The organism is Arthrobacter sp. PAMC25284, from assembly GCF_019443425.1.
Classification (GTDB): domain Bacteria; phylum Actinomycetota; class Actinomycetes; order Actinomycetales; family Micrococcaceae; genus Arthrobacter; species Arthrobacter oryzae_A.
Genome location: NZ_CP080382.1, coordinates 690,759 through 804,260 on the forward strand (window position 1 = coordinate 690,759; position 113,502 = coordinate 804,260).

At 64.7% G+C, this 113,502-nt stretch carries 105 protein-coding genes and 9 pseudogenes (1 of these 114 cut by a window edge); 61 read left to right on the forward strand and 53 right to left on the reverse strand.

Annotated features, from left to right (window positions below; genetic code table 11):
* The 7 genes from KY499_RS03190 to KY499_RS03220 form a co-directional block, all read right to left on the reverse strand.
* A protein-coding gene (locus KY499_RS03190; protein ID WP_219886188.1) for an ABC transporter permease crosses the window boundary here: on the reverse strand, positions 1 to 173 show its 5' portion. It extends 646 nt beyond the left edge of the window; the window shows 173 of its 819 coding nt (coding positions 1-173); its start codon is at positions 171 to 173; the stop codon falls past the left edge of the window.
* A gap of 35 nt (positions 174 to 208) precedes the next feature.
* On the reverse strand, positions 209 to 1,018 hold the full coding sequence (locus KY499_RS03195) for an ABC transporter permease (RefSeq protein WP_123255914.1): 810 nt from the start codon (positions 1,016 to 1,018) through the stop codon (positions 209 to 211).
* An 85-nt stretch (positions 1,019 to 1,103) separates the two neighbouring features.
* Positions 1,104 to 2,345: an ABC transporter substrate-binding protein gene (locus KY499_RS03200; RefSeq protein WP_123255915.1), complete on the reverse strand. Its 1,242-nt coding sequence runs from the start codon at positions 2,343 to 2,345 to the stop codon at positions 1,104 to 1,106.
* 80 nt (positions 2,346 to 2,425) lie between these two features.
* Positions 2,426 to 3,847: a hypothetical protein gene (locus KY499_RS03205; RefSeq protein ID WP_219886189.1), complete on the reverse strand. Its 1,422-nt coding sequence runs from the start codon at positions 3,845 to 3,847 to the stop codon at positions 2,426 to 2,428.
* The gene (locus tag KY499_RS03210; protein ID WP_219886190.1) at positions 3,844 to 4,632 is read right to left on the reverse strand and encodes a Crp/Fnr family transcriptional regulator; all 789 of its coding nucleotides are present in this window, start codon (positions 4,630 to 4,632) and stop codon (positions 3,844 to 3,846) included. Before KY499_RS03210 ends, KY499_RS03205 begins: the two co-directional genes overlap by 4 nt.
* On the reverse strand, positions 4,629 to 5,081 hold the full coding sequence (locus KY499_RS03215; RefSeq protein WP_123255917.1) for a hypothetical protein: 453 nt from the start codon (positions 5,079 to 5,081) through the stop codon (positions 4,629 to 4,631). The genes KY499_RS03210 and KY499_RS03215 overlap by 4 nt, the downstream gene beginning before the upstream one ends.
* A 109-nt stretch (positions 5,082 to 5,190) precedes the next feature.
* Positions 5,191 to 6,273, reverse strand: a complete 1,083-nt coding sequence (locus tag KY499_RS03220; protein WP_219886191.1) for a methyltransferase domain-containing protein — start codon at positions 6,271 to 6,273, stop codon at positions 5,191 to 5,193.
* A 119-nt stretch (positions 6,274 to 6,392) separates the two neighbouring features.
* Between KY499_RS03220 and KY499_RS03225 the strand changes: the two genes are divergently transcribed.
* Positions 6,393 to 7,823 carry an NAD(P)/FAD-dependent oxidoreductase gene (locus KY499_RS03225; protein WP_219886192.1) on the forward strand — a complete coding sequence of 477 codons (1,431 nt, stop codon included), beginning with the start codon at positions 6,393 to 6,395 and terminating at the stop codon, positions 7,821 to 7,823.
* Here the strand turns inward: KY499_RS03225 and KY499_RS03230 are convergent.
* From KY499_RS03230 to KY499_RS03240, 3 genes are read right to left on the reverse strand one after another with little or no spacing between them, the layout of a single operon-like run.
* Positions 7,805 to 8,431: a CDP-alcohol phosphatidyltransferase family protein gene (locus KY499_RS03230; protein WP_219886193.1), complete on the reverse strand. Its 627-nt coding sequence runs from the start codon at positions 8,429 to 8,431 to the stop codon at positions 7,805 to 7,807. The two genes, KY499_RS03225 and KY499_RS03230, sit on opposite strands and share 19 nt — an antisense overlap.
* A complete protein-coding gene (locus KY499_RS03235; RefSeq protein ID WP_219886194.1) occupies positions 8,424 to 9,131 on the reverse strand; it encodes a TVP38/TMEM64 family protein in 708 nt (235 codons plus the stop codon). The genes KY499_RS03230 and KY499_RS03235 overlap by 8 nt, the downstream gene beginning before the upstream one ends.
* Positions 9,128 to 10,999, reverse strand: a complete 1,872-nt coding sequence (locus KY499_RS03240; protein ID WP_219886195.1) for a glycoside hydrolase family 15 protein — start codon at positions 10,997 to 10,999, stop codon at positions 9,128 to 9,130. Before KY499_RS03240 ends, KY499_RS03235 begins: the two co-directional genes overlap by 4 nt.
* A gap of 288 nt (positions 11,000 to 11,287) precedes the next feature.
* Between KY499_RS03240 and KY499_RS03245 the strand changes: the two genes are divergently transcribed.
* Both KY499_RS03245 and KY499_RS03250 read left to right on the forward strand, forming a co-directional pair.
* On the forward strand, positions 11,288 to 11,557 hold the full coding sequence (locus KY499_RS03245) for a hypothetical protein (protein WP_219886196.1): 270 nt from the start codon (positions 11,288 to 11,290) through the stop codon (positions 11,555 to 11,557).
* Positions 11,558 to 11,645: 88 nt separating this feature from the next.
* Entirely contained in the window at positions 11,646 to 11,912 is a 267-nt protein-coding gene (locus KY499_RS03250) for a GlsB/YeaQ/YmgE family stress response membrane protein (protein WP_123255925.1), read from the forward strand.
* A 706-nt stretch (positions 11,913 to 12,618) separates the two neighbouring features.
* Here the strand turns inward: KY499_RS03250 and KY499_RS03255 are convergent.
* The 6 genes and pseudogenes from KY499_RS03255 to KY499_RS03275 form a co-directional block, all read right to left on the reverse strand.
* Positions 12,619 to 13,482: a glycosyl hydrolase gene (locus KY499_RS03255; RefSeq protein ID WP_123255926.1), complete on the reverse strand. Its 864-nt coding sequence runs from the start codon at positions 13,480 to 13,482 to the stop codon at positions 12,619 to 12,621.
* 213 nt (positions 13,483 to 13,695) lie between these two features.
* A pseudogene (locus tag KY499_RS03260) lies at positions 13,696 to 13,896 on the reverse strand (IS256 family transposase); the annotation flags it as partial.
* A 108-nt stretch (positions 13,897 to 14,004) separates the two neighbouring features.
* Positions 14,005 to 14,337: a hypothetical protein gene (locus KY499_RS18020; protein WP_258191131.1), complete on the reverse strand. Its 333-nt coding sequence runs from the start codon at positions 14,335 to 14,337 to the stop codon at positions 14,005 to 14,007.
* A gap of 148 nt (positions 14,338 to 14,485) precedes the next feature.
* Positions 14,486 to 14,593, reverse strand: a pseudogene (locus KY499_RS18500) (TetR/AcrR family transcriptional regulator); the annotation flags it as partial.
* Between the two features lie 1,078 nt (positions 14,594 to 15,671).
* The gene (gene betT / locus KY499_RS03270; protein WP_219886197.1) at positions 15,672 to 17,804 is read right to left on the reverse strand and encodes a choline BCCT transporter BetT; all 2,133 of its coding nucleotides are present in this window, start codon (positions 17,802 to 17,804) and stop codon (positions 15,672 to 15,674) included.
* 609 nt (positions 17,805 to 18,413) lie between these two features.
* Positions 18,414 to 18,794 (reverse strand): cupin domain-containing protein, encoded by a 381-nt coding sequence (locus KY499_RS03275; RefSeq protein ID WP_123255930.1) that lies wholly within the window; start codon positions 18,792 to 18,794, stop codon positions 18,414 to 18,416.
* 912 nt (positions 18,795 to 19,706) lie between these two features.
* On the opposite strand from KY499_RS03275, the gene KY499_RS03280 reads away from it, so the two are divergent.
* The 6 genes from KY499_RS03280 (at position 19,707) to KY499_RS03305 (ending at position 22,429) form a co-directional block, all read left to right on the forward strand.
* The gene (locus tag KY499_RS03280) at positions 19,707 to 20,120 is read left to right on the forward strand and encodes a cupin domain-containing protein (RefSeq protein ID WP_219886198.1); all 414 of its coding nucleotides are present in this window, start codon (positions 19,707 to 19,709) and stop codon (positions 20,118 to 20,120) included.
* Between the two features lie 140 nt (positions 20,121 to 20,260).
* A complete protein-coding gene (locus KY499_RS03285) occupies positions 20,261 to 20,623 on the forward strand; it encodes a cupin domain-containing protein (RefSeq protein ID WP_123255931.1) in 363 nt (120 codons plus the stop codon).
* A gap of 152 nt (positions 20,624 to 20,775) precedes the next feature.
* A complete protein-coding gene (locus KY499_RS03290) occupies positions 20,776 to 21,156 on the forward strand; it encodes an ethanolamine utilization protein (RefSeq protein WP_219886199.1) in 381 nt (126 codons plus the stop codon).
* Positions 21,157 to 21,405: 249 nt separating this feature from the next.
* Entirely contained in the window at positions 21,406 to 21,621 is a 216-nt protein-coding gene (locus KY499_RS03295; protein WP_258190935.1) for a hypothetical protein, read from the forward strand.
* A gap of 322 nt (positions 21,622 to 21,943) precedes the next feature.
* The gene (locus KY499_RS03300; protein ID WP_219886200.1) at positions 21,944 to 22,147 is read left to right on the forward strand and encodes a hypothetical protein; all 204 of its coding nucleotides are present in this window, start codon (positions 21,944 to 21,946) and stop codon (positions 22,145 to 22,147) included.
* Positions 22,148 to 22,282: 135 nt separating this feature from the next.
* Positions 22,283 to 22,429 carry a hypothetical protein gene (locus KY499_RS03305; protein WP_183164558.1) on the forward strand — a complete coding sequence of 49 codons (147 nt, stop codon included), beginning with the start codon at positions 22,283 to 22,285 and terminating at the stop codon, positions 22,427 to 22,429.
* 266 nt (positions 22,430 to 22,695) lie between these two features.
* Here the strand turns inward: KY499_RS03305 and KY499_RS03310 are convergent, their stop codons facing one another.
* Positions 22,696 to 23,346, reverse strand: coding sequence for a TetR/AcrR family transcriptional regulator (locus KY499_RS03310; protein ID WP_219886201.1), 651 nt, complete (start codon positions 23,344 to 23,346; stop codon positions 22,696 to 22,698).
* Positions 23,347 to 23,427: 81 nt separating this feature from the next.
* Between KY499_RS03310 and KY499_RS03315 the strand changes: the two genes are divergently transcribed.
* The 4 genes from KY499_RS03315 to KY499_RS03330 all read left to right on the forward strand — a co-directional run bounded on the left by KY499_RS03315 (position 23,428) and on the right by KY499_RS03330 (position 25,849).
* Positions 23,428 to 23,934, forward strand: a complete 507-nt coding sequence (locus KY499_RS03315; protein ID WP_219886202.1) for a DUF6326 family protein — start codon at positions 23,428 to 23,430, stop codon at positions 23,932 to 23,934.
* Positions 23,935 to 24,275: 341 nt separating this feature from the next.
* Positions 24,276 to 24,575 carry a hypothetical protein gene (locus tag KY499_RS03320; protein WP_219886203.1) on the forward strand — a complete coding sequence of 100 codons (300 nt, stop codon included), beginning with the start codon at positions 24,276 to 24,278 and terminating at the stop codon, positions 24,573 to 24,575.
* An 18-nt stretch (positions 24,576 to 24,593) separates the two neighbouring features.
* Positions 24,594 to 25,226, forward strand: a complete 633-nt coding sequence (locus tag KY499_RS03325) for a hypothetical protein (protein ID WP_219886204.1) — start codon at positions 24,594 to 24,596, stop codon at positions 25,224 to 25,226.
* An 86-nt stretch (positions 25,227 to 25,312) separates the two neighbouring features.
* Positions 25,313 to 25,849: a GNAT family N-acetyltransferase gene (locus KY499_RS03330; protein ID WP_219886907.1), complete on the forward strand. Its 537-nt coding sequence runs from the start codon at positions 25,313 to 25,315 to the stop codon at positions 25,847 to 25,849.
* Here KY499_RS03330 and KY499_RS03335 read toward each other — a convergent pair.
* The 5 genes from KY499_RS03335 to KY499_RS03355 form a co-directional block, all read right to left on the reverse strand.
* Positions 25,846 to 26,049 (reverse strand): hypothetical protein, encoded by a 204-nt coding sequence (locus KY499_RS03335; RefSeq protein WP_123255963.1) that lies wholly within the window; start codon positions 26,047 to 26,049, stop codon positions 25,846 to 25,848. The two genes, KY499_RS03330 and KY499_RS03335, sit on opposite strands and share 4 nt — an antisense overlap.
* 130 nt (positions 26,050 to 26,179) lie before the next feature.
* The gene (locus tag KY499_RS03340; RefSeq protein WP_219886205.1) at positions 26,180 to 26,998 is read right to left on the reverse strand and encodes an alpha/beta fold hydrolase; all 819 of its coding nucleotides are present in this window, start codon (positions 26,996 to 26,998) and stop codon (positions 26,180 to 26,182) included.
* Positions 26,999 to 27,100: 102 nt separating this feature from the next.
* Positions 27,101 to 28,300, reverse strand: a complete 1,200-nt coding sequence (locus tag KY499_RS03345; protein ID WP_258190936.1) for an alanine racemase — start codon at positions 28,298 to 28,300, stop codon at positions 27,101 to 27,103.
* A 37-nt stretch (positions 28,301 to 28,337) separates the two neighbouring features.
* Positions 28,338 to 28,802, reverse strand: coding sequence for a hypothetical protein (locus tag KY499_RS03350; protein ID WP_219886206.1), 465 nt, complete (start codon positions 28,800 to 28,802; stop codon positions 28,338 to 28,340).
* Positions 28,803 to 28,805: 3 nt separating this feature from the next.
* Complete coding sequence (locus KY499_RS03355) at positions 28,806 to 30,722, reverse strand: primary-amine oxidase (RefSeq protein WP_219886207.1); 1,917 nt, start codon at positions 30,720 to 30,722, stop codon at positions 28,806 to 28,808.
* A gap of 124 nt (positions 30,723 to 30,846) precedes the next feature.
* Here KY499_RS03355 and KY499_RS03360 point away from each other — a divergent pair, with 124 nt between their 5' ends.
* Together KY499_RS03360 and KY499_RS03365 are read left to right on the forward strand one after the other, a co-directional pair.
* Positions 30,847 to 31,443: a TetR/AcrR family transcriptional regulator gene (locus KY499_RS03360; RefSeq protein ID WP_219886208.1), complete on the forward strand. Its 597-nt coding sequence runs from the start codon at positions 30,847 to 30,849 to the stop codon at positions 31,441 to 31,443.
* A gap of 115 nt (positions 31,444 to 31,558) precedes the next feature.
* Positions 31,559 to 32,536 (forward strand): helix-turn-helix domain-containing protein, encoded by a 978-nt coding sequence (locus KY499_RS03365; RefSeq protein ID WP_219886209.1) that lies wholly within the window; start codon positions 31,559 to 31,561, stop codon positions 32,534 to 32,536.
* Positions 32,537 to 32,664: 128 nt separating this feature from the next.
* On the opposite strand, the gene KY499_RS03370 is transcribed toward KY499_RS03365, so the two are convergent.
* Positions 32,665 to 33,879 carry an IS110 family transposase gene (locus KY499_RS03370; RefSeq protein ID WP_219886210.1) on the reverse strand — a complete coding sequence of 405 codons (1,215 nt, stop codon included), beginning with the start codon at positions 33,877 to 33,879 and terminating at the stop codon, positions 32,665 to 32,667.
* Positions 33,880 to 34,310: 431 nt separating this feature from the next.
* On the opposite strand from KY499_RS03370, the gene KY499_RS03375 reads away from it, so the two are divergent.
* Together KY499_RS03375 and KY499_RS03380 are read left to right on the forward strand one after the other, a co-directional pair.
* The gene (locus KY499_RS03375; RefSeq protein WP_219886211.1) at positions 34,311 to 35,804 is read left to right on the forward strand and encodes an APC family permease; all 1,494 of its coding nucleotides are present in this window, start codon (positions 34,311 to 34,313) and stop codon (positions 35,802 to 35,804) included.
* A 133-nt stretch (positions 35,805 to 35,937) separates the two neighbouring features.
* Entirely contained in the window at positions 35,938 to 37,347 is a 1,410-nt protein-coding gene (locus tag KY499_RS03380; protein WP_219886212.1) for an aldehyde dehydrogenase family protein, read from the forward strand.
* A 163-nt stretch (positions 37,348 to 37,510) separates the two neighbouring features.
* On the opposite strand, the gene KY499_RS03385 is transcribed toward KY499_RS03380, so the two are convergent.
* Together KY499_RS03385 and KY499_RS03390 are read right to left on the reverse strand one after the other, a co-directional pair.
* Entirely contained in the window at positions 37,511 to 38,137 is a 627-nt protein-coding gene (locus KY499_RS03385) for a hypothetical protein (RefSeq protein WP_123255947.1), read from the reverse strand.
* Positions 38,138 to 38,452: 315 nt separating this feature from the next.
* A complete protein-coding gene (locus KY499_RS03390; protein ID WP_123255948.1) occupies positions 38,453 to 39,202 on the reverse strand; it encodes a FadR/GntR family transcriptional regulator in 750 nt (249 codons plus the stop codon).
* A gap of 182 nt (positions 39,203 to 39,384) precedes the next feature.
* Here KY499_RS03390 and KY499_RS03395 point away from each other — a divergent pair.
* A pseudogene (locus tag KY499_RS03395) lies at positions 39,385 to 39,940 on the forward strand (gluconokinase).
* Positions 39,941 to 40,019: 79 nt separating this feature from the next.
* Positions 40,020 to 41,424, forward strand: a pseudogene (locus KY499_RS03400) (GntP family permease).
* A 200-nt stretch (positions 41,425 to 41,624) separates the two neighbouring features.
* Here KY499_RS03400 and KY499_RS03405 read toward each other — a convergent pair.
* From KY499_RS03405 to KY499_RS03440, 9 genes are all read right to left on the reverse strand, one after another.
* On the reverse strand, positions 41,625 to 41,837 hold the full coding sequence (locus tag KY499_RS03405) for a hypothetical protein (RefSeq protein ID WP_123255951.1): 213 nt from the start codon (positions 41,835 to 41,837) through the stop codon (positions 41,625 to 41,627).
* A gap of 41 nt (positions 41,838 to 41,878) precedes the next feature.
* Positions 41,879 to 42,067 (reverse strand): hypothetical protein, encoded by a 189-nt coding sequence (locus tag KY499_RS18685; protein WP_375141132.1) that lies wholly within the window; start codon positions 42,065 to 42,067, stop codon positions 41,879 to 41,881.
* A 105-nt stretch (positions 42,068 to 42,172) separates the two neighbouring features.
* Positions 42,173 to 42,754: a protoglobin domain-containing protein gene (locus KY499_RS03415; RefSeq protein ID WP_219886213.1), complete on the reverse strand. Its 582-nt coding sequence runs from the start codon at positions 42,752 to 42,754 to the stop codon at positions 42,173 to 42,175.
* Between the two features lie 310 nt (positions 42,755 to 43,064).
* Positions 43,065 to 44,363, reverse strand: a complete 1,299-nt coding sequence (locus KY499_RS03420; RefSeq protein WP_258190937.1) for a serine hydrolase — start codon at positions 44,361 to 44,363, stop codon at positions 43,065 to 43,067.
* Positions 44,364 to 44,782: 419 nt separating this feature from the next.
* On the reverse strand, positions 44,783 to 45,370 hold the full coding sequence (locus tag KY499_RS03425; RefSeq protein WP_123255124.1) for a TetR/AcrR family transcriptional regulator: 588 nt from the start codon (positions 45,368 to 45,370) through the stop codon (positions 44,783 to 44,785).
* A 263-nt stretch (positions 45,371 to 45,633) separates the two neighbouring features.
* Entirely contained in the window at positions 45,634 to 45,834 is a 201-nt protein-coding gene (locus KY499_RS18505; protein ID WP_308813074.1) for a hypothetical protein, read from the reverse strand.
* Between the two features lie 34 nt (positions 45,835 to 45,868).
* Complete coding sequence (locus KY499_RS03430; protein WP_308813075.1) at positions 45,869 to 47,035, reverse strand: NAD(P)/FAD-dependent oxidoreductase; 1,167 nt, start codon at positions 47,033 to 47,035, stop codon at positions 45,869 to 45,871.
* A gap of 212 nt (positions 47,036 to 47,247) precedes the next feature.
* Entirely contained in the window at positions 47,248 to 47,409 is a 162-nt protein-coding gene (locus KY499_RS03435) for a hypothetical protein (RefSeq protein ID WP_183164478.1), read from the reverse strand.
* A 122-nt stretch (positions 47,410 to 47,531) separates the two neighbouring features.
* Complete coding sequence (locus tag KY499_RS03440) at positions 47,532 to 47,909, reverse strand: cupin domain-containing protein (RefSeq protein ID WP_123255126.1); 378 nt, start codon at positions 47,907 to 47,909, stop codon at positions 47,532 to 47,534.
* Positions 47,910 to 48,287: 378 nt separating this feature from the next.
* On the opposite strand from KY499_RS03440, the gene KY499_RS03445 reads away from it, so the two are divergent.
* The 3 genes from KY499_RS03445 to KY499_RS03455 all read left to right on the forward strand — a co-directional run bounded on the left by KY499_RS03445 (position 48,288) and on the right by KY499_RS03455 (position 51,895).
* Complete coding sequence (locus KY499_RS03445; protein WP_258190938.1) at positions 48,288 to 48,788, forward strand: cupin domain-containing protein; 501 nt, start codon at positions 48,288 to 48,290, stop codon at positions 48,786 to 48,788.
* A gap of 583 nt (positions 48,789 to 49,371) precedes the next feature.
* Entirely contained in the window at positions 49,372 to 50,868 is a 1,497-nt protein-coding gene (locus KY499_RS03450; protein WP_219886214.1) for an APC family permease, read from the forward strand.
* 460 nt (positions 50,869 to 51,328) lie between these two features.
* Positions 51,329 to 51,895, forward strand: coding sequence for a dihydrofolate reductase family protein (locus KY499_RS03455; protein WP_219886215.1), 567 nt, complete (start codon positions 51,329 to 51,331; stop codon positions 51,893 to 51,895).
* Between the two features lie 124 nt (positions 51,896 to 52,019).
* On the opposite strand, the gene KY499_RS03460 is transcribed toward KY499_RS03455, so the two are convergent.
* Positions 52,020 to 52,784 (reverse strand): alpha/beta fold hydrolase, encoded by a 765-nt coding sequence (locus tag KY499_RS03460; RefSeq protein WP_219886216.1) that lies wholly within the window; start codon positions 52,782 to 52,784, stop codon positions 52,020 to 52,022.
* Between the two features lie 411 nt (positions 52,785 to 53,195).
* On the opposite strand from KY499_RS03460, the gene KY499_RS03465 reads away from it, so the two are divergent.
* From KY499_RS03465 to KY499_RS03480, 4 genes are all read left to right on the forward strand, one after another.
* The gene (locus KY499_RS03465) at positions 53,196 to 53,750 is read left to right on the forward strand and encodes a CGNR zinc finger domain-containing protein (RefSeq protein ID WP_219886217.1); all 555 of its coding nucleotides are present in this window, start codon (positions 53,196 to 53,198) and stop codon (positions 53,748 to 53,750) included.
* Positions 53,751 to 54,039: 289 nt separating this feature from the next.
* Entirely contained in the window at positions 54,040 to 54,186 is a 147-nt protein-coding gene (locus KY499_RS03470; protein WP_123255132.1) for a lmo0937 family membrane protein, read from the forward strand.
* A 293-nt stretch (positions 54,187 to 54,479) separates the two neighbouring features.
* A complete protein-coding gene (locus KY499_RS03475) occupies positions 54,480 to 54,689 on the forward strand; it encodes a hypothetical protein (protein ID WP_123255133.1) in 210 nt (69 codons plus the stop codon).
* 199 nt (positions 54,690 to 54,888) lie between these two features.
* A complete protein-coding gene (locus KY499_RS03480) occupies positions 54,889 to 55,065 on the forward strand; it encodes a CsbD family protein (protein ID WP_123255134.1) in 177 nt (58 codons plus the stop codon).
* 368 nt (positions 55,066 to 55,433) lie between these two features.
* Here KY499_RS03480 and KY499_RS03485 read toward each other — a convergent pair whose 3' ends face one another.
* Both KY499_RS03485 and KY499_RS03490 read right to left on the reverse strand, forming a co-directional pair.
* The gene (locus tag KY499_RS03485) at positions 55,434 to 55,871 is read right to left on the reverse strand and encodes a DUF1003 domain-containing protein (protein WP_123255135.1); all 438 of its coding nucleotides are present in this window, start codon (positions 55,869 to 55,871) and stop codon (positions 55,434 to 55,436) included.
* Between the two features lie 165 nt (positions 55,872 to 56,036).
* A complete protein-coding gene (locus KY499_RS03490) occupies positions 56,037 to 57,950 on the reverse strand; it encodes an FAD-binding monooxygenase (protein WP_123255136.1) in 1,914 nt (637 codons plus the stop codon).
* A 251-nt stretch (positions 57,951 to 58,201) separates the two neighbouring features.
* Here KY499_RS03490 and KY499_RS03495 point away from each other — a divergent pair, with 251 nt between their 5' ends.
* The 6 genes from KY499_RS03495 to KY499_RS03520 all read left to right on the forward strand — a co-directional run bounded on the left by KY499_RS03495 (position 58,202) and on the right by KY499_RS03520 (position 64,684).
* Positions 58,202 to 59,695 carry a fumarylacetoacetate hydrolase family protein gene (locus tag KY499_RS03495; protein ID WP_123255137.1) on the forward strand — a complete coding sequence of 498 codons (1,494 nt, stop codon included), beginning with the start codon at positions 58,202 to 58,204 and terminating at the stop codon, positions 59,693 to 59,695.
* A complete protein-coding gene (locus KY499_RS03500) occupies positions 59,688 to 60,350 on the forward strand; it encodes a GntR family transcriptional regulator (protein WP_123255138.1) in 663 nt (220 codons plus the stop codon). Before KY499_RS03495 ends, KY499_RS03500 begins: the two co-directional genes overlap by 8 nt.
* Before the next feature lie 86 nt (positions 60,351 to 60,436).
* The gene (gene hpaE, locus KY499_RS03505) at positions 60,437 to 61,960 is read left to right on the forward strand and encodes a 5-carboxymethyl-2-hydroxymuconate semialdehyde dehydrogenase (RefSeq protein WP_123255139.1); all 1,524 of its coding nucleotides are present in this window, start codon (positions 60,437 to 60,439) and stop codon (positions 61,958 to 61,960) included.
* Positions 61,961 to 62,013: 53 nt separating this feature from the next.
* Positions 62,014 to 63,102: a 3,4-dihydroxyphenylacetate 2,3-dioxygenase gene (gene hpaD / locus KY499_RS03510; protein ID WP_123255140.1), complete on the forward strand. Its 1,089-nt coding sequence runs from the start codon at positions 62,014 to 62,016 to the stop codon at positions 63,100 to 63,102.
* Positions 63,103 to 63,104: 2 nt separating this feature from the next.
* Positions 63,105 to 63,890 carry a 2-oxo-hept-4-ene-1,7-dioate hydratase gene (hpaH, locus tag KY499_RS03515; protein ID WP_123255141.1) on the forward strand — a complete coding sequence of 262 codons (786 nt, stop codon included), beginning with the start codon at positions 63,105 to 63,107 and terminating at the stop codon, positions 63,888 to 63,890.
* Positions 63,875 to 64,684 (forward strand): HpcH/HpaI aldolase/citrate lyase family protein, encoded by an 810-nt coding sequence (locus KY499_RS03520; protein WP_183164479.1) that lies wholly within the window; start codon positions 63,875 to 63,877, stop codon positions 64,682 to 64,684. Before hpaH ends, KY499_RS03520 begins: the two co-directional genes overlap by 16 nt.
* Before the next feature lie 22 nt (positions 64,685 to 64,706).
* Here the strand turns inward: KY499_RS03520 and KY499_RS03525 are convergent, their stop codons facing one another.
* On the reverse strand, positions 64,707 to 65,606 hold the full coding sequence (locus KY499_RS03525) for a DMT family transporter (RefSeq protein ID WP_183164480.1): 900 nt from the start codon (positions 65,604 to 65,606) through the stop codon (positions 64,707 to 64,709).
* 61 nt (positions 65,607 to 65,667) lie between these two features.
* Here KY499_RS03525 and KY499_RS03530 point away from each other — a divergent pair, with 61 nt between their 5' ends.
* Both KY499_RS03530 and KY499_RS03535 read left to right on the forward strand, forming a co-directional pair.
* A complete protein-coding gene (locus KY499_RS03530; RefSeq protein ID WP_219886218.1) occupies positions 65,668 to 65,949 on the forward strand; it encodes a LysR family transcriptional regulator in 282 nt (93 codons plus the stop codon).
* Positions 65,912 to 66,586, forward strand: a complete 675-nt coding sequence (locus tag KY499_RS03535; protein ID WP_219886219.1) for a substrate-binding domain-containing protein — start codon at positions 65,912 to 65,914, stop codon at positions 66,584 to 66,586. Before KY499_RS03530 ends, KY499_RS03535 begins: the two co-directional genes overlap by 38 nt.
* A 328-nt stretch (positions 66,587 to 66,914) precedes the next feature.
* Here KY499_RS03535 and KY499_RS18690 read toward each other — a convergent pair whose 3' ends face one another.
* On the reverse strand, positions 66,915 to 66,998 hold the full coding sequence (locus KY499_RS18690) for a hypothetical protein (RefSeq protein ID WP_219886911.1): 84 nt from the start codon (positions 66,996 to 66,998) through the stop codon (positions 66,915 to 66,917).
* A 950-nt stretch (positions 66,999 to 67,948) separates the two neighbouring features.
* On the opposite strand from KY499_RS18690, the gene KY499_RS03545 reads away from it, so the two are divergent.
* Positions 67,949 to 68,164: a hypothetical protein gene (locus KY499_RS03545; RefSeq protein WP_219886220.1), complete on the forward strand. Its 216-nt coding sequence runs from the start codon at positions 67,949 to 67,951 to the stop codon at positions 68,162 to 68,164.
* 54 nt (positions 68,165 to 68,218) lie between these two features.
* On the opposite strand, the gene KY499_RS03550 is transcribed toward KY499_RS03545, so the two are convergent.
* From KY499_RS03550 to KY499_RS03585, 8 genes and pseudogenes are all read right to left on the reverse strand, one after another.
* Positions 68,219 to 68,449, reverse strand: a complete 231-nt coding sequence (locus tag KY499_RS03550; RefSeq protein ID WP_123255144.1) for a ketohydroxyglutarate aldolase — start codon at positions 68,447 to 68,449, stop codon at positions 68,219 to 68,221.
* Positions 68,450 to 68,489: 40 nt separating this feature from the next.
* Positions 68,490 to 69,821, reverse strand: coding sequence for a S8 family serine peptidase (locus tag KY499_RS03555; RefSeq protein ID WP_258190950.1), 1,332 nt, complete (start codon positions 69,819 to 69,821; stop codon positions 68,490 to 68,492).
* A 100-nt stretch (positions 69,822 to 69,921) separates the two neighbouring features.
* Positions 69,922 to 71,749 (reverse strand): annotated as a pseudogene (gene ggt, locus KY499_RS03560) (gamma-glutamyltransferase).
* A 107-nt stretch (positions 71,750 to 71,856) separates the two neighbouring features.
* On the reverse strand, positions 71,857 to 72,750 hold the full coding sequence (gene xdhC, locus KY499_RS03565) for a xanthine dehydrogenase accessory protein XdhC (protein ID WP_219886221.1): 894 nt from the start codon (positions 72,748 to 72,750) through the stop codon (positions 71,857 to 71,859).
* Between the two features lies 1 nt (position 72,751).
* Positions 72,752 to 75,127: a xanthine dehydrogenase molybdopterin binding subunit gene (gene xdhB / locus KY499_RS03570; RefSeq protein ID WP_219886222.1), complete on the reverse strand. Its 2,376-nt coding sequence runs from the start codon at positions 75,125 to 75,127 to the stop codon at positions 72,752 to 72,754.
* Positions 75,124 to 76,647 (reverse strand): xanthine dehydrogenase small subunit, encoded by a 1,524-nt coding sequence (locus tag KY499_RS03575; protein WP_219886223.1) that lies wholly within the window; start codon positions 76,645 to 76,647, stop codon positions 75,124 to 75,126. Before KY499_RS03575 ends, xdhB begins: the two co-directional genes overlap by 4 nt.
* Before the next feature lie 47 nt (positions 76,648 to 76,694).
* Positions 76,695 to 77,189 carry a nucleoside deaminase gene (locus tag KY499_RS03580; protein WP_123255149.1) on the reverse strand — a complete coding sequence of 165 codons (495 nt, stop codon included), beginning with the start codon at positions 77,187 to 77,189 and terminating at the stop codon, positions 76,695 to 76,697.
* Positions 77,190 to 77,309: 120 nt separating this feature from the next.
* Complete coding sequence (locus tag KY499_RS03585) at positions 77,310 to 77,672, reverse strand: SDR family oxidoreductase (RefSeq protein ID WP_258190952.1); 363 nt, start codon at positions 77,670 to 77,672, stop codon at positions 77,310 to 77,312.
* Positions 77,673 to 78,251: 579 nt separating this feature from the next.
* On the opposite strand from KY499_RS03585, the gene KY499_RS03590 reads away from it, so the two are divergent.
* Together KY499_RS03590 and KY499_RS03595 are read left to right on the forward strand one after the other, a co-directional pair.
* A complete protein-coding gene (locus KY499_RS03590) occupies positions 78,252 to 78,509 on the forward strand; it encodes an SHOCT domain-containing protein (protein ID WP_219886224.1) in 258 nt (85 codons plus the stop codon).
* Positions 78,509 to 79,975: a multicopper oxidase family protein gene (locus tag KY499_RS03595; protein ID WP_219886225.1), complete on the forward strand. Its 1,467-nt coding sequence runs from the start codon at positions 78,509 to 78,511 to the stop codon at positions 79,973 to 79,975. The genes KY499_RS03590 and KY499_RS03595 overlap by 1 nt, the downstream gene beginning before the upstream one ends.
* On the opposite strand, the gene KY499_RS03600 is transcribed toward KY499_RS03595, so the two are convergent.
* Complete coding sequence (locus KY499_RS03600) at positions 79,972 to 80,139, reverse strand: DUF6480 family protein (RefSeq protein WP_258190953.1); 168 nt, start codon at positions 80,137 to 80,139, stop codon at positions 79,972 to 79,974. The two genes, KY499_RS03595 and KY499_RS03600, sit on opposite strands and share 4 nt — an antisense overlap.
* A gap of 113 nt (positions 80,140 to 80,252) precedes the next feature.
* Entirely contained in the window at positions 80,253 to 80,897 is a 645-nt protein-coding gene (locus KY499_RS03605) for a maleylpyruvate isomerase family mycothiol-dependent enzyme (RefSeq protein ID WP_219886226.1), read from the reverse strand.
* 127 nt (positions 80,898 to 81,024) lie between these two features.
* On the opposite strand from KY499_RS03605, the gene KY499_RS03610 reads away from it, so the two are divergent.
* The 4 genes and pseudogenes from KY499_RS03610 to KY499_RS03625 all read left to right on the forward strand — a co-directional run bounded on the left by KY499_RS03610 (position 81,025) and on the right by KY499_RS03625 (position 83,635).
* The gene (locus KY499_RS03610) at positions 81,025 to 81,456 is read left to right on the forward strand and encodes a hypothetical protein (protein WP_219886227.1); all 432 of its coding nucleotides are present in this window, start codon (positions 81,025 to 81,027) and stop codon (positions 81,454 to 81,456) included.
* Positions 81,457 to 81,528: 72 nt separating this feature from the next.
* Positions 81,529 to 81,960 (forward strand): LexA family transcriptional regulator, encoded by a 432-nt coding sequence (locus KY499_RS03615; protein WP_123255155.1) that lies wholly within the window; start codon positions 81,529 to 81,531, stop codon positions 81,958 to 81,960.
* Positions 81,961 to 81,968: 8 nt separating this feature from the next.
* Positions 81,969 to 83,268, forward strand: a pseudogene (locus KY499_RS03620) (Y-family DNA polymerase).
* A 43-nt stretch (positions 83,269 to 83,311) separates the two neighbouring features.
* A complete protein-coding gene (locus KY499_RS03625) occupies positions 83,312 to 83,635 on the forward strand; it encodes a hypothetical protein (RefSeq protein ID WP_219886228.1) in 324 nt (107 codons plus the stop codon).
* Between the two features lie 582 nt (positions 83,636 to 84,217).
* Here the strand turns inward: KY499_RS03625 and KY499_RS03630 are convergent.
* Together KY499_RS03630 and KY499_RS03635 are read right to left on the reverse strand one after the other, a co-directional pair.
* On the reverse strand, positions 84,218 to 84,523 hold the full coding sequence (locus KY499_RS03630; protein ID WP_219886229.1) for a transcriptional regulator: 306 nt from the start codon (positions 84,521 to 84,523) through the stop codon (positions 84,218 to 84,220).
* Entirely contained in the window at positions 84,520 to 84,963 is a 444-nt protein-coding gene (locus tag KY499_RS03635; protein WP_123255160.1) for a hypothetical protein, read from the reverse strand. Before KY499_RS03635 ends, KY499_RS03630 begins: the two co-directional genes overlap by 4 nt.
* Positions 84,964 to 85,300: 337 nt before the next feature.
* Here KY499_RS03635 and KY499_RS03640 point away from each other — a divergent pair, with 337 nt between their 5' ends.
* The 12 genes and pseudogenes from KY499_RS03640 (at position 85,301) to KY499_RS03690 (ending at position 101,426) form a co-directional block, all read left to right on the forward strand.
* Positions 85,301 to 88,480, forward strand: a complete 3,180-nt coding sequence (locus KY499_RS03640; protein WP_219886230.1) for a bifunctional cytochrome P450/NADPH--P450 reductase — start codon at positions 85,301 to 85,303, stop codon at positions 88,478 to 88,480.
* A 212-nt stretch (positions 88,481 to 88,692) separates the two neighbouring features.
* Positions 88,693 to 89,271: pseudogene (locus tag KY499_RS18510) on the forward strand (nitronate monooxygenase); the annotation flags it as partial.
* Positions 89,272 to 89,356: 85 nt separating this feature from the next.
* Positions 89,357 to 89,668, forward strand: a complete 312-nt coding sequence (locus KY499_RS18515; RefSeq protein WP_308813098.1) for a nitronate monooxygenase — start codon at positions 89,357 to 89,359, stop codon at positions 89,666 to 89,668.
* A 758-nt stretch (positions 89,669 to 90,426) separates the two neighbouring features.
* Positions 90,427 to 90,969, forward strand: coding sequence for a PadR family transcriptional regulator (locus KY499_RS03650; RefSeq protein WP_123255163.1), 543 nt, complete (start codon positions 90,427 to 90,429; stop codon positions 90,967 to 90,969).
* 5 nt (positions 90,970 to 90,974) lie between these two features.
* Entirely contained in the window at positions 90,975 to 92,687 is a 1,713-nt protein-coding gene (locus tag KY499_RS03655) for an AarF/ABC1/UbiB kinase family protein (protein WP_219886231.1), read from the forward strand.
* A 115-nt stretch (positions 92,688 to 92,802) separates the two neighbouring features.
* Positions 92,803 to 93,825, forward strand: coding sequence for a 3-oxoacyl-ACP synthase III (locus KY499_RS03660; RefSeq protein WP_123255182.1), 1,023 nt, complete (start codon positions 92,803 to 92,805; stop codon positions 93,823 to 93,825).
* Positions 93,819 to 96,562, forward strand: a pseudogene (locus KY499_RS03665) (alpha/beta fold hydrolase). The gene KY499_RS03660 and the pseudogene KY499_RS03665 overlap by 7 nt, the downstream one beginning before the upstream one ends.
* Positions 96,559 to 97,536 carry an NAD(P)-dependent oxidoreductase gene (locus KY499_RS03670; protein WP_123255166.1) on the forward strand — a complete coding sequence of 326 codons (978 nt, stop codon included), beginning with the start codon at positions 96,559 to 96,561 and terminating at the stop codon, positions 97,534 to 97,536. Before KY499_RS03665 ends, KY499_RS03670 begins: the two are co-directional and overlap by 4 nt.
* Positions 97,537 to 97,686: 150 nt before the next feature.
* Entirely contained in the window at positions 97,687 to 98,865 is a 1,179-nt protein-coding gene (locus KY499_RS03675) for a secretion protein HlyD (RefSeq protein ID WP_148045195.1), read from the forward strand.
* Positions 98,862 to 99,575: pseudogene (locus KY499_RS03680) on the forward strand (ABC transporter ATP-binding protein). The gene KY499_RS03675 and the pseudogene KY499_RS03680 overlap by 4 nt, the downstream one beginning before the upstream one ends.
* Positions 99,572 to 100,756: an ABC transporter permease gene (locus tag KY499_RS03685; protein ID WP_123255168.1), complete on the forward strand. Its 1,185-nt coding sequence runs from the start codon at positions 99,572 to 99,574 to the stop codon at positions 100,754 to 100,756. The pseudogene KY499_RS03680 and the gene KY499_RS03685 overlap by 4 nt, the downstream one beginning before the upstream one ends.
* Positions 100,757 to 101,054: 298 nt before the next feature.
* The gene (locus tag KY499_RS03690; RefSeq protein WP_219886232.1) at positions 101,055 to 101,426 is read left to right on the forward strand and encodes a hypothetical protein; all 372 of its coding nucleotides are present in this window, start codon (positions 101,055 to 101,057) and stop codon (positions 101,424 to 101,426) included.
* 267 nt (positions 101,427 to 101,693) lie between these two features.
* Here the strand turns inward: KY499_RS03690 and KY499_RS03695 are convergent, their stop codons facing one another.
* Positions 101,694 to 102,008 (reverse strand): hypothetical protein, encoded by a 315-nt coding sequence (locus KY499_RS03695; protein ID WP_258190954.1) that lies wholly within the window; start codon positions 102,006 to 102,008, stop codon positions 101,694 to 101,696.
* Positions 102,009 to 102,366: 358 nt separating this feature from the next.
* On the opposite strand from KY499_RS03695, the gene KY499_RS03700 reads away from it, so the two are divergent.
* Positions 102,367 to 102,684, forward strand: a complete 318-nt coding sequence (locus tag KY499_RS03700; RefSeq protein WP_219886233.1) for a heavy-metal-associated domain-containing protein — start codon at positions 102,367 to 102,369, stop codon at positions 102,682 to 102,684.
* A gap of 77 nt (positions 102,685 to 102,761) precedes the next feature.
* A complete protein-coding gene (locus KY499_RS03705) occupies positions 102,762 to 104,891 on the forward strand; it encodes a heavy metal translocating P-type ATPase (RefSeq protein WP_219886234.1) in 2,130 nt (709 codons plus the stop codon).
* 109 nt (positions 104,892 to 105,000) lie between these two features.
* Here KY499_RS03705 and KY499_RS03710 read toward each other — a convergent pair whose 3' ends face one another.
* On the reverse strand, positions 105,001 to 105,561 hold the full coding sequence (locus KY499_RS03710) for a recombinase family protein (RefSeq protein ID WP_123255172.1): 561 nt from the start codon (positions 105,559 to 105,561) through the stop codon (positions 105,001 to 105,003).
* Positions 105,562 to 106,317: 756 nt separating this feature from the next.
* Here KY499_RS03710 and KY499_RS03715 point away from each other — a divergent pair.
* The 6 genes from KY499_RS03715 to KY499_RS03740 all read left to right on the forward strand — a co-directional run bounded on the left by KY499_RS03715 (position 106,318) and on the right by KY499_RS03740 (position 113,406).
* The gene (locus tag KY499_RS03715) at positions 106,318 to 107,709 is read left to right on the forward strand and encodes an FAD-binding oxidoreductase (RefSeq protein ID WP_219886235.1); all 1,392 of its coding nucleotides are present in this window, start codon (positions 106,318 to 106,320) and stop codon (positions 107,707 to 107,709) included.
* A gap of 194 nt (positions 107,710 to 107,903) precedes the next feature.
* A complete protein-coding gene (locus KY499_RS03720; protein ID WP_123255173.1) occupies positions 107,904 to 108,500 on the forward strand; it encodes a recombinase family protein in 597 nt (198 codons plus the stop codon).
* Between the two features lie 6 nt (positions 108,501 to 108,506).
* Positions 108,507 to 109,889: a Mu transposase C-terminal domain-containing protein gene (locus KY499_RS03725; protein ID WP_219886915.1), complete on the forward strand. Its 1,383-nt coding sequence runs from the start codon at positions 108,507 to 108,509 to the stop codon at positions 109,887 to 109,889.
* A 2-nt stretch (positions 109,890 to 109,891) separates the two neighbouring features.
* The gene (locus KY499_RS03730; RefSeq protein WP_219886916.1) at positions 109,892 to 110,698 is read left to right on the forward strand and encodes an AAA family ATPase; all 807 of its coding nucleotides are present in this window, start codon (positions 109,892 to 109,894) and stop codon (positions 110,696 to 110,698) included.
* Positions 110,699 to 111,021: 323 nt separating this feature from the next.
* On the forward strand, positions 111,022 to 111,774 hold the full coding sequence (locus KY499_RS03735) for a hypothetical protein (RefSeq protein ID WP_219886236.1): 753 nt from the start codon (positions 111,022 to 111,024) through the stop codon (positions 111,772 to 111,774).
* 444 nt (positions 111,775 to 112,218) lie between these two features.
* On the forward strand, positions 112,219 to 113,406 hold the full coding sequence (locus KY499_RS03740) for a TerC family protein (RefSeq protein WP_219886237.1): 1,188 nt from the start codon (positions 112,219 to 112,221) through the stop codon (positions 113,404 to 113,406).
* Positions 113,407 to 113,502: the final 96 nt, after the last annotated feature.

The window sequence follows — 113,502 nt, forward strand, 5'->3', positions numbered from 1 at the left end:
TCGAACCCCCAGGCTTCCGGGGCGGGGGCCGGATAGGCCCAACGGTCCGCGAACAGCCACATCACCAGCGGCGCAAGCGGCAACAGGAACCACACAGCCAACGCCATCGCCAGCACGGCGCGCCCCAGCCCGCCCCACCGGCGGGAGACCTGCAGGGCTGCGCCGGAAGTCACCGGCTGCGTCCGGGGCACCCGCCCCGGCGGCAACGTCACCGCCACAGCGGAACCCTTCGCAGGAGGCCGAATGCGGCAGCAGCGGCGGCGAAGGACACCAGCGTGGTCACCACGGCCAGGGCTGCCGCCTCCGGCCGTGAGGTCAGCGACGCCGAGCCGAAGAGCCGCAGCGCCATCACCGGAAGCGGTTCCGGATAGGGCCGGCCCAGCAGCCACGCGACCTCGTAGGAGCCAAAGGTATAAACGAAAACGATCGTGGCCGAGACGATCAGGGCGGGCAGGCTCAGCGGGACCAGGACGTGCCGGAGGCGGCGAAGGCGTCCGGCGCCCAGCAGCGCGGCGGTCTCGTCATAGGCAGTCGAACGGGTCAACAGAGACCCGGTGACCACAAGGGCGATGAAGGCCGACTCTTTCCAGGCATAGTCAGCGATCACGGCGAGCCACAGGGGCCCGCCGACCAGTGCAGGCCAGGCTTCCCCGGCCCCGCTCCACCGTGCGAGCAGGCCGGAGTCGGAGAGCAGCAGCCCCACGGAGGCGGCGCCGACTATGTGCGGGAACGGGATTGTCAGGGTGCTGACGGCGGCCACGACCCGGCCGCACCAGCGGCCCTGCACGATCACGAGGGCAGCCGCGAAACCGATGATCACCGCCGCGATAGTCGATGCTGCCGCGATGGCAAGGGAGAGCCCGACGGCGCCCGGCAGCTCAGCTGCCCGTGCACCATACGCCTCCCCCGTCAGGGCCGGGCTGCCGACCAGCGGCATTAGGCCCATACTTTGGGCTGTGGCGGTCAGCAGGCCGCCGGCCACCACGAAGGCGGCGACGGCGACGGCGGGGGCTGCCATCAGCCAAGACGGCAGGTGCCGCCGCGGCCGTGTCCGTGTCGCGTGGCTATCGCCGGACGGCACGCGCACGGCGCTGTTCACGGTCTCACCGGCCGGTCAGGATCTGGCGCCGCCACGCGTCGTCGAGTTCGGGCACCCATGCCGCCGCCAGTTCCGGGTTGGCGTTTTTGGACAGGACGTCGTAGGACGGCACGACCGGGGACTGCGGCAGTGCCTCGAAAAGCGCGCGTTGGTCAGCGCTGAGCGCGGCCGGGTCCAGCACCGGGAACTGCCCCCAGACCCGGGGATCGGCTTTTACGGCCTGTTGTTCCGGCGACAATGCGAGGTTTGCGACGACCATGGCGCCGGCACGGTGTCCGGACGTGGACGGGATGGCCAGGAAGCTGGCGTTCCCTACCGTTCCTTCCGCCAGGGTGAGGACTTTGGTGGCCGCGGGGTAGGTTCCGTCGGCGACCAGCTTGGTAAGCGTCGCCGGTCCGTACGTCATGGTGAAGTCGACCTGGCCGCCGGCATAGAGGTCGTTGAGCTCCGCAGCCGTCTTCGGGTAAGTCTTTCCTTCGCGCCACAGTGAAGGGGCCAGGCCGCGGAGTTCGTTGAACAGCGCCGGGGTGAGCTGGTCGAAGGCCTTATTCTCGAAGTCCAGCGGCACGTTCGAGTGACCGCCGGAGACGCTGTAAAGGAGCTGGCGCGTGAAGACGGAGCCGGTGAAGTCCGGCGGTGCCGGGTAGGTGAACCGGCCCGGATTCGTCCGCGCCCAGTCCAGCAGGCCGGCCAGCGTTCCGGGCGGGTCCTTCACGGTGGCGGAGTTGTAGGCGATCGTGAACTGGGCCTTGTGCCACGGCGCCTCACAGCCCTCAACCGGAGTGCCGAAGTCATTGGCCAGCAGCGGGTCCGCCGGTGCCGTCAGCCCCATGTTGGGCAACAGTGAGGTCCAGCCGCAGGCCCAGGCGCCGGCCTGTTTCCCGGTGCCGAAGTTGTCCCCGTTAACCCACACGAGATCCACGCCGCCGTCCCGGGTCCCTGACTGCACTTCGGTGAGGACCCTGTTCAAGGCGTCCTTGGTGTCGGCGACGGGGATGCGTTCGAGGGTGACGCCTTCCTTCGCAGCGGCGGGAATCAGGGAGGCATCGACGTAGGCGTTGCCTTGTTCGTCGCCGCCGTACATCCAGAGGCGCACGGTCTGGCCGTTGGCGTCGTTCGTGACCTGATCCCAGGCGGTGTACTCGGGCTGCGTGGCCGGACCGGCGCCGCAGCCGGAGATCAGCAAGGCGGCGGCGGCAATGGCGGCAGCGGGTATCAGGGGCCTCAGTCGGCGGGTGGAACTCATGTGAAGTTATTCGTCCTGTCGGAGGTGTTGTATGGGTGAACTCGCGGGTAATGCTGCTGCGGAGCCGGCCCGTGCTGTTGTCAGGGCCGGGCGTTCGGCGTCACTGGCCTGAGCGGCAGCATCTTGCGAAGCCCTGCGTTTTCCGCCGCGTCGAGTGATGAGTGCTGGACGCAGGCCGGCACAAGCCGCCCGGTGTCCGGGTGGCTCATGGCGTACATGCAGGACCCGAGGCGTTCCTGGGTCTCCCGGATCTTGGAGTCGTCGCTGGTCTGTCCCTGTTCCATCAGAGCCCAGGCCGGTGCGACGTCGGCGGCGTCCATAAAGTTATGCACAACGAACGTCTTGAAGGAGAGCTGGCGCTTCCGGGCCGCAGTGGCGACCTTTTTCAGGCCGCCGGCGCGCCGCAGGAGCCGGCGGACGAAAGCCGCGATCACGGGAATGTCTCCGGGGTGGGCCAGGAGCGCCCGGAGGATCTTCGCCGCGACGATCCAGGCGGGAGTGCCGCCAAAGTACATGCCGCCGAAGCTTTTCAGCAGCGTGTCCCGGGCTGCGATGTCGAGGGGATCCTCCGGGTCCAGCAACGCAGCCATCCCGGAACCGGTGGTCAACGTTACGGCCGTCCGGTTGCACCGGCGGTCACCGAACTGGGTCCCCTGCCACGGAATCCGTTGTCCCGCGCCTGCTTCGATGCGGGACCAGACGGCGTCGATCGTGATGTCCTCGAAGTCCCCGGACCAGCGCCGGTCATCGCCGATATACGCGGCCGGCTGGAAGGAGAGCATGTCGTACGGCATGCCCAGCACGGCCTCCGTGACGCCGTCGACCTGGTTGATATTCGACGGCGTGACGGTCATGTTGTGGGCGAGGTAGGAGCTGATGCCGTGCTCGCGCTTGAGTGCCACGAACATGTCCGCGAACCGGGCACGGAAAGGATTGAGCTCGGCTTCGGACCGTGGGCGCACTGCTCCGCGGCGGCCGCGCATCAGGGAATCAAAATGCGCGGCGAAGGAGACCTTGCGGAACCGCGGCTTGCCGGCGTCGTCCAGGGCAACCTCCAGGAGGTAGCCGTAGTCGAAGTCTCCGTGCGTCATGGACATCGGTTCACGGCCGTTGGCGCGCATCGCCGCCAGAGCTGCGGCGTGGTCCTTGGCGGGCAGCAGGCTGACTTCGCCGCCGATCAGCTGTGCGTGGGCGCGGGGACCCCGGAGGCGGCGCAGGAACTCCATTTGTTTGCTGACCTCGGCGACGGTGTGGCCGCCGTCGACCCGGACCTTGTTCGCGTCCGCCGAGTGGTAGCACGGGGAACAGGTCAGGTTGCATTTGGGAAAGACGCCGTGCGTTCCCTCGCACCCGACGGCGCTCCGTCCCAGCAGCTGGGCCGGGGTTTTGACATGCTCGGGCAGCTCCGCCCAACGCCTGTCCAGTGCGGCCCTGCTGTCCGGGTGGACGGGTCTGGTCAGAAGTTCGACGCCGCGGAAGAGCGCTGCGAATCTTGTGATCAAGAAGTGCTCCGGGCAATGCTTTGGAGGATGCTGCGGTCCTGGATGACAATCCTGCCCCGGCCCTGCCGGATCGCGTGCTTCGACGTGAGGTCGGCCATGACCTTGCTGGTCGCCTCCCGGGACGCGCCCAGGAGGCCGGCGAGCTGTTCATGGGTCATGTGGATCGTGTGGGCCGGTCCGAAGATCGCCGGTGGTGCGGCGTCGCCAAGCTTGACGAGCGTCGAGGCCACCTGTGCCGCGAGCGGCCGCAGCGCGATGTCCGTGAGGCGTTCCTCGAGCCGGGCCACTTGCTCGCCGAGGAGCCGCGAGATGCGCACGGCGATCCGCGGATCCGATAGCAGGAACCGTTCGACCTCGTCCACGGTCAGCTGGCAGATCGCCGAGTCCTCGATTGCTTCGGCGTAGTTGTCGTACATGCGCTGACCCACAAGCATCATTTCCCCGAATACCGCGCCCGGTTCCAGGATGGCCATCGTCAGGGCCTTGCCGTCCTCGGCGACCCGGAAAATGCGTACCCGGCCGGATTTGAGGATGAACAGGGCTTTGACGGGCTGGCTTTGGCTGAAAAGCAATTCACCGCGCCGGTAGAGCCGGGCCGGGGCCATGATGTCCATGGCCGCAATCTCCTCGGCGCTCAGGTCTGCGAACAAATCGACTTCATTCAAACAGCTGAACCGGTCAGTGGGTCCTGTCATCAGCGGGTTGGCCTCTCGTTGCCGCGGGGCCCACGGGCGCAGGTCTCCGGACGCAGTGGCCGCCACGTCGACCCGGCAGGAATCGGTCATGCCCGGTGCTGGAGGACGCGGACCGCCACTAGTCCAAGAATGATCCCATAGATCATGTGTCCCATGAGGCTCATCCAGGCGCCGCCGTCGATGGCAAGAAGGGGCATACCCATCATGGCCGGCATGATCAGCAGGGGTCCGAGAACCCACCAGATGGCGCCGTACGCAACGCCGACGAGTGCGCCGCGGCCGTAGCTGGTCAGCAGGCGACCGGCGAACGGAACCGTCAGCCCCAAGCCGATGCCGACCGAAATCATGAGGTGGACGCCGAAACCGACGACGGCTGAGTCGGAGCCGACCATGGAGGCGATGACGGGAAGCATCCCCATCATGGCCATCAGGATTCCGAAAACAATCCCGCCGGCGATTCCTCCGACGACGCCGGCGACGGCCCGCCGACCGAGACCAGTGTTAGTGGTGTGATGTGACACAGCTGATGCAGAAGCCATTGCGGCAACCTTCCTGAGATACGTGGGGTGTTGACGTCCTCACGGTAGGGGCGGGGCAGGACCGGGTTCAGTGATCTGCGCTACACAGTGGCAACGGTCTTGCTCTGCCCTAGCGCAGTCGGTAGGAGCCCCGGTGCGCCAGCCCGTCGATGAGCCCTGCTACCGCGACGGGCAAGGCGAAGAGGGCGGCGACGTGCGGTGCGGGTGACCAGGGCATCAGCAGCGCCGCGCCGCCGATAACAACGGCAGGGGCACCCACAAAAGCGGTCGCCCAGTAGCGGTTGTCCCGAAAATAGGACCAGACGGCGGCCGCGGCTGACACCGTCGTCCCGGCAAACAGGTAGCGGTTGCCGATGCCCACCCGAGCCACGGATTCCGTGTCCCGCACAAAGCCGGGGACGAGCGTCCGTTCCAGGCCCATGACGATCAGCACGATGGCCAGCAAAACCACCGCCCCCCACAGCAGCGCACCGGGCCACCCCCGTTGCCGGGCGACAACGAGTTTCTGGCTCATCGCTCGGGGCTCCCGCCGTTCGCGCCCGGGCGTCCGCCGGGCCCGGCCTGCCGGGGCAGCAGGGTACCCGCCCGGATTTGGAGGTGCCCGCCCCGGGCGGAGGCGCTGACGACGTCGCGGCACTGGTCCTCCACGGCGCGCCAGGGCGCGGCGGTGATGTCCGAACCGCCCAGCGCACAGGCCAGCCGCGCCAACGGGGTGAGCCAACGGGCCCCGGCCCACCGGTTCCTGCATGTCCACCACGGCGACCCGGACGTCGCCGAAGACCAACTTCGTAACATTGTTCCAGGCCTGTTCCCACTCGCCCATAAGCGAGAGCGAGTAGGTGGCCAAGGCCGCATCCGAGTAGGCCGCTCCCCCGCTGGCCTGGATGCGGGCGGCCGTCTCCGCGGGATCCAGGCGCACCATGTCCGCCTGGATCAGAATGATGTTCCGCCAGCCACGGGCTGTGGCGCGGCGCCGCGCCTGGTCCAGCATGTCGGCGCTCCGGTCGATCCCGACGATGCACCCTGAGCCGCCGACTCGCTCCTGCAGCCGGGAAAAATTCAGTCCCGTACCGCAGCCGATGTCCAGCACCTGCTGGCCGGTGCCCGGAGCCAACGCAGCGATCCCAAGCTCCCGTCCGGCATGATAGACAGGGTATTCGCCCGAGAGAAGGTCATAAAACGGGGCGAACATCGTGTATTTATCGCGGATGGCGGACTCCTTCTGGTTCGTTGTGCGGCAACTGAGCGGTCGCACGACCGGACCGCCCGCGGCACTACCCGGCGCTGACCGCCATTCAAGAGGAGTCCATCATGACAGCACAAGACCCGATCTTTGACCTTTTGGTCGTAGGCGGCGGAACCGCCGGGATCGTCGGCGCCAAAACCGCCGCGCGATTCGGCGCCCGCACCGTCCTGGTGGAACAGGACCGCACGGGCGGGGACTGCCTCTGGACCGGCTGTGTACCGTCCAAGACTCTGCTCTCGGCCGCCGAACACGCCAAAACCACACGCGCGCTGACCGGCGAACGCCCGGACTTCGCTTTGGTCCGGAAACGCATTTTCGCGGCCATCAGCACGATTGAGCCCATCGATTCACATCAGTCAATTGAAGAATCCGGCGCAGCCGTCATCCAGGGCGTACTGAGCTTCAGCGCGCCCGGCGTGGCCCAGGTTGGCGGCAGGACGATTCGTTTCCGGCAGGCCCTGATTGCTACCGGCGGTGCGCCGTCAGGCCTCGAAATCCCCGGCCTGAATGCCTCGGTCACCGTGACCTCGGAAACAATCTGGGAACTCGAACGCCTCCCGGCCCGGCTCACCATCATCGGCGGTGGTCCGATCGCGTGCGAACTCGGGCAGGCCTTCGCCCGGCTGGGCTCGGAGGTGACCATGATTGTCCGATCAGGGATTTTGGTCAAGGAAGTCCCGGAGGCCGCCGGCCTCGTGCGGGCGGCGCTTGAAGCCGACGGTGTGCGCCTCCTCGAGAACTCCGCTGTCTACGGCGCCACCCCCGCCGACCACGGAACCCGCCTTCGGCTGGACAACGGTGACGAACTGGACGCCGACGTTGTCCTGCTGGCGGCCGGACGATCGCCCCGGACAGCGGGCCTGGGCCTGGACCGGCTCGGCGTCGAGCTGGACGAGACAGGCCGCATCGTGACGGACGCCCGGATGGGCACCTCCAACCCCCGGATCTGGGCCGCCGGCGACGTCACCACGAACCCGGACTTCACGCACCTGGCCGGCGTGCATGCCAGCGTGGCCGCCTCGAACGCGGTCCTCGGGCTTTCCCGCCAGGTCGCCGGCACCGTGCCGCGGGTGACCTTCACGTCTCCGGAGGTGGCCGCCGTCGGGATCACCGTCGCGGACCCCGGGTTGAAGCACCGTGCCCGGACCGTCTGGCACGAACACATCGACCGGGCCGTCACCGACGACGCTACGGCCGGATTCACCCGGCTGATCGTGGATAAGCGGGGCAAGATCCTGGGCGGCACGATCGTGGGGCCGCGGGCCGGGGAATCCCTCGCCGAGCTGACCCTTGCGGTACAGCACGGTTTGACGACGTCCGACATTGCCGGCACCACACACGCTTACCCGACCTACGCCGACGGCGTGTGGAACGCCGCCGTCGCGGACGTCCGGGCGAACCTGGAGGCGCCGCTGATGCGCCGGGCCATTGGTGTCATGGTCCGGGTCCGGCGGTTCTGGCTGGACCGGCCGGCGCGTCAGCGCAGCGCGCGGTAGCCGGCAACGATCCGCTGGACGCCGCTGGCGGTGACCAGCAGCGCCCAGACTGACGCAATCGGCCACGCGGCGGCCGGGAAGATCAGCCAGAGACTGTGCACGGCGATGGTTTCAGCGCCCTCGGTCAGGCCGCCAATGAAGGACAGGGAGCGACCGTCGCGCAGCTGACGGCCGGTCTTCTCGGCGATGGAGGAGAAAGCCAGGAAGGCCGTGCCGTTGATGTAGTAGGCGAAGAGGACCAGCAGGAACGGCAGCCATGGGGCGCCGAATCCCGCCGTTGCGCCGACGCCCACGCCCACCACGGTGGCACCATAGACGACGAAGTCGGCGCAAATGTCCCAGAAGCCGCCTTGGCCGGCGTCCTCCCGGCCGGTGGCCCGGTTCCTGCGGCGGGCCAGTGGTCCGTCGAGCCCGTCGGCGAGGCGGCAGAGCAGCCAGGCGGCGAGGGCGGGCAGCCACCACTGGGCTGCCGCCATGACCGCGCTGGACACGCCCAGGACGAGATTCAGGCCGGTCAGCCGGTCCGGGGTGATCCACGGGCGGTCCAGCCAGCGGGCCGCCCGGTCCAGGACCGGCCCCATTGCCCGCCGCAGCCGGACGTCAAACATCGGCCGCCTTCGCCTTGCCCCGCCGCTGGCCGGCAGCCATCAGCCCCGCGAGGGTCAGAAGTGCGAGGATGCCGAGCCCGAGATATAGCTGCCATCCCGGCTGCAGGCCGGACGCGCCGAGCGTCACGTAGCTCAGCGTTCCGGGCAGGATACCGATCGCGGTCCCCAGGAAGTATGGCCGCCAGCGGAGGGACGTCAGTCCGGCAGCGTAGTTGATCACGGTGAACGGGAGCACCGGGACCAGCCGGACGCCGATCATGGCGGCCAGCCCACGCCGGTGCAGCAGCTCATCGATTTTGCCCACCCGCGCCCCGGTAAACCGCTCCACGGCATCGCGGCCCAGCAGCCGGCCCAGCCAGAACGCTGCGACGGCGCCCAGCATCGCAGCGGAGAAAACGACGGCGAGGCCGGCGGCGAGGCCGAATACCAATCCCGCAGCGACGGACAGGACACTCTTGGGAACCGGGGCCAGCGTCAGGGCTGCGTAGCCAAGGATGAAGACCGCCGGACCCCACCAGCCGCTGCTGCCGAAAAAGCCCCTGATCTCCTCAAGGGGCGGGATCGGAAACATGAGCACCGCGATGGCAGAGGCGGCCACCAGCACCAGCAGGAGTCCCAGCCGCCAGATGGCCCGGCGCCGAGCGTTCGGTGTGCTGCCGGTCGACGGCGGTGTATCGGATCCCTTTTCGGGTGTCGTCACGTGGCCGTCCCGCCGGTACCTACCGGATGCCCGCCGGCTGCTCCCTCGGCCTCCTCGGCGTTGCGGATGGCCCAGGCGGCGTTGATCAGACCGATATGGCTAAAGGCCTGCGGGAAATTGCCGAGCAGCTCGTCACTGTCCGGCGCGATCTCTTCGGCCAGCAGGCCCAGATCCGTGGCGAACCCGGCGGCGTGTTCGAATACGGCGCGGGCGCGGCTGGTCCGGCCGGCAAGGGCGAGGGCATGGGCCAGCCAGAACGTGCACAGCAGGAAGGTCCCCTCCTCGCCGGAGAGCCCGTCGCTGGCCAGATACCGATAGACCAGACCGCGGTTGTCCGTGAGCCGCTCCTCGATGGCATCGATGGTGGCGAGCATGCGGGGATCGTCGGCGGGCAGGAACCCCACGATCGAGAGCATCAGTGCCGACGCGTCGAGGTCTTCGCTGCCGTAGGCCTGGGTGTAGGCATTAGCGGCGGGGTTCCAGCCGTTCGACTGGATGGACTCGGCCAGTTGCGCCCGGGCCTCGGTCCAGCGTGGAACCCGGTCTGCGGCGTTCAGGACCTCGGCGAGGCTGATGGCACGGTCGACGGCGACCCAGCACATCAGCTTCGAATGCAGGTAGTGCCGGGGCTCCCCGCGCACCTCCCAGATGCCCTGGTCCGTGGAGTACCAGGCTGATGCGGCGGTATCGGCGGCATCCGCGAGGAACTCCAGCGTCCCGGGCTCGGTGTCGGCGAGGTATTCCGGCAGGGTGGCGGCGGCGTCGAGGAGTTCGCCGTAGACGTCGAGCTGGCGCTGGTTCCATGCGCCGTTGCCGACCCGGACGGGTGCGCTCGCGCACCAGCCGGGCAGGTGATCGAGTTCTCGTTCGGAGAGGTCACGTTCGCCGCCGATGCCGTACATGATTTGAAGTTCGGCGCCGCCGTGCTGTTGGCTGGCCGCCGCTGCGGCGAGGAACTGGAAGAACTTCCCCGCCTCGTCCGGGCAGGCCGCTACCCAGAGCGCCTGCAAGGTCATACTGGCGTCCCGGATCCAGGTATAGCGGTAGTCCCAGTTGCGGGTCCCGCCGGCGACTTCGGGCAGCGACGTGGTGGGCGCAGCGACGATCGCGCCGGTCGGATAGAACGTCAGGGCCTGCAGGAAGCGTCCGCTGGACTCGACCAGCTCCTGCCAGGGTCCTTCATAATTCTGGTGCATTCGGGACCAGCTGCTCCAGCCCTCCAATGTGTCCTCGAGCCGGCGGGCAATGTCCTGCTGGCTCCAGAAAGGCGGTGATTCCGCCCCGTTGTTGGCGTGGGCCAAAGCGAACCCCAATACGTCCCCGGCCCGGACTGTCACGGCGGCCCGGGCTGAACCGCCGTCGGCTGCCACCTCAATGGCCATCGGTACCGGGGTAGAGAGTGCGAGGACGTCGGCGCCGCCGCGGGCGGTCAGGCCGCCGTCGGCGTTGTGCATGAGTGGCCGGATGAGGCCGTATTCGGGCCGGGGCACGAAGGCAAGTTCAAGTTCGACGTCTCCTTCGACGCCGGCGACCTGCCGCAGCAGTGTCCCGGGAACAGACGCGCCGAGTTCATGGTCCCGGGTCCCCTCCCCCAGCACGAGGGCATCCGTCACGGTCACCGAACCGTGCGCGGTGGTGTGGGTGGTCTCGAGCACCATCGAAGGTCCGACGTACCGCCGGGTTGAGGTGAAGGCCCCGGCAGGCCGGATTGACCAGAATCCTGCGTCCTCGCCCAGGAGCCGGCCGAACACCGAGGGGCTGTCAAAGCGCGGGAAACACAGCCAGTCCACGGACCCCGTCGTACTGACGAGCGCAGCGGAGCGGCAGTCGGAGAGCAAGGCGTAGTTAGCGATCGGTTCACTCGTCATCTATATACCCTGCTGTATTCGCGCCGCGCGGTCCACTGCGCGGCCCGGGGCAGGCTGCGGTTACCGCTGATCCGTCATTGATACGTCGCACGAGCCTATCCCGGACGACGGCGGTGCTCTGCGATACCGGACACACAGTGGTGGCAGCGGTGAGAGGGGTTTTCGGGGTGTTCACGTGGCGGCTCCACGCCTAAGATGAGAATCTCCTCAGCGTACTGATGGTTCACTGTTTTCACTGTCGCCCATGCAGGTCCGGCCGGACCCAGCACACCCTTCAGGAGGCACTGCGTGACGCTCTATCAGCCCGAGCCCGTTGAGATATCGACGCGGATGCGCCCCGGCGAATGGACGGAGGAGAACCTCACGGAGATCGTCGCCGCCTACCGGAACGATCTTATGGCCATGGGCGCGCCGGCCTCCGACATTAGAATTTCCACCGAGCGGGACGCCCATGGCGGAGTCAGCATCGTGGCTGCATGGATCAAGGCCGCCATCGTGGACGAACAGGTGCTTCCCGGAAGCGGGACACCCCAACCGGGGACGGCCGGAGAGTATTAAATTGCCCCTTGCCAATAACTAAGCGTACTGATTAACTCCTAGCTACGGCGCCCTCCCGGGTACCGGCATATCGAAAGGAAGTGCAGTCATGGGAATTCTCGGATTTCTCCTGCTCGGGCTCATCGCAGGGGCGATTGCCAAAGCAATACTTCCGGGAAGGCAGGGCGGTGGTTGGGTGATCACGCTCGTGCTCGGTGTTGTCGGCGCGATACTCGGCGGATGGATTGGATCGCTGATCTTCGGCGGCGGCCTGGGCGACTTCTTTGATCTGAGGACATGGCTCCTGGCCATCCTCGGCGCCATTGTTGTGCTGGTGATCTACGGCGCCACGGTCGGGCGGAAAAGCCGGGCCTGATCGGGCTCACTGAACACAACCGAACAGCATTGAAGGTGGCGGCCCGCTGAACCAGCGGGCCGCCACCTTTTTCGGGCGCGCCGGGCACAGGCCGTGTGACCCGGCCCCGTTTTGCGCCAGTCCCGCGAGGCTTAGGCCGTCCCGCTGAGTGGTGGGGTTTGTCTCAACACCGTGCGGGGAACCCATAGCGGGGCGGGGCATTAGCTGCGGGACGGCCCGTCCATCGGTATCGAAACTGTCGATGATGTCCCCGTCGACGCGCCAACCGCGCTCAGCTTTCCTCGTCCTCGGGCCCGAAGGGATGCGGGCAGACGCCGAAGATTCCCTCCATGCAGCCAGAGGCTGGTTCCCGGTTAGATCTTCCTTGGATGTACCCGAAAGCTGATCGAACCAATGTTCATTTCGCCGCTTCTTATCTGGTGCGGCGACGGCAGCGTTGCCGCTGCTAATCGCACCCTAAGTCGCGGCCCAATAGCAAGCTAAATTGTGGTAGTGCAGAGGGCTTCGAGACAGAATGCCTATCGTGCAGGCGGGTTTGAACACATGGTTCAAACCCGCCTGCACAAGCCCCGGGCTACCACGGATGCCAGTGCGGGCGGCCTCGAAAAACAACACCAGCGCTCGACACACCGACGCCTACCTACAGGCCACTGCCCGCACGGTTGGAGGAGCGGTCAGGCCTAACGGACCTGGCTCGCTATCCCAATCAGAGCGATGCGTAAAGGCGGCCGGTTTCCGTCAGTTGCCCGTTCGTGTGGAAAAGGGCTGATGCGCCCATTATGGGGTCGAACGGCGCCCTGGTTTTCCAGGCAAACCGTTCCACGAATGGCATGGCTCGCATGCCGACTACCGCGTCCCGCATGAAACTGCGGATTTCGACGCCGGTATACCGAGAGGGACGTGAAGGCGTGGCCGACCAGTCTGCGACGGCAAATTCCGTTACCCAGACAGGCCTTCCGTACTTGGCATGCAGATAAGCGACCTTTGTGAGGAAGCTCGCCACGTTTGGCGAGGCGTAGCAATGCATTGTCATGAAATCCACGCGAAGGTTTGCCCGCTTCGCCTTGGTCATGAATTCATCCAGCCATGGGCTGGCTGCATTGACGGTACCCGGCGCCCCCAACCTCAGGCCGGTGGACTGCAGCTGGGGCCACAGCCGGATGGCCTCATCGACGGACATGCTGGCCTGGCCGGGGTGGTCTGGTTCGTTATAACTCAGGAGGTGTTCGGTCCTGGTCGCGGGAAGCTGGCTGATGACGTCGCCGATGGCGTTTCCCGCAATCAGGGCATTCGCGCTCCAAATCATCGGGACAAATGCCGGGTTGGTGGCGATGGTGCATTTGGACCCCCACGAGTAGTACCAGTCGGCTTTTAGGCTCCGGAGCTGCTGGAGCGCCAGTGCGTCATCGCCTCCGTTGGCTGCTCCCTTGAGCGCCCGGGTTGCGGAGGCCGGCGCGGCGGCAAGGACGGACACGGGCACGGCCTGAGCCGGGCCGCCGCTGGCCGCGAGAAGTGCACCCGGAACGGCCAGGGCAGCCAGCGGAAGTTTCAGAAAATTTCGGCGTTCCATAGCTCCTTCTATCGAAGCAACGTGGGCCGAGACCAATCCCTGATGTGTGGTGTGTTGACGGAAGTCACCATACTCCACTCGCTCGGCCTACGGAACGCCTACGCCACGTCGAAGCCGCCAAATAGGGCGCCGTCATTTCCTCGCCGTAGAGAACCGCATCCCCTTGTCGCCTCATTGGGACTATCTCATTATCGGTGCATCCGGCGTTTTCATTTAGTAGCTTTCAGCTGCCCGGAATCGGTCGCTGAAAGTGATGGCGAAGGCGTTCATTACGGGCTTACACCGCACGGTCCATCGGGTCTTGCCGGCACCGGTCGGATCGAGGGTTCTGGTGACCAGATAGAGTCACTTCAGCGCAGACTGCTCGGTCGGGAAATGACCGAGTGCCTTCACCGCGCGCCGGTACCCGGCGTTGCGGCCCTTCCGGCTTATAGCGCAGCACCCTTCCTCATCAGGAGTCTGAGGCGGGGTTCAGAATGCGCGCTAAAGGTTAACCAGTCCCGTAAGCGTTGGGTGTGGAGCTCAAACGCCGGCTTTGAGGAGAAGCGCGTCAATCATCATGAAGAACTGGGCATGGTGGTCGGTGGCCTTCGGGTCGGTCATGAATTGAATGGCGGCCCCGTCGTAAATCATGAGAAAGAGCCTCACCAGCGCGGGGAAGTCTATGAGGCACTGGTCACCGCCGCTATGAGCCGCGGAAGAGAATATCTTCCCCAGTTCCACTTCATAGGCTGGATAGATTTTCGCCGCCAGCGGACTGACGGCGGCATTGCGTGTTGCCCACAGAATCAGTTCGATCTCGGAAAGGATGCTTGCGGGCTCTTCCTCCAGTGCGCGCCAGTAGCCTTCGGCCACTTGTTCCACAGCTTTGCGTAGTCCCAAATGGATAGGGGCCCCCGCTGGAAAAACGACTCAGGTTCTTGAACCAGGCCTCGGCGGCCGAATCCATGAGCTCTTCTTTATTGCTGAAGCAATAATGAGCCGTAGCCAACGGAGCGTTAGCCTCCTTGGCTATAGCCCGAATGGTCACGGACTGGACACCCTCACGACGCATCAGTTCGACTGTGGCTGCAATCAGCTGTTCTTTTCGATCTTCAGCGGATACCCGCATGTTCCACTCTCCAGTCTCCCGTTTCGGCCCGACAGGGACTCTTTATAAAGACTATTGCTTGAGTGCCTAAAAAAGATTCTAGTCTCTTCCAGAACGATTGACTTGAACATTCGTCCGTGGAAAAGTGAGGGCACTACAGTGACCTGCATCACGATAATTAGCTGTCACTGACATCCACCACACGCCCTAATGCAGACTCCCCACTGAAGAATCGGTGAAAAGACAATGGTCACGACCAACCCTCAGCCCTCGACACTGACAACTGGGGAATCGCATTCATTCAGATACTCCGAAATCTGAGCCGTGACATTTATCTCCAGCCTCATTAGCCGTGATCCAGCCTGGACATCCGCCGCATGATCCCGGTTGACTGACGGCCTGGCCCATGAGATCACGAGCCCTCCGCGGACTGAGTATGTCAACCTGGTTCACGACCCCCGTGTCCGCCCGGTTTGATCCAGAACCACGCCGGACCCGCTGAACAGCGGCAGCCAGATTTTCGTGATCGATAAACACGCTTGCCAAATTGGTGGGCGGTCGACGCGAGGGTCGGGAAATTATCAGCCGCAGCGGCGCAACCCGTCCCGTGAAGCTATCCCCGGCCGGCCGGCCGGCGCAGGGTCGGGGTGCCCGTAGCAGCCGGGGCGGTGGGGTTCATGAGATGTTCTCCTTCGACGCTGTTCCAGCGGGGAGGTGCCCGTTGCATGCCTGCGGGCTTCCACCGCGACGACGTCGTGGTTTTGATGACCTCAGGGTAGTCGGTCCAGCTGGACCGACTGCCCGCTCACGCCGGAACCACCCCATCGCACCCTCAACCTTTTCAGGAGCCACGGCAATGCCGGTCTGGCAATAGAAGGTATCAAAACCGTAGAAACGTGTTCCATTCCGGGGGCATGCTTTCCGCGCTCTCCGGCCCTGGGCTGGTCGCCACGGAAGCAGTGGGCCTGACGTGGCCGCAAAATGAACATGGTGGGCGACAAAGTCGCCCACCATGTTTTTGATGCTTTCGAGTGTCACTCCGTGGTGCGGGCGACCATCCTGCCGCCCTCTCCACAGGTGTCACATCCGCTGGTTCCGCCTATGCCGGGGAACCGGTGGCCGGTGGTACCGGAGGGGTGAGGAGGGATGGGAGGTCGTAATCGCTCGTGTAGGTCAGGAAGCCAAGGTGGTCCTCGTAACGGACCAGAATGTCCTCCATGATTTGATGCTGCGTTACGCCCATGAGGTCATAGCCCTCCGAACCGGTCTGCGCAAAGACCTCCAGGCGGTAATAGAGATCGGATTCGCGGTTCTTATGCCGTCCGAACTTCGGCACTGAGGCTTCTACAGCCTGGAGTTGATAGTGGAAGTCGCGGTGGTCGGGGATGGTGACAACGAGCGCATGGCTGGGGACACCCGTGTGTTCATTCGGGATGGAGTGCAGGTTTGCGTCTAGGCCTTGCTTCGTGAACTCCCCCAGCGCTTCGGCCAGCGCCGGTTGTGCAGTGACTTCCATAAACGCCGCCACCTCGTTCTTGGGCGGGTAGGAACGAATTTTTGCCAGCCGCTGCCCCCAGCTGCGCGCCGGCACCTCGCTGCCTTGCACCGCCGTCGAACTCCGACGCAGCAACCGGCCCTCACGTTCTGCCCGTTCCATCCGCAGCGCCTTGGTGAATGAGGCCATCACCAGCCAGGCAATAATCGTCACCGGCAGTGCGAAGATCAGCGTGGCGTACTCCATGGTGGTCACGCCGCCGGCCACCAGCATCGCGATGGTCAGCAACGCGGTGACCAGGGCCCAGAAGATCCGGAGCCATTTGGCGCCATCCTGGGTCGAATTAGTGATGTTGGAGGAGAAGTTGGACATCATCATGGCGCCGGAGTTGGCGCTGGTGAGGTAGAACAACATGCCGGACAAGGTACCCAGTCCAATCAGGAGAGGCGCTCCGGGGAACATCCCGAGCAGCGCGTACCAGCCCTCTTGCGGACTGTCCATAGCCAGCTGGGCGAACTCGGTATTCCCGTTCAAGACCTCGTACATGGCGCTGTTGCCGAAGATGCTTACGACCAGGAAGTCGCACAGTACCGGGAAGGTGATGGCGGCGATGACGAACTCCCGCAGGGTACGTCCCCGCGAGATCCGGGCCAGGAACAGCCCCACGAAGGGACCCCAGGCCAGCCAGAAGGCCCAAAAGAACAGGGTCCAGCCGCCCATCCATTCCGAACCGCCGTCCTGGTACGCGAACGTCTGGAGCGTACGTTCGGGCAAGGTGAAGACAAAGCGGCCGATGTTCTCCACCAGGGAGTTGAGCAGGAAGGACGTCTGGCCGGTCACCAGGATGTACAGCAACAGGGCCGCCGCGCTCCAGATGTTCAGCTCCGCGATCCAGCGGATCGCTTTGTCCACACCGGAGGTGCACGCGGCGATGGTGAGGACGACGGCGACAACCACCAGGGCGATCTGCAGCGCCAGGCCCTGCTCCAGGCCAAACATAATGGCGATGCCGACGTTCAGCAGCACCACACCGATGCCCATGGCGGTCGCCACACCAAAAACGGTACCTACCAGGGTGATGATATCGATCGTGTCGCCGATTCCGCCGCGGACGCGTTTGCCGAGCAGCGGATAAAGGGCTGCGCGGATGGACAGCGGCATGCCCCAGCGGTAGGCGAAGTAGCCCATGGCCATGCCGAGGAGCGCGTACATGGCCCAGCCCGCCACACCGTAGTGGAACATGGTCCACACCACGGCTTCGTGGGCTGCCTCGGCCGTCTGGCCTGCTCCCTCCGGCGGTTTCATGTACTGGGTGATGGGTTCGGTCACGGAGTAGAAGAGCATGTCGATGCCCACCCCCGCGGCGAACAGGTAGGCCACCCAGGTGAAAAGCTTGTACTGCGGCCGGGAGTGGTCCGGGCCCATTCGGACCGAGCCCACCTTGGACAGCGCCACCCACAGCACAAACCCGATGACTACCGTGACGGTGAGGACGTAGAACCAGCCGAGGTTCTGCGCGATCCAACCCACCACCGTCTTCATGGTGGCCTGGGCGTTTAAGGGCACCAGCATCGCCCAAATGGAGAAAGCAATAATGACGGACGCAGCGATGATGAAGACACGCCAGTTGACCTTGGGCGGGCTGTCCTTTAAGGGCTCGGCGGACGCCGTTCCTGGCTCTTTGTCAGTGATGATGGTACTCAAAGGTCTAACTCCAGTTCTTGGTCTATGCCGCATGAAACGCAGCACATCATGATGGGGTTCGCGGTCTTTCGCTGGTCGGTCAGGTTAAGCTCCCGAGGCTGAGGTGCCGCTCGAAGTACTGATAGGGAACAACCTCCGGCAGATGCCTTTAAGGCACAGGCTGGGATGCTTTTCCTGTTTTTTCGAGGGTCTCCAGCAACGAAACGCCGGCCGGAACTTCCAAACTGATGCCGCTACGAGCCAGGTTCACAGCGAACCATTGGCCCTCGTCAATTTCGGCTACGCCGGGGGTGTGACTTCAGCAGGCCATTCGGCCAGCCAAAATCCCAGACTTGCGGGAGGACACTGTCCAAGAGGGCAGGCCTGCCCACAGGCGTAGAAGTGGGTTCCGTCCGGGTCACAAACTCCTAATGCGGGAGGTGAAAACTAAACCCGGTCACTGATGGCGGGTTTACCGCCAGTGAGTCCCCAGCACCGCCTTTGGTTGTGAGGACGGAGCTGATCTTTTCGGAAGGGGGCTAGCTGAAGCGTGAGTGAGTGGGCAGGTAATGCAGAACGAAGAAAGGCAGCGGATTACGGCTACCCGATTCGGGCTCCGCGCCTTTTGCCGGCGGCGTGGGCGCCGGACGCATTCGTGGATGCTTACGGCGCGAAGGTGCGGTCGCCGGCGAAGAATCCCAGGCCATATTCAGGGGTCTCGAACTTCACGGTGGTGCCCTTGGGGAAGAACAGCACGTCGCGTTCCTTGGCGTGCGTCACTTCTCCCGTCGTCTGGTCCGTGAGTATGAATTCACCCTGGATGACAACCTTCATTTCGTCGTAAGTGTAGGTGTAGACCAGCGGCTCGGAGGCTTTGAGTTCGAAGAAGCCGGCGCACATGACGGAGCCCTCGGGGTTGTGGAGGGAGTCGCCGATCGCGGCGACCGTCCCCGGCTCGTTCATGGACGGCAGTCCAATGAAGCCGTTTTCCACTTTGTGGATGGATCCGGTCTTGCTGAGCGTTCCTACGAGGGTGGTTTCCATGGTTTCTCCTACTAAAAGTGTTGTGAAAGGTTCGTCCGAGCTGTTTCAATCTTTGGCGCATATAAAACTGCGGTGAAGAACCGGGCCGGAACGCCGCTGGGGCTCAGTGAGGGATCGCCTGCAAGCCCGAAAGTTTTGATTTTTATCGAGTCGGCCGAACTCTGCTTTGAACCCTGCCGATGTGATGCCAATCACCTTGTTCACCCCACTTTGACATGGACGGTAGTTCAAGTCAATCGTCCAACCCGAAGATTTTTTAACCCTTTTCGCCCAAGCGGCGGCGGTAAGGAAGGCTCCAGAGTTGGTGGCACAGCATCACGGATGGTCCACCTCGGATCGGCCAATTGCGCGTCGGAGGAGTCCAGAAATTCACACAGACCCTGCCGCCGAAACCATTACGTTCCGCAAGAGGAAACCTCCGGACGTTGGCGACAACAAGGGCGGCCCCTGCAGGGCCCGGGATGTGTGAAAACTCTAAGGCTAATTGTTTGGGCGCCTCTTCAGCCAAGCACTGTCCAGCGCGGCCCTCACCCTGGGCGATGGCGCCGGTGCAGGACTGAAGATGGCGGTGGCCGCGATGCTGGACCCGGGGAGCGCTGCCGAGTGGCCGGCCCGCGGCGGTCGGCTGGCGGCGGCCAAGCAAACCTCTCCACACGAGGGGTCTGCGTTGCATTTCGCCGAGCATCTCCTTTCGCCCCACCAGCAATCAAGAGCACTGCCGCGACCGCACGCGAGCCAACCCAAGCTTTCAGCTGCAGGTATTTTTAAAAGATCTAATTCGAACGCTTGACTTGAACGAATGTTCATGTAACGGTTGTCACAGCACGGTGATCCACCTCACGACGCGATGTAACTGACATTCACCGGGCATGACTTTGTAAAAGATTTCCGACTATTGAAACGGTTGACGCCATGACTGATGCAGGCACCATTCAGTCCCCGGCAGTGACGACGGGGACTGCAATCGATTTCTGGGCAGCGAAGCCCTTGGAAGCCTTGGGAGGCGATTATGGGCGGCTGCGCTGCCGGTTCATAAACGCCCATCCGGTGGGCAGCTGGGATGACTTTGTCCTCTCGGAATGGACGCTGGATTCTTGCGCGTGGGAGGACTTCCACCCCCACAGTGAAACTGCTTTCGTACTGGAGGGCGAACTACATATCGAGAGTCAGGGCAAGACTGTCATCCTGAAGCCGGGCGATTCGGCGCGAGTCAATCCGGGCAACCTGGGCCGATACTGGGCACCCGTGTATGCGCGGATGATCACCATTTATGGCCCCAACCCCGAAGGCCTGGAATCGCACTCCTTCCGGTACTCCGAAGTTTGATCCCGACGTATTCCTAATGACGGGACGCCCCGCCTAACGCCGAAACCCTTCAGCGCCGCGGTTCAGGGCGATTCGGTCCGCAATGAAATAGAACCTCTGTCAGCAGTAGAAGTTCGATAGCTCCTTGAAAGGCGAAACAAATGACGCAACAGACAGCCTCAATCTCCGCAACCCTCATCCGCGATGCGAAGAATGTTACGGAGCTGGACGATTGGGGCCCCTGCCCGGAAGCAACCGGTCAGCAGATGGACACCCGCGGAGTCTATCTGTGGAAAGACGAGAACGGTGCCGAATCCGGCATCTGGGAATGCACCGAAGGACCCTCCCGCTGGGTACTGGAAACGAACGAATTCGTACACGTTCTTTCAGGCTCGATGACCATTACCCCCGACGGCGGCGAGCCTGAGTTCGTTGGCCCCGGAAACACGGTCTTCATCCCCCGCGGCTGGAGCGGCAACTGGGAGCTCCACGAGACCCTGCGCAAACTCTACGTAATCTTCTGACACCGACGAGAACCGGCCTATCCCCAGCGAAAACCCGACTAATAGCCATCAACAACGAACAGTTCGAAAACAAAGTCGAACGGTTCTGGCCGATATATACAGTTCTGGCAAAGAAATGTCAGAGTTTCACAACACTATCCACAGGAGACATCATGGAAACCACAACATTAGGAACGTTCACCAAGGCCGGATCCATCCACAAGGTGGAAAACGGCTTTATCGGACTGCCGTCAATGGACATCCCGGGCGTCGACGCCGCCATCGGCGACTCCCTCACTCATCCCAACGGTTCGGTCATGAGCTCCGGATTCTTCGAGCTTAAAGCCTCCGAGCCACTGGTTTACACGTACACCTGCGACGAAATGAAGGTTGTCGTGAAGGGTGAATTCATCCTCACCGACCGGGCGACAGGAGAAGTGACCCACGCCAAGGAGCGCGACGTACTCTTCTTCCCCAAGGGAGCAGAAATTACCTTTGAAACCCCCGACTACGGCCTGGGCTTCTTCACCGCCCACGGCTCCATGTCATCCTAGGGAGCCTTCAGCGACCCGGTTCGAAGTTGCCGCCATCAAGCGGTGATGGACCAGATAACAGGAACCGCTCCTTGCCCCTGCAGCAACAGCTATGCACCATCTGCTTGTAGCTGCAGGGGCAAGGAGCGTCCGCGGCGCGCGTCTGGCGCTGATCTTCGCCAGGGACTACTGAAGAACAACTGACTTGACCGCGTGTCCACGTCAAGGTAATTACAAAATAGTGATCCACATCAAGGGAAAGTGTTGACCGTGAGTAGTCAGACAATCGAGTCTTTGGAAGTCCTCATCGACACGCCTGAAGAACTTTACGAAGTGCTCAACGAGGCAGAGGCCCTGCTCCGGCAAGCAGCAATGACCCATGGGTCCGCCGGCATTAGGGTCACCCGGCATGATCCTGCCCGATACACATTCGAGCTCAGCGACACGGTTCCGTTTGGCGAGACCTGGGAGCATACAGGCCAATGACCGGCGTCGTGGGCCTCGCTATCGGACTGGTCCGTGCAGCACCAATGTCTCCTCCTAGCGGACACGCCCGGGCTCGGCCTCCGTCCCGTCCACCCCTCGGCCATCATCCTCGAACTCCAAGCAATCAAGTTCCAGCCTTCAGATACCCACCTGATTTCGCTGACTGACTCAACTTTCGCTCTCCGAGGGGATTGACGGTGACACAGCCATGACCCATTTCACCGTCAGCTCCTCCCCCGAGAGGTTCCGCGCATTGCGCTTAAGTCAGTCCACGAGATGCCGCTGCTAAACAAACAACGAGGAGAAAATTGTGACTTCAGGGATGAATCAACCAGGAGGGCCCGGCTGGGACGATGTCCAGGTTGGAGACAAAGTGCAGCTGGTCGGCAGCGGGCGCCCAGAGTACGTCGGATTCGTGGACGCCCGGACAGCGGACGGTGACATCATCTGGGTCCACGACCCTGTTGATGGCCGCCGTCTGTTCCACATTCGGGATGGCTACGAACTACAGCTGGTCGCATCGTGACCGAACTGTGTTCGCATGACTGTCACTACTGCTCAGGGCCGGAAGCCGACTAGCTGCCACGCCGGTTAACGGGATGCCTCGTTCCGGAACAGAATAGATATTTGCTCTGGGCCAAACCCATGCCCCCGTTGCGGTGTGGAGTGGTCCCCGAAAGGCACGGACCTGAGCATCAACAGCGCCGTAGACCTCGACTGGGTCGCGCAGGAACTCATCGACCGGCCACGCGAGAGACTAGAGTTCAGAAAACCGATCGAATTGATCGAAGGACTCCTGTTGCAATGACCGCCTGAATCCGCCGAACCTTCAGCGTGACATTCGCTGCCCGAAGCTCATTGAGGATCTGTGTCGCGTGCTACACCTCGACGGGCTTGCGCACGAGCGCGCTCACCGAGACGGTCACGTACTCGGCGTGCGCACCCATCCTCAAGCCAGTCATGCCAGCGACCTCGGCTCCTGCGGGCCGTACTGCTCGACAGATGCTGCTCTCATCGAACCTCTGTACGCTCGTAAATTGCTCTCCGGGAAGAGAAACTTACGCCCGTAATAATTCAAGAGGCTTGCGTGAGGCGTTGCTGAAAGCCATCGAGGATAAGGTCAAGACCGACATCAAACTCGTCGGCGAACGAATACGTTCCGCTGCTCATGAGCTCGCCGAGCGTCCGCACGAGATGCGGGTAATCGTCTGGACTCGGTGCGACGTCTTCAGCGAACGACTTCTCGGCTCCGTCGCCGGGGGTGAAGGGAAGGCTGGACTCCGTGAGGGCAAACCCGTACACGTATGCGTCGAGTGCCGAGAACATGTGTGTGGCGAGTGCGGCGGAGAAACCGGAGTTCAAGAGACATCCGAAGACTCGATCGAAGTTCCGGAGTAGCGGAGTTCCGGGTCGCGGGCGCGCCTCGATCATGCCGAGCGCCCATGGATGCTGCACAAGGACCGATCGAGCCGATCGTGCCCGGCTGACCATCGCCAGCCGCCAGGGGGCATCGATTTCGGGCGCACTGATCTGCTCGAACGCCCAGTCCGCGAGCGAGTCCAGTAGCGCGTTCTTGTTGGCCACATGGTGATAGAGAGACATCGCTTCTACGCCAATTTCGGCCGCGACGGAGCGCATGCTGACCGCAGCAATACCGCCGCGATCCGCGACCAACGCCGCCGCCTCTACGATTCGCTCCTTGCTGAGTACCGCTCGTGCATTCATGTTGCCATTGACTCCTTACGAGCGTAAGACTAGCATCACCCTCATTCTTACAGTCGTAAGAATAGAACAACGGAGCCGACGATGAAAACACTTCAACCCACCACCACACTGGAAGACCAGCGAATCCCGGTGCAAGCCAAGCTCGCGGCAGCCTGGACCAGCCTCATGTTCCTCGTCATTTACATCGACTACTACCACCTCTACCAGCCCGGCGAAATCGACTTAATTCGCGGTGGCGTCATCTTCGAGTTCGACATCAGCGGGACATTGATGTCCATTTTCTTCGTGATTATCGCGATCCCGGCCCTGATGATCATGCTCTCCATGACGCTGCCCGCCCGTGTGAACCGCGCCACGAACCTCGTCGTTGCATCGCTGTACATCCCCGTCATGGTGTTCAACGCGGCAGGGGCGTCCTGGGACTACGCCTTTTTCTACGCCCTCACTATCGGAGTCGAGGTGCTGATCCTGGCCTTTATCCTGCGCTCCGCCTGGACCTGGCCCCGCACCGCGCTGTCGGCGACCATGCCGACCATGCCGACCATGCCGACCAGCCGTGAGGCCGATCGCACCCTGCCGCAAGCGTGAACCCAAGAGCAGTCCCCGTCCTGTTCGGAGCCATCTGCCTCGGTGCCGCGGTGTGGGCTCTTGGGTGTGGGACACCGACTGCTACTGGGGCGAGGCGGTAGGGGCCTTCCAAGGCCCCTACCGGTCGATCTCTCTGATCGGCTGGGGTGGCCGGTCGCGCACGCCCCATCGTGACCTCGGATCACGCACAGCGGCAGCGGCTGTGCAGCCCGCTCGCTCCTCAAGACAACAAACGAAGGCGGCGGCCGCTATGCCGATGGCCGTGCTCGCGTGGGTTCGCACCTTTACTCGCATCCGGTGGGAACTCGCCCGTCGCCCTCGCGCAGTCCCTCATCCTGCTGTTGACCGCGGGCCTGGTCTGGCAGTTTACGCTGGTCCTGATTCTCGTCGACCGGGAACAGCGAACCCTGAAGTGGTCGGTCGTTCGAGACGTGCTCTGGCTGCGCGCTCCCCCGCAACCCCAAGACCGGCCGACGCGGGGGCGCATCTGGCTCGTCGTCCCGATCGTCGTCGTGGCGTTCGCTCTCGAAGAGTTCCTTCCGTTCGAGATCGCCCCCGCCGCGGGACGCGACGGCCGGCCCTCCCGGAAGATCCGCTTCGACGACCGCGGTCGCGTGGTCCTTGCCTTCGCGCTGGGCTAGACCCACGCCACGGTCGCGGTGTCTGACACCAACGGCCTGCTACTCAGGTCCCGCACGGTCGAATACCGGATCAACGCACCCGAAGACGCCGTCCTCCGGCCGCTCATCCGGATCGGCACCGAACTCCTCGACTCCGGCACCGGCGAAAGGCTGATCGGCACCGGCGAAAGGCTGATCGGGATCGGGATCGGCGTCAGCGTACCGGCGCCCGTCGAAGCGGACACGGGCACCGTGGTGCACCCGACGACGATTCCGGGCTGGCGTCCCCATGCCGTGACCTCGGCGATGACCGCCGCCTGGCACGTTCCGGTCGTGGTGGAAAAGGATGCCGCCGAAGGCCAGCCGGACGTTGAAGCGTTGTTGCTCGCCGGTGCGGACGTCCTGGGAGGTGCCCTTGCCGCGACGGTCGCTACTGTCAACCCGGACCGGCTCGTGCTCGGCGGCAAGATCGGGACTATTCCACTCTTCGCCGACCGGGTCCGTGACCGGGTCCTGCGGGACGTCGTCGAGCGGATCTCGGACGGCCTGACCGTCACCGCGGGCGAGCCGGGCGACACCGCCGCCGTCGATGGACTCACCCGCCTCGTCATCCGCAAGGTCTACTCCCCCGATGCGATCGACTCCCTGCTGACGGACTACCTCCACAGCTGACCCGCGATCACCGGCGGCAGCAGCTCTAGGGCCATAATAGGCAGGTGACTTATCTGCAAAGTGGCGAGCTTTTGGCGCCGACATCCCTGCACACCGCAGCCGGAGAAGGCACCCCTGTCGGCATCCGGGAACTTCGGGCCCCGGACTGGGAAGCCGTCCGCTCCATCTATGCCGCCGGGATCGCCACCGGGCAGGCGACCTTGGAGAAAGAGCCGCCGTCCTGGGAGGCCTTCGATACCGGCCGGCTTCCTGGCCACCGGCTGGTCGCAGCAGACGGTCAGCTGATCCTGGGGTGGGCTGCGGTCTCCGCCGTGTCCGCCCGCGAGGTGTACCGGGGCGTGGTGGAACATTCCATCTACGTCGCCCCTGGGGCCCGCGGCCGGGGTATTGGCCGGATTTTGCTCGCAGCGCTGATCCAATCGACCGAAGCCGGCGGTATTTGGACCATCCAGTCCAGCATCTTCCCCGAAAACACCGCCAGCCTGGCACTGCACGAGCAGCTGGGCTTCCGCATCATCGGCACCCGGGAACGGATCGCCCGGATGAGCCACGGCCCCAACGCCGGTCGGTGGCAGAACACGCTGCTGCTGGAACGCCGGAGCAGCGTCGTCGGCACGGACTAACCGGCCGGCGTGATGACGTCCTCGAGCATGGACCTGTCGAAGAAACGAATCTCACCCGTTGCCTCGAAAAACACCGGCACCACGGATGTGCTCGGGTCCTTGGAGGTTTCGAAGATCTCGGCCGCGCTCCCGTGTTTGCGCGCAATGGTCCCGATCATATCGGTGCCGCGGACCCGGACGGTTCTGTACTTGTAGCTCATGGTGACCCCTTCGTCGACTAAGGCCAACATACTCCCCAGCGACGGGCGAAAACCTGTGGGCCTTCTCTCATGGAATACCCGCAGCCGTGTCTGAGCTCATCGATGCTGACGCCGGTGTCGATGAAACCGCCTACGCCCAGGAATTCGCGTCGGCGGCAATGCGGTCGAGGAAATCAAGGACCGCCGGGTGGGCGGGGTTGATGAGGTGTCCGCCTGTGACCACTACCGTCCGGGTGCGGGGCAGCGCACCGGTCAGCCGGGCGTTCACAAGCCGGCAGGCTTCGGGCGAGTTCTCGGCGGAAACAATAAGTGTTGGCTGGCGGATCGCCGCCAGTTCGGCCTCGCTCAATTCCAGGGCGTCCTCGCTAAGGTCCATGCCGTGGCCGTTGATCTCGGCGAGGACTGCGGCTCCGGTGCTTTCAAACATCTTTTGGAGCTTGTTTGAAAGAGATTCCCAGACCGCATCGCCCAGCGCCTCCCGGAGCATGATCTCTGCCAGCTGCACGGTCCGCCCTTCCGAGCGCTCCAGCACCGTGCGGCGAAGGCTGCGGGCCCAGGAGGCTGCCGCCGGATCTATGGTGAGCAGCGCGGGCTCCAGGAGCACGAGCGCTTTCACCTTGTCCGGAAAGAGGCGGGCCAGCTCGATGGCGATGAGACCGCCGCTGCTGCGTCCGATCACCACCGCGGGGCCGACGTGCAGGGCGGCGAGCAGGCCGGCAGCGTCATTAACGTGGTCAACGAGGTCGAGCGCCCGGAAGGGTACGTGCGGTGCGCTGCGGTGGAAGCCACGGCGGTCATAGATGATGCACCGGCCGTGCAATGCCAGTTCCGTGGCGGCATCGGCCCACATTACGGCGGAGCTGGGCGTTCCGTGGACCCCGAGGATAGGGATCCCCGCGCCCTGATCCTCGTAGTACAGTTCGACGCCGTTGACACTAAGCCGGGGCATACCACCAGCGTAGATCCGGCGTTGGCCGCACGGAAGGTCGACGGTAACGGCGCACATGGCAGGAAGGATGCGCGGCAGGGACCAAAGGCCTGGCGGCAGGGTTTACGGCTGGGTCAGGGACGACCGGTGGAAGTCCGTGTGCCACACGTCGACGTCGTTCCCGTCGCCGTCGGTGACGACGTAGTCGGGCCAGCGGTCGAAGGCGGAGCAGGGGTGGGATATCCCGAAGTCGACCGTATCGCCGACGTTCAGCCCACCCACGCCGGTGAGCACCGCATGATGGTCGAACAGACTGCGTACCACCGCGGTTGCCCCGGGCTTTCCGTCGCCATCCGGCGTGCGGGCCGAGAGGAAGACCGGGAGGCCGGCGTCGTACGGAAGATCGCGCTTGCCGGCGCCGGCCACGGCCATCCCGGCTTCGGGGACGGACAGGACGACGGCGCGGACGGTGATCGCCGGCGTCAGGCCGGGAACCTGGCTGACACCGGCATAGGTGCCGTGGTCGTGGGTGACGTAGCACCCTGAGCGGAGGACCGTTCTGGTTCCGGGCACCTGGTCCGCGCCGGGCAGGAACTCCACCACACGGTCCGGAAACGCGGACCCGCCCATGCAATAGATCGGGGCCGGGGTCTCGAAGTAGGGGGCGGCGGCGAGGTAGACGTCCCGCACCAGCCGGCAGTGCCGGTCAACAGCAGCCACCGTGGCCTCGTCCCGGCGGTTCGGCACTACGCCCTCATACCCTGCGACGCCGGCGAGGCGGAGGCCTGGCGCGGCGCGGACCAGGTCAGCGATGGCCAGAGCCTCGCTGACTGTGCGCACTCCGGTGCGTCCTTCCGGTGTTCCGACGTCGATCAGCACCTCCAGGACGGGGCCGGCTTCCGCACCGAAGATCCGCGCGGCCGCCTCGATTCCGGGCACCGAATCGACGAAACAGCGGATTCCGCGCCCGGAATCCTGCTCCAGCCAGGCGCGGACCCGGTCCAGGCCGAGCCGGTCGACAATCTCATTCGCTACGAGAATGTTCCGGTGCCCCCAGTCCAGTGCTGTCGCGGCCTGGTCGACGGTCGCGACAGTGACGCCGGTGGCGCCGGCTCCGAGTTGGCGCGCGATGATCGGCCCGGACATGGTGGTTTTGATATGAGGGGCGAGCTCCACGCCGCGGTCCGCGCACCAGGCTGCCATCACCCGGATATTGCTCTCGAGGGCCGTGCGGTTGAGCCGCAGCTGCGGGTAGGCGGGGGCGGCCGCCCTGACGACACTGCGGCCGCCGGCTGCGTTCCGGTCTTCATCCAGGCTGTTCACGGGGCTCCTTCATGGTGCCGTCCACATCGCAGCACCGTCATTGCAATAATGTACCGGAGCTCCGGGCGAAGGCCCGGGGCCGCAGCCGGGCAACCAGGGTCGCGGCGAGCAGCGCCGTCGTCAATTCAACCGCAACCACACCCAGCATGACCGCCGCGGCGGGGTCGCCGATCCCGGCCGTCGGACCGGCCCCGGACAGCCCGGCATGGCCGTGACCCGACGGCCCCGCCGCCAGCAACACGAACGCGTGAAGGACGGCCATCGCCAGCGCGGACACCATGACCCGCTGGAGCGCCCCGACGCGGACTTGCCGCCAGATATGCACCGTGCACGGAAGGCACGCCACAACCATGGCAATCATCAACGCGCTCAGCCAGCCGGAATGACGGCCCGCCGCCGCGAGCCACACGTGCAGGGCGCACGAGCCGGCCGTGACAACGGCACACAGCCTGGCGTGAAGTGTGGGGCCTGCTGCGCGGCCCCACACTGCGGTCAACGCCATGACCTAACCATGGCAGTGGCCGCCCGCGCCCTGCCCGGAGGCCGGCACGTCCAGCACGGGGCTGCGGTCGAAGAACCCTTCGGGGCGCAGCTTGAATCCCACGGTGTCCACGGGCATGATCGGCCAGTCCTCGACCCGGGGGAAGTGGGTCAGCCCGAACGTGTGCCAGAGCACGATGTCCTGCCCGTCGATGTCCCGGTCCTGGGCGACGTACGCGGGCAGCCCGGCACCCCCGGGGTGCTGGTTGACGAAGTCGCCCGTGGGGTACCGCTCGTCGTCCGCGAAGCGGGTGACCCAAAGGTCCTTGGTGGCGAAGGCGGCACGCTTGGCGATCGAGGAGTCCGGGTCCGCGAGCAGGGTGGGCTGGCCCTGGGCATGAAGTTTGTAGCCCACGGGCTCACCGAGCCGGTTTTTCGAGTCCGGGTTGGAGATGATCCAGGTCCTGCCGCTGCGGGCATCGGCCTCCCGGACGCCATCGGATTCGCGGGCCAGGACAGTGCGTTTACGGGAGAATGCATTGCCTCGTTCGTTGCCCTCGCCCATGGGCTGGCGGACAACGTCCTCCTCTTCGACGCGGTTGGTGAAGCCGTCGACCGCCATGTCCAGGCGGGCGCTGAAGAGGTGTTGATGAAACGGTGCGCCGAGTCCGGGCGCCAGTTGGGAGATGTTCGCTGAGCCGCCCTCCGGGAAGGCGCTCGTGAAGACGACGCCGGTAGCCTTCGCCTCGAATTCGATGGTGCCGTCGAGGTACAGGTACCAGTAGAAGCCGTAGTCATAGTTGCCGATGGTGGTGAAGAACGAGATCACCAGGCGGCGGTTCCGGCGCGTGTAGTTGATGCCGGTCCAGAGGTCGCTGTGCTTGGCCAGGATGCCCCAGTCCTCCTCGTGCATGCAGATGCCGTTGCGGATTTCCCGGGGGTTGCCGAAGGCATCGCTGATCACGGGGCTCAGGTAGGTGATGTCGCCAAGGCAGTCGCAGCCCAGTTCCAGCGAGTTGGCGTACTGGCCCACAAGGTATTCGCCGGTGTCGAAGTAGTTCTGCCAGGACCGGATGGGTGACGGGTCCCCGTAGGGAACCACCATCTCAGCGATTGACGCCCGCTTGATGACCGGGCGTTTGCGGTCACCGTCCCGGAACGCGATGTTGTGCAGCACAACTCCTTCCCGGACGTCGAAGCCGACGTCGACGCTCCACTTCTCCCATTCGACGTGGTTCCCTCCGGTGACGGTGAAGCTGGGCCCCTCAGGCTGGGTGATGCTGATCGGTTTCTGCGTGGTGCGGAGCGGACCGGTGAGATCGGGGTCCGTATAGTTGCCGTGTTCCGCGGGAACCGGCACGGCCCCCAGATCGAGCACCCGGGTCACTTCCTTCCAGACGACGTCAACGTAGGCCACGAGCCCGTCCACCGGGTGCGCCCAGGCGCTGTCCTCCGGGAACTCCTGCACGAAAGCCAGGCCCCGGAGGATGCGGCGGCCGTTCTCTTCCGGGTATTCGTAGACGCCGGCGGACAGCGGGGCAACTCGGACGCTGGTGACATCGAGGCCGCGGTCCGCGAGGGCTTTGAGCCACCGTTCATCGGTGGCGAGGAGTTCTTCGACGACGCCGAACTCCTCCTCCAGGACCGGCAGTTCACCAGTGACAGCGGTGTCCAGCACCCGGACCGACAGCACTGCCTGCCAGGACAGCGATACCGTGACATCCCCCGGCGCTCCCCCGGTCACGTCGTGGATGAAGATCCGGAACCGGCGGTCCGCGGAGTCCGGGCTCTCGTGGCGGGCCGGATCCAGCAGGCCGAGGTAAGCGATGCGCTTTTCCGGTCCGAGCAGGCCGGCGTCGCGCAGGATGCTCTGGACTCCGCTGATCTCGGCACCCGTTGCCAGACGGTACGGGGTGGCTGTGTCTGTTTGCGTGGGCGTCATGGTGGCCTTAATTCTCGGGGCCCTGGCGGGCAGATCGTTTATTTTCTATAGTTGTAGAGAATAAGCGTTTGTAGGATAAGTCACAAGGGTCCTTTGCCAAGAACATTTTCCGGGGAGCAACTGCGTGCCAAAGATTGTTGATCATGACGAGCGCCGGCTGGAATTGGTGGACGCCACATGGCGGATCATCGCCCGGCTCGGCATCGAAAGCGCCACCATGCGTGAAATCGCTACCGAAGCAGGGTTCGCGAATGGCGCCCTAAAACCCTACTTCCCCACCAAAGACACCCTACTGACCTTCGCCTTCGGCCACGTCTTCAACCGGACCAACCAGCGCATCGCCGACGTCACGGCCGGCAAGTCCGGGATTCCCGCGCTGCGGGCATTCTGCCTCGAGGTCCTCCCGCTGGACGAGGAACGCGTGAACGAGGCGCGCATCGTTATCCCGTTCTGGCAGAAGGCCATCAACGACACGGAGAAGGCGGCCATTCACCGCGAATCCATGGAACAGTGGCACGCGGCCATCCGTGGGTACCTGGCGCAGGCCCGGGAAGCCGGCGACATCCGGGCCGCCGTCGGGGACAGTTCCACGGCGAGCCATCTGCTCAACATGCTGCTCGGTGCCCAGATCTCCGCTGCACTGGCGCCCGAAGGCCGCGCCGAGCCGGATTTACTGGATCAACTGGAGGGCTTTCTGACCCTGCTGCGCACTGCTACCTGAATCTTTTTTCGCCCGTTGTCGAAAAAAGATGACACCGCGGCCGGGCGACGCTACGCTGAGAGGACTGTGTCCCAGGACACACCCCACAGGCGGCCCAACGGCGTCAGGAGCATGTATGCCGGCACTTACAGCCCACCCCTCCCAGCAGGACCTGCAGAGCACCGTAGCGACGACATTCGAGGACTGGCGCCACCTTGTCGGCCAGTCTTTCGTGCCGCTGGCAACCGAGACGGACGACGCCGATGCCTTCCGCGGAAGGATGCGGTCCAGGGTCCTGGACCGCATGTGCATCGTCGAGGTCTCCGCCTCGAGCCATCAGGTCCACCGCACGCCGGCGCTGCTGGCACAGTCGGACCAGCGCTACTTCAAACTCAACCTCCAGCTCGAGGGCACCGGCATGTTGATCCAGGACAACCGGGAAGCCACGTTGCAGCCCGGCGATCTCGCGATTTACGACACCACCCGGCCGTACACGCTGGCCTTCGAAGACCAGGCCCGGATGATGGTTGTGATGTTCCCGCATGACTTCCTGACGCTCCCGCCTGATTATGTGGGGCAACTCTCGGCCGTCCGGATGGCCGCCGGCAGCGGCCTGGCCGGCCTCGTGGGTCCCTTTATGGCCCGGATCGCGGCAAACCTGAACGTGCTCAACGGCCCCAGCGGTTCGCGACTGGCCGGCAACGTTCTGGACCTGGTCTCCACGATGCTGCACTCCGAACTGGACCTGGCGCAGGACACCATGAAACCGAAGACTCTGCTCGCCGGTTCCATCCGGGAATATATCGAGGCCCATCTCACGGATCCGCAGCTGTCGCCGGCGGGGATTGCGTCAGCCCACTTCATCTCCACCCGCCACCTTCACAATGTCTTCCACGAATTCGGCACCACCGTAGCCAGCTGGATCAGAAGCCAGCGGCTGGAGCGGGCCGGGCGGGACCTGCGGGATCCGCTGCACTCGGGCAAGTCAGTCGCAGCCGTGGCCGCCGGCTGGGGATTCCTCGATGCCGCACACTTCAGCCGTTCGTTCCGGGAATTTTTCGGCCAGTCCCCCAGCGACTGGCGCCGGGGCAACAGTCCCGCACCGGCTGCCTGACGGACTGGGGGGTGTCCCTATGTTTTTTGTCAAGCGCTCGGACGGGTTTTTCGAAAAATGATGTGACCGTTTTCGGGCAGGGATAAGCGGCTGGCGGCGCGTGTCCGCGAGCTGGTAGCCCTCCGTGTTTAGGCGGTTTTCGGGCTTGGCGCCTCGTAGAAGGTGCCGTCGCGGAGCATCGCGAAGAGGACGTCGCAGCGGCGTCGTGCCAGGGCGATCAGGGCCTGGTTGTGCCGTTTACCCTCTGCCCGTTTCCGGTCGTAGTACTCCCGGGAGACCGGGTCTTTCAAGGACGCGAACGCCGAGAGGAAGAACGCCCGTTTGAGGATCTTGTTGCCCTTCCTGGAGGAGTGGTCTCCGCGGATTGAGGTTCCGGAGCGCCACGTCACCGGCGCGAGCCCGGAGTAGGAGCCCAGGTGCCCGGCGGTCTTGAATTCCTTGCCGACAACCTCGGTGATGACCCGGGCTGCCGTCCTGACGCCGACCGCCGGTAGGGACGTCAGGAGCTGGTGAAGAGGGTGGGCCTCCACGAGTTTTTCAACCTGTGCCAGGACCTCTGCCCGGGAGGAGCGCAGCTGGGCAAGCTGCGCCGCCAGCTGGGGCAGCACGACGCCGGCGGCAGTGGTGCCGGCCACGACCACGGTCTGCTCGGACAGGGCGGTGAAGATCCCCGCGGCCCAGCCTTTACCGGCCCGCGGAGCGGACCTGGCCATGAACGCGGCGACCCGGCTCTGGCCGGCCCTGCGCAGCGCCTCAGGCGTGGGGTATTTTTGCAGCAGCTCGGCCATCACGGGGTGGTCCAGATGCGGGCCGATGGCCCGTTCCAGTGCGGGATGGATCTGGGTGAGGAGCCCGCGGATCCGGTTCGAGGCGGCCGTGGCCTGCTTGGCCAGGTCATCGTCGAAGCCGCAGAGCATCGACAGTTCGGCGGCCTGCTCGTCGGTGACGGCGATCGAGCGCAGGGTGTGCGGCATGGTCCGGGCGGCCTCAGCAATGATGTAGGCGTCTCGGGCATCAGTCTTGGCCTCGCCCGGGTGCAGGTCCGCGATGCGGCGCATCGCCAGGCCCGGCAGGTAACCGACCAGAATGCCGGCACCTTGCGCCACGGCGACCGGCAGGGCGCCGATGGTGGCGGGCTGGTCCACGACCAGCAGCAGAGTCCCGTGCTTTGCGAGGCTGTCGATGATCGCCCGCAGTTTCGCCTCGTCCTGGGGCAGGGCCTTGTCGAGCAGTTTCTTGCCGTTCCTGTCCAAGGCCACCGCGTGGTGGTTGGTTTTGCCGACGTCGACGCCAATGAAGACATCAACGGAATCGTGGTCCTTGATCACGCATACCTCCAGCATTCCGGTCCGATCTGACAGCTGGCATGTCCTGCGGCCCCAGAGCTCGGCATCCACGTTACGGCCGGCCTCCCGCGATAAAGTCTGCAGCTGGTCTGGTCCCCATCAGCGATCCCCTGGCGCCTATCGCACCCCGGTGACAACACCCCCCGGATCATGATCGACTGGGGGACTAAATCATGCCGGGGCCGACAGGCCAGCAACCCCGATTCTTGCTCGTTCAGGGGCTATAAGAAAGGTAACGGGGCTCCGGACAGTCGCCGCTGCTTTCCGCCCGCTGACCGGGGTGCGCTGACCGGGGTGCGCTCACCGGTGTGCGCTGACCGACAATGATCGTTCACTTGAAGGCAACGCCCGGGCCGATCCGGCGCCGAAGATTGAGGAAAGCCTCTGCGGACCAGCTTCCTGGTCCGCCCTTCCCCTAGGAGAGTTCTATGGCACTGACATCTTCGAATGCCACCACAGCGGTCACACCGCCGGCACTGGACCGGCGCCGCCTGGGCGTCCTGTCTGTAACTTTTATGATCGTGGCGGCGTCTGCGCCGCTGACCGTTCTGGCCGGCGGCGTCACCACCACCTTCGCCGTCACCGGCGTGATGGGGGTTCCGCTCTCCTTCATCCTCCTCGGGCTGGTCCTGACGCTGTTTGCGGTCGGGTACGCCGCTATGAGCCGCTTCGTCACCAACGCCGGCGCGTTTTACGCCTACATCGCACAAGGGCTTTCCCGTCCGCTCGGAGTGGGTGCCGCCCTGGTTGCCCTTGTGGCCTACAACCTGATGCAGGTGGGCCTCTATGGGCTGTTCGGCTTCACGGTCGCGTCCATGCTGTCGGCTAAATTCGGCATTGCCGTGCCGTGGTGGGTGCCGGTCATTGTCTGCATTGCCGTCGTCGCCGCCCTGGGCGTCAATCGGGTGGATCTCTCCGCCAAGGTGCTCGGCGTGCTGGTCGGCCTGGAATTCCTGGCTGTTATGGTCTACGACATCATGGCGTTCGCAGCCGCTCCGGAGGGCGCGTCGGCCGTTGCCCTCAGCCCCGAATCGCTCTTTGTCCCGGGCATCGGCGCGGTCTTCTCGTTCGGCATTGCCGCCTTTATGGGGTTCGAATCAGCCGCGATCTACGGCGAGGAATCAAAGGATCCCCGGAAGACCGTAGCGCGGGCCACCTACCTGGCCGTAGCCGTCATCAGCACCTTCTATGCCATTTCGGCCTGGGCCATGACCGTGGGCGCCGGCCCGTCGGCAATCATCGCTGAATCCACCCGGTCCGGGCCTGACCTGATGTTTGTGTTCCTGGAGACCCACGGCGCCGTCCTGCTCAGTGATCTGGCCCAGATCCTCTTTGTCACCAGCATCTTTGCTGCGCTCGTCAGCTTCCACAACGCCGTCGCGCGCTACTTCTTTTCGCTGGGCCGCGAACAGGTGGTCCCGGTCGTCCTTTCCAGGGTGCGGCGCACCAGCGGCGCACCCTTCGCCGGTTCGCTGGCCCAGACCGCCATTGCCGTGGTCCTCACAACCGGCTTTGCGATGGCCGGCTCCGGGTCGGAACTGGGCGAGCTCTACCCGGTGCTCACAATGTTCACCTGGCTCACCAACAGTGGAGCACTTGGACTGGTCCTGCTGATGTCCGTAGTTTCGCTCGCCGTGATCGGGTTCTTCCTGCGCCGGGGCGATAGGGACATTAGCGTGTGGAAGCACCGGATTGCTCCCGCGCTGGCCTTTATGCTGCTGGGCACCGTGACCGTCCTGATCGTGGTGAACTTCGATGTCCTGCTCGGACAACCGGAGCCCACGGCCCTGACCTACCTCCTGCCGGCCATTATTTTCCTGCCCGGCGTTGCAGGAGTTCTCTGGGGCCTGCGGCTCAAGCGCACCCGGCCGGCCCTATACCAGGCCATTGGCCACGGGCCGGAGCAGTCGCCAGAGGACTAGCCCGAGGATCTGTTCCTTTCAATGCAAGGGCCGTGCACGGAGAAACAAGTCTACGCAGGCACGGCCACGCAGACTGGGTATATCACCTCACCGCCATCCGGCCTGTACTGTTCCTACTCGAAGTGGAGTACCAATGGAAACCTACGACGCGCTTCTCGCCTCGATCACCGCGGCCACCGGCCCGGCGCGCACGATCCTTGATCCGGCCACGGGCGAACCCGTCGGCCAGGCCCCCGTGCACACCGTCGATGACTTGGAACATGCCATCGACGTTGCAGTCGCTGCGCAGCCGGACTGGGCGGCGGCGGGCCACGAGGCCCGCAGCGCCACGCTGGTGCGGATGGCCGACGCCGTGGAACGTTCCGCCGAAGAACTCGCCAGGCTGCTCTCCCGCGAGCAGGGTAAACCCCTCAACGGCCCCAACGCCCGTTTCGAAGTCGGCGCCTGCGCCGCCTGGCTCCGCACCGCCGCCGCAACACCGTTGGAAACCGAAACGGTCGTCGACGACGACGACACCCGCGCCGAACTGAACTACCGGCCCATCGGCGTCGTCGGCGCGATCGGGCCCTGGAACTGGCCCATGATGATCACCGTCTGGCAGATCGCGCCCGCCCTGCGGATGGGCAACGCCGTAGTGGTCAAGCCCTCTGAGTACACTCCCCTCTCCGTCCTGGCCCTGATCCACGTCCTCAACCAGGAACTCCCCGACGGACTGCTCAGCGTAGTTTGCGGCGGCCGCGACGTCGGCGCCCGCCTCGCCGAACACCCTGCCATCGGTAAGGTGATGTTCACCGGTTCCACCGCGACCGGCAAGGCGATCATCAAATCCTCTGCCGATACCGTCAAGCGGCTCACGTTGGAACTGGGCGGCAACGACGCCGGCATCGTCCTGCCCGACGCAGACCCCAAGGCCATCGCCGAGGGCCTGTTCTGGGGTGCTTTCATCAACACCGGCCAGACCTGCGCGGCGCTGAAGCGCCTCTACGTCCACACCGACATCTACGACGCCGTCTGCGAAGAGCTCACCGCGGTCGCCGCCGCGATGCCCATGGGCAACGGCCTCGACGAGAACAATGTCCTGGGCCCGCTGCAGAACCAGGCGCAGTATGACATCGTCGCCCGACTCGTCGACGCCGCCAAGGATTCCGGGGCGCGGATCCTCCTCGGCGGCAACCCGGACCCGGACCAGGCCGGCAACTTCTACCCCACCACTCTCGTCGCGGACATCGAGAACATTAATCCGCTGGTTGCCGAGGAACAGTTCGGTCCTGCCCTGCCGATCATCCGATACGCCACCATCGACGACGCCATCACCATGGCCAACGGCCTCGACGTCGGGCTCGGCGCCTCCGTCTGGTCAACTGACAACGCCGAAGCCCGGAAGGTAGCAGCCCGGCTCGAAGCTGGAACGGTCTGGATCAACAAGCACGGGGCCGTAGACCCGCGCATTCCCTTCGGAGGCGCGAAGCAGTCCGGTTACGGTCTCGAATTCGGCGTCGAAGGCCTCAAAGCCCTCGGCATCCCCCAGGTGATTAACGGCTGACTCCGCCCGGAGAGAGCCACGCGCCCCCGGACGGCCTGCCCGCCCTACTCACAGAGGAGCGTGCAGGTCGGCTCGGGACCCGTGAGCGTGGGACATCGAGGACCTACTGGTGGCGGACCCGGCCGAACGACGCGCGTTCTATTGATGTTTTTCGGTGATGACCTCATGCGTACTGAATGCGGCTATGCCAGCCCTTGCTTGGCGAGGAAGCCGCAGACAAAAGCAGGCCGCCCAAAACCATCCAGGCCACTCCGAAGGGAATAAGAAGTAGACCTCGCTCATTCTGGTCGTTGATACCAAAAAGCATGAGAGATGTGACGAGCAGCATCGCACCTGACCACGCAGGCAGGACCCGTGTCACCATTAGTCCTGCGCCAATCACCGCGAAGGCCAATAAGGCCAAGATAAGTGCGGCGAGGCCTACAAAGAACAAAGCGGAGTTGGTCAAAAATGCGCCGCTCACCACGGAGACGGCAGCAACCACCGCGCTTATCCGGACGAGTTTAAATCCTCTGCGATCAAAGCGGTGCATACGGTAAACACCAGCCGTCGCAGCCGCTATAAGGGCAAGAGCAACGAAGAACAGGAGCCCGTCCACGGGTCCGCCTTCGCTGTAACTTCGTCCGACACACTCTTCGGCAACGCAGCCGCGCGGCTTCAGCGCCACGATGATTGCGAAGCTCCCCAGCAGGAGCCCACCCAAGCCTGCGCAGATGGCTGTTCCGCGAACAGTGCTCAAACTTAACCCGTCCCGAGAATCTCCGGTTGGCTGGGCCATCGGCTGTTCCATGACTATTTCTCCTTTCGCTTGCTTGCTTTGGACGGCACCGCTTAAGAGTTTTGACCCCAGCGTGACAAAAGCCCCTTAGCCATCCGTCTAACCCGCGCCGTCGTATTTCTTGAGTAGATCTGGACGTTAGGTCGTGCCTAATCGTTCCAATTTAATGATTCCGCAGTGGGCGCGGGTGTCAACGGCCAGTAGTTTGCGCCCACGGGCGGCCAGCGGATATGCCCGCTGATGGCCATGAGATCTGCTCCCGACCCCGGACAGGCCCCTGAGTCCGTCGCAGACCAGAACAGGCTATTCTTCACGCCCGGGTTCTGGCTAAAGACCCATCGCCGTCCGGACTTCCTCGAGGATCCGGTGCATGGCCGTCTCGGCCGTTCCCGCATCGCCAGCGGCCACAGCAGCGGCGACATCCTCGTGCGCCTGCAGCGCATCCGGGTGCGGATGAAAGGGCATGAGCCGCTGCCGGGTCCGGCTGGACAGGACCTCGGCCACCATCGCATCGAGTGCGTGGAACATCTCGTTGCCACTGCTGTGCAGGATCAGCTGGTGAAAGGCGATATCGGCGGCGAGGAATCCCTCGAGATCGCCGGCCTCGCCGAGCCGTCGCAGCTCTGCTGCCAGTGCTGCGAGCTGGCGACGCTCGGCGGCGCCTGCCCGGCGTGCCGCACCGGCTGCGGCTATCGGTTCGACGGCCATCCGCAGTTCCGTGAGGCTCGCGTACTGCTCCGTACGGCGCCCGGACGCCAGCCGCCACCGGACCAGCTTCGGGTCGAAGACATTCCAAAGGGCAGGATCCTGCACAACAATCCCCACGCGCCGCCGCGAATAGACCAGGTTCATTGACTCCAGGACGCGCGTCGTGTCTCGGGCCAAAGTGCGCGAGATGCCGTATTGGTGCTGGATGCCCTCCAGGGTCAGGCGTTGCCCCGGTGCGAAAACGCCCGCGACGATGCCCTCGCCGAGTTCATCCAGGACCCGCAGGTGCAGAGCGCGAAGAGGTTCATCGTGCTCCCCGTCCACGCCATGGTCCTCAACGCCCGTATGGTCCGGTGTCGCCGTCGACATGTGATGCCTCCCTCTGCCCCACAGGGGCTGTTTCCAGCATAATGCCTACCCAGTCAATGGTGTGACTTATGTTACCGAAAGATAGTACGATTGGGTTTCAAAAGGTGCTACCTTTTTCAACAGGCTGCTGGAGCGGCCCACGGTTCATCCGAGCCGCCCGATATCGTCCACGGAGGTTAACAATGACGTTTTCTGCCATTCATCTGGTGGTGATGGGGGTTGCAGGGGCCGGCAAGTCAACGGTCGCCGAGGCGCTTTCCGGCGATCTGGGCTGGATCATGGCCGAGGCGGATGAATTCCACCCGCAGTCCAACATCACCAAGATGAACAGCGGAACCCCGCTGGAGGACAGCGACCGCTGGCCGTGGCTGCAGTCAATCCGTGACTGGATGACCGCCCGGGCCCCGCGCCGGAGAGAGCACGGTCCTGACCTGCTCTGCCCTCAAAGCGGAATATCGCGAGCTGCTCTCCGGGGCGGAGGGCCGGGTGGTCTTCCTGCACCTGGACGGCGATCCCAAACTTCTGGCCGAGCGCATGCACGGGCGCGCCGGCCACTTTATGCCCGTCACCCTGCTGCCGAGCCAGCTGGCCACGCTGGAACCGCTGACCCCCGCAGAACGAGCCGCGGGAAGCCTGCGCCTGGACATCACCCGGACCCCTGAGCAGCTTGTTGCCGACATCAGGGCATCGCTCGGACTGGCCGACGCTCCAGGCTCCGGGACCCCAGACTCCGCCTGAGCCCCGGTCCGGGCTCGGCCCCGCTCCCCCACACTTCACATCACATTTCCCGACGTTCCAAATGTTTCAAAGGAGAACCATGACCATCGAAGGATGGACCCAAACCCTCGGCGCAGGCCCTCTGCTGCTGATCGCCGCGGCGGCCATCGCCGTGCTGCTGTTCCTCATCATCAAGCTGCGTGTGCACGCGCTGCTCGCCCTGATCATCATCAGCCTTGCCACCGCGTTTGCCACCGGAATTCCCGCCGACAAGGTCGTGACCGTCCTGGTCAGCGGCTTTGGCACGACCCTCGGCGCGGTGGCACTGCTCGTCGGCCTCGGCGCGATGCTCGGCCGGATCGTCGAGACCAGCGGCGGTGCCAAGGCCCTTGCCGACTACCTCATCAACCTGTTCGGCGAAAAGCGCGCTCCCTTCGCCCTGGGCCTCGCCTCGTTGATCTTCGGCTTCCCCATCTTCTTCGACGCCGGCCTCGTCGTAATGCTCCCGGTTGTCTTCGCCGTCGCGCACCGTCTCGGTGGCGGCGTGCTCCGCTTCGGGCTGCCCGCAGCCGGCGCCTTCTCCGTGATGCACATCTTCCTGCCCCCGCACCCGGGCCCCCGTTGCAGCCGCAACCTTCTTTGACGCCAACATCGGCCTGGTCCTGGTTGCCGGCCTGATCGCAGCCATCCCCACCTGGTACGTCACGGCCTACCTCTTCGGTCTATGGACGGGCAAGCGCATGGTCCTTCCCGTCCCAACGCTGCTGGGCCAGGCCGACGCCGCCGCCGAAGCCAACCCGCCCCGGTTCCGTACCGTCGTCGGGGTCCTGCTGCTGCCGCTCGTCCTGATCTTCCTCAACACCGGTCTGAGCACCTTCTCCTCCGCCGGCGTCCTGCCCGCGGCGGCCAAGACGGAGACCTGGTACCAGGTACTGCGGACCCTCGGTGAAACGCCGGTCGCGCTGCTGATCGCCGTCATCGTGGCCGCCCTCGTGCTCGGACGGAGCCGCGGGCTGCACGGCGGCGCTCTGGAAAAACTGCTCGAATCCTCGCTGGGCCCGGTCTGCTCCGTCATCCTGATCACCGGCGCCGGCGGTATGTTCGGCGGGGTCCTGCGCACCTCGGGCATCGGTAAGGCCCTTGCCGACGTTCTTGGCGACGTCGGCATTCCGCTGATCCTCGCAGGCTTCCTGATCGCGGCCATCCTGCGCATCGCCCAGGGCTCCGCCACGGTGGCGCTGACCACCACCGCGGGCCTGATCGCTCCGGCCGTTGCTGCCGCAGGGATGAACGGCATGCAGCTGGCCGCCCTCGTCATCGCCGTCGCTGCCGGCTCTGTTGTGGTCTCCCACGTCAACGACTCGGGCTTCTGGCTGGTGGGCCGCTTCTTCGGCATGGACGTCAAAACGACGCTAAAAACCTGGACCGTGATGGAAACACTCATCGGCGTGATGGGCTTCGGGATCGCCGCGGCCATCTTTGGCGTGGCCAGCCTCGTGTCGTAGCCGCACTAACGGCCGACAGCCACGGCCACCGGGCATAAAGCCAGAACGACGACGGCGGGACATCCCGCCGTCGTCGTTCGTTAACTACCGTCTTGGCCTGATGACCAGTTCTTTACCTAATGTCGCCCGTAGCTGCACTGCTGCCCACCAGAGGCCGAACCCTCGCGAACAAGAAAATGGGCCGGCCGGCCGGGAACATGCTACTTCGAAGGCTGGGGAATTTCACAGGCGATTTTAGGGTTCAGGCCTGTGTAGTTCAGTGGCCCCGTAACGATTGTCACCGCGATCGTTCCTACCGTGGCGCAGGATGCTGTCTGCCCGGCGAAATAGTCGCGCTGGACGGCAGCGGCTAGGCCGATCGCGAGCCAGAGAATCACTGCGATTCCGACGATGGATCTGATACTGCCCCGCATTTGGTCCTCCGATAGCTGAAATGGCCGGCGATTCAGCGTTATTATTCACCCGCTGTCAGGACTAGGTCCATAGCCATCAGAAAGGCAGGCGCCACACATCCCTGCCTCCCGTCACCGATGTCGCTACCCGTTCCCGAAGCGGCCTCTGCTGGCCGGGCGGCGCTTTCGCCGCTGCTGGCGATTGCCGAGTAGTGGGCGATGACGTCTGCGGAGCCGTCATCAGTGGCGATGAATCCGAAACCCTTTTCGGAGTTGAATCATTTCACTATTCCTGTTGCCTTGTCTGCATACCCCGGCATGCCCGTTCAACGTCCTGGACTGCTGTCACCGGCGGTTCACCATGACGGTGAGTATGGCTCAGCCCACAGTGCAGCCGTGATCGTGACTGACTTAAACCATGCCTGATACATCGCCTCCACTTCATCCGCGTCCGGGGCTTGTTCTGCGAGGAATGGCCGAATCGTTGCTGTCAGGGGAACGATGAAGGCGATGATGTAACGCAGGTTGATCACGGAGGCAGGCGAACTCACCCCATCGGTGAGATTCTTCTTCGCTGCTGTGTGGCGGAGCGCAATCTCGTGTTGATAGTCCAGCCACTCCTGGTCGCGGTCCCGTGAACAAACATCCACGATCCACTGGGCGAATCTGGCCCGGACGGCTCCCAGGTAGTCCGGGTTCGCGGTTCCATCCGCACCCGCGAAACTTGCGATCAGGAAGTCATGGCTGCCAACGAATCCGTACCAGACATCGAGAATGCGATCGGCTTGCGGGCCAAGAATCTCGCCTGCACGGCGCAGTGCGGCCACGTCGTCGTCAGTCCAAAGCACCGTTGACTCGAGCCGGGCCAGGTCTTCGAGGGACACCGGGGACGTCGCAAGAGTCTTGGAACCATACGTGTAGCCGGGGATCGAAGACATTTTTACACCTTTCGCTGGGAATATTATCAAGGTATCCACCTGCAGTGCCCCCGTAAAGTGTCCGCGCTATCAGGTCCCGGGCCATGGTCGCGGCTCAGGGCCCCGTGACTGTGCGAAGCAACCAGGGGCCGAACATGTCCGGTGCAGTGCGCAGGACGTCCAGATCGCTGGCTTGCACCGCGCGGACGCCCAGCGCCCCGATGAAGACGGCGAGGACTTCGACCCCCGGGATGGTAGATCAACGACAGACCGGTGAAAGTGTGACTGTTAACTTCGTTTGGCAATTTTTCACAGTTGGGAATGGCGGTTCCTAATGACGTCGAATCTGAGATTGCCCCAGGAAGGTCAGAGCACCGGAGCTGGGCGCATGGTCGGGCGGGCGTCCCCTGTCGCGGGCAGGTGTCCACTGGAACTGGAGGCGACAGCTCGCGTTCAGCGCAGTCTGGGCTATCCCCGTCATCGCCAGCGCGGTGGAGGGGGACCCCGTGAACAGGGGCGAGGGAGGGTAGGTGACCGACATCGCGATCTGACGGTTGCCGTCGGCACTGCTGATCGCGATAGTCCCATAGCCTGGAACATCGCCGGAATGGCCATAGTAGAAGCCGTTGGTACACGCGTCGTACCATTGCTCGAGGCCAAGGCCGTAGTCGGCGTCGACGCGGCCCTTCATCTCAGAGAGGCTTGCCGGTGACAGCAGCTCACCCCGCAGCAGCGCGTCGTAGAAGGTGTTGATGTCTCCTACAGAGGAAAGTACGCCCCCGGATGCGGATCCTTTTTGCAGTGCGGAGGACGCTACATCCACAAGTTCGCCGTCAACCAGTGTGTAGCCGTGGACCAGGTTGGCCGGGGCCGGGCTGTCGCCCATCATCGTCGTGGAGCGAAGTCCCAGCGGCTCCACAATGTCGGCCCGCAGGACCTCAGCGAGAGGCGCACCGCGGACTCGCTCCACCAACAGCCCCAGAGCCACATAGTCCGAGCGGGAATAGCTGAACCCGGGCGGCTCGCGACGCTGCCACGGAACAGTCCCTGCCAGCGCGAGGCGCTGCTCGGGGTTGATCGGGTTGGCCAGTAGTTGCCGGGGCGGAGCCGACTCCAGCAGTCGGGCATGGAAGTCGGGCATAGCGGACGTGTGGCCCAGGAGTTGGCGCACGGAGATCGGTCCGGGCGGGCGCAGGAGTTCCACCAGCTCAGGTAGATACCTGGTCACGGAGTCCTCCAGCGCCAGCCGCCCCTCATCCACGAGCTTCAGCACGGAAACCGCCACCATGGTCTGGGTGACGCCGCCCACCTGCACGGGATCACTCAGTTCGACGCGAACGCCGCCCTTGCGGCTCCTGACGCCTGCCGCATGCGACCACTCCTCGCGTCCAACTTTCACCTCGATCAGGACCGCCGTCGCGCCCTCCCGGAGCATCTCCTCGCTGAACCGCTCAAGCATCACCTGGAGCTCGCTAAGGGGCGGGGCTAACGTCGCTACCGGGCTTGGCGGGAACGGCATCGGCTCCGGCTCATACGCGCAGCCGCCGAGGAACACCCCGGACACCAGCGCCGCGATGCCCACCAGCACCCCCGCCCGGTCCGACGATTCACTGACCCGAGCCGCCGCCATTTGAGCACCCTCCGCCTGCCGGTCCACAGCAGACCCCAGGCCTGCTGCCCCCACACTTTGGATGCTCCCCCAGCCCTACGGGCGCGGTCAAGATGCCCCCAGCCCTGGACCTGACTTCAGAAACGCAACCAGACCTGACGCACGCCTGGGCGGTCTCCGGGTTCTCGGCTGTCAGCGACTAGGGAGGCCGTGGCGGCAGCCGCCGGTACACACTGGCGTGGCGGCAGCTGCTGGTACACACTGGGACGCGAAATACCGCGTTGCAGGATGCGGATCACAGCGTGGGCGGAGACCTCGCGGGTAAGGATCGAACCCACGCGCCCGCCTGCTCATGGGTACAGGTTGGAAGGCGGTACTCGGGAACGTCCTGGTGGGCCTGGATGAGAATGCCGAGCAGCACCTGCGGGAGCTGAGAGGGTTTAGACGCCGGCCTTGATCAGGAGCGCATCGACCATCATGAAGAACTGGGTGCTGTGATCGGCAGCCTTCGGGTCGGTCATGTATTGAAGGGCCGCTCCGTCGTAGACCATCAGGAAGCACCGTACCAGCGTGGCGAAGCCGATGAGGCACTGATCACCGCTGCTTTGGGCCGCGGAAGAGAATATCTTCCCCAGTTCCACTTCGTAGGCCGGATAAATTTTCGCGGCCAACGGGCTGACGGCGGCATTGCGTGTCGCCCACAGAATGAGTTCGATCTCAGCAAGTAGGCTGGCGGGCTCTTCCTCCAGGGCGCGCCAGTATCCTTCGGCAACTTGTTCCACAGCCTTACGAAGTCCCAAATGAACCGGGACGCCGCTGGAAAAGCGGCTCAGGTTTTTCAACCAAGCTTCGGCGGCCGCGTCCATGAGTTCGTCTTTATTGCTGAAGCAATAATGTGCCGTCGCCAAAGGGGCATTGGCCTCTTTAGCAATAGCACGCATGGTCACCGACTGAACACCCTCACGACGCATTAGTTCCACTGTCGCTGAAATCAACTGTTCTTTTCGTTCTACTGCGGGTACCCGCATAGCTCACTCTCCAGTCTCCCGGTTTCGGCCCGACAGGGACACTCCTCAACAGTATTCCATGGGCCATGGAAACGGTTTGCTATCTCCTCCCGTCCACCCGGATCCCGCCCACCCGGGAAGAGCTGCCCGGGTGGGCGGTGGCAGGCTTTGTGTTCCGTGTCCGAAACGTTGCTCCCGCCCATTTCAACGTTGCGGTCCGTTCGGCGGGCCGGGCGGGAGCTGAACTCTCGGCCCTGACTCCTAATTTGCCGCGTGGTTTGGCGTTACCGGGCGGCCACGGTGTCGGTGACGGTGTCGGGGGTGCCAGTGTCGATATCCTGCGAGGAGCCATGGAGGTATCGTTCCATGGAGTCATCCATGGCGTTGAGCCAGCGGGTGTGGTGTTTGGCCGCCATAGTGCCGGTGACCACGGAGCGGTGGAGCATGTCGCGGTACCCCAGGATGTCCGTGTGCTTGTGGTGCATCCAGTCCTTGAACAACTGGGAAACGGCGTCCAGGTCAAAGGGCGGGTAATCCGTGGCGTCGATGAGCTCCCGCAGGTAATCCGTCTGGAAATCGGCCTCCGCATCGTGATCCGGCAGCGCGGCCCTGGCGTTCGAGCCAGAGCTGGATGTCGGCCTCGCGCTCAGCAAGGGGAGGCAGATCGACCGCTCCGGTCATGACGTCGCGGGCAAACCACGCCTGCGCGTCGAACATGTTGAATGTGTAGTACTGGTCCTGCGCACCCAGGTAAAACAGGTTGGTGTTCTGCTGCCACACCACGCCCTTGTAGAGGTTGCCCGGGTACAGCACGTTTGGCGACTTCAGTGACAGGTCGCCGGGCAGGAACGGGTACTTGTGCTGGTAGCCGGTGCAAAGCACGACGGCGTCAAAGTCATCTTGGGTGCCGTCGCTGAAGTATGCGGTGCGGCCCTGGAAGTGGGTGACGAGCGGGCGCTCCACCGTGTTTTCCGGCCAGTCATAGCCCATCGGGGAAGTGCGGTAGCTCATGGTGATGGACGCGGCACCCATCTTGTGGGCCTGCATGCCAATGTCCTCAGCGGAATAGCTGCTGCCGATCATGAGCAGATTCTTGCCGTAAAAGCGCTCGGCTCCGCGGAAATCATGGGCGTGCAAGACTTCGCCCGGGAAGGTTTTGATGCCCTTGAACTCGGGGACCGTAGGGACGGAAAAGTGGCCGGTGGCGACCACGAGCTTGTCAAACACGTGGGTCTGAGTGTGGTTGGTTTTGAGGTCCTCGACCGTCACCGTGAATTCCTGCGTGGTCTCGTCGTAGCTGGTGTGGCGTGCAACGCTGCTGAACTGGACGTATTTGCGGACGTCGGACTTTTCCACGCGGCCCTTGATGTAGTCGAAAAGGACCTCGCGGGGCGGGAAGGAAGAAATAGGACGGCCGAAGTGCTCGTCAAAGGAGTAATCCGAGAACTCCAGGCATTCCTTGGGCCCATTGGACCATAGATGGCGGTACATGCTGGAGTGGACCGGCTCGCCGTGAGTATCCAGGCCGATCCGCCAGCTGCTGTTCCACTGCCCGCCCCAGTCGTCCTGCTTCTCAAAACACATGATCTCGGGGATGGCGGCGCCTTTTTGGCGTGCTGATTCAAACGCCCGCAGTTGTGCCAGGCCGCTGGGGCCTGCACCAATGATTCCGACTCGCAATGACATGCTGCTCTCCTCTTCCAATGGTTCGTTAGGATCGGTTGGGTCGCTAACGTGCGATGCTGTGAGTTGCGCTACGTCTCAAGCTGGCAGCCCATCAAATGCTGCGCTTCGGTAGCAGTCGAGGCCTTTGTAATCGGCCACGTCATACGGGAGCTCGGCCAGCGCGTGGCGTGGGCGTGAATCCCAAATACCCGCCAAGACGGCGGGAAAAGCGGTCAGTGATGGGCCCGGTGGTGGCGGATCCCCCGGTTCGCGGCGGTGCCGGGCGCCGAAATGGTTGTCTTCGCGGTGCGGCAACGTGCGCAGAAAGCGACTCGGGATTCGACGTCGTTACACAGGAGCGCTACCTCCTCTTCCAGGTGTGCAGCGGAGGTCATGCCGTGATGGTGCGTCGGAAAGGTATCCTCTTTTCCGAACGACCCCCGATGCCACCGCGGAAACCCGGTTCGCCGCCGGCCCCGAGCCATTCAGGGCCGACTGCGGATTGGTGGATTGAGGCTTAGGGTGCGAAGGAACGGTCGCCGGTGAAGAACCCCAAGGCATAGTCAGTGGTCTCGAACTTGACGGTGGTGCCCTTCGGGAAGAACAGCACATCGCGCTTCTTAGCCCGCGTGACGTCTCCTGTGGTCTGGTCAGTGAGGATGAACTCACCCTCGATGACGACCTTCATCTCGTCGTAGGTGTACGTATACACCAACGGCTCGGAGGCCTTGAGTTCAAAGAACCCGGCACTCATGACCGAGCCCTCGGGGTTGTGGAGGGAGTCGCCGATAGCGGCATCGGTTCCGGGTTCATTCATCGGAGGTAGCCCGATATATCCGTTTTCAACCTTGTGGATGGATCCGGCCTTGCTCAGTGTTCCTACGACGGCTTCCATGGTTTCTCCTGTGAATAGTGTGGTGAAAGAATTGTCAGGACTGTTCATCTTTGGTGCCAATGAGGCTGCGCTTTATCGTTGGGTGCATATGAGACTGCGCTGAGGATCACATCGGGACCCTGGTTGGGGTGCGGGAGGGATCGTAGGCAAACCCGGCATCTTCTAGTTCCACAGAGTCAGCCGAGCTCTGCTTTGAACTCTGCTGGTGTGATGCCAGTCACGTGCGTTTGCTTCACACACTTTCACATGAACGAATGTTCGAGTCAAGGGTTCAATACGGAAATCTTGTGGAGCTATTTTTCTCTCGGGAAAGGTTTCGCATCCTCGTCTCAAACCATTGACTGGAACGGATGACCCTGTCACAGTATGGACAGCGCCGTGATCCTCATCACAGTGACGCAAGGTGACTCAGATTCACCAAAGCATGCCGCAAATGCAGATTCCCCCTTGAAGAAACGGGTAAAGCCAATGGCCACAGCAAAATCTCAGCCTCCGACCCTGACAACAGATGAAGCAATCGATTTCTGGCCGGCGAAGTCTATGACGGTCATGAGGGAAGAATGGCCGCGATTGCGCTGCAGGTTCATCAACTCTCTTCCTGTAGGCCGCTGGGAGGACTTCATACTCTCGGAGTGGGATTTAGAGGCCTGCGGTTGGGAAGACTTCCACCCCCACACCGAAACGAACTTCCTGGTCGAAGGCGAACTTTATATCGAGAGCGAGGGCAAGACTGTCATCCTGAAACCGGGCGATTCGGCACGCGTGAATCCCGGACAAACCGGCCGATACTGGGCACCCGTTTACGCGCGGATGGTCACTGTTTACGGACCCAACCCCGAAGGTCTGGAATCACACTCCTTCCGATACTTCGAAATCTAAGCTTCCTATCGCTGCACAGCCGCTCAAGAGCAGAGGCCTTTACACGATCTCCTCAAGGTCAGCGCCACCTTTGTCCAAGTCCGCCGTTACTTCGACCTGAACTAGCGACCCCCGACGAATAAATCGTTCAAGAGACGACGCAATCGTTCAAAATTCGACTGGGACCCCCACGGGACCCAACTCATGCACCACGATAAGTGCTTCCGAATTTCTGGCAATTAAGACGCCGTGTGCGGTGAAAGCATGATCTCCGTTTCGCATCTGCAGACCCGGGCCCTGGTGATTGGGGCCATGGCCAGTCGAGCCGTAAAAGGTTTGAAGTTAGCAAACGTACGGTCCGCCCATTTTGCCCGCGCATGCCCCCGTCTTTCTGCAATCTTCACATCGCGGCAATACATACCGCGCGGGATGCAATGCATCTTGAATAGATCAGCCCGATGAATCCTGTCCGTCGTGGAGAGTAAACCTTTACCACCCGCCGGCGGGAGTGTTGTGGTTTTTTTCACTGCCACTTCAGATATTCAAGAATTTGGTTATTCAAACTAGAAGACCAGACGACTTCAAGTCGTCTAAGGAGACTGTTATGAGTAAAAATCTTTCGGATGGCGTTGGTTCCCTGGAAAGGTCGATCGACTGGAAGCAGGGTCTGGCCATCGCGCTGGGGGTGCCCTTGCTGATTTTGCCCTCCTTGGGCTATCTTCCGATGTATTTGTCTGCCGCAGCGATTCTTGTCTGGGGATTATCGGTCCTTCAGGGTTTCATGCAGAACGCCGCGTATGCTGAACTGGCCACCACCTTCCCAAAGGCCTCTGGTTTGCCGGGATTCGCGCAACACATTTTTCGCACCGAAAACTTCAAGGGCAAGTACGACAAGGGCAAGCTGATCGGCGGCTTCAGCGCTTGGAGCTACTGGTTTGCCTGGAACCCGGTGCTGGCGATCTTTTCCATCCTGGTCGGCGGTTACCTGCATGGGCTCTTTCCGGCGCTGGGCGAGACGTTTACCGAGTATCAGCTCTCACTGATCTCAGGTCTGGTAATTTTCACCGGATTGTTCGTGGTCAGCTGGTTCGGCCTCAAGGAAGGCGCCATCCTGGGTTACATCCTGGCCGCTGTGTCCCTGATACCGCTGGTTGTCCTGACTGTCGCGCCTTTTGCCACCGGACACGTTGACCTGTCAAACATCACCGGCAACTGGGTACCGACTGACTGGGCGTGGGATATGCACCACATCCTGATTCTCTTTGGCATCTTTGCGATCGCACAGTGGAGTGCCTGCGGCTGGGAAACTGCAGCCATCTACGGCCCTGAATACAAAAACCCGTCCAAAGACGTCCCCAAAGCGCTGTTCGCCTGCGGCGTCATCTGCTTCTTCGCGTATGTACTGGTGCAAGCTGCAGTGATCGGGGTGCTTGGCGTTGACGGCGTGATTGCCGAGCCTGTGTCGCCCCTGATCCCGGTCGCCCAGGCTGTCTTTGGCGAAGCCGGTGCCATGATCACGATTATCATGTTGATCGCCGCCATGATATTGATCATCCAAACGGCATATCTGGGTTCTTCCCGTGCCATGCACTCCATGGCAACGGAAGGCAACCTTCCCAGAATCTTCGGCAAAACGAATCGCCACGGAACTCCGTTTATTGCCTTGCTCGTCACCGCAGCGTTTAACATGGTGCTGATTTCCATGGGATCCCTCGCGGCAATTCTTGCGGCCGCGGCGATTGGCTACACCTGCGCCAACGGCATCAGCCTGTTCGCCTATGTCAAAGCGAAAAAACACCCGGCATTTGCTGATCTGGAACGACCGTTCAAAGCACCCAGGGGCTGGAAACATGTCGCCATGCTCTTTGGCCTGTTCAACCTGCCCCTGTGCGTGATCGGTGTGGTTTACCTGAACAGCCTGGAGATCGGCTGGGCCTCAACCTGGCTTGGCTTCATCGTACTGTCGCTCTATATACCGATCTGGTTCTACTCCCAGCATGAAACGCGTCGCTCGAACAACAAAGCAGCCGCTGCCGGTTCTTCGGCCAACGAGTCAAGCTACGATGCCGCAGATCCGGAAAGAGTTCTCGATCCTAGATGAGTAAGTCCTAATCAGGCTTATTGCCGAATAGACCCCCGTGCGCTGGCGCCGGGGGTCTATTCTTGATGATCTGTGACCGGCCGGAGGAATCGGGCGACCGTTTCATTCCCGGAGCGTGGCAATGGGACTTGATCGTGGGCACCCAGAACCGCTCCGCAATCGCCACGTTGGTCGAGCGGCTAATCCGATACCTGCTCCTGGTGCACAGGCCCGGAATCAACCGGGCTGAGGACGTGTACGACGGACTCATCGCGGCGCTCCATTCATTGCCCCCTGCTTTGCGGACATCGCCGACCTGGGACCAGGGAAGCGAGATGGGCAAGCATGCCGAATTCACAGCTATCACAGGGGTTCCGGTCTGTTTCTGTGCTGCCGGCTGGTTCATGTCCTGTTCCGCCGGATTCCGGAGTGCTTCACTGAAAGGTACGACGGCGGCCACGCTGCCATTGGAGGTACTCAAATGCGCAGGATCATCCTGATGATGTCGGTATCTTTGGACGGATTCCTCGAGGGGCTCGACCGGGATATCAGCTGGCATCGGGTGGACGACGAACTCCACCGCCACTTCAACGAGCAGTGCCGGGCGATGGGCGCCTTCATGGACGGGCGCGTAACCCATGAGCTGATGGCCGATTTCTGGCCCACAGCCGACCAGGACCCGGACACCCCCGCACCCATGGTCCAGTTCGCCGGGATCTGGCGCGACATGCCCAAGTTCGTATTTTCCCGGACCCTCACGCAGGCGGGCTGGAACACCACGGTGATTCACGACGTCGTGCCCGAACACATCGCGGAACTGAAGGCACAACCCGGCGGCGACATCGGCCTCGGCGGTGCCAACCTGGCCGCCACCTTCATGCGGTACGGCCTGGTCGACGAATTCCGGATCTACGTCCATCCCGTGGTCCTGGGGCAGGGCCGGCCGCTGTTCGAGGCCCCTGATGTCCGGATGAACCCCAGGCTCGAAGGGACGCAGTCGTTCGGCAACGGCGTTGTGCTGCTCCGCTACTCGAACGACGGCACCTAAAGGGCCCACCGCTGGGGGTCGGGTTACAGGCTGGTTTTTATGGGCCGCTATCAGTGGCCGAGCGCCGCAGGACAGACAGCGCACACGGGCAGGACAAGAATCTTGTTCGCGGGCTTGAGGCGCGTCAACGGAAGAATTTGAGCAGTACCGGGGCGACGGCGTCGGGCGCCACCGCGTGGTCCTGGCCGTCGATCATGTCCCTCCGTCCGTCCGGCACGGCAGAGGCCACCGCGGTGGCCGAGGCGGCTGCCCAGCCAGCACTGGCACCGCCGTACAGGGCAAGGACGGGTGCGGTGATGCCGGCAAACCGGTCCGCTGGCACACTGCCGTTGGCCGTGAGCGTCAGGTCATAGGCCAGCGTGGGCGCCAGAGACACCAGTGCCGGCCACCAGGGTGCCTGGGTCATTCCGGGATCAAAGTCGGCACCAGTATGCCGGATGAATACCTCCACTGCCTTGTTCCCTTGACCGCTGTCCGCCAGGGTCCGTACTTTGTCCACGAAGGCCTGCCAGTCCTCGCCCCCTCCGGTGAGATAGGGCGGTTCGTAAACGGCGATCTTTCCGACCGGGACACCTGCCGAACCCGCCTCCAGCGCCAGAATCCCTCCCGAAGAGTGCCCATACAGATACACGGGGCCCTCCGCTTCGGCAGCCAGGGCGCGAAGATCTTCGACTTCACGGTCTACGTCGTAGGGCGGCGTGTTGGTGCTGTCCCCGCGCCCACGCCGATCGTAGCTCACGACCGTGAACGATTCCTCCAGCAGGGGAACCAGATTGGCGGCGGACTGCCGGTTGTTCAGCGCCCCGCCCACGAGGATGAGCACCGGCCCGGTCCCCGCCTGCTCGTAAGCAATGGTGGTCCCGTCAGCGGACTGGACGCTTTGGATCATCGCGGTCCTCCCCGGTATTTGCGAGCCTGGCGCAGCGGCCCTGTTGCGCGCCTTAGTCTCTTCTACGCCAGGGCAGCCGGCATTTCAAGGGACTCCTCAAGGGCGGTTCTTCAGTTCGCCGGAGGTCGGGACGTGCACCGGAAAAGCCCGGCGATGGTGAGTGGATAAGAAGGAATGCCAACAGGCTGTGGGCTGCCACAGGCTCCGGTCCGTCATTTTTTCACGGCGGCGGGGGTGAGGAGGTCTTCAGTGGCGCCGCGCAACCGCATGGTGCGGGCGCCGCAGCGGCAGTGGGAGTAGGTGACAGTCCCGGAGGATGTGGAGTGCTTCGATTGGACGTGCCAGTGATGTATATGCATAAACACAGCATCCCGTAATGACTCGATGCCGTTCAACCATTACACTCGTGGGATGGGATGCAGTCACGAAAACCAGGTCGGAGCCCAACTCGCCGCCGCCCTGGTGAATGCGTCGGAAGAGCAGAATCTGGAAGCAATACTTCGGGATTTCAGCATCCGGGAACCCGGGCTGGACGCCGCAACGGAGCAGGCTCTGCGCGCCTGGGCCGACGAATTGAGGCCAGCCTTCGCAGCCCAAACCGCCGACGAAAGATGTACCTCCATCAATGCACTTCTTGACCACGCCGCCGGAAGAATCTCACTGACGACCCATGGCGGTTCCCGTCCCCACCTCCACCTCTTCCCGGAAGGAAACGACGTCCTGCCAAGGATCAAGGCCGTCACGTCGGGGGGCCTGGCCCTGTTCATTGCCTGGAGCGGCGGCGAACGAATCGGCGCTTGTGCCCGGGAGAGCTGCTCTCAGGCGTTTGTAGATAGTTCAAAGGCCGGCCGCCAGCGTTACTGCAGCGCCCGATGCGGAAATACCGACGCCGTAGCCCGGCACCGCCAATCCGCGAAAAGGGCCCCTTCCCCGGAAAGGAACCGCACGATCCATCAGAGCAACTAACTGCAGCCGGCGGGCCGAAATCTCCTGCGCGGCAAATCCTTCAGCCTTCGACTGACCTGGCCCGCCTGCGGACTCGTCACTTAACGTCCTGCAGCGTGGGGACTACGGCGAAATTCTCCCGCCTCGCGCCGCCAAATTGATTGGCGGCTATCTCTTATTGTTTTGCCATGTCCAGCACTCCGATCCTGGCATAGGGTGATACGCACCACGGCCACGCGCCCAAAGCACACGGAGCGGCCGGGGCGCAAAATCAGCATGTCCATCCGCACATAAACAAAAGGAGACTCCCATGTTGCTTTGGATAGCCGTCGTTATCGCTGTTCTCTGGCTTCTCGGCCTGCTCGGGAACATCGGCGGCGGGTTGATACACCTGCTTTTGGTTATTGCCGTGGTCGTCCTGATTTTCCACTTCATCCGCGGCAGGTCCCGCGCTTAACTGCGAAACTGTGTTCCGCTGCCGCGGACGCCGAGGCGTGAGATGCCGCGGAGTTCGCGGACAGCGGTCGCTCAGAAGATGGGGGTCAACTCAAGGTAGCCGGTGGCCGTGCTGATATCCCGGGGCGGCGGCCCTGCAGCCTATTCCGTACCGTTGTCCCGTTCCTGCGCCGGAGCCGGCATTGAACGCCGCCGCCGGCTCCTTCTGCGCAGGAATCCCCTGGATGCCCACCTCCCCGAATGTGTCGGCCACGCCTATAATCTACTTATCCCTGCGAAGGAAGATGAGCAACGATGCGCGGATTTGGCAGTCGTCGAACAGGCAGCCGCAGAATCGGCCTGATCGGATTTGTGTACCTGGCCATTGGCGTCATCGTGGCCGCCACCCACGGCTACCTTGTGGCATGGAACATTCCCGGCAACATCCTCGAAGGCCTGGTCGCGATCGTGCTCTGGCCCCTCGTGGCCATCTTCGGGGTCGATCTGCACACCCTAATCGCCTAGTCCCCTCAAGCTGGCACCGAATATCCGGTGCCGTAATCTCGGCCCGGAATCTCCGGACGGCACTGATCCCCGCGAGGCCTTGGACGACCCGATATTTGGGTTGTCCACGGCACCCATTCGAGACAGTTTCGTCCCTACAATTAGGTGTCGGCCTCTGCGGCATTCAAGTCGCGGGAGCGACCAAAAAAGGAGAACCGCCATGGGTTTGGGAGACAAGATCCATAACGCTGCCGAGAAACTCCACGGTAAGGGCAAAGAAGCCACTGGTGACGCCACCGGCAATGACCGGCTGAAGGCCGAGGGCAAAAGCCATCAGGTCAAAGCCGATCTCAAGCAGGCCGGCGAAAAAATCAAGGACGCCTTCAAGAAGCACTAATACAAACAGCCCGACGAAAGCGCGGCGGACGGATCGCAACCTCCGCCGCGCCAACGAGCGCCGTCCAAACATCTACACAGCATCTGTCACGCCCACATGCCATCCCGGCCGCAGCGATCTCAGAACCACCGCAGCTGCCCCGAATGGCGCCAACCCGCGGGATGCGTGCCACCCCCGATCTGAGCCCCGGTGCCGCGTTACGGGATCCACCGGGCGCCGCGAACAGGGCTACTCCGGGAGGCCTTCGTCAGGACCGGACGCTGGCCACCGACTGAGCTGGCCACAAACTGGGCTGACCACCGTCCCGCGGACCATCTTCGACGACTTCAAGACCCGGAACTTGCCTGGGCCGGGACCGGGAACTCCCGTCAGGTGTGCGGGCCGCGTGCCGGGTCAACACCCTGCGCGGTCGCCAGCCGTTTCAGGTCCTGGAGGATTTGCAGTTGCTGGTTGTTGACAGCCATCAGCAGCTCGATTTCTGCTTTGGCCTGCACGTTGGTGTCGTAATCGTGCTGCGCCATCGCCGCGGCGATGGCGTCCTGCCGTTTGGCGGCGATGAGCAGGATTGCGCCTTGGAGTCCGGCCAGCATGGAGAGCAAGAGGTTCAGCAGGATATAGGGATACGGGTCCCAGGCGTTGGTTGCCAGCGCCAAGGTATTAATGGCGGCCCAAATCAACATAAAACCGATAAAGCTTCCCACGAAGGGCCAACTGCCCATCCCGTTGCGCATAACATCGGCGGCCCGCTGGCCTTGGGTCAGGGATGCCGTGTGCCTGTCGTGCCAGGTCTGGTGTCGATCTTTCATGACTTAGCGTAGTCCCGGCGGGGTTTAGCAGCCGGCGGGTCCACCAGCGGGCACCAAATCCTACGGCAGGCTGCGCCTGGACGTGCGCAGCCTGCCGCTTGAAAGCATCGTCTACCCGGTCCGGTCCGGCACGAGGTCCGGCTCCACGTCTGCCACGGCGTCCGGTCAGGCCGGCTCGGGCAGCCGGACCGGCAGAAGAGGTGCGAAGAAGGCGGCGAGCTCCGCCGTCGCCGTGAGCGGCAGGACGTTGGCCACGTACTGGTCCGGCCGGACAACCACCACCACGCCGCCACGGTCGAGGCCGCGCTGTTCAAAGATGTCCGCGGCCGGATCGGCCGCGTAGACCTTCTCGTAGTCCGTGAGCTGGAAGGGTCCGACCTGTGGCTTGAAAATAGCCGGCACGGCGCAGATGTCTACGCTGGTGTGGTCCTGCTGGTAGATCACCTTCACGTCAAACCAGGCGTCGACGTCGGCCCCCTCCGGGGTGGCGGCGAGCGGCGATTCCGGCGCGGTCGCGATCCACTCGGCGAAGTCGGCGACGGCCGACGCCGCACCTTCTCCGGCGGTCGGCGCTGCCCCGTCGGCGAAGACGTAGATGCGCCACCGGCCATCGGCTGTGGCGTGATGGCCGAGGTGCACCGGATTGGTGTCGCAGACCCGCACGGCAGGCGCGGATTTGAAGCGCTTGCCGATGGTGAAGCCGGTGGCCAGGCCCTGGTGTGTGGGCGCGCCGATCAGTATGGAGGGGGCGTATTCGGTCATGAATCCGGCGGGGAACTCCGCGGTCCGCACGTAGAAGTCCTCAAGCTCGGAGGGGCTGTCGAACTCCTCGGGCTTCTTCGCCATCAGCGAGGACCACTCCTTGTCGAAGGCGATGAGGTCCTTCGCCACCACCTGGCGCTCCGCCGAGTACGTGGACAGCAGTGCCTCCGGGCTGCGGCCCTCGAGCACGTGTCCCAGCTTCCAGCCAATATTGAAGCCGTCCTGCATGGAGACATTCATGCCCTGGCCCGCCTTGGCGCTGTGCGTGTGGCACGCATCGCCGGTGATAAACACCCTCGGCGTCCGCGTACCGCGCTGCTCCGGCAGGACGTCATCGAACCGGTCGGTGAGGCGGTGGCCGACCTCGTACACGCTGTGCCAGGCGACGTTGCGGACATCGAGCGTGTAGGGGTGCAGGATCTCGTTGGCCTTGCCGATGATCTCCTCGATGGTCGTGTTGCGCACAGCGCCGTTGTCATTCTCGTCAACCTCGCCGAGGTCAACGTACATGCGGAAGAGATGCCCGCCTTCGCGCGGGATCAGCAGGATACTGCCGCCCGTTCCGGACTGGATCGCGCACTTCGTGCGGATGTCGGGGAAGTCCGTGACGGCCACGATATCCATCACGCCCCAGGCGTGGTTGGCCTTGTCGCCGGCCAGCGTGCAGCCGATCGACTCGCGCACCTTGCTGCGCGCGCCGTCCGCACCGACGACGTACTTGGCCCGGACAATGCGCTCCCGGCCTTCGTCGGGACCGGCCGTATGCAGGAGCGTCACAGTCACGGGATAGTCGCCTTGACCGGAGACCTCGAGGCTGCGGAACTCGTACCCGTAGTCCGGCGACATCCGCGCGGGCGAGTTAGCCATGAACTCGGCGAAGTAGTCCAGGACCCGGGCCTGGTTGACGATGAGGTGCGGGAATTCGCTGACCCCGGCCGGGTCGTCTGCGGCGCGGGCGCTCCGGACGATGCGCGAGGAATCCAAGGGGTCCGGCTTCCAGAATGCCATCTCGGTAATCCGGTACGCCTCGGCGATGATCCGCTCGGCGAAGCCAAAAGCCTGGAACGTCTCGACGCTGCGGGCCTGGATGCCGTCGGCCTGTCCGATGGCGAGCCTGCCGCCCCGGCGTTCCACGATCCGAGTCGTGATTCCCGGGAACCGGGACAGCTGCGCGGCGGTGAGCATACCGGCGGGCCCGGTGCCCACGATGAGGACGTCGACCTCTTCGGGAAGCTCCGCGGGACGGTTGATTCCGACGCCGGCGGCCGGCTGGACTCGCGGGTCACCGGATACGTATCCGTGGTGGTGAAACTGCACGGGCTTTCCTCACTTCGTTGTATGGCTGTCCGTCGTCGTGTTCTGCAGTTCAAAGACATGTGTTCTATATTAGAACACAACATTCGATAATTGAATCAGAGTTTGCAGTCCACACGCTACGCCAGGTGTGACGCGCATGACAAGTGGTCGAACTTCCGGGCGTACAAAGTCCGGCGCCCAGGGTGGTTGACGCCCGGCAATTCCTGGGTCATAGTTTTCGTATACGATTTCGTACTTGATGAGGAGACATCTTGGAGCAGGTCAACGACGACACCCTGGCAGGGGCCGGCAAGGTCATCGCCGTCCACGTGAACTACCCCAGCCGGGCAGCACAACGGGGCCGCACCCCGGAGCTGCCGTCCTACTTCCTCAAGCCCTCCTCCTCACTGGCCGTCAGCGGCTCCACAGTGGAACGCCCCGCGGGCTGCGAGCTACTCGGCTATGAGGGCGAGATCGCGCTCATCATCGGCGCACCCGCCCGCCACGTCAGCATCGCCGACGCTTGGAGCCACGTCCGCTGGGTCACCGCCAGCAACGACCTGGGCGTCTACGACCTCCGCTACGCGGACAAGGGTTCCAACCTGCGGTCCAAGGGCGGTGACGGCTTCACACCGGTCGGGCCCGGCCTCCTCCCGGCCGACGAAGTAGACCCCGCGGCGCTTCGGATCCGGACCTGGCACAACGGCAACCTCGTCCAGGACGACACCACAGCGGACCTGCTCTTCCCGTTCGCCCGGCTCATCGCGGACCTGTCCCAGCTCCTCACCCTCGAAGAGGGCGACATCATCCTCACCGGCACCCCCGCCGGCGCCTCCGTCGCCCACCCCGGTGACGCCGTCGAGATTGAAGTCAGCACCACGGCGGCCGGGGCCGGACTGAGCACCGGCCGGCTCAGGACCACAGTCTTGGAAGGCACGACGGCGTTCGCGGACTTCGGCGCGCGGCCCAAGACCGACGATCATCAACGCGAGGAAGCCTATGGCTCACGCGCAGCCGCCGGACTGGCGGAGTCCGCAGAGACGGCACCGGTGCTCACTCCGGAACTGAAGGCCAAGCTCGAAAGTGTCGCCACGGCCACGTTGTCCTCCCAGCTGCGCAAGCGCGGGCTCAACAACGTCAGCATCGACGGCCTCCAGGCCACCCGACCGGACAAGCGCATCGTCGGGCTCGCCCGCACCCTCCGGTACGTGCCGAACCGCGAAGATCTCTTCAAGACCCACGGTGCCGGATTCAACGCGCAAAAACGCGCCATCGACTCCGTCAATCCCGGTGAAATCCTGGTCATGGAGGCCCGCGGGGAAAAGGGCACCGGAACCATCGGCGACATTCTGGCGATGCGCGCCCAGGTCCGCGGCGCGGCCGCCATCATCACCGACGGCGGCGTGCGGGACTTCTCCGCCGTCGCCGCGATGGACATGCCAACTTATTACGCCAACCCGCACCCGGCCGTGCTGGGACGCCGCCACATTCCCTGGGACACGGACATCACCATCGCCTGCGGCGGCACCACCGTCCAGCCCGGCGACATCATCGTCGCCGATTCGGACGGCATCCTCGTGATCCCGCCGGCTGTCGCCGCGGACCTCGTGGAGGACTGCATCGAACAGGAAAAGGAAGAGACCTTCATCCTCGAAATGGTCAGCCAAGGCAACAGCGTGGACGGGCTCTACCCGCTCAACCCGGAGTGGCGCGCCCGCTACACCGACTGGGCGGCCGGCCGGGAATCGGTGCAGGGCAATGACTGACCACGCCGCCCCGCTCGGCAGCAAGTCCGAACAGGCCTACAGCACCGTTAAGGCCCGGATTGTTGAGGGGGCCTACTCCCCCGGCTACCGTCTGGTCCTGGCCAAGATCGCTGAGGACCTCGGCGTCAGTGTGGTCCCCGTCCGGGAAGCCATCCGCCGGCTCGAAGCCGAAGGTCTCGTGACCTTCGAGCGCAACGTCGGCGCCACCGTCGCCGGCATCGACCCGACCGAATACCTGTACACGATGCAAACCCTGAGTATCGTCGAGGGTGCCGCCACGGCCCTGTCCGCACCGCTGATCGACGCCGCGGCCATCGCCCGGGCGCGGGCCGTGAACGTCCAGATGCGGGACTGCCTGGAGCACTTTGACCCCGTCCGGTTCACCGCGCTGAACCAGGACTTCCACAGCGTCCTCTTTGAGCACTGCCCCAATCCGCACATCCTGGACCTCGTCCACCGGGGCTGGAACCGGCTGGCGTCCCTCCGGTCCTCGACGTTCCGTTTCGTCCCCGGCCGGGCCCGCGATTCCGTCGCCGAACACGAGGCCCTGCTGCAGCTCATCGAGTCCGGCGCCGGCGCGGATGAGATTGAACGAGCCGCCCGCCGGCACCGCAGCGCCACCCTCGACGCCTACCTGGCCCAGGCCGCCCACTAAACAACGCGGGGTCACTTCTCGCCCATAAAAGCACGCCGGATGGGCGAGAAGTGACCCCGCGATGGATCAAAGAATAAGGAAAAACAATGACGTCCAGTACTGACACCACCGTAGTTCCCGCCCACCACTACGTCCCGGAGAACCTGCCCACGCACATCCAGCACTACATCAACGGGAAGTTCGTCGATTCCGTCGGCGGGGCAACCTTTGATGTGCTGGATCCGGTTTCCAACGAAAATTACGCCACCGCCGCCGCCGGTCAGAAAGAGGACATCGACCTCGCCGTCGCCGCGGCCCGCGAGGCGTTCGCGAACGGTCCGTGGCCGAAGATGAAGCCCCGCGAACGCGCCCGCATCCTGAACAGAATCGCCGACGCCGTCGAAGCGCAGGAGGCACGGCTCGCCGAGCTGGAGACTTTTGACACCGGCCTGCCGATCACCCAGTCCCGCGGCCAGGCGCTCCGGGCGGCGGAAAACTTCCGCTTCTTCGCGGACCTGATCGTCGCGCAGTTCGACGACGCCATGAAGGTCCCGGGCGCCCAGATCAACTACGTCAACCGCAAGCCGATCGGCGTCGCCGGCCTCATCACGCCGTGGAATACTCCCTTTATGCTCGAATCCTGGAAGCTCGCCCCGGCGCTGGCTACCGGGAACACCGTGGTTCTGAAGCCCGCCGAGTTCACCCCGCTCTCGGCCTCGCTGTGGGCACAGATTTTCAAAGATGCCGGGCTGCCGGACGGCGTCTTCAACCTGGTCAACGGTCTCGGCGAGGAAGCCGGTGACGCCCTGGTCAAGCACCCGGATGTCCCGCTGATTTCCTTCACCGGCGAAACCACCACCGGCCAGACCATCTTCCGCAACGCCGCCGCCAACCTCAAGGGCCTGTCGATGGAGCTCGGCGGGAAGTCCCCGTGCGTGGTGTTCGCCGACGCCGACCTCGACGCCGCGGTCGACTCCGCCCTGTTCGGGGTCTTCTCCCTCAACGGCGAGCGCTGCACGGCCGGTTCCCGGATCCTCGTTGAACGCGCCATTTACGAGGAGTTCTGCGAGAAGTACGCCGCCCGGGCGAAGAACATCGTCGTCGGCGATCCGCACGATCCCAAAACCGAAGTCGGGGCGCTCGTCCACCCGGAACACTTCGCGAAGGTGGCCTCCTATGTGGAAATCGGCAAGTCCGAAGGCCGGCTCCTCGCCGGCGGCGGACGGCCCAAGGGACTGCCGACCGGCAACTACATCGCCCCCACCGTGTTTGCCGACGTCGCCCCGGACGCGCGGATCTTCCAGGAGGAAATCTTCGGCCCCGTCGTTGCGATCACCCCGTTCGAGAACGACGACGAGGCGCTGTCTCTGGCGAACAACACCCGGTACGGGCTGGCTGCCTATATCTGGACGCAGGACCTGACCCGGGCGCACAACTTCTCGCAGAACGTCGAGGCCGGCATGGTCTGGCTCAACTCCCACAACGTCCGGGACCTCCGCACCCCCTTCGGCGGGGTCAAGGCTTCCGGCCTCGGACATGAGGGCGGCTACCGATCCATCGACTTCTACACCGACCAGCAGGCCGTGCACATCACCCTCGGCACGGTACACACCCCTAAATTCGGCGCCTGAGTCCCGACGCCCGGCCACCCCTCCCCCCGGATCCTCGAAGAAGAGAGAACACCATGAGCAACTTCGTCCCCACCCCCACGGTGCCCGCCCCGGATATTGTGCGCTGCGCCTACATGGAAATCGTGGTCACCGACCTCGCCAGGTCCCGCGCGTTCTATGTGGACCTCCTGGGCCTGCACGTCACCGAGGAAGACGAGACCACCATTTACCTGCGCTCCTTCGAGGAGTTCATCCACCACAACCTGGTCCTGCGCAAGGGGCCCATCGCCGCCGTCGCCGCCTTCGCCTACCGGGTCAAGTCCCCCGCCGAGGTGGACGCCGCCGAGGCCTACTACAAGGAACTCGGCTGCCGCACCGAACGCCGGAAGGACGGCTTCACCAAGGGCATCGGCGACTCCGTCCGCGTCGAGGACCCGCTGGGCTTCCCCTACGAGTTCTTCTACGAGACCGAGCACGTCGAACGCCTCACCCAGCGCTACGACCTCTACTCCGCCGGGGAACTGGTCCGGCTGGACCACTTCAACCAGGTCACCCCGGATGTCCCGCGCGGCCGCAAGTACCTGGAGGATCTCGGCTTCCGGGTCTCCGAGGACATCAAGGACTCCGACGGCGTGACCTACGCTGCCTGGATGCACCGCAAGCAGACCGTGCATGACACCGCCCTGACCGGCGGCAACGGCCCCCGCATGCATCACGTCGCGTTCGCCACGCACGAAAAGCACAACATCATCCAGATCTGCGACAAGATGGGCGCCTTGCGGATTTCGGACCGGATCGAACGCGGCCCCGGCCGCCACGGTGTCTCCAACGCCTTCTACCTCTACATCCTGGACCCGGACAACCACCGGATCGAGATCTACACCCAGGACTACTACACCGGGGACCCGGACAACCCCACCGTGACCTGGGACGTCCATGACAACCAGCGCCGCGACTGGTGGGGCAACGCCGTGGTCCCGTCCTGGTACACCGAAGCCTCCCTGGTCCTGGACCTGGACGGCAACCCCCAGCCCGTCATCGAACGCACAGACGCATCCGAGATGGCGGTGACCGTCGGCGCCGACGGCTTCTCCTACACCCGCAAGGACGACGGCGACGGTTCCGGCGCCGTCGAAGGGTTCAAGCTCGGGGCGCAGCTGTAGCCATGCTGGATTCCCAGACCATTGAAGCCATCGCGGACGAACTGCTGGCGGCCGGCCGCTCCCGGACTCCGGTGCCCCGGCTGACCGCCCGCTACCCCCAGATGACCGTGGAGGACTCCTACGCGGTCCAGCAGCTCTGGCGCCGCCGGAACGAGGATGCGGGCCGGCGGCTCGTGGGCCGCAAAATTGGCCTGACGTCCCGGGCGATGCAGGCCGCCACGGGCATCACCGAACCGGACTACGGCGCGATCTTCGATGACATGGTCCTGGAAACCGGGTGCTCCGTGCCATGGGAGCAGTACACGCATCCCCGGGTGGAGGTGGAGCTCGCGTTCGTGCTGAAGAAGGACCTGGCCGGACCTGGCTGCACCATCTTCGATGTCCTGAATGCGACCGACTACGTGGTTCCGGCCCTGGAGATCCTGGACTCCCGGATCGAAATGGAGGGCCGGACCATCGTGGACACCATCGCGGACAACGCCGCGATGGGGGCCATGGTGATAGGTGGCAACCCCGTCCGGCCCGACGCCGTGGACCTGCGCTGGGTGTCCGCCATCCTCTACAAGAACCAGACGGTGGAGGAGACCGGGGTCGCGGCCGGGGTCCTGGACCACCCGGCCAATGGCGTGCACTGGCTCGCCAACAAGATCGCCGCCCACGGCGACGGGATGAAAGCCGGAGATATCATCCTCGCCGGATCCTTCACCCGCCCGCTGTGGGTCTATCAGGGCGACACCGTTCACGCCGACTACGGACCCCTGGGAGCCATCACATGCCGCTTCGACTAGAGCCGCAGCCCACCTTCCGGGATGCCCTCGAGGCCGCGGACCGGGCGCTCGCGGGGATGTGGGTCTGCTCCGGCAGCCCGCTCGTCGCTGAGATCTGCGCCGGAGCGGGCCTGGACTGGCTCCTTATCGACGCCGAACACAGCCCCAACGGCCTCGAATCCGTCCTCGCCCAGCTCCAGGCCGTCCATGGCTACCCAGGACACGTCCTGGTCCGGCCCCCGGTCAACGACACCGTCCTGATCAAGCAGTATCTGGACCTCGGCGCCCAGAATCTCCTGCTGCCCATGGTGAACTCGGCGGCTGAGGCGCGGGCCGCGGTCGCCGCCACCCGGTACCCGCCGCACGGGGTCCGCGGGGTCGGCTCCGCCCTGGCCCGCTCGGCCCGGTGGAACCGGATCCCCGAATACCTCGCGCGGGCAAGCGAGACCATCAGCCTGACCGTGCAGATCGAGTCCGCCTCCGCCGTCGACGCCGTCGAGGACATCCTGGCGGTCGACGGCGTCGACGCCATCTTCCTCGGGCCCTCCGACCTCGCAGCGTCCCTGGGGCTGCTCGGACAGCAGGAACACCCGAAGGTGCGTGCCGCCGTCGAACACTGCCTCCTGTCCGCCATGGCCGCCGGCAAACCCGCCGGCGTCAACGCCTTCAACCCCGACACCGCGCGGCACTACCTCGGTGCAGGGGCGGCCTTCGTCCTCGTCGGCGCCGACGTGGCCCTGCTTGCCCGAGGCTCCGAGGCGCTCGCCGCTGCCTTCGTCAACCGGCAGGACGACGCCGGGACCGCCAGCTACTGACCGCGCCTGATCCCCCGCGGTCCTAGACCCCTGCGTCCTGCGGTATCCGGGGGGCCGGGACGGCGTGGCGGCTCCGTAGTTGCGTCGCTATGGTCGCGGTGATCACCAGGCCGATGCCGAGGACCTGGACCATGGAGGGGCTCTGGCTGAGAATCAGTACGCCGACCAGGAGTGCGATGGCCGGTTCCATGCTCATCATGGTGCCAAAAACTGCTGATTTCATCCGGCGCAGGGCCGACAATTCCAGCATCAGCGGCAACACCGGGTTGATCAGGGCCAGGGCGGCGAAGATCAGGAGGTCGCCAGGGCGGAAATTGCCCATGCCGGGGCCACTGATCCCGGGAAGGGTCATAACGAGCGCGGCGATGGGCAGCGAGAACGCCAGTGTTTGCGAGCCGGGAAGCAGCCCGGAAGCCTGCTTCGTGAAGATAATGTAGCCGGCCCAGCCGGCCCCTGCGGCGAGGGCGAAGAAAAAGCCGGTCGGGTCAAACGAACTCTGCCAGGGCTCCGTCATGCACACGACTCCGGCGGCTGCCAGGGCCGGCCAGATAAACCGGGACCGGCCGGTTCCCAACGCAACGGCGACACAGAGCGGACCGAGGAACTCGATCGCGCTCGCCAAGCCCAAATCAATACGCTGCGCGGCCGCCAGGTAGAAGCCGGTCATGCCCGCCGTGGCGACTCCCAGCCCGATCAAAGGCAGCAGGGCGGCCCGGCTGAAGGACCTCCACGGCGCCCGGGTCAGGATCATGATAAACACCGCCGCGAACAACAGCCGTAGCCATGCTGTGGAGGAACTGCCCAGACGCTCTGCCAGCGGCAGGGACAGCGCGACTCCCAACTGCACAAAGCCCATGGCCCCCACCACCATTACGGGTGCCAGTCCGGCGCCGGAGGTCTGCGGTGATACGGTTCTCGTCATTTCGCCAGTAAACAGGGCGTGGTCCTTCGGCGTCCACGAACGAAACACTAAGCTTTCGTTCATGAAATCAGAACAATCGATTCCGTCGTCAAAGCGTCTTCAGCTGCTCGTTGACCTGGAGCGGCTGGGCACCATGTCCGCAGTCACGGCGGAGACGGGACTGGCTACCTCAGCAGTCTCCCAGCAGCTCAAAACCCTGGAACGCGAAGTGGGTACGGCGCTGTTGCAGGCAGACGGCAGGCTGGTCCGCCTGACTCCCGCCGGCAGGGTCCTGGCTGAGCGGGCCCCGGGGCATTCTGACGGCGTTGCAGACAATTCCCCGCGACCTTGCCCCCGACGGTGAGCCGGTGGGAACCGTGCGGCTGGCCGCGTCGACCACCAGCCTTCGCCAACGGGTGCTGCCGTGGCTGCCGGCCTTTACCCGGCGATATTCCAAGGTCCGTCTGGAGCTCATTGAAGCCGAACCGCGCGAAGTCGTGGACATGATGGGCCAGCACCGGATTGATATTGGGCTGGTCTACGATTTCGCTTCAGCGCCGGGACCTGCTTATGAGGATTTCATCGCCGAACACCTCTACACCTTAACCTGGGGTGTCCTGGTGCCACCTGCGTCCGATCCGGACCCGGCTGGGGCGTCCCTGCCGGAGATCCTTGAATACCTGCGGGAGAGGCAGTGGATCACGAGTTCACGGGGCCCCGAAGACGAAGCTGCGATCCAGTCCCTGACCGCGTCGGCGGGATACCGGGCCCGCGTCCAGCACCGGGTTGACGCCTTGGACGTCGTCGAATCCTTCGTCAATATCGGCTTGGGAGTAGCGTTGTTCCCGGCCTCGAGACCGCGGATGACCCCGGCAGTCCTGCTCGATACGGACCTTGCCTCGGTCCATCAGCGCATCTTCGCTTTGACCCGGCCTGCCTGGGCCAGCTGGCCGGCGGGACGGGTCGTACTGGAAAACCTGCGCTCGATGGCCGCGGCTTAGCAGCCGGACTGCAGCAGCGGGACCTCGGGCCTCAGGCTGGGCGAGACAGGGGATTAACCCAGGATTTACGAGCCCGGCCTGTTCAGCCCTTCGGGACTGCCACAGACTGTTTAGCACGTAGAGAATTGCTCCTTGGCGATCGTTCACGGGGAATCGTGGAACCAGACCAGCGGGAGTCCGGCGCAGTGATGCGTTGTGGCCCGCTCCGCGGCCCGCAAGTGCGTTTCGAACCCAGACCAAGCCACCCCGGTGGGCCGCGGCGGCGTCGAGGTGGATCTGGGCGGCCAGCCATTCAGGACCGAACGGCCCAGCGCCGGAACCCTGGCGCTTAGGCCGGGAATGCTTTTTGTCCGATGGAGTGCTGGAAGCGCAACAGGTTCCCCGGATCGTAATCGGACTTTGCACGGACCAGACGGGTATAGGTCTCGTCCGACCAGGGCCCGTGCCCTGTCGGCCTCGTCGCCGGGGACGCCGTGCAGGTTCACAAAAGTACGCCCCGACCTATGTGGGGACACGGCCTTGAAGATCGAAGCCATCGCGGCGGGGATCAGCTCGATATTGGGCGGCGCCATCAGTCTGATGAGCACCAGGATGTAGGGCTCATCCCGACCCGACACCGCATCAGTGCCGTCGCTGACCCGTGTATAAGCTCCGCCCATAAGACGGATTTCAACCTCCAGCAGCGGGCAGCCGGTTCCCGGTCCCACTTCCTGCAGGAGGTCGGCAATCACATCCGCGTCGAACCCGCGCAGGAATTCACCGGCGTGGAGGAACGGAACCGGCACCGGAGGATCCATGTGGATCATGTCGATGTCGGCGTAGCTCATTGGCGCCACCATATCCATCATGGGCGGCAAGGCCTCACGCATCGGTGCCAGCAGCCGGGCGCCTGAATCCGCATCACCGAGGTGGCCGAAACGCAGATGGACCAGGAACTGGTTTCGCATCGGTTCCGGAATAATATCCATATCCGGCAACCGGAGCAATGCAATAGACGTGGACACGGTCTCCGGCAGCGCCGGGGCCCACCGGCTGAACGCTGTCAGCACCTCCTGAGCTGCTGACCCGGGGTAGAAAACGCCCCCCGCGTAGAAATCCTTCACCTCGAAGAGGTCGAATGTCAGCGACGTGACAATGCCCAGGTTGCCCTTGCCTCCGCGCAGGAGGCCAAACAGCTCCGGCTCGTGCTCCGCGTCCACGGTGCGGAGTTGCCCGTCCGCGGTAACGACGTCGGCGCTGCGCACGTGATCGGCGGCAAAGCCGAAGACCCGCCCCATGACCGGAAGCCCGCCTCCCAGGGTATAGCCGACCACGCTGACGTCTGATGTTGAGCCGCTGAGGCCCATCAATCCGTGCGGCACTATGGCATCAATCACCGTGCGCCATTTGTCATTCGTTCCGACGACGTTCCAGGTGCCGGTCCGCACAGTTAGCGAACTCACCAATCTGAACTTCTCACCACTGTTCGGCTGGGACCGGCTGAACGACTCGACGTCACCGCTGAACGAGGCCCGGGAAGCACTGGGTACGCTTACGCCGGGCCTGCAGGTCCACACCTTTCAAGAGCTCCAGCTCTAACGACGTCAGCAACTATCCCGCGGACACCGGGCGCGGCCCCCGGTCCGGCGACAACTACTGGATGTCCTCGTCCGGGGACGGAAGCCGGTAGTCCAACTGCTCGTCCACTGATTCGACGCCGTCGATAGCATCAAGCGTCTCCCTGCGGTCCGCCGGAACCGACCCCGTGATGAAGCCGAGCGGAAGCACCTGCTCGACATGCATGCCCCGGGCACTCAGGGCTTCGGCGACGTCGGCAATGACCGGCAGATGCTCCCGATCTACCGTGACGCTGATCTTGACCATGTTTTCACCCTACGCCGCCCGGCGTATCGACGCATCTGACTCAAACCTGCGACTGCGGTGAAATCGCGACGCCGGAGCCCACATCGACGGACGGCGCCATCAACCTGTCGCTCTCCTGAATAAGCACCGACCAGAGTTCCCGCCCGCGAAAACCCGATGCCTCAGCCCACAAGGCTGCGACGCCCGCAACGTGCGGCGTCGCCATGCTGGTACCGCTGATGCTCCGGTAGCGGGCCGGCATGGGCCACGATGAGTAGATTTGCCAGCCGGGGCCTGCGACGTCCACCTGTCCGCCCCGGACGGGAAGGCTGCGGGCAGAAAAGTAGGCGACATTAAACTGGTGGTCGAGGGCGCCGACTGCCATGATGAAGGGGCTGTTGGCGGGTGTTCCCACAAAGCCGAATTTCGACTGGAGGCGCCTTGCGTTGTTACCGGCCGCCGCGATGATCAGCGTTCCTTGCTCCAGGGCGCGCTTACCGGCCATCACGTACGGGGGATGAACCTGCGCGACGTCGGCGCCGAGCGACATGGAAATGATGGCGCAGCCGTTGGTCACCGCCCAGTCGATGCCGGCCAGGATTCCCGCGTCGGTGCCGGAACCTGAATTACCGAGGACCTTTCCCGAAAAAATCTCCGCCTCGTGGGCGACCCCGTAGCGCGGCCCCGTGGACGGCGTCCTGGCACCGCATGCAGATCCAATGCAGTGGGTGCCGTGCCCATGACCGTCCTCAGGGGATTCGCCCTGGACAAAGGAGCGGGTGGTGATACTGCGACCGGCAAAGTCCGGGTGGGTGGAATCGAAGCCGGTGTCCAGGACGGCAACCTTGATCCCCCGTCCTGAGTATGGGGACGACATGGCTTCGACTGCCTGCAGCCCCCAGGTAAAATCCGCAGTGTCCTGGAAAATGGGGACCGCGGGAACTGCTGCCCCGCTGGCATTCCCGGCCCCGTCAATACGACCGCTTAAGTCAGCTACGCCGTCTCGGTAACCCTTGATGTAATCGTTCGGAGGACTATCCAATACGTGGTGCACCAATTCCGGTGACACGGACAGGACAGCCCCGCGCGACTCGCGGCCTACTTGCATGGCACCGATCTGATCCGGGTCTGCGGACACAACGGCGATTCCCAGCGCATGGAAAACGAGGCCGCCCGCACCGCCCGTTTCCGCCTCATCCAGGCCGCGGCCATCGAAGTCCCGCGAATCCGCCACACCGGAAACTCCGGCGGATTCCAGCAGAGCGGCGGGATTAGCGTCATCGTCGGCGAAGACCACGATGTACCGGCCTGTTGTCTCGGCCATTTCCATCGAGCCCGCAGCCATGGCTTCCCGCCCGGCGCCGAAATTCGACGGTAATTCTGGATCTATCACGGTATTCCCCTTTGGATTCCTCTGACACCAATTGTTTCGTCGTGCCCCCGAAGGGGCGCAACGGCCCGCCCCCCGAAGGTTCCGCGGACCAAACGAGCACTCACTTTGACGGTCTGACCACCATCGCCGCTCCGCCCCCGCGCCTCGTGGGCTCAGCCGCGGCGGTCATAAGCCCGTCGGGACCGAACTCGATTGCGGTCGCCGCGCCGATCTCCGCTGCCGAAGTGAACGCGTCACCGGATGGGGTGAACTCGTGGCCGTATGATGTCAGGTCTGTACCGTACGCGGCGATGAAGTCAGGCTCGGCGGTGACCTTGGCGGTGTTCCGTTGCGCGGCCCGCGGCGCCGCGATCGCATCGGCGATGCTCATGCCCAGATCCACCCGGTTCAGGATTGTCTGCGCCACGGTGGTGATGATCGTGGATCCGCCGGGAGAGCCAAGCGCCAGGAACGGCTTGCCGTCCTTAAGGATGATGGTCGGCGACATCGAGGAGCGCGGGCGCTTTCCCGGTTCGATCCGGTTCGGGTCGGTGGGGTTGTACACGGTCGAGAAGTCGGTCAGTTCATTGTTCAGGAGGAACCCGCGGCCGGGCACCACGATCCCGGACCCGCCGGTCTGCTCGATCGTGAGCGTGTACTCGACGACGTTCCCCCACTTGTCCGCGACCGTCAGGTTCGTCGTCGAGATGTTCTCGGTGTCTTTCCCGTCGGCGGGCGCCGCGGCGGGCGCCGGGCACGCGCCGTCGAACCCGGACACGTCACCGGGCGGGACCGGCTTCGCAGCCGCCTTCAGCGGGTCGATCTGGCATGCGCGTTCCTTGCCGAACAGCGGGTCGGTGAGCGTGGTGGCGGGCACGTCGACGAACGCCGGGTCGCCCAGGTATTTGCCGCGGTCCGCGAAGGCGAGCGCGCTCGCCTCGAGGTAGTGGTGCAGGGCACCGGGTACGGTCATCTCGGACAGGTTGGACGGGTCGAGGATGGTCAGGGACTCGCCGACCGTGGTGCCTCCGCTGCTCGAGGGCGCCATGCCGTACACGTCCAGGCCACGGTAGTCCACGCGGGTGGGCTCCTGGTCGAGGGCACGGTATGCGGCGAGATCCTCGACTGTCATGCGACCGGCCGGTACCGGCAGCGTCGTGGTGTCGCTTTTCGGCGGGGACTGGACCGCGGTGACCATCTCCGCCGCGAGCGGGGCCGCTGTAGAAACCGTGCATGCCCTCTTTCGCGAGGAGACGGTACGTTTCGGCGAGATCATGGTTCTGGAAGACACTGCCGACGGCGGGTGCCTCGCCGCCCGGGAGGAAGAGACTGCTCGTGGAGGTGAAGGCCTCGAAGCGGATCTTGTTGTCGAGGGTCTGCTGGCGGAATGTTTCGTCAACCGCGAACCCGCGGGTGGCGACCTCAACGGCCGGGTTGAGGGCTTCGCTGAGGCTCAGAGTGCCCCAGCGGTCCAGTGCGCGCTTCCAGGTCGCCGGCGTGCCGGGGACACCGACGGAAATGCCACTCGTGACCAGCTCGGGGGTGAAGGGGTACGGTTTTCCGGTTGCCGGGTCGAGGAACGCGTCGTTCGGCATCGCGGCCGGGGCGGTCTCCCGCCCGTCGATCGTGCCGACCTGGCCGGTCTTTGCATCGTAGAAAACGAAGTAGCCGCCTCCGCCGAGCCCAGCACTGTAGGGCTCGGTCACGCCCAGGGTTGCCGCTGCGGAGACGGCGGCGTCCACCGCGTTGCCGCCGTCGCGGAGGACCCCGATCGCCGCAGCGGATGCCTCGGGGTCCACGGTGCTCACCGCGCCGTCGTACCCGGTGGCGGTCGCGGTCTTTTCAGGCCCGGGCACATCGGCGGGCCTGGGGCTGGTGACGGCGCAACCCGTAACAACCAAAGTCAGAGCCGCCATGGCGGCAGCCAGCCGCCGCCTCACAAATGGCATGATGCCTCCCGGTTACGGTGATGCGGGTTGTGGTGGGGCCAGACTACTCCGCGGCGGTGGGACCCTCAATACCGCCCTGCACGCTCGGCCCGGGGACCTGTCCCCCGTTAGCTCCCCGAGGGCTTTTCCGCAGATATTCGGTCGGCGTCGGGCTGAAATGAAAGACCGTAGTGCCTCTCCCGCGGGTCGCTGTTTGCCGCTTCTGCCGCGGACGGGATGTCCTGGAGCAGCCGGGCTGCAACACTGATGGCGATCACCGCGGGTGCCTTGCCGGTAATCCCGGGCAGCCCGATGGGGCACCTGATCCGGTCAATGACCGTCCCGGTGTGCCCTTCGTCCCGGAGGCCCTCACGGAAGCGGGACCACTTGGCCCGCGAGCCGATCAGGCCGACTGGGCCCAGATCACTCCGGCGCAGCGCGGCGTCGCAAAGCAGGAAGTCCTCGGCGTGGTCGTGGGTCATGATCAGCACGTGGGATCCGGCCGGCAGATCGCCCAGCACCGTATCCGGGACGGGACTGTGATGGGCGTTGACCCCGGCAGTGCCGTCCGTGACGTCGGCAAGCCCGGCCGGAGACACCCGATCGGCCCTGCTGTCCACCAGGTGCAGGTTTAGCGGCAGCCGGGAAAGGATCCGGGCGAGTTCGTGGCCGACGTGGCCCATCCCGAAGATGGCGACCGTGGGCCGGGCGGGAAAAGGCTCAAGCAGGACACGGATGACCCCGCCGCAACACTGCCGCCCGTGCTCTGCGGGTGCGTGGTCGTTCAGCCGGAATTCCTGGCTCTCGGGATCCGCCGTGCCGGCAGCGATGATGGCACGCGACCGGTCGATCACCGTTGCCTCCAAATTGCCGCCGCCAATACTGCCCCAGGAGGCGCCGGCAGCCACCACCATTTTTGCCCCGGCCTCCCGGGGCGCGTGCCCGCGTACGTCCACGACCGTTGCCAGGACGCACGGCATGTTGGTCGAGCGAAGCCGGTGCAGCGCCTGCAGCCAGTCCATATCAGTCCGTGGTCACGGGGGAGGTTTCCGAACCGGCAGGAGCCGCTGCGCCGGCCCGGGCCTGCTCAACCGCCCAGAAGATCCCCTCCGGCGTGGACGGGCTGGGGATCTCCACGGAAGCCCCGCGGGCGCCGAAGGCTGCAACCGCCGCGCGCAAAGCCTCCCGGACGCTGAAGGCAAGCATCAGGGGCGGTTCGCCCACGGCCTTGGACCCGTAGACAACGCCGCTCTCGGTGGCCTGCTCAAAGAGATGGACGTTGAACACCTCCGGCATCTCCGAGAAGCTGGGCAGCTTGTAGGTGCTGGCTGACTGGGTGGCCAGGCGCCCCCGGTGCTCTCCGTCCGACACATCCCAGCGCAGCTCCTCGAGGGTCAGCCAGCCAACCCCCTGGACGAAACCGCCTTCGATCTGCCCGACGTCGATGAGCGGGGACAGGCTGTCCCCGACGTCGTGGACGATGTCCGTGCGCAGCTGCCGGTACGCGCCGGTGAACCCGTCCACCTCCACTTCGGATACCGCGGCGCCGAAGGAGAAGTACTTGAACGGCTCCCCCTGCATCCGGGCGCTGTCCCAATGCAATCCCTCTGTGCGGTAGTAGCCGGCGGCCCAGAGAGGCACCCGCTGGAAGTAGGCATCGTGGACCAGCTCCGCGAACGGGATTACCTGGTCGGTGAAGCCGATGCCGGTGATCCGGCCGTCGTAGAACCGGACGTCGTCGGGATGAATGTTCAGCCGGCGGCCGGCCACCTCGGCGAGGCGGCCGCGGATCTGCTCGCACGCGTTCTTCACCGCACCGCCGTTGAGGTCGCTGCCCGAGCTGGCAGCGGTCGCGGAGGTGTTGGGCACCTTGTCCGTGCGCGTGTGCGCGAGGCGGACGGTGGCCAACGGCACGCCCAGCGACGTCGCGGCGACCTGGCGCATCTTGGTGTGCAGCCCCTGGCCCATCTCCGTGCCGCCGTGGTTGATCAGGACGGAGCCGTCCTTGTAGACGTGGACCAGCGCGCCCGCCTGGTTGAACGCCGTGAGATTAAAGGAGATGCCGAACTTGACCGGAGTGATGGCCAGTGCGCGCTTGGTATGGGGGTGCGCGGCGTTGAACGCCGTGATCTGCTCCTGCCGGCGGACGACGTCGGCCCGGTCCAGCAGTTGCCCCCAGATGGTGGTCAGCCGCTCGGCATGGCGCACCGGCTGGCCGTAGGGCGTGCTTTGGCCCGGAGCATAGAGGTTGCGGCGGCGCAGCTCGCCGGGATCAAGGCCGAGCAACGGAGCGCACCGGCCGAGCAAATCCTCCATCACGAGCATCCCTTGCGGTCCGCCGAAGCCGCGGAAGGCCGTCTGCGAGGTCTTGTTGGTCTTCGCGACCCGCCCGTTGACCTCCACGTTCGGGATCCAGTAGGCATTGTCGATGTGGCACATGGCGCGGGCCAGCACCGGTTCGGAGAGGTCCAGGCACCAGCCGCCGTCGCTGGTCAGGGTGGCTTTGAGCGCCTGGAGCCGGCCGTCCGCGTCGAATCCCACGTCCCAGCGGGCATGGAACGGGTGTCTTTTCCCGGACAGGGTGATGTCCTGCGTGCGGTTCAGCCGCAGACGCACCGGCCGTCCGGTCAGGACCGACCCCAGGGCGGCAATGGCGGCGAACCCGTGCGGTTGCATCTCTTTGCCGCCGAACCCGCCTCCCATCCGCATGCACTGCACGGTCACATCATGGCTGTGCAGGCCCAGGACGTGGGCCACGATCTCCTGCGTTTCCGAAGGATGCTGGGTGCTGCAGTGCACAAATACCTGCCCGCCTTCGTCCACATAGACGAACGACGCATGGGTCTCCAGATAGAAGTGTTCCTGCCCGCCGCATTCGAACTCGCCCGAGAACCGGTGCGCGGCGTCGGCCAGCGCGGCGTCGGCCTCTCCCCTGCTGACCGTTGGCTGATGGCCCTGGAAGCTTCCGGCGTGCATGGCCTCGGTGAGCGTGAGCAGCGAGGGGAGCGGTTCGTAGTCGACCTCCACCGCCGCGGCCCCCAAACGGGCGGCTTCGAGCGTCTCCCCCAGCACCCAACACACGGCGTGGCCGTAGAACATGACCTCGGTGGGAAACAGTGGTTCGTCGTGTTTGGTGCCGGCGTCGTTGAGGCCGGGCACGTCCGCCGCGGTCAGCACCCGGACCACACCGGGGACCTGCAGCGCCGGTCCGGTCCGCAGGGCGGCCACGAGGGCGTGGGCATGGGGGGCCTGGACCGGCCAGGCGTGCAGCACGTCCTGGTGCCGGACGATGAGGTCATCGGTGTACAGGGCAGTGCCGGTGGCATGCAGGTTGGCACTCTCGTGCGGGACGGTCATCCCGACCACGGGATTGACCGGACGATCTGACAGGGATGTCACCGGGGAACCTCCACGGCGGAGTCGGACTGCGTTTGCGCGTAAAACTTGAGCAGGAGCTGTTCAAGCATTGCCGAGCGATACCGGGCACTGGCCCGAAGATCATCAATCGGGGTTCCCTCGGTGGCCATGATGGCAGCGGCAGCCGCGGCCACTTCATGGGTCCAGGGCTGACCGGTGAGGGCATCTTCGGTTGCCCGGGCCCGGATCGGAGTGGCCGCCACTCCCCCCAGGCCGATTCGAACAGCGGAGACTGTGCCGCCGTCGAGTTGAATCGCTACGCCGACTGCCACGCTGGAGATGTCATCAAAGCGGCGTTTGGAGATTTTGTGGAAGGCCGTCTGCTCCGCCAGCGGCAGCGGAATCCGCACCGACCGGAGGACCTCGCCGGGCTTCCGCACGCTCTGCCGGTATCCGGTGAAGAACTCGTCGAGTGGGACCTCGCGCTCGCCGTCCGCGGAGGCGAGGATCACTGCGGCGTTCAGGGCCAGCAGCGCCGGCGCCGCGTCGCCAATGGGCGATCCGGTGGCCAGGTTGCCGCCGAAGCTGGCGGCGTTCCTGATCAGCCGCGAGGCGAACTGGGGGAAGAACTGATCCAGCAGCGGTACCCGTCCGGCGAGCCGGTCCTCCACCTCGGTCAGGGTTAAGGCGGCGCCAATCTCGACGGCGTCAGCACCGAGAGTGAGCGCCCGCAAGTGATCGAGTTGGTCAACGGCCAGGACCAGCCGGGGGCGGGCGTGTTTGAGGTTCACGTCCACCCCCAGGTCGGTGGCGCCGGTGACGAGCACAGCCTCCGGGTCCCGGGCCAGCCGGTCGAAGAGTTCCTCCATGGTTTGCGGGCGGACGAACTCCGCACCGTCCACACTCGCCCGGGTGTGCCGGGCCGGAGGTGCGGGCGCGTCCTGGCGCTGCAGCAGGGGGTCGGTGTCCGCCGGGGCCTCAAGGGCATAGGCGGCGTCCCGGATGGGCCGGTAACCGGTACACCGGCACAGGTTGCCGCTCAAAGCGTGCAGGTCGAAGCCGTTGGGGCCGCAGGCGTGGCCGGCGTCAAGCCCTGCGCCGCCGTCGGCGGTACGGTTCTCGGCGGTGCCGGGCTGCCCGGTGTCACCGGGCACTGCGCTCCGCCCGGGGCGGTAGTACTCGGCGGCCATGGCACAGACGAATCCGGGGGTGCAGTATCCGCATTGGGAGCCGCCCCGGTCAACCATCTCGCGCTGGACCGGATGAAGGTCCTGTTCCGTGCAGGGCCCCGGTGCGGTGCCGAGGCATTCGGCGGTAATGATTTCCTGGCCGTCGAACGCCACCGCCGACGGCAGGCAGGCATTCACCGACGTCCAACGGCTGCGGTCCGGACCGTCCGGTCTGGCGACCAACACGGCACAGGCACCGCACTCGCCCTCAGCGCAGCCTTCCTTCGCCCCGGTGAGGCCCTCCGCCCGCAACCAGTCAAGCAACCGGACGTGCGGGCTCACCCCATCACAGCCCCGTTTTCTGCCGTTAACCGTTACCGCAATGCTGTCCACGCCTGGCCCCCTACGTTCGGTGATGCGAGTGTTCGGATCCGCGCCGGTCAGTATTCAATTTTGCTGGCGAGGGCGTTCCACGTAGTGAAGGGCTCAAGAACGGCCGGCGCCTGCGGATCGCTGAGTTCGAGCCGGGACACGGGCATCAGCGCGTCGCGGTCGGCGTTCTCGAAGTATTCGTAGAACACGGCATCATCGAACCCCACGGAGGCGGCATCATGCCGGTCCGCGGCGAATACCACGCGCCCCACTCTGGCCCAGAGGGCAGAAGCCATGCACATCGGACACGGTTCACAGCTGGTGTAGAGGGTGGCTCCGGGCAGAGCGAATGTTCCCAACGCGCTGCACGCCCGCCGGATTGCCGTGACCTCGGCGTGGGCAGTGGGATCGTTGGTGGCGGTCACCCGGTTGACGCCCTCGAATACCTGCCCGTCCGCGGTCACGATGACGGCTCCGAACGGGCCGCCGCCGTCCAGGACGTTGACCGTGGCGAGCCTGACGGCTTTGGCCAGGAAATCCTGGGCCGGTTCGGTGCTACTCACGAGATACCCTTCCGTTGGGCTGCATCCTTGAGCTTCTCACAGCGGACGCCGGACGGCCTAGCATTTGGAAGCGGCCCGGCCGTGGCATAAATCCAGAAAATCCAACCGGCGCGGCACGGCTTACCAGGTGGAGTCGCCACGGCTTACGGCGTCGTAGCCCGCGTCGACAAACACGACCTGTCCGCACAGGTGGCTGTTTTCCCCGCTGGTCAGCCAGGCCAGCAGCCGTGCCGCCACAACGGGTTCCAGGGGGCGTTTCAACGGCATGGGAACCTGCCGGTTCAGTTGCTCACGTCCTTCAGGAGTTTTGACCAGTTCCGCCGTCATGGGGGTCAGGACGACGGCGGGTGCAATCGCGTTCAGCGGGATCCCGTGCCCGGCCCACTCCGCCGTCGGCGCCGTCCGCCGGATCCACTGTGCCAGGGCCCGCTTGCTGGTCGAGTAAATGTCATAGCCCCTGCCCTCCATCGTGGACAGCGTCACAGCACGCTCAAGCGCCTCTGCCTCGCTACCGTGGGCAAAGATGCTGGGCGTTGTTCACGGCCAGATCAAGCCGGTCGAAGCGTCCCAGGGTGAAGGCCACCAGGGCATCCACCTCATCAGGGTCCGACACGTCCGCATGATGGTAGGCCGCCTGGCCTCCCGTGCGAAGGTCGAGACAGCAGCAGACCGGATGGAAATGCTGGTGCCTGCGGTCGCGGCTGGCGGAATCAGCGAACGCTACCCGGTGGGCAGCCGGCGGTGGAGCGAGTACGCGCTGACCGCCGTCGACGGTTCCGGCTCTGAAAGCGGACGGGGGGAAACCCGGCCCCGTCGCTGCTGCCCGCCTCGAGGCCGCGGAGATCCGGCCGCGCGAGGTCGACGGCGGGTGGCTCCCCCGGCCGCTGCGCGGCCACTGAGCCAAGATTCCTCCCGTGCGGGCTGAAACAGAACCAGCCGCCTGGAGTTTAACGGCGAGCGCCAGGTTCGGACTTGCGCTCGGGGGCCTTCGGACTCTACCGCTGGGCGGGGGCCGGCTGAAGAATCGAAATATCAATGGCTTGAGGTGGAAGGGCACCGCTCATGATGTGGAGTTACGGCCCGAATATGGGCTGGATGTGGCTGTGGGGCGTTCTCCTGCTGGTCGGGATAGGTCTTTTGGTCCTGGTCGCGGTGCGCTTGTTCGCCGGAGGCGGGAGTCACGGCGGGATGTCGGCGCCGCCGGGTCCCTACCCCGGCAGGAGCCGGGCGTTGCAGATCCTCGATGAACGCTTTGCCCGTGGTGATCTGACCGCGGAGCAATATCGTGAGCAGCTGAAGGTTCTCGGCGGGGACCAATAGTGGGCCACGTGAGCCGCCGGAACACATTGCTGCTGGTAGGCCTCGGTGCAGTGGCCATCGCCGCCGGTAGTGCCGGGCTGTGGTGGACGGCAGGTTCCCCCTTCTCCCCGGAAGCCGGCCTGGATTTCTCTGAGCCCGAGGAGCTGCGCAGTAGCAATGGCCGGCTGCAGGTCCGGCTTGAAGCTTTGCCCGGAGAGGTACAGCTCGGTGGCCGGCCGGCATCGGCGCTGGGCTACAACGGAGGAGTCCCCGGCCCGACCCTCAGGGTCCGGGCGGGGGACGTGCTCGATGTCGAGCTGGTCAACAGCATGGATGTGCCGACCAACCTCCATGTCCATGGGCTTCACGTCTCACCCCAAGGCAACGGAGACAACGTGTTCGTGGTGATCCAGCCGGGCCAGTCCTTCAGCTACGAATACCGGCTCCCGGCGGACCACCCGCCCGGCACGTACTGGTACCACCCCCACCATCACGGGACTGTAGCGGACCAGATCTTCGCAGGCCTGTACGGCGCCATCATCGTCGAGGACGCCGAGCCCCCGGTGATTGACCGGGAACGCATCCTGGTCATTTCGGACATCACCCTGGATGGGTCCGGAAACGTCGCCGCCGCCTCGCCCATGGACCGGATGCTTGGACGGGAAGGTCAGCTGGTCCTTCTCAACGGTCAGAGCAACCCGAAACTCTCTGCCCGGCCGGGCGAGCGTGAACGGTGGCGCATCGTGAACGCTTGTGTGTCCCGCTACCTGCCGTTGCGCCTGGATGGGCAGCAGATGCAGCTCCTCGGTATGGATTCCGGTTCCCTCCTGACGCCCGCGAACGTCGACGAGCTACTGCTGGCGCCGGGCAACCGGGCAGATGTCCTGATCACAGCTCTCGCGGGCGATGCCATTCTCAGGGCCTCAACCTACAACCGTGGCGGCATGGCCGGCATGATGGGACCGGCCGCGCCAGGCCCATCCGGGGGCCAATTCCAAGGGGACGTCGTTCTGGCGACCCTCTCGGTGTCCGGCGCCCCGTCCACGTCCGCTCAGCCGGTGCCATCCCGGCAGCAGACACTGCCAGATCTGAGGACCGCCGTCGTGGCCGCGCACAGGCAACTAACTCTCGGCGCCGGCGGCCTGGGTATAGGTATGGGAATGATGAGTTTCACCATCAACGGCCGCGAATTCAACGGCAACCGGACGGACACCACCGTGGCCGCCGGGACAGTGGAGGAATGGACCCTGATCAACCCCAGCCTGATGGACCACCCTTTCCATCTGCATGTCTGGCCGATGCAGGTGATCGAGCAATCAGGCGATGCCCCGGACACACCCGTCTGGCGGGACGTCGTAAACGTGCCCGCCAACGGGCGGGCGAAGGTCCGGATAAGTTTCCAGGACTTCGCCGGGCGCTCCGTGTACCACTGCCACATCCTGGACCACGAGGACCAGGGAATGATGGGGGTAATCGACGTCCGCTAGTGTCGCGGATCGTGCCCCTGATCCCGGCCCATCTGGCCCTCCGCCGGAGGGGTCTCTCCCGGCGGCACTCCCTCACCAGGCTCAAGAGCGGTGATATTCCCGCTCGGCGGATCCGGGTTGGCCGAGGCACCCGTAGACGACGGGTGGGGCGGTGTTGCTCGCACCCGTCCCGGCCCACGCCGCTGTGGTGTGCTGGATGTCTGATGGCGTGCCGCCCTGCTACGACGGCACAGTTCCCGGAACGCCACCTCCCGCCTCCAGCGCGTTGATTCCCTGATCAGGGGCGGGCACGCTGCGTGAACGCCTCAGCGCCTGCACCCGTGAGTTCACTCGGCATCACCGGCCGTCCTGACACGGCAAGAAGAAGGGCCTTTGCGGTCCCGCGGACGTCATGGCCCGTACCGTGTTCGAAGGCCGCCTCGGAGGCAACCAGCCGCCACCCCTGGGCACGTTCCTTGCCGCCGCCCATTTTGGCCGGAGTCTTCAACTGGTAACGCAGTGCGGTAATTACGTGGGCCGTGGGGTAGTCCCGCTCGATTCCGACCGCGCGCCGGATATCCTCACCGTGGACAAAGGCCTCCACCAGCCGCGTGGCCAGCGGAGCCGGCGGACTGCTCGTGCGGTCTACGACGGCGCGGAACCCGGCCAGCGTGCGGCCAGGATCCTCGGTACGTTCACGGGCAACCCCGAGGGCGTTGTCCCGATCGAAGTCGAAGCCGGCCATCATCATGCGGCGTAGGAACCCGAGACGGGTCGTCTTCGCGGTATCCACCAGATGCGCCACGACGTCGTGGACGTCCCAGCCGGGACAAAGCGACGGCGCCTCCCATTGCTGCGGTGGCAGCGACTCCAAGTCCTGAATCAGCGCCAGGCGCTCGCTGTGCACTACGGGCCAGATGACAGAGCTGAGTCGCGCAGACATGGACCCACTCAAACAGGCGCGGGTGCTTTTCGACAAGCACCCGATTGAGGAAACGGCGCCGAGACGTTCCAGGCGCACAACGATGGCTGCGACCTCGGAGCGATTAAGAGCCTGAGGTGGCAGCGCCATGAATCGTCCACTACTTCGCGTCAGCGCAGCCATCGGGGTCGTTATCTTGCTTGCCGGGTGTTCAACTCCCAACGGGCTGGCAGCGTTCCAGCGCGCTACCACCACCGAGGACCACTTGCTGCCCGGAATCGAACTTCCGGATAAGCCCGGGCTGGAAAAGGTTCGGCTCCTCGCGGACGTCGACGGTGTTCGGTACTACGCAGCTCAGGCGGAGAGTAGGGCGCTGACTTGCTTAGTGAAGGTTCCCAACGCCGAAGTCGGGACTTTAGCCGCGGGATCTGCAAACTCATTGGGGACAGGCCAGATCATCACTATTTCGGGAATGGACGGTACGGCAGCAACGTTGGTCGCTGACGGTTTTGAGACGGGGGAACTCGAAGCTCAGGGGTGGCGCAAGATCCACCAAAACGTCCTTTTTGGGCTCCGATAGAACGAAACGCACTTTGTCCGCCAGTCCGGCTACACTGATTGGATCGAACATATATTCGAATAAAGGTGTGTCGTGGGCGTTATTGTCGGTCCCCGGGTTATAGACGCGGGCTTGTCGTTGTTGTCGGTGCTGATCTCCCCGGTCCCGGTCGCGGCCGGGTATCCGTCACCGGCCCAGGACTACTTCGATGGGCGGATAGATCTGAACGAGCACCTGATCAAGGACATCACGTCCACCTATGTGGTCAGGGTTTCCGGGGATTCCATGGAAGGTGCCGGCATCAGCGACGGCGACGAACTGATCGTGAACCGGGCGCTGGAACCTCGTGACGGCAGTGTTGTCGTGGCGGTCCTGGATGGGGAGCTGACTATCAAGCGGCTCAGGATCACGGAAACCGGCGTTGTGCTGCAGGCGGAGAATCCGGGGTACCCGGACATCCGGGTCCCGTCCGTGTCGGATCTTGTCATCTGGGGCGTCGCGACCCGCTGCCTGCACCACGTCTGAGGAACCCCATGTCTAAGCCCCCCGTGATGCGGCGGATGTCGCAGATCGCGCTCGTGGATGTGAACTGCTTCTACGCCTCGGCCGAACGGGCCTTCAACCCTTCGCTGGAAGGCCGGCCCGTCGTCGTGCTGTCCAATAACGACGGCTGCGCCGTCACCCGGTCCCCCGAGGCCAAAGCCCTCGGCATCCCCATGGGTGAGCCCTGGTTCAAACTTGCCCCGCGGGCCAGGGAGTGGGGGCTGGTCGCGCTGTCGAGCAACTACGAGCTCTACGGGGACCTTAGCGCCCGGGTAATGGAGCTGCTGGGCCGGTACTCGGCGTGGCTGGAGGTCTACAGCATCGACGAGGCCTTCCTCGGCGTCAAAGGCACCCCGGAAGAACTCCTGGCACTGGGACGGACCATGAAGAAGACCGTTCGCCGAAACATTGGGGTCCCTGTCTGTGTGGGGATTGCCGGGACGAAGACCCTGGCGAAACTGGCCAACAAATGGGCCAAGAACAACCCGTCCTTCGACGGCGTCTGCCACTGGGACTCGGTCCCGGCCGCCCACAGGGAATCCCTGATGCGCCGCCTGTCCGTGGTTGAGATCTGGAGTGTCGCGACCCGTTTGACCAAACGGCTCACCGCCCTGGGCATCCACTCCATCCTGGACCTGGCCCGCGCTGATCCGGTCATGATCCGGGACCGCTTCTCTGTTGTCATGATGCGCACCGTCCTGGAACTGCAGGGCACCCCCTGCATCCCCATGGAAGAGGAACGCATCGGCCGGGAGCAGCTCATCTTCTCCCGCTCCTTCGCCACCCCCATCACCACCGCCGCCGGAATCCGGCAGGTTATGAGCGTTTACGGCCAGCAGGCCCTCAGCCCGGCTGGCCAAACACGGGCTTCAGGCCAAAGTCCTCACCGCCTTCGCCGGCACCTCACACTTCAACCCGAAAGACACCTCGTACCCCTCGGTGTGCGTGCCACTGCCGATGCCCACTGCGGACCCGGTCCTGCTCACCCGGGCCGCACACGCCCTCCTGCCCCTCATCCACGCGGGCGTCCGGTACGCCAGGGCGGGGATCATGGTCACCGACCTGCGGCCCACCGGCAACCAGTCACCCCTCGCCCCATTCGAGAACCCGCACGAGGAACTCCGCATCGGCACCCTCATGGACGACGTGACCCGCCGCTACGGGCGCGGCTCCATCGGCCTCGGCCATGCCGGAATCCGCGGCGGACCGGACTGGACCATGAAACGGGACATGCTCTCTCCCCGCTACACCACGCACTGGGACGAACTCCCCCTCGTCAAGGCCGCTTAGCCAGACACCGCCCGCACGTTTACCCCACGGAAGAACGCACCTCATGACCACCATCACCGAAGCCCTCACCGGGACCCGCGACCTGCAGGTCCGGACCGACCAGACAGGCAAACCCCTCGCTATCCGGCACGACGGACAGATCTGGCTCGTCGATCCCGGCACGGACTCCCAGCACTGGTTCAGCCGGGGCTCCTGGTGCGACACCAAGCCAACCGCAGCCATCGGCGACGGCGACCTCGTGAGCTTCGAACATTGGAGGATTAAGGTCCGCCTCGGGACCTCTGACTCTGCGCTGCGGACCATCACGCTGCGCCGCGACCCGGTCCGCGCCCGGTGGCTCCTGGACACCATCAGCGACGGCGGCTAGGCAGCAGTGGCACCGAACCCCCAGACAATCAGCAACCAGATGTGGAACACGATCCGGACAGAATTTACGCTGCCTGCCCTGCAGCAGGTGCACCGCCGGCTCTCGGAACTGATGGAAGACCCCGAGCCTGTGATGCGTCATCTGGTCCGGGTCTTCATCGACGACGGAACCTTCTGCCCCGGATTCCAGTTCCTCCCCGGCGGACACCTCCACCCGACGGTCACTGCGCTCTTCGAGCAGGCGATGAAACAAAAGATCCCGCACAATTACTTCACGGTCTGGATGATCACCCCATCCAGGGAGCTCGCCGGAGCCCGCCCCGTAGACCACCTCAAAGGCGGCCCCCGCTCCCCTGCGGCGCGCGCTGGAGGTCTTCCGCTGGCGCTAAAAATGGCTTTTGACTGCACTCGTGAGGTGCGCCGCGTTGACCCAGGGGACTTCGGGACGGTTAAAGCCACCGCCCGCAGCAACGAATGTCTTGGCGCCAAAGGCAGGACGTGCGAAGAAACCGCGGAAGTCTTCGGGGACAGATCGCAGAGGGCCATGGTCTCCTCGCGATCCGCACGAACCGCTGGCAGAGCACTAGCCTCCTGCGATGTCCCGCAGGGTTTGCAGGTGTCCAGTCCAGGCGAGGCGTCCGTCCGCGGTCAAACCCGCCGACGTTCGCGGCATTTTCCCGGCGAAAGCCTTCTTGATCTTCACGTAGCCGGCCTTTTCCAGGACGGACAGTTGTTTACTGAGGACGGAATCGCTGACCTGAATAGCGTCGCGGAGGTCTTTGAAGTCCAAGGATTCTGCGCGCGCCAGCGCCGCCATGATGGAAAAGCGGACCGGTGAGTGGATGAGCTCGTTGAGCTTGTGACGGGGGTGGTCCGTGGGAGCGCTCATGCGCGCAGTTCGCGGAAGGCCGCTGCCAGGCCGACGCCGCCCAGGACGATCGCGGCGGGTATGTAGAACCACAGGTTGCCGTCGCGGAAGAAACTCACGCCCACACCCAGCGCAACCCCGTATAGGGCGAAGTAGGCGGCCAGGGAGGTCAGGTAACGCTTCGTGTACCCGGCCTTGGTCGATCGCTGGAACATCGGCCAGATGCTTGCCGTCGCGGCGGCCCAAACACCCGCGGACGTCGCCAGCAGCGGCGCGCCGTACCCGGTGTGGGAGACGATCTGCATGCCGATCATCAGCATGGAACCCAGGATTGCCAGGCTGGTGAAGATCATGGCCACGGGCCAGGCTGCGGCGTTGGTCGATGCGGCCCCGATCGAATCGGCTCTGGCCAGAAGCGCTTGCGCCTGGGCTGGCGATGGACTGCCCGATGTCTCGTCCATGATGGGGCCTCTCTCTGATGGCGATTGATTACCTGAGCATAGGAAACTATTTTCCAGTTGGTCAAGTACTTTCCATTGAGCGACAGATCGGGCTACCGGCGGATCTATCAGGATCTGCCGGGCATGGGTAGCTCCACGACCGGCCCTGGGCTGCAATGACGACGTCGTGATGCTGCTCGCTAGCTTCATCGATCATCTGGAGGCCGGGCCGGTGACCTGTCGCCAGGGATCCGCCCGGAGTAACATGCCGAATGGAGCGTCCCGTCCGTCCATACAGTCCATATGCACGGCAGCAACAGATCACCGCAGCGTCGATCGGCGAGCGCCAGGAGGGTCCATGTCTTCGCCCAGCGTCCCAATTCCCCAGCCTCCCACGCGGCCGGTGGTCGGCAACCTCCCCGATATCGACTCCAGCCAGGGAATCCTGGGGCTATCCGAAGTGGTCGAGCAGTATGGCCCCATTGTCCGGATCCAGTTTTTCAACCGCAGCATTGTCGTCATCTGCTCCCAACAGCTCGTCAATGAAGTCTGCGACGAATCCCGTTTCGGCAAGGTGGTGGGCGTTGCCCTTCGGCAGGTGCGGGACTTCGCCGGCGACGGCCTGTTCACCGCAGACACCCAGGATCCCAACTGGCAAAAGGCCCACCGGATCCTGATGCCGGCGTTCGGGCCGGCCGCGCTGGTGCGGATGTTCACCGGCATGGACGACATCGCCGAGCAGCTGCTGCTTAAATGGGAACGGCTCGGCCCCGCGGCCAGGATCGACGTCGCGGACAGCGCCACCCGCCTGACGCTGGACACCATCGCCCTGTGCTCGTTCAGCTACCGGTTCAACAGTCTCTACCGGGAAGAGGCACACCCCTTCGTCGGCGCCATGGCCCGCGCCCTGTTCGAATCCCAGGAGCGGGCGCGCAGGCTGCCGGTTGCCAACAAGATCATGCTGCGCAAGCGGCACCAGCTCGACGAAGATATGGCCTTGATGTTCGAGGTCGCGGAGCAGATCATCAGCGACCGGCGTCGCCATCCGAGTCCGGCGGGCAGCGAAGACATCCTCGACACCATGCTCAACGCGGCGGACCCGGTCACCGGTGAGCGGCTAGCCGAGGAAAACATCCGACACCAGATGGTCACCTTCCTGATCGCCGGGCATGAGACAACGAGCGGCCTGCTCTCCTTCGTGATGTATGAACTGCTGCGCCACCCGGGCGTACTGGCGAAGGCCCGCGCGCAGGTTGACGAGGTCCTGGGCACCGCAGACGCCCGGTTCGAGCACCTGCCCCGGCTGGGATATCTGGATCAGATCCTCAAGGAAACGCTGCGGCTGTGGCCTACCGCCCCCGCGTTCAACGTCGCTGCGCACCAGGACACCATGATCGGCGGCCGCTATGCGGTCCCCGCCGGCCAGCCCATCCTGGTGATGATCCCGCAACTGCACCGGGATCCGGCAGCGTGGGGCGAGGACGCCGGGATCTTCGATCCAGACCGGTTCTCCCCGGACCGGGCCGCGGCAATCCCCGCGAACGCATGGAAGCCCTTCGGCAACGGGCAGCGCTCCTGCATCGGACGGGGATTCGCGCTGCAGGAGGCCATGCTGTTCCTGGCCAAGCTCCTGCAGCGCTTCGACATCACGCCCGCCGACCCCGGCTATCAACTGCACATCAAGCACACCCTGACGATGAAGCCCGAAGGGCTGTTCATCCACGTGCACCGCCGTGACGGCCGGATCGGCGCGGCGCCGGACCGGGCCGCCGTCGAACAGGTCCTGCCGGCGGACGCGCCCGCCGCGGCCGCGGCTAACGGTATCCCGCTTCGGGTGCTCTACGGTTCCAATGCGGGCACGTCCAAAGACTTCGCCCAACGCATCGCGAACGACGCCGGACAGCGCGGCTACAGCCCCGCGATCAGTCCGCTCGACGAGGCAACCGGCGGACTCCCGCGGGAGGGACTCGTGGCGATCGTGGTTTCCTCCTACGAGGGACAGCCTCCAGATAACGCCCGCAAGTTCGTGGCCTGGACCGAGGGACTGCAGCCGGGCAACCTCGCACGGGTCCAGTACACGGTCTTCGGCAACGGCAACAAGGACTGGGCCCGGACCTACCAGGAGGTGCCCAAAGCCATCGACGCCAGGCTGGAGGCCGCTGGCGCCGCGCGGATCTATCCCCGCGGTGCGGCCAATGCGCGCGGCGACTTCTTCGGGGATTTTGACGAATGGTACGCCGGGTTCTGGCCCGCTGTGGACGCCGTCTTCGAACAGACCACCAGTACGCCGGCCGCGCAGCCCCAGCTTGATATCCAATTCGTGGGAAACGTCCGGGACCCACTGCTGCGCCAGAACGGGCTGGCGCTTGGTACGGTCGTCGCGAACCGGGAGCTGGTCGATATGACCCGGCCCGGTACCCGGTCCAAGCGTCATGTCGAGATCGCCTTGCCCGATGGCATGGGCTACCGGACCGGCGATTATCTGGCCGTGCTCCCGCTCAGTCCCAACGACCTCGTCCAGCGTGCGCTGACCCGCTTTAACCTCGACTACGACTCACACGTGGTGCTGACCATGGAGCAGGGATCCACGTTCCTGCCCACCGGCACGCCCGTGACCGTGGGCGAACTGCTGAGCAGCTACGTCGAACTTGCGGTCCCCGCCACCCGGACCCAGCTCGAGCACCTGGCCGGCGTCGCCCCGGATCCGGCCCAGCGCAGCGACCTTGAGTCCCTGGCGCAGGACCGCAGGCGCCACGCGGCCGAGATTCTCGAAAAGCGCGTCTCGCTGCTCGACCTGCTGGAAATGTATCCGTCCTGCCAATTGCCGTTCACTTCGTTCCTAACCCTGCTGACGCAACTGACTCCGCGGCGCTACTCGATCTCCTCCTCCCCGCTGTGGAGCCCCGACCACGCGACCCTGACCTTCTCCGTGATCCGGGATCCTGCGTGGTCCGGCCGCGGCATCTTCGAGGGGGCCTCGTCGACCTATCTCGCCCAGGCAAGGCCCGGGTCCAAGATCGCGGTCACGGTGCGCCCCTCGAATACGGCGTTCCACCCGCCCGAGTCCCTGGCGGTGCCGCTCATCATGGTCTGTGCCGGGACCGGGGTGGCGCCGTTCCGCGGATTCGTCCAGGAACGGGCTCTCCGGGCGCAGACAGAGGATACGACGCCGGCGCGTTCCCTGCTGTTCTTCGGCTGCAGGGCAGCGGAGACCGATTTCCTGTACCAGGAGGAATTTGCCGCATGGGCCAAGGAGGCCAATCTCGACCTCCGGCCGGCCTTCTCCACTTCCCCCGATGGAGGCCCCAAGTACGTCCAGGACCGGCTCTGGGAAGACCGGGCTGACGTCGTCGAATTGGTCAAACAGGGCGCCACGGTTTACGTCTGCGGCGACGGCAAGTACATGGCCCCGCAGGTCCGGGACACCTGCGCACTGATCTACCAGGAAGCGACCGGCGCGTCCGAGGCCGACGCCGCGGAATGGATGGATGGCGTGGAACGCACCCACGGCAGGTACGTGGCCGATATTTTCACCTGACGGCCTCCGGACGCAGCGCCCCGCGGGCGAAGTCCTCAGGCGTGGCGGTACGATCAACACGATTACTCAACACGATTACGTGGAGCCCCAACGTGTCCAACAGTAAGGAAAACTTCACCCATGGCGCGGACATGCCGCTGCCCGGTGCCCGGCTCCATGCCCGTGGTCTTCTTCAGGCACTGGGTGCGGAGATCCCGCTGGTCGCAGCGCCCATGGCCGGCGGGCCGAGTACTCCTCAGCTCGTGGTGGCTGCCGCCCGCGCCGGCGGACTAGGTTTCCTGGCTGGCGGTTACAAAACGGCAGGGCAGCTCGCCGAACAAATTTCTGAGGTGCGGCGGCTCACTTCGCGGTTCGGAGTGAATCTTTTTGTGCCCAACGCAGTGCCGGTCGAACGCGCGGCCTTCATCGCCTATTGCGGGTTGCTCGGAGAGCTGGCAGCGAAGTACGGCATCGATCTGGGCAACGCCGAACCCGCTGAGGATGACGATAACTGGGACACCAAGATCGCGGTGTTGGTTGGCGATCCGGTGCCGGTTGTGAGTTTCACGTTCGGGCTCCCGACGCGGGATGTTGTGCACCGTCTGCAGGAGGCTGGATCGCTGGTGATGCAGACGGTGACCAACGCCGCCGAGGCCCGTCAGGCAGTCTCCGTCGGGGTAGATGGCCTCATCGTCCAGGGTTCCCTGGCCGGAGGCCACTCGGGCACGTTCACGCCGGACGCTCCGATCAGGGACACGCCCTTGGTTCAGTTACTGGCCGACGTGCGTGCGCAGACGGAGCTGCCGATCTGGGCTGCGGGCGGACTGAGCACGCCACGCGCAGTCCGCGAGGCACTGGCAGCCGGAGCGGAGGGCCGCCGTCGTCGGCACGGTCCTCCTGCGGTCAGAGGAAAGTGGCGCGTCGGCGACTTACAAGGCAGCACTGGCCGACCCTGCCAGGACCGGGACGGTGATGACGACTGCCTTCTCCGGGCGGCCGGCTCGTGCGCTGCGCAACGAGTTTGTGGAGCGCTTCCATGCTGTGGCGCCCTTGGGCTACCCGGCACTGCACCATCTGACCAGCCCAATCCGGAAGGCAGCCGCGGCAGCCGGAGACCAGGAAAACATCAATATCTGGGCTGGAGCCGGCTATCGGGACGCATCGAACGAATCTGCTTCCGTCATTCTGCGGCGCCTGGGCGGGCGATAAGTTAAACCACGCCCCGTCTCCGTGAACTCCTTGGACCGCTGTCCCGGACCTCTCCTGTTCCGCCCCCACCGACCGGAGCCGCAACGACTTCGTCGTCGTCCAGTATCAGCCCAATGAGCCTCCGGACCCCCGGGGACAGGACTGGAGGCCGCTGTTGCAAGCACCACACCGTGTTCTGATGGCAGATACCTGGCCGGACATCCGGGACAACCTCGGCGGTCCTCCGTGGTTCCTGCACCACCCCAGCGTGTGGAACGGACAACGACATAATGCGATCCCCGCAGGCAGCGTCGTAGATGTGAGACCCTCATGGCCTCGATCTGAGGCGAACTGATTGAGCGCCTACCAGCCAATTTGTCCATTCGATAGAGATATGCCTAGATTGGTGGCAGCGACGACGGATCGAAACAAAGTTTCTTGGGGGAATCATGAACAAAGCGCAAAGACGCGCCCACATCGAGCCGCCCTGTCCACGGTGCGGCTCGAGGGTTGTTCCCATTTGGAAAGACGAGCGTTCCCACGCCGACTCGAAGCCTGAGTGGCGGGTCAGCGAACGGCAGTGCAGCTCCGCAGGATGCGGTCTGCACGAGCCTTGCAACTGGTAGTCCAACCACGACGCCGGATCGCGCCCATGCGTCGGCGGCCACCGCTTGTGGCACCTCGCACCGACGGCCCTTCGTGCCATTGATTCGTGTGTGTATCGGGATGTATCGTTGACTATCGCTAACTGTCGTTCGCGACTCACAAAGGAGACCAGAATGCGTAATTCATTCCCGGCGGGCGGATTCGGCGGCAACAACATCGACGGCATGTGGCAGGCCGTTGAGGAGTTGCGTTCACGGTTCGAGAAGGGCTCGGGAACCCGCGCCGGTCGCGGCGAGGTGCGCTCGGCGGTGCTGGCCCTGCTCGCTGAGCGGCCCATGCACGGCTACCAGATCATCCGTGAAATCGAGGAGCGCAGCCGTGGCAGCTGGAAGCCAAGTGCCGGCTCCGTCTATCCCACTTTGCAACTGTTGGCCGATGAGGGGTTCATCAGCGCCGAGGAATCCAATGGCCGCAAGATCTACTCACTGACCGAAGCGGGCCGGGAGGACGTCGCGGGTGCCGATACGTCGGCGCCGTGGGAGTCAACGGGTCCGGCCTCCGGCACCGGGTTCGCGGCGCTGCCCAAGGCTGGCATCGAGCTCGCGCAGGCCGCGTCCCAGGTGGGTCGGACCGGCTCGCCGAAGCAGGTGCAGGAGGCCGTGAAGGTGCTTGACGACGCACGTCGTCGGCTGTACTCCATCCTCGCCCAGGACTGACGCGGGTGACGTCCGATCGTCGGGACCGGGCAGATCCGGTACCCGGCGCCGGGGACACCCGTGCCCGTTACCGGCGGATCCTGCGCTTTGCCGCGTGGCACCTCGCGGTGACCTGGTGGTTTGAGCTCGTCCTCCCCCGCGTCGGGCTGGTCAGGATCGCCGAACGCACCCGGACCAAGAGGATGCTGCGCTTCGCGCAACGCTTCCGTGTGCTCGCGGTGGACCTTGGCGGCCTGATGATTAAGGTGGGTCAGTTCCTGTCATCCAGGCTCGATGTGCTTCCGCCGGAAATCACCGCCGAATTGGAAGGTCTGCAGGACGAGGTGCCCCCCGTCCCGTTCAGCGCAATCCGCACTCTTGCCGAGGCGGAGCTGGGTGCGCCGCTGGATCAGGTGTTCGCCTCGGTTGAGGAGGCGCCAATCGCCGCCGCCTCCTTCGGGCAGGCGCACCGGGCACAGCTTCTTCACACCGATGCCGCCGACACCGGGCTCGACAGCGTTGTCGTGAAGGTGCAACGGCCGGGCATCGAGGCAATCGTCGACGTCGATCTGGCCGCACTGCGCAAAGTGGGCGGCTGGCTCAGCCACATCCGCCTCGTGTCCAATCGTGCGGACATGCCCGCACTGGTCGAGGAGTTTGCGCAGATCAGTCTCGAGGAAATCGACTACCGGCAGGAGGCGGCCAATTCAGTACGCTTTGCTGCCGACTTTGCCGACGACGGCAGGGTGGCTGTGCCCGACGTCGTCTGGGAGCGGAGCACGCGCCGTGTGCTCACCCTCGAAGATGTCACGGCCATCAAGATCACCGATTCGGCTGCGCTTCGGGCGGCGGGCATCGATCCGGCGCAGGTTGCCCCGGTTTTCGCGTCGGTCATGTTCGACCAGCTGTTCACGAACGGCTTTTTCCACGCCGATCCGCACCCCGGCAATATCTTTGTCACTCCGACTGCCGATTTAACGGCGGAGCACCCCTGGAAGCTGACGTTCATCGACTTCGGCATGATGGGCGAGGTTCCGACCAGCACCCGCAGCGGCCTGCGGAAGCTGCTGATCGCGGCGGCCTCGCGTGACGGGAAGGGGTTGGTGGCCGCGATCAGCGATGTGGGTGTGCTGGTGCCCTCGGCCGACACGGCCGAGCTTGAGCGGGCGCTGACGCACGCGTTCGCCCGGTTTGGCGGGATGGGCTTCGCCGAGCTTCGCGAAGTGGATCCGCGGGAGTTCCTAGATTTCGCGGTGGAGTTCGGCGACCTGGTCCGCTCGCTGCCGTTCCAGTTGCCGGAGAACTTCCTGCTCATCATCCGCGCGATGTCACTGACGTCGGGGGTGTGCAGCTCGCTGGACGCACGGTTCAATCTGTGGGACTCGGTCGAACCCTATGCGGCGCAGCTGCTGCGCGACGAGCGAGGCAACATCGTCCAGGACGTGGCCCAACAGGCGCTCGACGCCGCCGGGCTCGCCCTGCGTCTGCCCAAACGCCTCGATGGGCTTCTTACCCGGATCGAGGACGGATCACTGTCGGTTGCCAACCCGCGCCTCGAACGGCAGATGGCACGGCTTGACCGCACGGCGCAGCGAGCGGCATCGGCACTGATCTTCGGTGCCCTGCTCATCGCAGGAGCCGTGGTCCGGGCAAACGACACGGTGCTCGGCAGCGTGCTGATGATCGTGTCTGTGGTTCCGCTGCTGCACGGGCTCTGGGTGGGGCGCCGCGGCCTCTAGGTTCTTTGGGGTATGCAGGAACTAAGCTGCACCGGGCATAGTTAAGCACTCGGGCTTGTGTTTGAAGGTGCGAGCAACCGCCCGGGCACGGGACGGACACGAACAGGGGCTTGATTTGATAGGGAATGCGACCTTCCGGCACCGCAATACCGCCTTGCTATCGGTAAGCAGCGTCGAGGCCCCGAAGGTCGTCAGTTCCGCGGAGTTCGACCACATGCTGGCACCGACGCTGCAGCGCCTGAAGTTCCCCCCGAACCTGCTCGAACGGGTCGCCGGCATCACGCACCGGCGCTGGTGGACCCCGGGGACATCGTTTGACGACGCGGCCACCGAGGCGGGCGCGAAGGCCTTGGCCGAGTCCGGCGTCGCAGCGTCCGAGGTGGGCCTGCTGATCAACACTTCCGTCACGCGCCGCAGCCTCGAACCGTCCGTCGCGGTGAAGATCCACCACGGACTTGGCATGCCGTCGTCAGCCATGAACTTCGACGTGGCCAACGCATGCCTCGGATTCATCAACGGCATAACCCTGGCGGCGAACATGATCGACTCCGGCCAGATCAAGTACGCGGTGATCGTCAACGGTGAGGATGCCCAACCCACGCAGGAGGCCACCCTGGCCCGGCTGCAGCGACCCGAGACGACCCGGGCTGACTTCCACCGGGAATTCGCCACGCTCACCCTGGGTTCCGGAGCCGCCGCTGCCGTCCTGGGCCCGGCGGACCAGCACCCCGGAGCGCATCGGATCATCGGCGGCGTGATGCGCGCCGGCACCGAACATCATGAACTCTGTGTGGGCGGACTCGACGGCATGGCCACCGACACCAAGGGCCTGCTCGACGGCGGCCTGCAGCTCGTGGTCGATGCCTGGCGCGAGGCCCAACCGGAGTGGAACTGGGCCTCGATGGACCGGTACGTCACGCACCAAGTGAGCAATGCCTACACGCAGGCCATCATTGGAGCCATCGGCCTGGACCCGGACAAGGTGCCGATCACGTTTCCGCACTGGGGCAACGTGGGCCCGGCGTCGCTCCCGATGACTCTCGCAGCCGAAGCGCAGACCCTCGGAACCGGCGACCGTGTTCTATGCGTGGGTGTCGGGTCCGGCCTGAACACCGCCATGGTGGAAATTGTATGGTGAATGCCCGCTGGCCCGGCGTCGACCCCGAATGGTCGCGGGACATCGACGTGGCGTCCTCCTCCGCCGCGGATGAGCCCGGGAGAATGCGCCGCTGGCATCTGCTCGACAACGCCGCCCAGCTCTCCCGCCGCGGCCTGACTCCTGCCGGCACCCTGTTGTGCGTGCACGGCAACCCGACGTGGTCCTACCTGTGGCGCGCCCTGCTGGCCGCCGGTTCCGATCCCGCACATCCGTGGCGCGTGGTGGCGGTGGACCAGCTGGACATGGGCTTCTCCGAGCGCACGGGCACGTTCCGCCGCCTGGCGGACCGGATCAACGACCTGGGCGACCTCACCACTGCGCTCGGGCTGGATGGCCCGGTGGTTACCGTTGGCCACGACTGGGGCGGCGTGATCAGCCTCGGCTGGGCCTTGGCCCAGCCGCAGCAGCTGGCCGGCGTCGTCCTGACCAATACCGCAGTGCACCAGCCCGCCAACTCGTCCATCCCGCCGGCGCTGCGGCTTGCCCTGCACCCGGCCGTGCACCGCTGGGGAACCACGACGTCGGACGCCTTCCTGCGGGTGACCCACTCCCTGGCGCACCCGCCGCTGGCCGCGGACGTCCGCGCCGCCTACACGGCTCCCTATCGGAGCGCCGGCCGCCGCACCGGCGTGGGAAACTTTGTCGCGGACATTCCCGCGGACCCGTCCCACCCGAGCTTCCCCGCGCTCAACCGCGTCGCCGAAGGGATACGCGGGCTGAGCGTTCCGGCCCTGATGCTCTGGGGGCCCGCGGGACCCGATCTTCTCCGACCGCTACCTCAAGGACCTCATCAGCCGGCTGCCGCACGCGAAAGTCCACCGCTTCGAGGGCGCCGGCCACTTGGTCGCCGAGGACCGGGATATCGCCACCCCCGTCTTTGAGTGGCTTGCTGATCTCGGCCGGGACAGCGGACCCGCGGACGCCGAGGCAGGTTCCCCAACGGCGGCTCCCCTGGCGCCTGTAGTAACGACGCCGGTTTCCTCATCGGCGGCTTCCCCAACCGCGACGTCCCCAGGCAGGATGCCGAACACCCAGACGCCTTCGCTGTGGGCGCCGCTTACCGACCTCGCGGCAGGACCCGCCAGCGCGGATACCGCCGTCGCGGAGATGGACGCGGACGGCACGGTGGCCCGCTCACTGAACTGGCAGGACCTCGAACACAACATTGCCGCCGTTGCTGCCGGACTGCAGGAAACCGGCGTCCGGCCAGGCAACCGGGTCAGCCTGATGGTTCCACCGGGCGTGGACCTGACCGTGGTCCTCTACGCCTGCCTGCGGCTGGGCGCCGTGGTGGTGGTGGCCGACGCAGGCCTGGGCACCCGCGGTCTGAGCCGCGCCGTCAAAGGCGCCACCCCGGATTTCCTCATCGGCATCGACAAGGCCCTTGCCGCCGCATCCGTGCTTGGCTGGCCGGGACGGCGCATCAGCATCCGGGACCTGCCACCGATCCGCCGCCGGCTCCTCGCCGTCGAGACCTCACTTCCCGCGCTCGCCCGCCGGGGCAAACTCCTGGCCAAAACCGTGCCGCTACAGGCACCGGACGCGGACGCGCCGGCAGCAGTGCTCTTCACCTCGGGATCCACCGGCCCAGCGAAGGGGGTCCTCTACACCCACGGTCGGCTTGCCGCGATGCGGGACACAGTGGCCGGGACGCTGGGGATCCGCCCGGGCGCACGCCTGGTGGCGGGTTTCGCTCCATTCGCCCTGCTGGGACCGGCCCTGGGCGCCGTCTCGGTGACGCCCGCCATGGACGTGACGGCTCCCCGCACGCTGACCGCCCAAGCCTTGGCTAACGCCGCGGCAGCCGTTAACGCCACGGTGGTGTTCGCCTCCCCCGCGGCGCTGCGCAACGTCCTGGCCACCCGGGACGGCCTGGGCTCCGCCGGGTACCAGGCACTGGAGCGTGTGGAGCTGCTGCTCTCCGCCGGCGCGCCCGTTCCCGAGCCCCTGCTCGCCGACGTGCAGCGGCTGCTGCCCCGGGCCTCGCTGCACACCCCCTACGGAATGACCGAGGCGCTGCCCGTTACCGACATCAGCCTGGAACAGATCCGCACCGCCGCGGCGGACGCGGCCGCCGGCACCATGGCCGGCGCCGGCAACGGCGTGTGTGTCGGCCTTCCCGTGCACGGCGCCCGGGTCGCCATCATCCCGCTCGCCGCTGACGGCACAGCCCCGGGTGACGTGCCTGTCACCGAGCCGGGAGTGACCGGCGAAATCCTCGTGTGCGCCCCGCACGTGAAGGAGTCCTACGACAGGCTCTGGCTGACCCAGCGCGATAGCGCGCGCACGCCCGGGTGGCACCGCACCGGCGACGTCGGGCACTTCGACGCCGCCGGCCGGCTGTGGGTGGAGGGACGCCTCGCACACGTGGTGACGGCGCCGGGTGCTGCTCTCACGCCCGTCGGCGTGGAGCAAGCCATCGAACTCCTGGACGACGTCGGGCTGGCCGCCGTCGTCGGGGTTGGGCCGTCCGGGACGCAGGCCGTCGTCGCCGTCGTCGAGACCCTACCGCCCGTCCGCCGGGCCGGCCCCCGCCGCACCGGAGCTCGCGGGGAGGGTCCGGGACGCGGCCCGGCTGGCAGGCGTCAGCATCTCCGCCGTGCTCGCAGTCCCTTCCCTGCCAACTGACATCCGCCACAACGCCAAGATTGACCGGACCCGTCTGGCCCGCTGGGCTTCGGCGGTGCTGGCCGGCGGCCGGCCGGGTACGCCATGAGGGTCCTCGTCACCGGAGCGAGCGGTCTACTCGGAGGTGAAGTGGCCCGGGTGCTGGTCCGGCAGGGCCACGCCGTCACCACATTCCAGCGCCGTCCCGCAGAGGTCGACGGCGCCGTGGACATCGCCGGGTCCATCACCGATGACAACGCCGTCGCTCGCGCCGTCGCGGGTGCGGAGGGCGTCATCCACCTGGCCGCGAAGGTCTCCTTCACCGGACGGGCTGCGGATTTCGACGCGGTGAATGTGGCGGGTACGCGCCGCCTGCTCCGCGCTGCCCGCGAGGCCGGGGTGCGGGACCTGGTGTTCGTCTCCTCCCCCTCCGTGGCAAATTCCGGTGCCGCCATCGCCGGGCTGGGCGCCGGGCCGGCGGATCCGGTCCGCGCGCACGGCACCTACTCGCGCACGAAGGCCGAGGCCGAGTTGCTGGCGCTGGCCGCAGACTCGCGGCAGTTCCGGGTCGCGGCCGTGCGCCCGCACATCGTCTGGGGTCCGGGCGACACACAGCTGGTGGAGCGGGTCCTGGACCGTGCTGGCCGCGGCCGGCTGCCGCTGCTCGACGCCGGCGCGGCCCTGATCGACACCACCTATGTGGACAATGCGGCCTCGGCCATCGTCGCCGCGCTGCACCGGATGGAGCACATCCACGGTAGGGCGCTCGTCGTCAGCAATGGCGAACCGCGGCCGGTCGGCGAACTGTTGGCGGGCATCTGCGTCGCGGGCGGCGTCCGGGCGCCGTCGTGGACGGTGCCGGGCAGACTCGCCCGGGCGGCAGGATCGGTGGTGGAGAAGGTCTGGACTCTGGCTGCCCGGGACGGGGAGCCGCCGATGACCAGGTTCCTCGCCGAGCAGCTTTCGACCGCCCACTGGTTCGACCAGCGCGAGACCCGCGAACTCCTCGACTGGACTCCCGCAGTCTCACTCGACGAGGGCCTGGCGAAGCTGGCGGAGTACTACGTCGTTCGGGGCCGCTAACGCTGCAAACTTGAACAATTCCTGAGCGGGGGCCCGCTCAGAACGTGTGGGGTCCCGGGCATGCCCTCCGAGGTTCGAAGGGCCTCAACCTTTATGCTGAATGCGCATCCCTCGCAGAGGTTCTGTGGGGAGTTACCGATTGGGGCAGGGATGAGAGTATTCAGGCGTGTCATTTTGCCGGCGGCGTGGCTGGCCGTGTTCGCCGTCATCGCGGTGGCGTTGGTCAAGATCGCGTTCATCGACGGACTGCAAACAGGGCCGGCCATTGCTGGCCCGTCGGCCGAAGTCGCGGTTCCGGTGGTTCAGGCATCCCGTGCGACGGTAACCAACACAGTTCAGGTCAAGGCGACTGTGCAGAGTGATCCGGCGGTGGGCGTCCGCAACACCGCCGCCGGCCTCGTAACGCACATCTTCTTGGAACCCGGGGCGAAAGTGGTTTCGGGAACTCCTCTGTATCAGGTCCGTAGTGAAGTGGTGCCTGAACTGTCGGCTTCTGCCGCCATGACCGCAGGCCTCGACGGGTCGGGGAGCCCGCAGTCGCGGACCGCCATGCTGCCGACCTACAGGTATACCGATGTGGTGGCTTCTGCTTCCGGTGAGCTCAAGGTCTTGGATGTGCTTCTCAACCAGCAGGTCAACGTCGGTCAGTCCTTGGGTTCGGTTGATCCCGGGACTTTCGCCGTCAGGGGCTCTATCGACGCTGCGCAGCAGTACCGGCTCTTGGCCAGGCCCTCGTCAGCTCAGGTATCCCTGGTTGGCGGACCGGCGCCGTTCACTTGCCCGTCGGTCGCCCTGGTGGGTGCGACCAGCACCACAGAAGGCGGTGGTTCCGGCGGGCTCTCCGGCGGGGTCAGCCGCTCCGTTCCCTACGCGATGATAGGCCCGGGATCCAGCGGCGGCGCACCCGAACAGGGCGGGACCCCCACGGGGACGCTCAGCTGCGCCGTCCCCGCCGGGGTTGAGGTCTTCGCTGGACTGGGCGCAACCATGACGGTCACGGCCGGGGAGGCCGTCGACGTCGTGACCGTGCCTCTCACCTCCGTGGAAGGCAGCGTTAAGGAGGGCGTGGTGTGGCTGGCGTCGCCGAACATGAACCCCGGCCCGGAAGAGGCACCGGCAGGGCGTGGTTCCCCCATGGATTCCGGCGGCCGTTCTGCCGACGAGCCTCAACAGCGGAAGGTCCAGCTGGGTCTCAACGACGGCTCAGTGGTCGAGGTGGTCTCCGGCCTCGCCGAAGGAGAATCGATTCTTGAGTTCATCCCGGGAGCACCCGCGCAGATGTCCCCCGGATCCCAGTTCGGCTCCCCGGCCTACCCGATGGGAGGGTGACGGTGGAGGAGCTGGTAGCCCTGAGAGGCGTTACCCGGACGGTCCGGCTACCCGATGACCAGGAGCTCCACATTCTCCGCGGCGTCGACCTCACCGTGAACAGCGGCGACCACACTGCAGTGGTCGGACGCTCCGGCTGCGGTAAATCCACGCTGTTGAATCTGCTGGGGCTCCTGGACGTTCCCACCGGTGGCGAACTGACATTTTTGGGAACGCCCGTGCAACACCTGCGCGACAGCGCCCGGGCCAGGCTGCGCGGGGAGGCCGTCGGGTTCGTGTTCTAGCAATTCAACCTCTTGCCTGGCAGAAGCGCCCTGGACAACGTGATGACGCCCTTGCTCTACGCCGGCGGGAAGCAGTTCTGGCGACGACGGGAGATAGCCATGGACATCCTTGACCGGGTGGGCCTGGCCCACCGCGCCCGGACCATGCCCACCATGCTCTCCGGCGGCGAACAGCAACGCGTGGCCATCGCCAGGGCGCTGGTCCGCCGCCCACGCCTGATCCTTGCAGATGAACCCACCGGCGCCCTGGACGTGGACACAGGCCAGACAGTCATGGCGCTGCTGGACACAGTGGCCACGGAATCCGGCGCCGCACTGATCACCATCACCCATGACGTCAACGTCGCAGCCCTGGCCAGGGCCTGCTACCGGCTCGAGACCGGTGTGCTCTCGGCCGCCGCAATCCCCACGGGAGCGAACGCATGACCGGAATCATTTCCGCCCTCGTGGAGGCGTGGCAGGAACTGCGGATCAACAAAACACGGATCCTTCTCGCCCTGATCGGGGTGGCGCTGTCAGTGGCAGCCCTGACTTCCGTAGTCGGGCTGGGGAACCTGGCACGCGAAGGCTTCAAAGCGTCCTCCGAACAAAATGGCGGACGGTCGGCCACCCTGGGGATCAGCCTCTACGGGCCCACCCAGGCAGACCAGGGAAAACTCGAAGCCGCCTACCAGGGCGTCATCGACCGCTACAAAATCACCTACTACACCCATTCGACCCAGGCGCAACATGCGTTCCAGTCCCCCTACGGCGTGCAACAGCTAATGCTCCAGCTGGTGGATCCCGGCTACGGGGTCATCCACCGACTCAACGTGAGTCAAGGCGGCTGGTTCGCTGACGACGACGAAAAACGGCTTGCCCCGGCACTGGTCGTCTCAGAGAGCTTCTACGACATGGCCGGCCGGCCCAACCTCTCCACCAATCCAAAGGTGCAACTGGTCGGGACCGAGAAAGCCACTGCTGTGATCATCGGGGTGGTTCCCGACCAGTACCCACAGGCACCACCAGCGGCTTTCATGCTGACCGGGGCCGCAGACCGCGCCCATGTTTTCGCCGCAGGACCCGGACAGTTCAAGTTCTGGGTCGGGGACGGCCAGGCCGAAGCACTCAAATATGCCATCACCGCTGACTTGCAACAGCAATTCCCCGGCATGCAAGTCCAAGTGGACCGGATGGACTATGCCAGCCAAGGCGACCCCTTCGCGACCGTCCAGCTCGCCGTCGGCGGCATCGCCGGACTGGTCCTGCTCCTGGGCGCGGTGGGCATGCTGAACATTTCCATGGTGACCGTCAGATACCGGGTGCGCGAAATCGGCATCCGGCGAAGCTTCGGCGCGACCTCCTCACGCATCTTCCTCGGCGTCATGATGGAAACGGTAGTCGCGACGGCAGTGGCCGGCATCGTCGGAGTCATGGTCTCTGTAGCGGTCGTCAAGCATCCCTGGATTCAATCCAAGATTGCCCCCGGCCTCACCGACTACCCGGCATTCCCCATCGAAGCAGCAGCGCTCGGACTGGTCTCAGCCGTCCTCGTGGGCGCACTTGCCGGCGCAATTCCGGCCCTGGTGGCAGTTCGGATTAAGGTCATCGACGCGATCCGCTTCTAAACAGCCAGCGGCCTGATGAATTCCCGGCCTCTGCGCCACCGCAGGCCACTGGCGCCTTGAAGAAGGGATCCGTCTTCTACAACCGCCAACGCCGCCATTCCGGACTGGACTATCGGACTCCGATCGAGCACGAGCTACACTGCCAGAACCCATCCCAAACAGCCTGAGGCTCATTCTTCTCGGGGTCCCGATGCTCCGTTTCCCCTGTGGTCACGGCCAGGATTTTTTTGTTGCATCACGATGCGGATGTGAAGAGCGGAGGAGCCCGCGCTACGATGCAGTGCTTCCGGAAGGGCGGGTGCTCGGCTCCACTCCGCAATGCGTGATGGAGGGCTCGGCAGAGCCCATGGCCGCTGCAGATCGTGAGGCCCAGCGGGCGTTCGATTCCATCAGTCACTTCGGGTTGTTCAATGGTGGGGGCGTAAATGGTGTCGGCGGCTGTGAACGCCGGCTAGTGCTCGCAGAAGACATCGACGTGTTGCAGCACTATCGTGCAGCATTGCCAGCGGCGGGCTGGGAAGTGGTCGAGGACGACGGGCGCCACCTGCGGGCACAGCGTGATGGCCTGGCATTCGAGGTGATGCCCTGCTCCGGAGGGGGCGGTGTCGTCTGGGCCGGAAGCGCCAATGGCTCCGCAAACGAAATACGAATGGGCTGTGACCAGCACTGAAATTTCCCCACGCGACCTCTGAAACCGACATTTACGAGTGAATATGTCAGTCTGGGCGGGGCATCAACGTCGCTGAGGATCAGCGCATCGACGAGGCCGTCGCACGCATCTTCGGCAGGGATCGCTAGGCGGGCGAGCCGCCCGACGGCGAGCTAGAGGAGCGTCCTGAACATCAGCTGATCACAGTACTAAACCAGCTCGAAGACGCTTGTGGTGCGGAGGACTTCTGAAACAGCCAGCGATTCCGCAAACACCAGGGTGCCACCGCTATCGCCAGCGTCTCGTCGATCGGGCGACAGCTGCGGCGGCAGCGAGAATGACCCCGCGATGATGCCGGGGCCCGAACGCATCCTTGAGCAACATGGCGATCCCGCCGGAGGAAGGGTTGGCCCCGGAGTACTTCACGTACGAATAGGAACTGAAGGCGACAATGATTGCGCCGGCGAGAAAGGCCGCGGGCACCAACCCGCCCGCGAGTCCGGCGATCTGGCCTACAAGGGCGAAGATCCCCGCCCCGACCATGACCCCGGTCCCGAGCGAGACGGAACCGGCAAGGGACAACTTTGGGGAATCTTCAGCCATGGCAACGAGTCTAACCATGACACGGAAGCGCCCGCTTCCGTGGGGGCGCAGCCTGCTCGGAAGGGGACCGGCGCACAAACTGGTTCCGCAGCGGTCCCAAGAGTGGACCACGCCGCCGCCGAGATCAGGACGGGCCGACCCCGTACACAGCCAGCGTTCCAGCGCACCAATGTTCCCTGACCTTTTGGCCGAGGGTCCGGCTTTCACCACCGGACACACTTGCAGAATATACCCCCCTGGGGTATCTTGGGGATGTTGACAGTGAAGTGGTTTGTCCAGGCCCTGCAGATTCCGCGGGCCGTTACAGCCGTTCAACCCCAGCACCCCATCACTTCTCCTCGGATAGGAACAAGCTGACATGTGCGGAACCGACACCCGAACCGAACTCCCCTTGATCACTCCGGAGCAGTCCGGCTGCGGCTGCTGCTCAACCCAGACCGCAGCACAGACGCCCGCCGCGGCTGACGGATCCGTGTACGAACTCGGGGGCCTCACCTGCGGGCACTGCGCCCAAACCGTTGAAAAAGCCGTCACCTCCGTGGATGGGGTGGAGGCTGTCACCATCGAGCTCGTCGCCGGGGGCACGTCCCGCCTGACAGTCGCCGGGACCGCCAGCAACGCTTCGATCCGGGACGCCGTGACCGGCGCCGGATACAGCTTCTCAGCCAGCGAGTAACCCGCAACACACCGTAGAGTGTCAGGTCTCCAGGGCCGCCGCCGCTGGAAGAAACTCCCAAGCGAAGGAGAGCCCCAATGGACCACGACCACCACAACGGACCCGCCGCCGGGCAGAACGCACCACCCGCTCCCCGCGGCGGGTCCGCCCTCACGCCGGCACCTGACGCCCGCAACCACCAAGCCCACGGCATGGACGACGAGCACATGGTGCACACCCATGGCCAGCACGCCGGACACAGCGTCGCGATGTTCCGGAACAGATTCTGGCTCACGCTGGCCCTGTCCGTTCCTGTGGTCTATTTCAGCCCGATGGTCGGGCACCTGCTCGGCTATGCGCCCCCGGCCCTGCCCGGCACGGCCTGGATTCCCCCAATCCTGGGCACGGTGATCTTCTTTTACGGCGGCCAACCCTTCCTCAAGGGTGGCCTGGACGAGCTGAAGGCCCGGAAACCGGCCATGATGCTGCTGATCGCCATGGCCATCAGTGTCGCGTTCATCGCCTCCTGGGTTACAAGCCTCGGGATCGGCGGCTTTGACCTGGACTTCTGGTGGGAACTGGCGTTGCTGGTCAGCATCATGCTGCTGGGGCACTGGATCGAGATGCGCGCCCTCGGCTCCGCCCGCGGCGCGCTCGACGCCCTCGCTGCCCTGCTGCCGGACGAGGCGGACCGGATCACCGCCGAAGGCACGGAAACCGTCAAAGTCAGCGACCTCGTGGCCGGGGACACCGTCCTGGTCCGTTCCGGGGCCCGGATGCCGGCCGACGGCATGGTCATCGCCGGCCAGGCTGAGTTTGACGAGTCGATGATCACCGGCGAATCCAGGACCGTCCTGCGCTCCCCCGGCGATACCGTCATCGCCGGAACGGTCGCCACAGACAACACCGTCCGCGTGCAGGTCACCGCAGTCGGGGACGACACCGCCCTGGCCGGCATCCAGCGGCTGGTCGCCGAGGCCCAGGCCTCCTCCTCGAAAGCCCAGGCCCTGGCCGACCGGGCGGCTGCGTTTCTGTTCTACTTCGCCGCCGGCGCCGGCATCATCACCTTCATTGCCTGGTCTCTTCTGGGCAGCATCCCCGACGCCGTCACCCGGACTGTCACCGTGCTCGTGATCGCCTGCCCCCACGCCCTCGGCCTGGCCATCCCGCTGGTCATTGCCATCTCCACCGAACAGGCCGCGCGGGCCGGTGTCCTGATCAAGAACCGGATGGCCCTGGAGCGCATGCGCACCATCGACGTCGTGCTCTTCGACAAAACCGGGACCCTCACCAAAGGCGAACCCGCCCTCAAGGACCTTGCGGCCGCCGAGGGCGTGGACCCGAGCGAGCTCCTGGCGCTAGCCGCAGCCGTGGAGGCCGACAGCGAGCACCCGGTAGCGCGGGCCATCGTCCGGGCCGCCCGGGAACAGGGCCTTCCAATTCCGGCAGCCTCCGATTTTTCGTCCATGACCGGCCGCGGTGTCCGTGCCACAGTCAACGGCACAACCATCCAGGTCGGCGGCCCGGCCCTGCTCCGCGAACTCCAGGCCGAAGAGCCGCAGTCACTGGCCACCACCACCAAGGCCTGGATCGACCGTGGCGCGGCCGTCCTGCACATCATTGACGGGCACCGCGTCCTCGGGGCCGTCAGCCTCGAAGATGCCGTCCGCGCCGAATCACGGCAGGCCGTCAAAGCCCTCCAGGACCGCGGCATCAAGGTCGCCATGATCACCGGCGATGCCCAACAGGTGGCCCTTGCCGTCGCCGAAGAGCTCAACATCGATGAGGTGTTCGCCGAAGTCCTCCCGGCGGACAAGGACAAGAAGGTCGCCGAACTGCAGTCCCGCGGACTGAAAGTCGCCATGGTCGGTGACGGCGTCAACGACTCCCCCGCCCTGGCCCGGGCCGAAGTCGGCATCGCGATCGGCGCCGGCACGGACGTCGCGATGGAGTCCGCCGGCGTCGTCTTGGCCGGCAACGACCCCCGGGCCGTCCTGTCAATGTTGGACCTCTCCCAGGCCAGCTACCGGAAAATGTGGCAAAACCTCATCTGGGCCACCGGCTACAACATCATCTCGGTCCCCCTGGCCGCCGGTGTTCTTGCCTTCGCCGGGATCGTACTCTCCCCCGCCGCCGGCGCCGTGCTGATGTCCGCCTCCACCGTCGTCGTCGCCCTGAACGCGCAACTGCTGCGCCGGCTGAAACTGAACCCCGCCGACCTCAACTGAACCCTGCACCTACCCGGGCTACGCCTCCGATAGCCTCCAACGCCGGGCTGCAATAGCTACTGGGGCTGTCTCAGTAACGGTGTATCCGGGAAGTTTCTTTTATAAGTTTTCAGCTGCCAGCCTTCAGGTACTGGTAGAGGGTTTCGCGGCTGATCCCGAACTCCCGGGCCAGGCCGGTCTTCTGCTCCCCCGCCCCCGCCCGGTCCCGCAGCTCGGCCGCCTTCTCGGGCGAGAGGGCCTTCCGGCGGCCGCGGTACGCACCCCGGGCCTTGGCCAGGGTGATCCCCTCGCGCTGACGCTCCCCGATCAGGGCCCGCTCGAATTCGGCAAAAGCACCCATCACCGAAAGCATCAGGTTAGCCAGCGGGGACTCCTCCCCCGTGAACACCAGCTGTTCCTTCACGAACTCGACCCGCACCCCCTTCCGGGTCAGCGCCTGCACCAACGACCGGAGGTCATCGAGGTTCCGGGCCAACCGGTCCATACTGTGCACCACGAGGGTGTCGCCGTCCCGGATGAAACGCAGCAGCTCCTCGAGCTGCGGGCGCTGGACGTCCTTACCCGAGGCCTTATCCGTGAAGACCCGCTCCAGCGGAACACCCTCGAGCTGGCGTTGGGTGTTCTGGTCCAGGGTGCTGACCCTGATGTATCCGATCCGCTGCCCGGCCATGGCTCCTTCCCAGGTAAAGAGTGTCAGGTTGAACCCTAAGACCCGCGACAGGGAGTGTCAATAAATTCCAGAACCTACCCTAGCCTGACACTTGTGGAGTTTGTCGATAAATGGCGGCGTTCTTTAATCGTTAAATGTCGCACCTGGTGGGCCTACCCGCTGCCTCGTATGGCTAGGGATTCGACACGCAGAGGTTTTCAGACGCCGAATCGGATTAGGAGCGGGACTGGGCCGGCCTCGGACCAAACCTGGTATAGGGGGTTTTTGAAAGCTAGTAGAAGCGCATTCAGCCTGGGCACTTCCCGGCGATGTCACGACAAGGGCAGACCCCTCCGTCGTCCCCTTGATAGACAACTCGGCGGTTGATTAGCAGTGTGCACCCAACAGCGTGGCCGGGTGCACACCAGCTAGTCTCGCCCCATGGTCAGCCGTAACATGAGGGGCCTACTAAGTTGCCGAACTGAAGGCTAACGCCGCTCTTCAAATCTTCCTCTTTCTAGTCGATCGCGCCGTGCATGGCCTGGCCACTCACCTGCGCAGGTGCCGCCTCCCACGGATGGCCAAGTGCCGGTCCACCCGCTGGAGCGTCTACGCATGTTCCGGTGTAGGAGCGAGAACGCCTACAAAGTGGAACATGCACCGCGGCCCACAGGCTCGCGGGCACCCGGACCTAGTGGACCCGGGAGGAATGTCGCGGGTCATTGACATCTGTATCCTCAGAGCGGACGATCGGCTCAAATGATCGGGGGTCCCCGGATGCCAGAAGAAGCAGGCGCCGTGAGCGGGCAGGGCCAGGACATGGGACCGATCCGCCAACTGGTGGATCGGGTAAGGGGACAGTTGCTGGCCCCGGGCCACGAGGACTATGACCGTGCGCGGCGGGTTTTCAACTTCATGATTGATCGCCGGCCAGCGGCGATACTTCGCTGCGCAGGGGTTGCTGACGTCATCCAGGGCGTGCTCTTCGCCCGCAGGCAGCAATTGCCGCTTTCAATCCACAGCGGTGGGCATGGCGTGGCCGGTTCCGCGGTGTGCGAAGGAGGGCTGATGCTCGACCTTTCCGGGATGAAGGGCATGCGCGTCAATCCTGAACGACGCACGACTCAGGCGCAGGCCGGTTTGTTGCTCGGCGAATTCGACCACGAGACCCAGGCCTTTGGGCTGGCCACGACTCTGGGGGTTGTGTCGGTCACCGGTATCGCCGGCCTTACACTGGGTGGCGGCCTCGGTTGGCTTAATGGCAAGTATGGTCTCGCCTGCGACAATGTTCTCGCGGCCGACGTGGTCACCGCAGACGGGGAGCTCGTAACCGCCAGCGCGTCCGACCATGATGACCTGCACTGGGCCCTGCGCGGGGGCGGCGGGAACTTCGGCGTGGTCACGTCGCTGACGTACCAGCTCCACCCGGTCAACTCCGTGCTCGCGGGCGGGCTGAGTTTCCCGCCGGAACAGGCGCGGGATGCGCTCCGCTTCTATCATGCCTTTGCGAGCGTTGCGCCGGATGAGCTGTCGATGGCCGGCTCGGTGTCCCGTCATCCGGAGGGCGGGCCCACCGTCTCGATAGCCGTGTGCTACTGCGGCCCCTTTGACGAGGGGGAGCGTGTCCTCCAGCCCCTGCGGGACTTTGGCCGTCACGCTGGCGGGGCGATTGGTCCGATGTCGTACCAGGCGTTCCAGAGCGGACCCGATTCGGGTTTCCCGTCCGGCCGTCAGCACTACTGGAAGTCGAGCTATCTCAAGGACCTCTCCAACGAATCCATCGATGTGCTGCTGGAGTTCGCGGCGACCAGCCCCTCGCCTTACACGGGGATCGGGCTGCAGCAGATGACCGGAGTGGCCAGCCGCGTGGATCCGCGGGCTACTGCGTTTGCCCACCGTGATCGACAGTACGATTTCCTGATCCTGTCCCAATGGGAGGATCGGGACGATTCCGATCGCAATATGGATTGGACACGCCGTTGTTTCGATGCGATGCGCCCGTACCTCAGAGAAGCGGTATACGTGAACAACCTCGGTGAGCAGGAGCATGACCGCGTGCGGGACGCCTATGGTGTCAATTATGAGCGGCTTGCGGCGGTGAAGACCCGCTACGACCCCGAGAACGTGTTCCGCCTCAACCACAACATTGTTCCGGGCGTTGGGATTTAGGCGGCCGATGGCGTCTGGTTCCGAAGCACCCCTATGTCTCGGAAACCCAAAGCTTTTCAAGACACTGTTCCGGACCTGATGAGGGGTTAGCGGCCGACCGGTAAAGCCGGGCACCCCGTTGTCTTGCAAACACGTCTCTCCATAAATCGTCTCAGCGGGGGCCTGTGAAGGACTTTTTGAGTCAGAATGGCCTAATGAGGCATTTGGGTTACACGCGAGTTAGTACTTCGAGCCAGGATGCCCAGATGCAGCTCGACGCCCTCGTCTCCGCCGGCGTGCAGAAACGCGACGTTTTCGCCGACGTGACCTCCGGAAGTAAGACGGCGATCGAGCGGCCCGGGATGAAGAGGCTCCTCGAGTACGCAGAGGAGGGCGACACCGTCGTTGTGTGGCGGGTCGATCGGCTGGGCCGGTCATTGATCGACGTGCTGAACACCGTGAACCTCCTGAGAGACCGCGGCGTCCAGGTCCGATCCATCTCAGACGGCATCGACCCGGCGACCTCGACAGGCCGGCTGATGCTGAACATGCTCGCCACCTTGGCCGAATATGAGCGCGAGCTGATCGTCGAGCGTGTCAACGCCGGCATCGCCGCTGCCAGGCAGAACGGCACACGCTTTGGCCGACCACTGATGGATCCGCTTGTCATTGCGGACAAGCTAGCGATCGCGCAGGACGCCCGGGCGAAGGGACGCACCGCCGAAGGCGCGGCCCGCCTCGTGGGCTGGAGCCGTGCGACTCTTTACCGCCACCAGCAAGCCCTCGTCGCGCGCGAGGGCATCACGATGTAGGTGTTCCTGACCGGCGAAGAGCGCTGGAAAGTCCTTCGACTTCACGTCGAGGACCAGATTTCCCTTGCCGCCCTCGCCCGTGAAACCGGGAACAGCACCCGCACTCTTCAACGTTGGCTTCGGCTCTACCGCGCGGGCGGTGCGAGTGCTCTCGACCTGCGACCGCGTGCCGATGCCGGCACCCGGCGCCTAGACCCAGGAATGGTTAGGTTTATCGAGGGACTTGCACTGACGAAGCCCCGCCCGAGCATGGCAACGCTGCAGAGAATCGCCGCGGCCGAAGCGGGCAGAAGAGGCGCCCCGGCGCCGAGCTACTCCGTTGTCCGCGAGATCGTCCAGGCACTGGACCCTGCCCTGGTGACTCTGGCTCTCGAAGGTCCCGCGTCCTACCGGGACCGGCATGAACTTGTCCTTCGCCGCCGCGCCGACCGTCCAAACCAGATATGGCAAGCGGACCACACCCAACTCGACGTCCTGATTAGCGGCGCCACCGGGAAACCTGACCGGCCCTGGCTGACGACAGTGATGGACGATTACTCCCGAGCGCTCTGTGGCTACACCGTCTTCACCGGTGCGCCCTCAGCACTGAACACCGCCCTCGCACTCCGCCAGGCTATCTGGCGCAAGAGCGATCCGAGCTGGGTAATGTGCGGGCTGCCCGACATCCTGCACGTGGACCATGGCTCCGACTTCACCAGCCATCACCTCGAACGCACCGCCATCGAGCTGCACGTCCGCATCATCCACTCGACCATCGGCCGCCCCCAGGGCAGAGGAAAGATCGAAAGGTTCTTCGGGACCATCAACACCGAAGTTCTCTCCACCCTCCCCGGACACCTTGCGCCCGGGAACAGGAAAGCGCCGCCCTCGCTCGACCTCCCGGGACTGGATCGCGCCATCGGAAGCTTTGTCGCCGCCTACAACGACAGGCTCCACAGCGAACTTGGTATCTCACCACGGGATGCCTGGGTCGCGGACGGTTGGCTTCCCCGGATGCCCGAATCCCTGGAGGACCTCGACGGACTCCTCCTGACAGTTCCAAAGAACCGGACCGTGCAACGCGACGGCATCCACTTTCAAGGCCAGCGCTACCTCTCGCCCACGCTGGCGCCCTTCGTGGGGCAAACCGTCACCATCCGCTACGACCCGCGAGACGTATCCGAGATCCGCGTCTATGACCGTGACACCTTCGTTTGCGTCGCCATTGACGAAGATCACCCCAACCTTCGTTTGAGCCTGCGTGACATCGAGGCCGCACGCCGAGCGCGCCGGAGAGAACTGCGCCGCACCATCAACGACCGCATTCCATCAGTCACCAGCCGTGAAGAACCGCACATCACTGAACCAGCGCGGCGCCGGCGCCGACTGCGCACCTACGAAGAGGACTAATGATGAACCCCACCTTCATCGTCACCAAGGAACACCGACGCTTCAACGAGTTCGCCAACGCAGTCCGGAATGAACGAACAATAGGGATCTGTCACGGGGACGCCGGAGTGGGTAAAACACTCTCCGCGCGCCGCTACGCAAACTGGGATGACCTTGAGCCCTACGTCACCGAGTGGGGACCCCGCGGCGACCAGGACGAGAAGCACTACACACTCGCCAACCGCTCCCGAACCGTCTTCTACACCCCGGACGTACTCTGCCGCCCCAAAAACCTCATGGATGACATCCACCGATACCAAGTGAGAATCGGGTCGTGCATTGACGAACACCTGCACAAACTCGATGCCGCACCACGCTCGATGAACAGAGTCACCACACTAGTGGAGCTCCTCATCATCGACGAAGCCGAACGCCTCAACGCAACAGCACTTGAACTCCTCCGGGACAACCATGACCGAACCCATCTCCCGATGATCCTCATCGGCATGCCCGGCATAGACCAACGATTCCGGCATTACCCCCAGCTTTACAGCCGCCTCAGCTTCTCCCATCGATACCGTGCCCTCGGCAGAGACGAGCTCCTCTTTGTTCTGGACCGACACTGGAAACGCCTCGGCCGGACCCTCGACCCGGATGACTTCACCGACGCCCAGGCAATCGCCGCAGTAGAACGGATCACCCGTGGCAACTTCCGGCTCCTCGAACGGCTATTCCCACAGATCACACGCGTCCTAAAAATCAACCAACTCGAAACCATCACCGATGACGTCGTCGAAGCAGCAGCAAGCATCCTCGTCATCGGCAACTAGCGTCACAGAGCGAACACAAAAAGCCGCCACCTAACGCCAACATCCACAGGAATCGTCTAAACGCACCTGCTTGTCTGTAGCGAATACGGTCGTTTTTGACACACCGCCAACAGGCGGCCTCAGCGCAAGGGGTGAGCTTGCCGTCCGCGGAATACCCTCGCGCAACCGTATAGGTGAAAGACGGGTGCAGGACGGCGGGTAGCAGACAGACGACCGCCTGAATCCGCGATTCCCCGTACGGAACCGAACGGCAACCTCGTTGGCCGCCAGCGTTGCCTGACTGCCACGTGGACAAGGGCGGTGCCGCGTGCTGACATGTAGTCATGCAGCCTTCGGTGCGGGACAAACGGATCCGGATCGGTGCCGGGCTGGTGATCGTGGCTTTGGCGGTCTTGTCGGTGTTCATGCTTTTCGCATCCGGCCGAGACCTTTGGACCGATATTCTGCTGGGCATCTTGTATGGTTTCCAGGCGCTGTTCACGCTGTGCGCGGGCATTTATCTTGCCAGTGGCCGGGGCAAGGCAGGGGCAATGGTGCTGATTCCGGGCCGGTGGCGGCGCGTTGGGCTGGCCGCTATCGCCGTGACCGGAACCGCGGCGACCTTCTGGGGATTCACAGGCGGCCCCGAAGCGCTGGCGTCGACCGCATTGTGGCCCAACATCGTTGGGCTGTGGATTCTGCTGCAGTTCAGGACTATTGCCGAGCGCTTCCAGCACCAGGACCAGTGGACCACCGGGTTGTCCCTCGAGACGGCTCTGGAGTCCTTGGCTGGGGCCTTCCGCCAGCCAGGGTTGAGCGTGACGACGGTGGGCCAGGATGTGTGGGTCAAGATCGGAAGGGAATGGACGGGAGGGACCTGGTTCCACAAGGATGCCGCCCGATACATGAAATCCGTGACCGGCCTCCGTTTTCAGGTCCAAGACGGCGACGGCGGGACACGCATCACCGCCCACAGTGGCGACCGGACCGTGGAAGGCATGTACGACGTCCTAAAGCTCTCTGACGAGATGAGCGCGACGGCGGTGGAACTGGCCCGGCAGGCAACCATCCGTCACCACGAAGGCCTACAACCCTGAACCGCGTCCCGTGAAGGTTCCTCAATCGGGAGTGCAAAGCCGCCAAACCGAACTATGAAAAAACCGCCATTCCGAACTAACAGTCACACAAAATCCTCGCCGTTGCGGGGTCCTTGGATTTCCGTAAGACCCGCCCGCAAAACTGCCCGGTGAAGGTCCCCCCCTACGGACGCCTGTTGCCATACCTTCCATCAATACACTGCACCCAACAGGGGACGTGTTTCAGCGATTTCTGAGCGTGCGATTATTCCGTTTTCTGAGACCACCTCGAGTTGCCGGAAGAATCGGATATGATGAATAAAGCGTAGGGGAGTATCCCGTAGCGCTGAATCCGTCAACACGTAGGGCAATGATGCCCTACCGGGTTCAGTGTCCGGCTTGTTAGTCAGCCGGTGGAGAGACTTGCGGCGATCATCGTTGCCCTCCTACCGAAAGATAAATATCATGATTGTTTCACCCCTGATTTGGGGCATTACCATTGTGGTCATTCTGGGCCTCTTGGCGTTTGACTACTTTTTCCACATCCGCAAGGCGCACATCCCCTCCCTGCGTGAAGCAGCCGTCTGGTCCTCTATCTATGTAGGCCTGGCATTGGTCTTTGGTGTGATCGTGTGGATCTTCGGCGGGGCCACCATGGGCGGGGAGTACTTCGCGGGGTACATCACCGAAAAGGCCCTGAGCGTTGACAACCTCTTCGTCTTCCTGGTCATCATGGCCAGCTTCAAGGTTCCCCGCGAGGACCAGCAAAAGGTGCTCCTCTTCGGCATCGTCTTTGCCCTGATCGCCCGCACCGGCTTCATCTTCGCTGGCGCCGCCCTGATCAACACCTGGTCCTGGATGTTTTACATCTTCGGCATCATCTTGCTCGTCACGGCCGGAAATCTGCTCAAGGAGGAGGACAGCGGTGGCGACGACGCTGACAACTTCATCATCAGGCTCGCCAAGCGCTTCCTGCACACCTCCGAGCACTACGACGGCGACAAGCTGTTCACGGTCGTCAACGGCAAGAAGGCCCTGACGCCGATGTTGCTGGTCATGGTGGCCATTGGTGGCACCGACCTGCTGTTCGCCTTGGACTCGATCCCGGCCATCTTCGGCCTGACCCAGAACGTGTTCATCGTCTTCACGGCCACGGCGTTCTCCCTGATGGGCCTGCGCCAGCTGTACTTCCTGCTGGACGGCCTGCTGGACCGCTTGATCTACCTCTCCTATGGTCTTGCCGCGATCCTAGCCTTCATCGGCGTCAAGCTGGTCCTGCACGCCCTGCATGAGAACAACCTGCCGTTCATCAACGGCGGCGAGCACGTTCCGGTCGTAGAGATCTCCACGGGCCTGTCCCTGACGGTGATCATCGGCGTGCTGGCAGTCACCGTCATCGGCTCCCTGGTGAGCAATTCGGGCAAGGCCCAGACGGTGCTGAACAACGCCCGCCGCCATGCCGAGAGCTACCTGGAACTCGAATACACGGCCGATATGGCCGAGCGTGAGCGCGTGTACAACCTGCTCATGGACGAGGAAAAGGCCATCGCTGTCATGGAAACCAAATACCGCGACAAGCACCCAGAATCAGAAGCGATCCTGGAACAGATGGCCGAGGCACACCGCCAGCACACGGAGCATCTGGCCCGCTGAGGCTGGGCCGGGGCCGGGGCCGTGCCCGGTCCCGGGCGACGCGCCGACCGTGGTACGCCAGGCATTCTCTTCGAGCTCGGGACGGTCGACTCGCCC

Excerpts from the sequence above, each read along its gene's own strand:
- KY499_RS03285 (WP_123255931.1), top strand. The coding sequence starts at position 20,261 with ATGACGCAACAGACAGCCTCAATCTCCGCAACCCTCATCCGCGATGCG.
- KY499_RS03700 (WP_219886233.1), top strand. The coding sequence starts at position 102,367 with ATGTGCGGAACCGACACCCGAACCGAACTCCCCTTGATCACTCCGGAG.
- KY499_RS03525 (WP_183164480.1), bottom strand. The coding sequence starts at position 65,606 with ATGACGAGAACCGTATCACCGCAGACCTCCGGCGCCGGACTGGCACCC.
- KY499_RS03740 (WP_219886237.1), top strand. The coding sequence starts at position 112,219 with ATGATTGTTTCACCCCTGATTTGGGGCATTACCATTGTGGTCATTCTG.
- KY499_RS03375 (WP_219886211.1), top strand. The coding sequence starts at position 34,311 with ATGGCACTGACATCTTCGAATGCCACCACAGCGGTCACACCGCCGGCA.
- KY499_RS03720 (WP_123255173.1), top strand. The coding sequence starts at position 107,904 with ATGAGGCATTTGGGTTACACGCGAGTTAGTACTTCGAGCCAGGATGCC.
- KY499_RS03450 (WP_219886214.1), top strand. The coding sequence starts at position 49,372 with ATGAGTAAAAATCTTTCGGATGGCGTTGGTTCCCTGGAAAGGTCGATC.
- KY499_RS03500 (WP_123255138.1), top strand. The coding sequence starts at position 59,688 with ATGACTGACCACGCCGCCCCGCTCGGCAGCAAGTCCGAACAGGCCTAC.
- KY499_RS03670 (WP_123255166.1), top strand. The coding sequence starts at position 96,559 with ATGAGGGTCCTCGTCACCGGAGCGAGCGGTCTACTCGGAGGTGAAGTG.
- KY499_RS03710 (WP_123255172.1), bottom strand. The coding sequence starts at position 105,561 with ATGGCCGGGCAGCGGATCGGATACATCAGGGTCAGCACCCTGGACCAG.
- KY499_RS03280 (WP_219886198.1), top strand. The coding sequence starts at position 19,707 with ATGACTGATGCAGGCACCATTCAGTCCCCGGCAGTGACGACGGGGACT.
- KY499_RS03735 (WP_219886236.1), top strand. The coding sequence starts at position 111,022 with ATGCAGCCTTCGGTGCGGGACAAACGGATCCGGATCGGTGCCGGGCTG.
- KY499_RS03630 (WP_219886229.1), bottom strand. The coding sequence starts at position 84,523 with ATGAGCGCTCCCACGGACCACCCCCGTCACAAGCTCAACGAGCTCATC.
- KY499_RS03440 (WP_123255126.1), bottom strand. The coding sequence starts at position 47,909 with ATGGAAGCCGTCGTAGGAACACTGAGCAAGGCCGGATCCATCCACAAG.
- KY499_RS03590 (WP_219886224.1), top strand. The coding sequence starts at position 78,252 with ATGATGTGGAGTTACGGCCCGAATATGGGCTGGATGTGGCTGTGGGGC.
- KY499_RS03380 (WP_219886212.1), top strand. The coding sequence starts at position 35,938 with ATGGAAACCTACGACGCGCTTCTCGCCTCGATCACCGCGGCCACCGGC.
- KY499_RS03435 (WP_183164478.1), bottom strand. The coding sequence starts at position 47,409 with ATGACCTCCGCTGCACACCTGGAAGAGGAGGTAGCGCTCCTGTGTAAC.
- hpaH (WP_123255141.1), top strand. The coding sequence starts at position 63,105 with ATGCTGGATTCCCAGACCATTGAAGCCATCGCGGACGAACTGCTGGCG.
- KY499_RS03195 (WP_123255914.1), bottom strand. The coding sequence starts at position 1,018 with ATGGCAGCCCCCGCCGTCGCCGTCGCCGCCTTCGTGGTGGCCGGCGGC.
- KY499_RS03240 (WP_219886195.1), bottom strand. The coding sequence starts at position 10,999 with ATGACGAGTGAACCGATCGCTAACTACGCCTTGCTCTCCGACTGCCGC.
- KY499_RS03465 (WP_219886217.1), top strand. The coding sequence starts at position 53,196 with ATGGGATGCAGTCACGAAAACCAGGTCGGAGCCCAACTCGCCGCCGCC.
- KY499_RS03275 (WP_123255930.1), bottom strand. The coding sequence starts at position 18,794 with ATGGAAACCACCCTCGTAGGAACGCTCAGCAAGACCGGATCCATCCAC.
- KY499_RS03370 (WP_219886210.1), bottom strand. The coding sequence starts at position 33,879 with ATGCTGGAGGTATGCGTGATCAAGGACCACGATTCCGTTGATGTCTTC.
- KY499_RS03675 (WP_148045195.1), top strand. The coding sequence starts at position 97,687 with ATGAGAGTATTCAGGCGTGTCATTTTGCCGGCGGCGTGGCTGGCCGTG.
- KY499_RS03715 (WP_219886235.1), top strand. The coding sequence starts at position 106,318 with ATGCCAGAAGAAGCAGGCGCCGTGAGCGGGCAGGGCCAGGACATGGGA.
- KY499_RS03200 (WP_123255915.1), bottom strand. The coding sequence starts at position 2,345 with ATGAGTTCCACCCGCCGACTGAGGCCCCTGATACCCGCTGCCGCCATT.
- KY499_RS03470 (WP_123255132.1), top strand. The coding sequence starts at position 54,040 with ATGTTGCTTTGGATAGCCGTCGTTATCGCTGTTCTCTGGCTTCTCGGC.
- KY499_RS03625 (WP_219886228.1), top strand. The coding sequence starts at position 83,312 with ATGACCACCATCACCGAAGCCCTCACCGGGACCCGCGACCTGCAGGTC.
- KY499_RS03300 (WP_219886200.1), top strand. The coding sequence starts at position 21,944 with ATGAATCAACCAGGAGGGCCCGGCTGGGACGATGTCCAGGTTGGAGAC.
- KY499_RS03420 (WP_258190937.1), bottom strand. The coding sequence starts at position 44,363 with ATGGCGGCGGCTCGGGTCAGTGAATCGTCGGACCGGGCGGGGGTGCTG.
- KY499_RS03340 (WP_219886205.1), bottom strand. The coding sequence starts at position 26,998 with ATGCCCCGGCTTAGTGTCAACGGCGTCGAACTGTACTACGAGGATCAG.
- KY499_RS03545 (WP_219886220.1), top strand. The coding sequence starts at position 67,949 with ATGGCATCAATCACCGTGCGCCATTTGTCATTCGTTCCGACGACGTTC.
- KY499_RS03220 (WP_219886191.1), bottom strand. The coding sequence starts at position 6,273 with ATGTTCGCCCCGTTTTATGACCTTCTCTCGGGCGAATACCCTGTCTAT.
- KY499_RS03230 (WP_219886193.1), bottom strand. The coding sequence starts at position 8,431 with ATGTTTGACGTCCGGCTGCGGCGGGCAATGGGGCCGGTCCTGGACCGG.
- KY499_RS03685 (WP_123255168.1), top strand. The coding sequence starts at position 99,572 with ATGACCGGAATCATTTCCGCCCTCGTGGAGGCGTGGCAGGAACTGCGG.
- KY499_RS03225 (WP_219886192.1), top strand. The coding sequence starts at position 6,393 with ATGACAGCACAAGACCCGATCTTTGACCTTTTGGTCGTAGGCGGCGGA.
- KY499_RS03695 (WP_258190954.1), bottom strand. The coding sequence starts at position 102,008 with ATGGCTGAAGATTCCCCAAAGTTGTCCCTTGCCGGTTCCGTCTCGCTC.
- KY499_RS03610 (WP_219886227.1), top strand. The coding sequence starts at position 81,025 with ATGAATCGTCCACTACTTCGCGTCAGCGCAGCCATCGGGGTCGTTATC.
- xdhC (WP_219886221.1), bottom strand. The coding sequence starts at position 72,750 with ATGGACTGGCTGCAGGCGCTGCACCGGCTTCGCTCGACCAACATGCCG.
- KY499_RS03430 (WP_308813075.1), bottom strand. The coding sequence starts at position 47,035 with ATGTCATTGCGAGTCGGAATCATTGGTGCAGGCCCCAGCGGCCTGGCA.
- KY499_RS03455 (WP_219886215.1), top strand. The coding sequence starts at position 51,329 with ATGCGCAGGATCATCCTGATGATGTCGGTATCTTTGGACGGATTCCTC.
- betT (WP_219886197.1), bottom strand. The coding sequence starts at position 17,804 with ATGCGGCATAGACCAAGAACTGGAGTTAGACCTTTGAGTACCATCATC.
- KY499_RS03705 (WP_219886234.1), top strand. The coding sequence starts at position 102,762 with ATGGACCACGACCACCACAACGGACCCGCCGCCGGGCAGAACGCACCA.
- KY499_RS03530 (WP_219886218.1), top strand. The coding sequence starts at position 65,668 with ATGAAATCAGAACAATCGATTCCGTCGTCAAAGCGTCTTCAGCTGCTC.
- KY499_RS03650 (WP_123255163.1), top strand. The coding sequence starts at position 90,427 with ATGCGTAATTCATTCCCGGCGGGCGGATTCGGCGGCAACAACATCGAC.
- KY499_RS03415 (WP_219886213.1), bottom strand. The coding sequence starts at position 42,754 with ATGTCTTCGATCCCCGGCTACACGTATGGTTCCAAGACTCTTGCGACG.
- KY499_RS03210 (WP_219886190.1), bottom strand. The coding sequence starts at position 4,632 with ATGACCGATTCCTGCCGGGTCGACGTGGCGGCCACTGCGTCCGGAGAC.
- KY499_RS18505 (WP_308813074.1), bottom strand. The coding sequence starts at position 45,834 with ATGCACCACAAGCACACGGACATCCTGGGGTACCGCGACATGCTCCAC.
- KY499_RS03215 (WP_123255917.1), bottom strand. The coding sequence starts at position 5,081 with ATGGCTTCTGCATCAGCTGTGTCACATCACACCACTAACACTGGTCTC.
- KY499_RS03355 (WP_219886207.1), bottom strand. The coding sequence starts at position 30,722 with ATGACGCCCACGCAAACAGACACAGCCACCCCGTACCGTCTGGCAACG.
- KY499_RS03335 (WP_123255963.1), bottom strand. The coding sequence starts at position 26,049 with ATGAGCTACAAGTACAGAACCGTCCGGGTCCGCGGCACCGATATGATC.
- KY499_RS03480 (WP_123255134.1), top strand. The coding sequence starts at position 54,889 with ATGGGTTTGGGAGACAAGATCCATAACGCTGCCGAGAAACTCCACGGT.
- hpaD (WP_123255140.1), top strand. The coding sequence starts at position 62,014 with ATGAGCAACTTCGTCCCCACCCCCACGGTGCCCGCCCCGGATATTGTG.
- KY499_RS03460 (WP_219886216.1), bottom strand. The coding sequence starts at position 52,784 with ATGATCCAAAGCGTCCAGTCCGCTGACGGGACCACCATTGCTTACGAG.
- KY499_RS03385 (WP_123255947.1), bottom strand. The coding sequence starts at position 38,137 with ATGGAACAGCCGATGGCCCAGCCAACCGGAGATTCTCGGGACGGGTTA.
- KY499_RS03730 (WP_219886916.1), top strand. The coding sequence starts at position 109,892 with ATGAACCCCACCTTCATCGTCACCAAGGAACACCGACGCTTCAACGAG.
- KY499_RS03520 (WP_183164479.1), top strand. The coding sequence starts at position 63,875 with ATGCCGCTTCGACTAGAGCCGCAGCCCACCTTCCGGGATGCCCTCGAG.
- KY499_RS03390 (WP_123255948.1), bottom strand. The coding sequence starts at position 39,202 with ATGTCGACGGCGACACCGGACCATACGGGCGTTGAGGACCATGGCGTG.
- KY499_RS03365 (WP_219886209.1), top strand. The coding sequence starts at position 31,559 with ATGCCGGCACTTACAGCCCACCCCTCCCAGCAGGACCTGCAGAGCACC.
- KY499_RS03425 (WP_123255124.1), bottom strand. The coding sequence starts at position 45,370 with ATGCGGGTACCCGCAGTAGAACGAAAAGAACAGTTGATTTCAGCGACA.
- KY499_RS03550 (WP_123255144.1), bottom strand. The coding sequence starts at position 68,449 with ATGGTCAAGATCAGCGTCACGGTAGATCGGGAGCATCTGCCGGTCATT.
- KY499_RS03315 (WP_219886202.1), top strand. The coding sequence starts at position 23,428 with ATGAAAACACTTCAACCCACCACCACACTGGAAGACCAGCGAATCCCG.
- hpaE (WP_123255139.1), top strand. The coding sequence starts at position 60,437 with ATGACGTCCAGTACTGACACCACCGTAGTTCCCGCCCACCACTACGTC.
- KY499_RS03485 (WP_123255135.1), bottom strand. The coding sequence starts at position 55,871 with ATGAAAGATCGACACCAGACCTGGCACGACAGGCACACGGCATCCCTG.
- KY499_RS03255 (WP_123255926.1), bottom strand. The coding sequence starts at position 13,482 with ATGGAACGCCGAAATTTTCTGAAACTTCCGCTGGCTGCCCTGGCCGTT.
- KY499_RS03640 (WP_219886230.1), top strand. The coding sequence starts at position 85,301 with ATGTCTTCGCCCAGCGTCCCAATTCCCCAGCCTCCCACGCGGCCGGTG.
- KY499_RS03310 (WP_219886201.1), bottom strand. The coding sequence starts at position 23,346 with ATGAATGCACGAGCGGTACTCAGCAAGGAGCGAATCGTAGAGGCGGCG.
- KY499_RS03605 (WP_219886226.1), bottom strand. The coding sequence starts at position 80,897 with ATGTCTGCGCGACTCAGCTCTGTCATCTGGCCCGTAGTGCACAGCGAG.
- KY499_RS03350 (WP_219886206.1), bottom strand. The coding sequence starts at position 28,802 with ATGGCGTTGACCGCAGTGTGGGGCCGCGCAGCAGGCCCCACACTTCAC.
- KY499_RS03635 (WP_123255160.1), bottom strand. The coding sequence starts at position 84,963 with ATGGACGAGACATCGGGCAGTCCATCGCCAGCCCAGGCGCAAGCGCTT.
- KY499_RS03290 (WP_219886199.1), top strand. The coding sequence starts at position 20,776 with ATGGAAACCACAACATTAGGAACGTTCACCAAGGCCGGATCCATCCAC.
- KY499_RS03475 (WP_123255133.1), top strand. The coding sequence starts at position 54,480 with ATGCGCGGATTTGGCAGTCGTCGAACAGGCAGCCGCAGAATCGGCCTG.
- KY499_RS03405 (WP_123255951.1), bottom strand. The coding sequence starts at position 41,837 with ATGCGGGGCAGTATCAGATCCATCGTCGGAATCGCAGTGATTCTCTGG.
- KY499_RS03250 (WP_123255925.1), top strand. The coding sequence starts at position 11,646 with ATGGGAATTCTCGGATTTCTCCTGCTCGGGCTCATCGCAGGGGCGATT.